This is a genomic window from Sphingobacterium sp. UBA5996 (genome assembly GCF_002429765.1).
Classification (GTDB): Bacteria; Bacteroidota; Bacteroidia; order Sphingobacteriales; family Sphingobacteriaceae; genus Sphingobacterium.
On the sequence record NZ_DJAS01000012.1, the window covers coordinates 230,687 to 346,029 of the forward strand.

Below are 115,343 nucleotides of genomic sequence, written 5' to 3' on the forward strand. Positions count from 1 at the left end.
ATCTGGATCAAGGCGATACGCAGATTAGATGCTGTTGAATTTTTCTATTCTTTTGATGACAAGGAGTATATTATGATGAGAAATGCCTGGCTACAGGATAATCATCCTGTTATGGTTGGTTTAATGGCCGCTTCACCAGACGGCAATGGGTTTGAGGCCAAATTTGATTATTTTACGATCAAACATCTTGCAGATCAACGTCGAAGTAAATGGCTGAAAGATAATAATTCAAACTAAGAATACTGACGCCCGCCTAAGATAGCCACATAGACGGGCGTTATCTTAAATCTGTTCAGTATGATCCTGCTGTATCTTATTAAACACACTTACTGCTTCATATGAATTTCGAACACGAAGCTTTTGGAGTATATTTTGGCGATGACGATTTACTGTATTTATACTTAGTCCAAGTTTTTCGGCAATTCGCTTGCTAATCATTCCCTCCTTGATACAGCTTAAAATTTCCTTCTCTCGTGTACTAATCGAAGTTTTCGCGCCATAACCTTCCAGGTGATAGACAACACCTGTTACTTGATTGAGAATATAATTTCGCAGATTGATGGATGTTTCAATTTCTGGCAATACGGTATAACAGCATAAAGCCAACTGCGGAAATTCGGGCCCTGGAGTGTCCAAATAAAAAATCTGATGGGACAACTGCATGATTTGCCCCTCCCTCCCCTCGACCCTAAGGACACTGTTTGCTTGATAATTGAATCGATCAGCTGTATCTATCTTTTTGACCAAGTTGAGAAACTGAAGCTCCAAAGCATGTTTAACAGCCAAATCTTCAGGATAAACACGTTCGAGAAGAAAATCCTCCCAAATACTATTTATTTCAATCTTCTTATCATTTTCGGGAAGGTAAAGCCGCTCTGCAAGTTTACCGATGTAGGTATAACTCCAGTTCGCTGTCAGGTCACTCAGTACCGCTATACCATTATGAATATCGGCAAAAGTCTTTGCGTAGGTCTTATAGTGTTTTAGTACAGACAAATCGACGCTGCTATTCCGCAGCCTACGCTCCGCGAAATTTTTATCTAATTTTTTTTTGATCTCCGATTTCATTTCAATTCATACTTAGGAAGCTCCCTTTTAGGTCTTTAAAAAGAAAGTCCAACGCGTAGATAAGGCAAGGTTGCTTCTTTACTAAAACCCACTACACCCTGGATTGTGAGTAGGTCGCCGGGCATAAAATAAATCCCACCTCCATAACCCATATGCCAGTCATTCGAGTTTTCGTGACTCATCCATACCCTTCCGACATCATAAAAACCAATTGCTCCCACTGTTCCAGGAACGATATAAGAAGCATAGCTAAATAATTTTAATCGCATATCAAAATTATTATAAAGAGCTGTTTTTCCAGTGAATCGCCGTGAATTATATCCCCTTAAGCTCATTTCACCTCCTATTTGTGCATGCTGATAAAAATAGGGATTTCCCCATACAGCATCAAATCCTACCCGGTTAGCAAAAGTAACATAATTGTTGGCAATGGTTTTATAAAAACTCATAGCGTGCTGTAGTTTCGTATAGTTTCGTACTTCGCCTCCAACTTCTGTATTCCAGCCTAACCTGGTATGTAGGTGTACTCCAGATTTAGGGTTAGCAACATTGTCACGGGTATCATATTCTAACCCGGCAGTAAGCCCCGTAAAGAAATTATTTCCATAGATCGGTTCTAATGGATATTTTTGATTGAACTCCTCGAAATAACGTCCAAAATTATTCGATTCTTTACTTGTATAATATTCGGACGAAGATCCATAGAATACCTTGAATTTAGGGTCTAAATACTTTTCCAGAAAAATGTCTCCGCTCACAAGATCATATCGATTCCGATAAAAGGAAATACCCTTTGAATCCGACTTATCAAAACTAGTATTGTTCCCATATCCAAAGAAATTACTCAGGTTTTTGGGACCAAGAGAAGAAAGATGAATATAAAGATCGTGCCCCGCAATGAGATCTTTGTAATTCCCTTTATAATCAAACATAAATGATTCTCGACCAGTTAGGTAATTAGCCAAAAACTGGTGTCGATAAGCATAGGGCTTTTTTCTAAACCCCTGATTTTCGATCATGTACCCCAGTCCAAAAATAAGCCCACGGTCTATTCCATAATCAAGGTTAAAAACGACCCCTTTACGATCATAGATAAAATTCTCGTAATCAAACTTATGGACAGCGGTATCTTTGCTCAGCTTGAGATGAATATCATCATCGACATGCATAGTACCCGGTACTCGCTCTTTCGCATCATAGATGTAAACTTTTCTCCCATTGACAAACTTATCAGTTGTACGGTACAGATTTTGTCCATCACCACCAATTAGCCGGATCTTTATAGGCGATTTGCCCGATCCATGTAGCTTATATTCATCAGCACCCGATATGCCATAAATACGGACTTCTTTAGTCTGATCAGGTAAAAAAGTCCGTTTCAGTAATTTCCGCCCTTCGGTTCCATCTTTTTTCTTATTGTGGATATTAATCGTAACTGAACCATCTTTATTGTAATCAACATCTACAAATTCAGACTTGGAAGACAATGGTAATTCAACGATACGCGCAAGAAATCGATAGTAAGTTAGCCCACTTTCCATCAGTTCGTCCCTTCTCGAGCGAATATTTGTTTCTAATTCATTGGCACTCATTTTCACAATGGTATCGGGCATCGTTAACATCGCTTGGTGAATTAACGAATCCGTCAATGTTTTCTGAACCAATTGTATTTCATCAATCCATTCATCTTCTGTAAGATGAGTAAGAAAGAAATGATCAAAAGTGCTCGCGTTAAAATTCCAGTGAGGCACATTACGGATATGCGGACTAAATGGTTGCAAATGGGCCTTCAACCATTGATAGGAAAGTAATGTTGGAAATACACCCGATGTTTTATAATATACCTTATCTCTGTCCCTAGGGACAGGAGTATAGATCTTTTTACCTTTTTCCTTTTCAGGATCCCAACGCCAGTTATCTTCATGACGATCCCAGTCACCAAGCGTAAAATCGAGCATCCGGGCGCGTAACGTAAGCTTTTGATCAATTTGCGTATCATTATCTTCTAACACCTTACGCATGACCTTTGCCGTGTTATCTGTTTTTTTATCCTCAAAAGGGGTACGAGACTCAAACATATAAGCCCTATTTTTAAAGACTTCGCGATACTCACCTAACCCAGGGTCATCTCCTACAAAAACCAGTTCCGGCGAAGCTGAAGGAATATCCAATGCTTTATTAAATGGCGGTACAGTCAATGCCCCAAATGGGTGATGTATCGAAATCTGATCTTGTACAATATCTTTTGCAAATGTCTTTCGAAGGCTTTCTGGTAGACTGCGTTCAGGATATTTTTGTATAGACCTGAGCACCCACTCCCTACCCATAGAATCTACCAATCGAAGCGACTGTGTCTGCATTCCTCCGCCTAACTTAACAATCTGAAGTCCACCTCGCTCCGTACCGAGATTCATCACCCGCATCTTAACAGGAGTATTGTATAATTTACGGTAACTATCTCCAAGCCAAAATCGATGCAGTAAGCCCACACGGTCATATTCGGGCGCAATAACCGTGGTCATACTGTCTATACGCTGCGCTTGTGAATTAAAAATACAGCAGCAGGCGATTAATGTAAAGATTCTTCTCATTCTATCTCCGTCGGACTTCGAGAAATCAACAGTCGATATAGATAGAATGTTTGATGGCCTCGATGTATAATTGGGATAAAGTTCACCTTTTAAAACAAGGAATCAAAAAATTCAGTTCCTTTTTTAGAATAATGCGGCTATTTCGGTGAAGCTTATGGCGCTCAGTTCGAAGGATGTCGGCAGCTAAGATCCAAAGGCGACAACAGGTTTGCATGCGCCAATTGAATAGTAGGCGCAGCATAATAAGCGAATTACTATCCAGATTAATCCAACAGTCGACGGTGATAATTTATTTGTCCAAGATGATAAGTTAAATGGGTAGTCAGATGAACAAGCAAATACTGAGTCGTTGTTTTTTCCTCAAACACGAGTATGGGATACACCTCTTGAAGGTTTTCTTCCGATAACAGATCCAAGGAACGGGTAACCACATCAATCGTATCGTCTATTTGATCTATCAATACTGTTCGAGGAATATCTTTTAAAGAAAACTCTGCAGATCTGTCTCTAATATATCCTGTCTTTCCTAATTCCGCACCGATATAGGTTTGAAGATTTCCAATCAAATGTAAACACAAATTACCTGCTGAATTAGAAATATCACTTTCAATAACCCATATATTTCTCTCGTTCTTGTATAATGAAATTTCATTTCGTAGTCGGTTTAAGTCCCGGTGGAAAAGGCTTTTTAAAGTTTCTGTTAGCATAGTATAAATTTAAGTATATTTTATGCCAAAAACCAACTTATATAGCAACACATCAACTTTTGCCGCCGAAGCTATCGACTGAATAACCTTTCCCTTCATATAGTAATCGCAAAATCTAAACCAGCTAGTGGTCCGAAGCGCAGTTCGGACAAGTAACCTATTGGATCGCGACGCTAATAAGTGTACACTTTCTATACAAGAGGTAGGTCTGGTTAAAACGATTAAAATGCCAATATTGAGCTTACAAATTGATGCATTTTTATTTAATGACTTTTAGATGTCAATAAATAAAATTAAAAATATCAATTTTGCTTAACACTGTTAAATTGTTTACGCATAAACATGGGTAGTAAAGAACGTATACAAAGGCTCAAAGGTGAGAATAGATCCAATATTCTAGATGCTGCGCTCCAAATCGTAAAAGAAGAAGGATGGCAGGCTTTAAGTATGCGCAAAATTGCAGATATCATTGAGTATACTGCCCCCATGATATATGAGTACTTTGCTAATAAAGATGCTATTTTAATGGAGCTTGCCAGCCAAGGCTATCTCCTACTAGCCAAAAAAGTAAAAAAAGCCAAATCAACTGAAACCGATCTCGAGAAACAATTAGAAGCAATGTGGTTTAGCTATTGGGATTTTGCTTTTGAAGAACGGGAATTGTACCAGTTAATGTTTGGAGTAGGAACTGCCTGTTGTGGTTTTGAAAAAACATATAAATGTGCGGAATCTCATGGAAAACTTATTAGCGATGTCATCCGAGAAATCATGAAAGATAAAGAGCCGTCAGAAGAATTGATCTGTCGAAAGTATTTCACCTATTGGTCGATCATACATGGACTAGTCTCGATCAATCTGGTAAACCAGGGAAATGGTGACACAACCAATCAAGAGGTTTTAAAAGATGCCATTTATGGTATCACTCGCTCGTTAACTGACTAATTTTTTTTATACTAAAAAATACAACGTTAAAAAATCTAACACCGTTAAATACACCAAAACTTCAACTATTAATATCAAATGAAAACTAATTTATTATCAAGTCTTAAAATGCTTTACGCCCTTAAACTTAACAGTGTTAAACGAATTAATATCGTAAAGACCTCATATTTGCTGAGTGTAATCATTCTATATAGCTGTTCAACCGGAACGAGTAAAACAGTTGATTCTCCGCCGGTTAACCTTCCTGTCGTCACGATCGAGAAAGGTAACGAGACCGTTTATCAAGAATATCCTGCCACTATTGAGGCGTCGGCTAATATCGAAATCAGACCACAGGTAGAGGGGATCTTGGAATACATTTATATCGATGAAGGTGCTAAAGTGAGTAAAGGTCAGGCACTATTCAAGATCAACGACCGCCCTTATCAGGAACAATTGAACCAAGCGAAGGCAACTCTACTTGCAGCGAGAGCTGCCTTGGAAAATGCTGAGTTGGAAGTCGAAAAGAAGACGAAATTGGTAAATACCAAAGTACTGACGGATTTTCAGCTAAAAACAGCAATTAGCGCCCGTAATGCTGCTAAAGCAAATGTACAACTAGCGCTATCGGCGGTGGAGGCTGCAAAAATAAATGTGGGATACACTTTAATACGGGCTTCAGCCGAAGGATACATCGGCAGGTTGCAGCGCAAACAAGGAAGTTTGGTGGGCCCAACAGACTCACAGCCTCTTACAGCATTGTCAAATGTAAGCGATCTTCATGTTTATTTCTCATTGGGAGAAAATGACTTTATCGCATTCAAAAACAATACGGAAGGAATTAATCTACAACAAAAGCTTCGCAACCTACCTCCCATCAGCCTAGTTCTTTCGGACCAGACAATTTACGATCAGAAAGGAAAAATAGATATGGTCGATGGACAGTTTGATAAACATACCGGCGCGATTACACTTCGTGCAACTTTTACTAATCCAGAAGGGGTATTACGCAACGGAAACACCGGACGCGTCAGACTACAGAAGAAATATGACCAAGCATTATTGGTACCGCAGCTTGCTACCCTTGAAATGCAGGATAAAATATTCGTTTATACGGTTAGCAAAGAAAATAAGGTGGTCCAACAGCCAATTACGGTCATAGGAAAAAGTGGCACAAATTATCTAGTAAGTAAAGGACTGAATGCGGGGGACCGAATTGTCTATAAAGGCATCGACTTGCTTCAGGATGGACAGAAAATTACACCACAAATTTTACCTATAGATAGCATCAACTCATTATAATAACAGAAAACACATGCTTAAGAAATTTATCGAAAGACCTGTACTTGCTACCGTTATCTCCATTTTACTTGTCATATTGGGAGTGATTGGTATCCTTAAACTGCCTTTGCAGCAGTTTCCCGATATTGCACCGCCGGCGGTGCAAGTAACGGCTTTATATCCTGGGGCAAATGCCGAAACGGTGCTACGCGCCGTAGCCCCATCGCTCGAAGAATCCATCAATGGAGTGGAAAATATGAGCTATATGAGCTCTACCGCTAGTAATGATGGTTCGTTAATGATTACGGTATATTTTAAACTGGGCACAGACCCCGATCAAGCGGCCGTGAACGTTCAAAATCGTGTGGCTCAGGCAACGAGCCAATTGCCAGCTGAAGTTGTACAAGCCGGTATCACCACCGCTAAACAGCAAAACAGCTTAATCATGGTATTGGACCTTTACACGGAAGATCAGAGTAAATACGATCAGACCTTTATTACCAACTACGCACAGATCAATATCATTCCCGAACTAAAACGGATACCGGGGGTTGGACAGGCGCTTCCATTTGGCGGTAGCAAAGACTACTCCATGCGTGTATGGCTCAATCCAAACCAAATGGCGAACTATAAATTAACACCTGAAGAGGTAATGGCTGCCATCCAGGATAAAAACGTAGAAGCTGCTCCTGGTAAATTCGGCGAGAACAGTCGCGAAGCATTCGAATTTGTTATCAAATATAAAGGTAAACTCAATCAACCTAGTGATTACGAAAACATTATTATTCGCTCCAATACCGATGGTTCTGTACTAAAACTAAAAGATGTAGCTCGGGTAGAGTTAGGATCTTATACGTATGCGAGTCATACCCGTATCAACGGTAAAGCAGGATTAAACATTGGAGTCATGCAACTGGCCGGGTCAAATGCAAACGAAATTCAGATTGCAATCCAGGAATTTATGGAAAAAGCCTCTTTGAGTTTTCCCAAAGGTGTCAAATACCTTGTTTTATACAATACAAAAGATGCGCTTGATCAATCCATTGACCAAGTTAAGCATACACTTGTTGAAGCATTTATACTGGTATTTTTAGTTGTCTTTTTATTTCTTCAGGATTTTAGATCGACATTAATACCCGCGATTGCTGTCCCCGTAGCCATCGTGGGAACATTTTTCTTCATGCAACTCTTTGGCTTTTCCATCAATCTGCTGACCTTATTTGCACTCGTCCTTGCCATTGGTATTGTCGTCGATGATGCAATTGTAGTCGTAGAGGCTGTGCACGCCAAGATGGAACATGAGAACTTACCCCCTAAATTAGCGACAACCTCTGCCATGAGCGAAATCACCGGGGCAATTATCTCGATTACATTGGTGATGTCTGCCGTATTCCTTCCCATCGGCTTTATGGAAGGTTCTACCGGAGTGTTTTACCGACAATTTGCTTTCACGTTAGCGATTGCAATCGTTATTTCAGCAGTGAACGCCTTGACACTAAGTCCAGCGCTATGTGCACTGTTCTTAAAACCAACACATCACGGTCTTTCGAGTTCCAGAAAACTTAATTTTAAAGAACGCTTCTTTGCAGGATTCAATGTTGGGTTTGAGCGGTTGACAAAAAATTATTTAGGTAGTCTACGCTTCTTGATTCGTTATAAATGGGTTGCATTTTCGGGATTAGCAATTACCCTGCTTTTGACCGTCTTTATGATTCGTAGAACGCCTACCGGATTTATTCCATCTGAAGATCAAGGATTCATTGCAATATCGCTGTCTATGCCAGCAGGTGCTTCTTTAGATCGTACGTCAGGAGCATTGGCCGAAGCAGAAAAGCAACTTCAACATGCTGATTTTACCAAAACGTTAAATGTACTTGCCGGATTCAATATTTTGACACAATCTACAAGTCCATCTGCAGGTGTTGCATTTATCCTCCTCAAACCACACGACGAGCGTGGTAAGATAAAAGACATCAACGCTATTATGACCGATGTCAATCAGCGCTTGGCAAATATAAAAGGCGCAAATTTCTTTGTCTTTACCTTCCCTACTGTCCCAGGATTCAGTAACGTAGATGGTCTGGACATGGTATTACAGGACAGAACCGGCGGACAACTTGGAAAATTCAGTGGCATAGGCCAAAAGTTCATTGGCGAATTGATGAAACGTCCTGAGATCATGATGGCCTTCACAACCTTTAAAGCAGATTATCCACAGTATGAGCTCCAAGTGGATGATATTAAAGCAGAACAACTTGGCGTAAGCACAAAAAGCATATTACAGACCATGCAAGCCTATTTTGGTAGTGCTCAAGCCTCAGATTTTAATCGCTTTGGAAAGTATTACCGTGTGATGGTGCAAGCCGATGCTAAGGATCGAAGTGAACCAACTTCGATGGACGGAATTTTTGTAAAAAACAGATCAGGAGACATGGTTCCCATCAATACATTAGTAAAATTAGAACGTGTATATGGTCCGGAAACAGCATCCCGTTACAACCTATTTAATTCGATTGGAATAAATGCGATACCAAAACCAGGATATAGTTCGGGAGATGCTATCCGTGCGGTCGAAGAAGTTGCGAAACAACAATTGCCTACTGGGTTCACTTATGAGTTTTCAGGCATGACCAAAGAAGAAATTGTCTCTGGAGGTCAGTCCACATTGATTTTTATCCTTTGTCTGATATTTGTTTATTTCCTACTTGCAGCACAGTACGAAAGTTATATCATTCCATTAGCGGTTATTCTCTCTATACCTACCGGTATATTTGGAGTCTTCGCGGCAATTAGCTTCACTGATATTGCCAACAATATCTATGTACAAGTCGCGCTTGTCATGTTGATTGGTTTATTGGCTAAAAATGCGATTTTAATTGTAGAATTTGCTATCCAGGGACGTAAACAGGGGTTATCTATTCCTAGTGCAGCACTGAAAGCAGCACGGTTACGGTTGAGACCGATTATCATGACTTCGCTGGCATTTATCGTTGGAATGATTCCAATGATGACTGCTGTTGGCCCATCGGCTCAAGGAAATCACTCTATCAGTATTGCCGCTGCGGGCGGTATGTTTACTGGAGTCGTTTTAGGTCTTTTTATTATCCCAATACTCTTTATTTTCTTTCAATTTATACAAGAGAAAATAGGACGCGCTCCGCAACAAAAACAGCGTGAACTGGAACAAGCTTCGTTGGAAATACCCGTGCACACAAACAATTAGTACATCATGACAACATCTAAATACACAAATAGTAAAGCAAAATTACTGACGGTTTTGATCTTATCTTTTGTCGCATGGTCTTGCAAAACAGAGAAATTGGTCAGCAACCAGCATCTTGCGCCGAACTTACCAGAACAATACCGCGAGCAGATTAACGCGCCGCAGGAAACTAGTATAGGCTCTATTCCATGGCGTGATTTTTTTACGGATCAGGTCTTACGAACCTTGATCGATAGTGCTATACAACATAACTTAGACATGCAACTGGCACTGAAAAATATAGAAGCGTCTCAACTGAGCCTCAAACAAGCAAAGGCAAACTATCTTCCCACGGCCCAATTACAGATCCGTGGAAATAGCACTAATCCGTCCAATAACAGCATGAATGGATTGAGCCTAGGGCAGTTTTTAGGCCAACATCATGTGGAGGATTATACAGCATCCTTAGGTTTATCGTGGGAAGCCGATATATGGGGTAAAATCAAAAACCAAAATATCGCCGCTTTAGCTTCTTATCTGCAGACAGAAGAAGCTAAAAAAGTAATCCAGACCCAATTAATTGCACAAGTTGCTCAAGGCTATTATCAACTTCTTATGCTTTATCAATTGCGTGATATCGCCAAAAAAAACTTGGAATTAAGTGATACAACCTTACGTATCGTGCAGCAGCAATATGAAGTCGGTGACATTACCCTGCTTGCTTTGGAACAAGTGGATGCGCAGCGATTGGCCGCCGCCGCCTTAATTCCTGACTTTGAACAACAGATCCATATTCAGGAAAATGCTATTCAGACTCTTAGTGGAAAACTTCCACAGGAGATTCAATTAACGCAGAAATTGTCGAACATTCAATTTCCTGAAGACTTAGCAACGGGTATCCCAGCCGATTTGTTAAGTCATCGTCCCGATGTCAAACAAGCGGAACTCGCTATCACGGCTTCACAGGCTTATCAGCAATACGCAAAAGCGCGGATGTATCCTTCTTTGGTCATTAGTGCTGAAGCTGGTGTAAATGCATTCAAGGCAAGCAATTGGTTTAACTTACCTGCGTCGTTATTCGGTGCAATTACAGGAAGTATTACACAGCCGATTTTTCAGCGTAAGGAACTGAAAACCCAGTATGAACTGGCACGTGTTGAACAAGAAAAGAACGTCTTGATTTTCAAGCAAAAAGTAATCTCAGCTGCTGGGGAAGTAGCCGACGCGCTAATTTCAATTAAAAAATTGAAAGAAAAACAACGGATTACATTGGATAGAACCAACCGGTTGAAAGAAGCTACAAAACATGCGAACCTTCTATTTGAAACTGGAATGGCCACCTATCTGGAAGTAATAACGGCCCAGAGCAACATCTTACAAAGCGAGCTTGAGCTCGCTCAGGTGAAAAAAGCGGAGCTTGCTGCTGTTGTTGATCTTTATCGGTCCTTAGGCGGTGGATGGAGCAATAATTAAGGCTTTAAACAAGCATTTTCTAATTTTATTTATACATATCTGGTAGATGGGGACCCTAGGGTCCCCTCTTTTGTGTGCTACAACAATATACGGCTGAGTTCATCAAATTGATATTTCAGTAGGGGCTTTATACGCTTCAGCAGAAATTTGTCGTCTAATACTAAAAGAAATTACAAAATTTGTATAGATTTCACCTAGAAATATAAGTTAAACGAATGCGGGATATAACGATCTATAAAGACGAGAATAATCTAATTAGTAAAAATAAAAAAAGGCTGATATTCACCTTTCTTTCCTTTCTGCTCATTTATTTGGTCGCATATATTATAGATCCTTTCTCGAGTTGTTGGAATGGCTATTTTCAAAGAAACATGTTCGAAATACTCGGGGAGTGGACTTTTACGATCATCTACAGCTTTATCATATCCGAATTCAGCATCATTGTCCATGACAAACTTGACAAGTTTTTAACTTGGAAAGATAGCCCGACGGAGCGACTGCTACTTGAAACCGTCATCAATCTCTTGACGGTATTATTTATAAACTTACTCTTGGAGTACCTCATCTCAAAATATTACGTTGGTCCCCAAAATGTTACTATAGCACCATCGTTGGAGGAAAAAAGGGGCATGATACAAAATATTACAATTAGTGTTTTGATTGCGCTCATGATAATGGGTATCAATATCGGTAGTCATTTGATCACCAACTGGAAAAATGAATCCATGCGTGCCGCTAAGCTCGATCAGGTCATTCTAGAAACAGAACTTCAATCGTTAAAGTTACAAATCGACCCTCATTTTGTATTTAATAACCTGAGCGTACTATCAGAAATCATTCTCGAAGACCAGCAATCAGGTTACGAGTATGCAGAAAACTTCTCCAAGATATATCGCTACCTTCTTGTCAATTCTAAAAAAGATATTATCTCACTCGAAGAAGAGCTCAATTTTCTAAATTCATATATATTTCTTATCAAAAGCCGATTTGGCGATGGAGTTAACTTCGAGATAAACGTTAACCCTGCCAAACGCAATTTCCAATTGCCACCGCTCACCTTGCAGTTATTGGTAGAAAACGCTTTAAAGCATAACCAGACAAATAAGAAAAAACCACTGAAAATCAAAGTATATACCAACGCCCGCAATCAACTTGTTGTTGAAAACATATTAATTCCGATTGAGCGTGTCTCCGAATCATCTGGAATCGGGATTTCAAACATCATTAAAAGATACGATTTGCTTTCAAACTTAAAATTGCAAATTAATAATGATGGAAAAACATTTAATGTAATCCTCCCACTTTTAGCGCAAGCATAATGAGTATAATGAAAGTACTAATCATCGAGGACGAAAAACTCAATGCAGATCGTTTAAAACGACTTTTGAAGGAAATTAAGTCATCCATCGTTATCTTGGATGTATTGGATAATATCGCTGATAGCATCAACTGGTTTAATAGTAACGAGCTTCCGGATCTCGTGATGATGGATATTCGCTTATCCGATGGTTTAAGCTTTGAAATTTTAGAAACCATAAAAATAGACTGCCCAATCATATTTACGACTGCATTTGACGAATATGCGGTGAGGGCTTTTAAATTCAATAGTATAGATTACTTGCTCAAACCTGTCGAAAAAATAGAACTGGAAAATGCCGTCCAAAAACTCGATCATCGGAAAGATCTGCTGATTAACCAACAACCGCTTCAAGGTTTACTGGATTTTATCTATCCGAAAGATTTTCGCTTGCGTTTTCTAATCCCTTTCAAAGACGGTTTTAAGACCATCCTCGTGGAAGATGTATTATATTTCTACTCAGAATTTAAACTTACCCATGCCCAGCTTAAATGCGGCACGGTCGAAATCGTACCGCAAACCATGGAAGAACTCGAACAGCAATTAAATCCGAAAGTATTTTTTCGTGCCAATAGACAATTCATCGTGCACATAGATGCCATCAAGAGATTGCACAATCACTTTAACGGAAAACTTAAAATAGAAATGAAAAATAACGACGAAGTGGAAATTCTTGTGAGCAGAGAAAAAGCGCAGCTCCTGAAAAATTGGTTAGACTATTGATAGCGGATATAAAATACACTTAAGACCAATCAAACACTATTATTTTTCTGCATCTGCTTGATGGTCAAAACTGACCTATCCCCTTCTTTTGCGTGAAAGAAAAAATTAGCTTTCCTTACGCAGAAGAGCAAACATTAATCCATCGCGTAATTATCTTCAGCAAAAGCAGGCTATACAGCTTTAGGTCTTAAAATTCAGATCATCACTTTGACGGTTCAGTAAGCAATTGTAACGTCTCAGTCTATTTCTATGCCTAGCGGCTTTGAAGTTTTGTTTTCTTTGCCTCATTATACAATGATAAAATGGCACAAAGAACGATGACTTTAAAACATTTCCTTACACTTATTACAGCAGTAACATTATTATCGTCCTGTGGAAGCAATCAGGAACAACCGCAAGAGCAAGCAGTTACTGTTGACTTTATGACATTATCTCCGACCCAGGCTGAAACCGAAAAAAAGTACCCCGGCTCGTTAGAGGGAACTGTCAACGTCGATATCAAAGCGCAGGTAACGGGGTATCTGGAACAAATTTATGTCAAAGAAGGTGACTATGTATCAAAAGGACAAGCGTTATTCAAAATTAAAGCTGATGTCTACAACGAACAGGTAAACAACAGCAAAGCGGCCTATCAGGCGGCCTTATCAGCCGAACAAAACGCTAAAGTGGAGATCGAAAAAATTAAACCACTTGTCGAAGGTAAAGTGTATACTGAATTACAATTAAAAACTGCAGAGGCAAATTATGCCGCAGCAAAAGCACAGGTAGCGCAAGCACAGGCTGCACTGGGTTCGTCTCAGATAAATGCCAAGTTTACGCTGATCAACGCACCTGTAAGCGGCTATATCGGCCGGATCCCCAACCGGATCGGAAATTTAATTACCGCAGCAGATGCGACACCATTGACAACGTTATCAGAGATCAATACTGTAAATGTCTATTTTTCATTAAGTGAATCCGACTTCATCGCCTTCATCAAAGATCAAAATAAAAAATCTTCTCATCAGCAAGCAACACTATTACTCGCGGACGGAACACGCTACAACCACGCCGGAAAGGTAGAGGTAGCCAGTGGCAACATCGACAGAACAACCGGAAGCATGGCACTGAAAGCAAGTTTCATCAATCCTGAAAAAATTCTACGTTCAGGTGGATCGGCGAAAGTAATCTTAAAAAAAACGCATGAAAACGTATTATTGATTCCTATGGCCGCTGTGAAAGATATTCAAGACCGCTACTTCGTTTATGTTATTGGCGAAAAGAACAAAGTTTCTATGAAGCAGATTGAAATTGCAGGAAATACCGCCGATGCCTATTTACTGAAATCTGGTCTGAAGACAGGTGAAAAAATCGTTATGAACCGAATTGACGTGCTTAACGATGGCATGCAGGTTAAACCATCTCAGAAAACCAACATGTAACAAGGTTCGCCGTCCATAACGAGAACGGAGCACTGAAGATTTCTTTTTATGTATGCCTTGGAACAATCCCGGCACAGCAAATTCAGTATTCCCTTTTTAAAAAAATGGTACTTAAAGCTTTATAAAATTCAAACTAAAATGCTAAAAAAGTTTATTGACAGGCCAGTTTTGGCGACTGTTATATCGATCATATTTGTCATACTAGGGGTAATCGGTCTGTTTAGGCTACCTCAAACGCGATTCCCAGATATTGCTCCGCCGACGGTACAGGTTACCGGAAGCTATCCGGGAGGAAATAGCGAAACCGTATTAAGATCGGTAGTTACCCCGCTTGAAGAGCAAATCAATGGTGTGGAAGATATGGAATACATTACGTCTACAGCTAGTAATGACGGTACGTTCTCGGTACGTGTTGTCTTTAAAGCAGGTGTAAATCCAGATCAGGCAGCGGTAAATGTACAAAACAGGGTACAGCAGGCCACTCCCATCTTACCACAAGAAGTTGTACGAATGGGATTAACGACCTCCAAGCAACAAAATAGTATGATCATGATATTCAATATCTATACAGAAGATAATAAAAAATATGATGAACTATTTTTACAGAACTATGTGAACATCAACCTGATCCCACAAATCAAACGCGTACCCGGGGTCGGGCAGGCTATGGTATTTGGTTCCAAGGACTATTCGATGCGTGTATGGTTGAATCCGCAGAAAATGGCGGGTTATGGACTTGTACCACAAGAGGTTATTGCTGCAATTTCCAAACAAAGTTTGGAATCTGCACCTGGAAAATTAGGGGAAGAATCAAAAGCACCACTTGAATATGTCATACGCTATAAAGGGAAAAAGAACCTTCCGGAACAGTATGAAAACATTATCGTTAAAAACAATGGCGTCCAGATCGTTCGTTTAAAGGATGTCGCACGTATTGAATTTGGATCAATAAGCTATAGTGGTAATTCGCAAAATAACGGCCTCAACACCGTTACCATTGGTATATTCCAGACATCAGGCTCCAACGCCAATGAAATTGAGATCGGGATCGATAAACAGATTGAAATAGCACAACGCTCTTTCCCTCCTGGGATCAAGATTTTTAAATTGATCAGTACCAAAGAACGCTTGGATGAAAGTACGGCACAAGTACGTTCGACATTGATTGAAGCCTTCATTTTGGTTTTCCTCGTTGTATTTTTGTTCCTGCAGGATATACGGTCGACTGTTATTCCAGCAATCGCAGTTCCCGTAGCTATCGTAGGTACTTTTTTCTTCCTGCTGGTGTTTGGCTTTACCATCAATATATTGACGTTATTTGCCTTAGTACTCGCCATTGGTATCGTTGTCGATGATGCAATTGTCGTTGTCGAAGCAGTACATGGAAAGATGGAGACTTCCAATTTAACCGGTAAGCAGGCTACCCATAGTGCCATGAGTGAAATCACAGGAGCTGTCATCTCCATTACCTTGGTGATGTGTGCAGTTTTTATTCCCATTGGATTTATGACAGGTTCATCGGGCATGTTTTATAAACAGTTTGCCTACACCCTTGTTATCGCCATTGTGATCTCTGCGATCAATGCCTTAACTTTAACACCAGCACTCTGCGCATTATTGCTTAAAAATACGCACGCCGAAAATCACGATGGGCAGACGCCAAAAACAGGATTTTCTCAACGTTTTTTCAAAGCGTTTAACGCTGGCTTCGAAAACATGACTAACCGATACGTTGGTTCATTAAAATTCCTGGCAAAGAAAAAATGGATTTCGGCACTTTTGATTCTAGCTACAATTGGCGTTGCGGGATACCTCATGACAAGCACTTCCAAAAGTTTTGTACCGATGGAGGATGATAACTTTGTTGTATACAGTTTGGAAATGCCCCCAGGAACGGGACTTGATCGAACTACAAAAGCAGTAGAAAAAATCGAAAAACTACTTGCCGATATCCCTTCTATTGAAAGCCATACAAGTATTACTGGATTCAATATGATCGGCAACAACTCCAGCGCAGCCTATGCAACAGGATTTATACGCCTGAAAGATAAAAAGAAACGTGGTGAAATGAACGATATCGATCAGATTCACCAAGTGATCTCGCAAAAATTATCCAGTGTCAAAGAAGGTAACGCAATGGCCTTTCGCTCCCCTCCTGTTGATGGTTATGGTATGATGAATGGCGCGGAACTCGTTTTGCAGGACAGAGCTGGTAAATCGCCGGTAGAGCTGAAAGCAATGTCCGACTCCGTTATTGCGCAGATTATGAAACAACCAGGGGTGCAGCTTGCCTATACCATGTTCAGAGCAGATTATCCACAGATGGAGTTAGAAGTAGATGAAGACAAAGCTGCCCAACTTGGCGTAGATGTCAGTGAAATGCTTTCGTCCGTTCAAACTTACTTTGCGGGCGACCAATCATTGAATTTCAACCGCTTTGGAAAATTCTATCGGATAGCAGTAAAAGCAGACGGTATTTATCGAACTGATAAAGAAGCCTTCAACGAAATATTTGTCAAAAATAATCTTGGCCAAATGGTTCCCGTGAATACCTTGGTTACCCTTCTTAAAGTATATGGCCCTGAATCGGTAACCCGTTATAATTTATACAATTCACTCACGATAAACGTGGTTAGTACGCCTGGTATTAGTAATGGTGCGATCATGGAAACATTGGAGAAAAATGTATTGACCAAGTTACCGGGAGACTATAGCTACGAATGGACGGGACTTAGCTTGGAAGAGAAGTCTTCGGGCAATCAAACCGTACTTATCCTAGCATTAAGCTTACTATTTGTATATTTCTTACTATCAGCACAGTATGAAAGTTATTTATTGCCCCTTGCCGTCCTGTTATCAATCCCAACAGGTATGATTGGCTCTTTCCTAGGAACACGTGCTATTGGATTGGACAACAATATTTACGTCCAGGTGGGCTTGATCATGCTTATCGGTCTTTTGGCAAAAAATGCCATTTTGATTGTTGAATTTGCTTTACAGCGGAGAAGAGCAGGCTCATCACTCATTGATTCGGCCCTTGAGGGAGCAAGAGCGCGTCTGCGACCAATCTTGATGACTTCACTCGCTTTCATTGCCGGTATGATACCGCTCATGTTTGCTACCGGCGGAACAGCAACGGGTAATCATTCCATCAGCACGGGAGCAGCAATGGGTATGTTAAGCGGAGTAATCTTTGGGGTAATCATCATACCATTGCTGTACCTGGTGTTCCAATATTTGCAAGAAAAAGTTTCGGGTAACAAGCTTACGGACAATACAGTACACAATACAAACGATTAAAATGAAAAAATTTCATCACTATATAACAACTTTCGCAGCCAGCGCCCTTTTATTGTCCTCATGCAGCGTGGGGGAAAAATACACACGTCAAGAGATGGTGCTGCCCGAAAATTTTAAAAACAGCGCGGTTGTCCTGACGTCTGATACGCTACAGCTATCCTGGGGCAAATTTGTAAAGGATCCCTTGTTGACATCACTCATTGAGAAAGCATTATCTAACAATACAGACGTCAATGTTGCACTTCTCAATATGCAACAACTAGCACTCGCGTACAAACAGTCTAAGAAAGGGTTACTGCCGACAGCTGACTTAAGCATTGGAGCGAATAGAACCTGGTTATCGAGCAACTCCTTAAATGGCTCGCTGAGCGATCAATTTATAGGAACGCCCTATATGGACGATTATAGCGCCATGCTCAGAATCTCTTGGGAAGCCGATATCTGGGGAAAGGCAAGATTGCAAAAAGAAGAATCCATGGCTAACTTTTTTGGCCAAAAGGAAAACTTATCGGCTTTGAGAACTCGGATTATTGTACAGGTCATCCAGTCCTATTATAATCTAATCGCTTTGGATGAGCAGCTTAAGATTGCACAAAAAAATGTTCAACTGAGCGATAGCACGCTTCGTATGATACGTCTGCAATACAATTCATCAGTGGTCAGTTCGCTTGACGTAGAGCAAGCAGAAGCACAGAAGAAAACTGCTGAATTGTTAATTCCCCTAGCCTATCAAAATATGGAAGTTGAAGAAAATGCACTGAGCATTCTTTGCGGAAGTTTCCCTGCGCGCATGCGACGTACAGCAAGTTTAGATGATACCATTGTTGGCGATGGACTTGCCACAGGAGTACCGGCCGAACTCTTGAGCCGCAGACCTGACGTCAGAGCTGCAGAATACGCCGTTGCTGCAGCCACAAGCAGAATGGGGCTAGCCAAAGCTGCGATGTACCCTTCTCTCAGTTTGACACCCTCCATTGGAATAAACTCCATTCAATTTAATAAATGGTTTGATCTACCGGGTTCGATCGTAAAAACAATAGCCGGGAATATTGCACAGCCAATTTTTCAGAAAGGTGCTTTAAAAACAAACTATGAAATATCGGTTATCGAACGTGAGAAGATAGCTTTGCAGTTTAAACAGGCGGTTATGGTCGCTGTTTCAGAAGTTTCTGATGCCTTGGCGAAAATTAAACACACAAAACAGCGACTTCAGCTCATCCATGCAAAATCAAATGCACTTGGCAAAGCTACTACTGATGCAACATTGCTTTACAAAAGTGGAATGGCAAACTATCTGGAAGTGATAAATGCGCAAAACAACGCCCTTCAAAATGATTTGGAATGGATTACAGTAAAAAGGGAAATGCTAAATGCGACTATAGATCTTTACCGTGCACTGGGTGGAGGAACAGATTGAATTGTGAAGAAGACATGTTGAAAATAAAAATGCGTATCATTTTCAGCAAAGCCTTATATTTATCAAACGGTTTGGCTTTTGATTCCCAACCCGTCAAAATAGATCGAACAATTTATTATACATTACATTAAATAGATATTTCCGTTATGAACAATACCGATACTGAAAACAAATTTGTTAACCAGCAGATCCAATACCTTGAGTTTGTATCAAGTGACCTTGAACTTGCCAAAGCATTCTATACGAAGAGCTTCGGTTGGGAGTTTACAGATTACGGACCGGAATATACATCTTTTGGAGGAAAATATGTTGACGGTGGCTTTACGCTCGGCACCCCAGTAAACGGCAGCATTCTTGTCGTTATCTATGCAGACGATCTGCAAGTTACGCGCGATCAGGTTATCCGTGCCGGCGGCACGATATTAAAAGATATTTTTAGTTTCCCGGGCGGAAAAAGATTTCAGTTCCAGGATCCTGATGGATATGAATTAGCCGTGTGGACGATAGAATAAAAATATACATTTCATTATAAAGCCCCCATGTTCTTCTGATATGGGGGGCTTTATAGTTTAAAACTAAGCCTTTTTAGCTTTCTGATGATTTTTATTTTTATTCCTACTGAAACGCTTCTTCTTATTTTGCGGATTTTTTTTGCCAGGGTTGTAAGTAGGTCCCACTTCGAACCCATCCGGCAATGGTAGCTGTTCAATCGGGTAGCCTATTAAATTCTCAATCTGAGCAAAACGATTTTGATCTTTCTCATTGACAAAAGTAATAGCGGTTCCCGTGGTCGCTGCCCGAGCGGTACGCCCGATACGGTGAACATAGTCTTCCGGGTCTGGTGGAACATCATAATTAACGACCAAACTGATCCCCACAACATCGATACCACGAGAAATCACATCGGTCCCTACCAATACCCGAACTTGACGAGAACGGAACCTGCCCATGATATCTTCCCGTTTTGACTGTTCGAGATCCGAATGGAAACCCTCGGCATCAATTCCTTGCTTCTGTAATTCCTGAGCAAGAAGTTTGACCGTAGTTTTTTGGGATGCAAAAATAATAACCGATACATAGTTCGGATCCTTCAATATGGATTTCAGGAGCTCCATTTTTTGTTGATCATAGACAAGATATACACGTTGATCTATTCCTTCCGAAGGTTTGGAAATGGCAATATTGACTTCCACAGGATCTTGCAGGATTTTTCGGGCAAAGGACCTGATTTTCACTGGCATAGTTGCTGAGAACAAAAGCATCTGCTTTTTCTTCGGCAGATAACTTACAATACGTAAGATATCGTCTTGAAATCCCATATCCAGCATGCTATCGGCTTCATCCAACACAAAGTGCTTTAAATGAGTGAGATCAATCTTCATGGAGGTAAGATGGCTTATCAACCTTCCTGGGGTGGCTACAATGATATTTACCCCCTCTCGTATAGCGCGCTTTTGCTGCTCGTAGCCCATACCGTCGCCCCCACCATAGATGGCTATGGATGTTGCACCTGTATAATAAGACATGCCCATAATTTGCTGATCGATTTGCATAGCAAGCTCCCGGGTCGGAACAAGGATAATAGCAAGAATGGATTCCCTTGAATCCCGTGCTATCGCATCGAGGATCGGCAACATATAAGCCGCTGTTTTACCTGTACCTGTCTGTGCGCAGGCAATCATATCTTTTCCCTCTTTAATAATCGGGATGGTCTGTTCTTGGATCGGCGTAGCCTCCTCAAACATCATACTTTCTAAGCCTTCTCCCAAAGCTGGAACAAAGCCAAATTCATCAAATCTCAACGTATTGTTTTTATTGTTGTGCCCTAAATTACTAAATCTAATTCATAAAAGTCTAAAATTAATACCTATAGCTCGTTATCTTATTCCAAACAACGTCGCCATGGGACTAATCCACGCGGATAAATAGGGATGAAGTTGAACAAAACAATTGTACTGCCCATTATTGTAAGCCAGACATAGGACTATTTTTGTAGATGAAATTAATCGGTAATTTGATTTTTGTTTGCAGATGACACGACACTCAAAACAGTATAACCGAGCAAGCCTGCGCAAAAAGAAGCGATCAGCACGGCAAACTTTGCTTCCTCAATTAATATGGTATCATCAAAAGAAAGTATGGAAATAAAGATGGACATCGTAAAACCTATTCCACCCAATAATCCTACACCAAAAATCTGCTTCCACCCGGCTCCTTCAGGTAATTGTGCAATCTTCAGTTTTTTAGCAATGAAACAGATCAAGAATATTCCAATTGATTTACCAGCGATTAGACCTAGGATAATACCAATACCCAATTTTGAAGTCAACCCACCAATCATTTCGCCATGAATTGGAATCAGTGTATTTGCAAAAGCAAATAATGGAATGATAATGAAATTGACAGGCTTGGCCAACAGATGCTCCAGTTTTTCCAGCGGAGATTCTTCCGCGTCTGGTGTTGTTGGCAACGTCATGGCTACTAGTACGCCCGCTATTGTAGCATGAATACCAGAATGGTGCACAAAGTACCATATAAACAGTCCCGGAATTAGGTAAGCCCAGATGGCCTTAACACCCAATTTATTCAACAAAATCAAAAATAGAAAGATACCTATAGCAATAAATAAATAGGTCGCATGAATACCATTGCTATAAAAGATCGCAATCACCAATATAGCAAGTAGGTCATCAACAATGGCCAAAGCAGCCAAGAAGATCTTAAGACTGGCAGGAACTTTATTTCCAAGAAGCGTGATAACGGCTAAAGCAAATGCAATGTCTGTTGCCATGGGGATACCCCAACCATGCACAGTCGAGGCGCCCTGGTTCAATGCAAAATAAATAATAGCAGGCAGAAGCGCACCGCCAATTGCAGCTAATATCGGCAGGATTGCCTTACTCGGTGATGAGAGTTCGCCTTCCACAATTTCGCGCTTTATCTCGAGTCCTACCAACAAAAAGAAAATAGCCATCAAACCATCGTTGAGCCACAATAACCACGAATATTTTAAATGAATTTGCCCGCTATTAAAACCTACCTCCTGATTGAGAAATTTCATTACACTAGAATACAATGGCGTATTTGCTACGATCAAAGCTAGAATAACACAAGAAAAAAGGATAATTCCGCCCGCAAAGCTGGATTTTAAGAATTCCCTAAAGACAGTTAAATTGATAAGTTTTGACATGATTGAATATCTAAAAAATGCTCACAAAGGCTCACAATATACGATTTTACGGCCATTTATGGAATATACCTCCTATTAATGCGCATTCTTATTAAAGGGTTAACGAGTAATTATCTAAATTTTATGAGCAATAAATGAGCCGAGCACTTGAAATAAAAAAGATATCATGGTAAGATGTTTGTTTTATCTATTAAAATTTATAAAAAGCGCAGTGATTTTACTAAATTAATTTGACTTTGTTGTAAAAAATACTTAGCTTGCTACTATAGTTAATAAACCGTTTATTATGTGCAAGAAGTGGATTTTCATGGTGCTTCTTTTCGTAGCAAATTTTACATATGCGCAGACGACAGAGGATAAAACCCAACATTCAGGTTCCCATTACATTATTTTAGCAATAATCGCTATTATTGTCATTGTTTATATATTGTACAGGAGGCAAAAGAGGAAATTTAATGAATAAGGNNCCTTATTCATTAAATTTCCTCCCATGTATCTCAAATCCCCTACCGATCTTTCAATACCTACCAAGCCCTTAATGCCGAATTGGCTCATTGGTTTGCGCTAACCGCTGCGATCCAGTATTCGCTGGACAAGCAATATCGTCCGTTGCGTCGTACACGAGTTTCTTCCCATTCAACTTTGCAATTAATTCCTGTGGGACATACACCTGCACTTTTGTCATTGAATACCCGCTTGGAAAATAACGGACATAATAACCATCGGGATGAAGCGTCCAAATTCCACTTGGCACATCCGCACGAGGTTCGGCCATACCGGCCATTATTGCATATTGTTCAAAGTCTGCATAGGAGTAATTTCCCGAAGATACCAATTGTCGAATATTATTTTCCGCTTCAAAGATGGTCTGAACCGCTGGAGGCATCTGGTCTTTGGCTTTTTGGACAACATCAAATGGCAACACACCGAGAGCCCCACCTTCCAAATGCAAAATTTGTTCAGCGGTTAGTAACTTTAAGGCTGTCTCTTTCACCGACCCCGAATAATCAATAAATTTAGTCTTCGCAATAATTGTCCACAATAACATCTGTATGTCCGACTGTGCTACTTCCGGGTGCTTTTCAGCATTCTTTAAAATGGCAATGACTACCTCTCTCTTTTTGCCCAGTGTAGGCGCATACATATAACCGTCGCCTTTTGAAGGTGCATAGGTACCCGCTTTCAAACAATAGCTCTTATTGGTCATTTCAAAATGTCCGGCTTCCAATATATAGCCATCACTTCCATTTCTTTTTAGATTTTCTAACGGTTTGTAAACTGCCGTATTTTGAAAATCGGGCATTTGCTCCCCTTTCCTATCGACATCTTCAAAACTAGTACTGATAGCTTCCGGTTCTTTCAGCAACTTGTCCAGCCCCAGCATCTTGCTTCCCTTTGAAGCAACAGCTTTGCTCGCTTTGTCTAATAGCCCTCCAAATTGAGCCGAGGCTCCTTGAGTATGAAAGATAAATGCAACAGCGAGGATAAAAACACTTTTTATTCTATTTCTTTTCATAATTGATTTCATTTCAGCTCTCGTCCACAAAAAAGAAGCCAATTTAAACCACGAGCACTATAATTTGCAATTTATCCATTCAGTCGCATCGCAGCATATTGCGTTCCACATTTCATTTCAATGATTGTATTCCAGTCAAAAAAAATTCACCGGAGACTATTTTTCCATAAGAGCTGTAAAAAGCTGATTTTTGTAATAGAATTATCTTAAATTTCTCCATATAACTGATGCCCTTGAATAGTTAAAAATACAATATTTAAACGTATCTTTGCAGCATGATTAATGTGTCAAATCTCTCGCTTCGTTTTGGTAAACGTATACTATTCGAAGATGTCAATTTAAAATTCACACCTGGAAACTGTTACGGTATTATTGGTGCTAATGGAGCAGGTAAATCTACTTTCCTAAAAATTATCTCCGGGGAGGTTGATCCTTCGACAGGTTCAGTGGCATTCACCCCGGGTGAACGCATGTCGGTATTAAGCCAGGATCACTATGCTTTCGATGAGTTTACTGTTCTTGAAACTGTTATGATGGGTAACCAAGAGCTTTACAAAATCATGAAAGAGAAAGATGCCATTTACATGAAAGAGGATTTCTCCGATGCCGACGGCGAACGTGCCGGCGAATTGGAAAGTCTTTTTGCCGAAATGGATGGCTGGAATGCCGAATCCAATGCTGCAACTTTATTGAGCAGTTTGGGGATCAAAGAAGAACTACACTACAAGTTGGTTTCTGAAATCGACGGTAACCAAAAAGTCCGCGTGCTCTTAGCGCAGGCATTATTTGGCAAACCTGATATTTTGATTCTGGATGAGCCTACCAATGATTTGGATATTAATACCATCGCGTGGTTAGAGGACTTCTTGGCAAGTTATGAAGCCATTGTTCTTGTGGTATCCCACGACCGTCACTTCTTGGATGCAGTATGTACACATACAGTGGATATCGATTTCGGTAAGATGACAATCTATACGGGTAACTACTCGTTTTGGTATGAATCTTCTCAATTGGCGTTAAAGCAACGTTCTGATCAAAACAAGAAAATGGAAGATAAAGTGAAAGAACTTCAGGAATTTATCCGTCGGTTTTCAGCAAATGCTTCTAAATCCAAACAAGCTACTTCTCGTAAGAAAGCATTGGATAAGATCAATATCGACGAGATTAAGCCGTCTAACCGTAAGTATCCTGCCATCATGTTCAATACCATGAATCGTGAACCGGGAGATCAAACGTTACATGTAGAGGGATTGAGCAAAACAGTCAATGGCGAGGTATTCTTTAAAGATATCACGTTTATGATTAATAAAGGTGATAAAATTGCTGTGCTAGGTCCAAATTCACTGGTTACCACCGCATTCTACGATATCCTGACGGGTAGAGATACCGATTTTGGCGGTGAATTCAAGTGGGGTGTTACGATCACTCCTGCCGATATGCCAATTGAAAATGCAGAATTCTTTGAAGGTAAAAATGAAAATTTGGTCGACTGGCTCAGAAACTATACCACTAACCCAGAAGCAGACGAGCAATTTATACGTGGATTTTTAGGAAAAATGTTGTTCTCCGGTGAAGAAGTTATGAAGAAAGTATCTGTACTTTCTGGAGGAGAAAAAATGCGTTGTATGTTCTCTCGCATGATGCTTCAGGGCGCCAACTTCTTAATTTTCGATGAACCGACCAATCACTTAGATTTGGAATCCATTACCGCATTAAACAACGGTATGTCTGATTTTAAAGGGTCAATGTTGTTCACATCCCGTGACCACGAATTGACTGAAACGGTTGCAAATAGAATTATCGAATTGACACCAAAAGGTATCATCGACAAATTGATGACTTACGATGAATACATCAATAGCGATGTGGTAAAAGCGCAACGTGCAGAAATGTATAAATAAGATAATTTATCCCAATTTAATAAAGGCTCCATAATTTATTTTATGGGGCTTTTTTGATGGGCAATAAAAAAGCACTGAAGGGCTCAGTGCTAATCGCGATTGATAGAAAAGATTTGAGAAAGTGCTGTTTGTAATTACTGAAATGAAGATTTGACCACGCGCCAGCCCAACTGTACGGAGACAGCACAATGATCAGATAGATCCTGCCCGCGTTCGTTCTGAAAAAGCCTTTTTTGAACTTGATAATTCTTAGCCTCAAAGAGTAGATGATGATCATTGCGGTAATAAATCTTATCAATTCCTTCGCAATCTTCTGTCAATTCGAGCGCTGATTTAGCTTCAAAATCAGCCTGAAGATGAGGAATAATACCCTTATTCCGCAAGCTTACCCAAGCATCTACCAAACCTAAGTCCTGCTGAAAGGATCTGATGTTATCCAGCTCGTCTGCATAGTGTGCATTGAAGTCACCCATAATCAAAAGAGGTCTTCCAGCCGAGTACTTTTTAATATAGGTTTTCAACTGATTAATATTCTTCTGCCGGGCAACAGTCGCATTCTGATCATCCTGAGCTGTAGCATGTACATTATAAACATCTATAAATACTGCTTTGGCCAATTGAATTCGAGCATAAGAAAAACCTTTAGGAGTGAGACAATCTGCACCATTACAATCGGCCCAAGCTACGCGCTTAAATTCAACAATAGGGTATTTTGAAAGCGTACTTAGGCCATCTCCAAAAGGTACTCCACCCATGTTTGCTGTGCGGTAACTGTGTTTATTTTCACTGTAAAGAAATTTGTTATAATTAAAGTCTTCTTGTACATTGACTATGTCAAATGCATTGATTCGTTTTCCGATGGACCTAATACTTGAAGAACGCTCGGCTACAGCACTGGAAAGCAATTCAGGAAGACCAGCGATGTTGTATGTTAACAAATTGAGCCTTCCGTAAACCGCTTCCGGCATGTCCGCATACACCAAATTACTAAGCTTCGGTTGATGTTTAGGTTTCAACTTAAAACCCAGTATAACACCAGCAGACGCACAGATAAACAAGAGGAGAATCTTTCGAAGATCCTTCGGTCTGATTTTTCTTTCGAACAATAGATTTAATAACATGGGCAGAATATTTTGTTCCTTACAAATCTACCCTAACAACATTAGCTTAGTTCTCATTTACAATTAACTTTCCTTTTAATAATTATACACAAATCATTAAAAACTAATAATTTATAAACACTATAATGACAAAAGATTAATACCGCCATAAAGTATGCATTAAAGCTTTCAGCTATTTTTATACAACCCCTAATAAGAATAACATGAGAAAGGTAGCATTCTTTACAGAAATACTCGTTGAGGATTTCGACGGAGCATCACGGACAATGTTTCAACTGATCAACCGTATCGATCAGCTGAAATTCAACTACTTCTTTATTTATGGTGGTGGCCCGGTACAATTTAGAAATTTTCAATCGTACAAGGTACCTTCATTCAAAATACCCGTCAATGACGATTATTGCCTAGCTATTCCACAGCTTATCAAAAAGAAACTTGAGCTCGCTTTAGATAAATTTGCTCCGGAAATAATCCACATTGCAACACCTTCCCTCTTAGGTTTCTTTGCCCTAAATTACGCCAAACGGAAGGGTATCCCCGTACTTACCATCTACCATACACACTTCATTTCATACATTGCCTATTATTTTAAAAATGTCCAACCATTGGTCAAACCAACGGAAAAATGGATAAAAAAAGCAATGAACAACTTTTACAATAAATGTGATATTGTTTATGTCCCAACCAAATCCATTCTAAATGAGTTGCGACAAATCGGTTTACAACCAGAACGACTAAAGCTCTGGCAAAGAGGTATAGACACAGGCCTATTTACTCCCCATAAAAAGAATATCGCCTACATCCAGAATATCACACAGAATGACAAACCGACAATCCTTTTTGTCAGTCGTATTGTCTGGGAAAAAAATATCAAAACGCTTATTGAAATCTATCAACAAATACAGACACAAAATCTTGATTATAACTTCATTGTTGTCGGTGAGGGAACAGCGAAAACAATCGCGATGCAACAGATGCCTCAAGCCATTTTTCTGGGAAAGAAAAATCATGAAGAACTCGCGGTTCTGTATGCTTCAGCAGATGCTTTCGTCTTTCCTTCCGTTTCAGAAACATATGGTAATGTTGTTGTCGAAGCCTTAGCCTCTGGACTTCCTTGTGTTATCGCCGACGGGGGTGGTTCGGCCTCGCTAATCCAGCACGGTAAAAATGGTTTTAAGTGCCATTCTGAAAATCCAACGGCCTATGTTCATTACCTCAAAAAGATCTTGTCTGACGCTAGGTTAACAAAGAATCTCGTTACCGAAGGTCTCTTGTATGTGGAGTCCTTGGATTGGAATAGTTTATCTGCTCGCTATTTCAAAGACATTGAATTGATGGCAGAAAAAACACATACAATAGATTTGGCATGGGCAAATTAACACAACTAAGTAAACTAATCAAAGGCATCTTTCTATTTTTGGTTTTAACCTCTATTGCTATATTTTTAGCTCAAAGCAATTTAACTGCAATAAAAAAAGAACTGTCATCCGTGGGTTATCACTTCATCGTAATTCTTTTTACAACTTTTGCAGCCTATTCTTTCGGAACCTTAGCTTGGTGGATTTGCTTGGGAGCCGCAAAAAAAAAGGTCAATCTGATCGAACTCTTTGCCATCCGCCAAATCGGTGAAACCGTTGGGCTATTTAACCCTACAAGTATTATTGGTGGCGATCTATTGAAAGCCGACTTGACAACCCGCTATAACATCCCCTTAAAAGAGGGATTAAATTCAGTAGCAATATCCCGAATTACCGCTGTACTATCTCAATTGACTCTTTTTTTGATCGCTATTTGCTGGTTGATACTATCTCCGTTAAAAAATGATGTTATATCTTACGCTGGCCCCCTGGTCTATATTATCTGTATACTTTTGCTATTAGTGATGATTTTGATATTCTACTGGTTAATAGTTACAAAAAATCCTTCAGAAAACAAGGCTTCAACAGCAACAGTACTCGGAAAAGCAAAAGCACAAGTTCTGTCGCTACTTTTGACGGTAAAAGACTTTTATCGAAATCAAAATAAAACTTTCTGGTATTCTTACTTACTCTTTGTACTTCATTGGACTGTTGGCAGTCTCGAATTCTATTATATTTTAAAATTTTTGGGTACCAATGTGCAGCCCATACATGGTTTAATACTGGATATGAGTGTCATCGTCCTGAAAAGCATCGGCGCTTTCATTCCCGGGCAGCTTGGCATTGAAGAAATCGCCAACAAGCTCCTACTTAGTATGGTTGGCATTACAGGGACCAGTATTTGGCTCAGCGTTTCTTTATTACGCCGCAGCCGACAACTCATCTGGGTAGCCATCGGATTTATATTTTATCTATTCATCAAAAAGAAACCCGCACATGTCTTCATCTGAAATAGAAATACTATTTGTCAGTCATAAATATCCACCAAATGTTGGAGGTATGGAAAAACAGAGTTTCGAACTGATCAACACGACAGCACTTTATTTGAAAGTACACACTTTAGTTTACGATAACAGCGAACCACTTTTAAAATTTTTCATTCAGCTAAATCGTCGCATTTTAGTTAAAATTAAGGATAATCCCAGCATCAAAATTATTCACTTCAATGATGGATTAATTGCATCCCTAGCCTCTTTTCACAAAGGCTACAACCATTTAAAGCGTGTTGTTACAATTCATGGATTGGATATAGTCTTTCCCCTTCGTTATTTTCAACGCAAAGTCATACCAAGATTCAACACATTTGATCAGATTGTTGCTGTGAGCCAAGCTACCGCCGACGCTGCGAAATTACGGGGTATCAACCCCGCCAAAATTATTGTCATCCCCAACGGTGTAGATCCTATACAAATCTCTGCTCAAGTCAATGGTACAAAAATAGAAAGCAAACCCTACTTTATAACATTAGGACGACCTGTCAAAAGAAAGGGCTTTTCGTGGTTGATGCAGCATGTGATCCCCGCTATTCAAGGTGATTTCAAATTACTAATGGTCGGCCCTTTCGATCGCAGACCTCGATGGAAGGAATACCTCTTAGATCTCTTTCCTAGTGGAATTAGTCACCTCATCACTCTATTCTTAGGCTTTCCGACCGATCAACGTTTGATCCGAAAACTGTTGAAATCATATCCCGAAAAAATTGAACATCTTGGAAAAGTGCCCTTCGAACAACTTAAGCATCTTTTGACCAACGCTCATGCCTTTTTGATGCCCAATATTGAAGTGTTGGGTGATATGGAAGGTTTTGGGTTAGTCTGTCTAGAAGCTTCTACCGCGGGAACTATCGTTGTGGCCTCCGAATTGGAAGGAATCACAAGTGCTGTTGCACATCATTGCAATGGTCTGCTTGTAGCAAGCAAAGACGAAAAAGCATGGATTGAACAGCTCCAAGCTATTTTAGACAACCCAGTTCATTATAAAAAACTCAGCCAACAATTTAAACAAAATACTTTAGCACAATATGGATGGGATATTATGGCGAGATCCTACTGTCAATCATTTTTTGATTTATGCAACAAAACCACAAATGATTAAGCGTGCGACTTCTAAATTTTAAAACAACGTATATTGTATCAGCACCTTTCAAGACAAAGAACTTTCTTGTAATGGCTGGCTAGCCTTGTATAAAAAATCAATAGTGCTAAAACGCCACAACCCATTAATATAACACCCAAAGGTGAATAAAAAGTAAGGGCAATGTACAGCATAAATAGAAATAATCGCAGCACTTCAAGTGGAAAAACCCATCGTTCATGCTCTAGCAGTCCACCGATACAAATGACACTGCAGAGAATAAAACCGCCGCCGATAACGAGTTGTATCACTTGCTGATAATTCCCATAAAGCAAAAAGAAAAAAAGAAGGATCATCGTCAACATTGACTGAAAAAAAATATACCGGCTCAAGCCTCGTTTGTGAACTTGCGACTTAGTTCCAGCAAATATCCGTACTTCTAGCTCTTCGCGAATTTCTGGCTGTATGTCATCAGGGCGACCAAATATAGTTCGCATCTTATTTTTAAATCCTTTTGCCCGCTGAAATGATAAGCCGATTTCAAATAGATAATGAAAATGTTGCCAAAGAAAAGTGTATCGATGAATAGGCTTAGTGAGACCATAAACACAAGGCTGCTCCTTTTGTTCCGAGATAAATGTTCCAAAAAGCTTATCCCAAATAATTAGGATATCCCCATAATTCTTATCCAAATAAATTTCGTTACTGCTGTGATGCACGCGGTGGTGCGATGGCGTGACGAATACCCGCTCCAAGATTCCCAAATTCCCAACGGTCTGCGTGTGGGAGAAAAATGGATATACACCATGAACTAATAAAATAGTGGTCATCATAAAAGGTGGAAAACCCAAAAGAGGAATAAAAGCCCAAAATAGCGAACGAAAGACAGCCTGGAATATAGTAATGCGGGCTGCTACCGTAAAGTTATAATCTTCACTTTGGTGATGGACAACATGGGCTGCCCACAGGAGGTTTATCTCATGGCTGTATCGATGATACCAATACCAAAGGAAATCTGTAAAGAGAAAAAGAATAATCCAGGTCCAAAGATTAGCTTCAATATGAAATAGCGCAAAGTTTTGGTACAGCCAAACGAAAAAAAAGTAAAATAAACTCACGGAAAACATATCACACATACGCTCCACGATACCAACATTGAGATTTGAGATGGATTCATCAAAAGAATAAAAACACTTCTGCTTTTTGAGGCTATACCAATATTCCAACAGCATCAAGATTAAAAATAGTGGGATGATAAATGCCAAAAAATTAAGTTTCTCTGTATGCATGCAGTTGCTATTTTTAAAATAAAAACTCTACCTGAATTACATTTCAGAAGGAATTATCCTTTGCTTCCTAAAAAGACGGGTTCTCCTAAACTGGTTTTTATTAAACAATCAATTTTAAATCAGGTTTTTGAATTGCAAATTTTTAGATTGACGAGGCCAACCGCCGACACTACTAAACAAAAAGCAGAGTATACAAAAAAGTCCTCAAAAAATTCAAACACTTTTTGAGGACTTTTTAATACGTGGATAAGTGCTGTTTAGGACAGGATACCCCTTTAAAACCAATGGATCTGAGCGATCTTGGACTAATGCACACTAGACATATCGATCTGCGTTTTGCCTTGTTTTATCATCAATACAAAAGGAACGCAAATCAAAAATACAACCCCTAAATACAGAAATACATCCATATAGGACAACACAGTAGCTTGCTTCATCACGTTTAGATCTAATATCTGATACGCTTTGGCCAAAGCTTCATTTGGTGCAAAACCTTTCGCCTGAAAGCTCATTTGCAATTGCTGTACACGCTGCTGCACATCAAACTTACTAGGGTCCAAATTACCAACTAGATCAACACGATGTTTTTGGGTATCCCGGGCGATAAAAGTCGTAATCAATGCAATTCCGAACGAACCACCCAATTGACGCATCATCCCTGTAAAAGCAGCACCTTCACCGATTGATTTACCTTGCAATGTCGATAAAGAAAGCGTCATAACAGGCACGAACAACAATCCCAATCCAACTCCACGTAAAATTAGTGGCCAAAACATGTGCTCCGAACCCGTGTCATTCGTCATTAAACTGTACATCCAAAAACAGAAGCCAAAAAAGATACTGAGTCCTACTGCAACCATGTATTTTTGAGGTACACCATTTTGAATCATCTTACCAATAAACGGCATCATAATACCAGTCATGATCGAACTTGGTAACAACAGCAAACCAGCGTCTGTTGCTGTCCATCCTAATATAGACTGGGTATAAATCGGTATAATAAAAGTAGACCCGAACAGCCCAAAACCGAGTATAAAACTCATCACTACACCAACCTGCAAATTCTTATCTTTCAATACGCGCAGGTTGACGATAGGTTTATCATATACCAATTCCCGCCAGATAAAGAATAACAATCCAAAAGCCGATAAGATCGATAAGCCCAGAATTAAGGAGTCGTCAAACCAGTCATCCTGTTGCCCATGTTCCAATACAAATTGGAGCGATCCGATAAACATAACCAAGAAAATCATGCCGAACCAGTCCACTTCTTTGGCAGACTGTTTTTGGCTATATTTGGGACTTCGGACAAAAGACAATGTCAACAATGTAGCGATAATTCCAAGTGGCACATTAATATAAAATATGTACGGCCAAGAGAAATTATCGATAATATAACCACCCAGAGGTGGCCCTAAAGTAGGCCCAACGATAACCCCCATCCCGTAGATCGCCTGAGCCATACTACGTTTTTCTTTGGGATAACTTTCCGTAATAATTGTTTGAGCTGTAACCAATAAGGCACCCCCACCCATCCCTTGTATAAAACGAAAAGCGACGAGTTCCCACATATTGGTTGCGTTACCGCACAAAAATGAAGATACGGTGAATATGATAATAGAGGCAGCAAAATAATTTCTACGTCCAAACTGTTGGGACAACCAGCTGGTCATCGGAATTACAATGACATTGGCAATTGCATAAGCCGTTATCACCCATGCTACATCCGTTAAAGTAGCACCCAACGAACCTTTCATATCGTTAAGGGCTACATTGACAATCGTGGTGTCCACAATTTCCAGCAGAGCACATAGCACTGCTGTAATAGTGATTACGACGCGTCGAAAACCATATTCAACCAGACTATCTTGTTGATTTAAATTTTCCATAATTATTGAACATGCACATCTACGTCAGCATTCATGCCCGGTCTGAGCAAAGCCACGTTTTCTGCTTTATTGTCTTTTGTCAATTTAATTTTTACCGGCAAACGCTGCACAGTTTTCACAAAGTTACCCGTGGCATTATCTGGAGGCAATAAAGAGAATCGTGAACCAGTAGCTGGTGAAAAAGAGTTTACTTCGCCTTCAAACTCGATATTAGGATAAGCATCCACTTTAATTCCAACCTTTTGGCCTGGTTTCATTTTTTCCAGCTGCGTCTCTTTAAAATTAGCTACAACCCAAGTTTCAATATTATCTACAATATAGAATAACGATTGTCCCGGATTGACCATCTGGCCTGGTTGCACCTTGATATTGGACACCTGGCCATCTACAGATGCGAGCACCGCCGTATAAGAGAGATTCAATTTAGCTGCTTCGAGCTGCGCATTCGCTCTCTTTATATTTGCCTCTGCAACAGACGTTTGTTTAGAAGCTACTGTTGTTTTACTAACGATTGCATTGCGTTGAGATGCACTTGCATTACGTTGTTGTTGCAAAATTTCAACCTGCTTGTCAGCTTCTAGCTTAGCGGTTAATGCTTGTTCATATTGTTGCTTCGTAATCGATTGGTTGTTGTACAAGTTTTGGTAGCGGATGTAATCATTATTCGCTTGCTTGGCACGAATACGAGCCGCTTCAATACTACCCAAATTAGATTGGATCGTTGCATCAGATATGGCTACATTTGCCGAAGATGCAGACACGTCCGCCTTTGAAACATCAAAACTGCTTTGAGCCGCTGCAAGTGCTGCTAAAGCCTCATCTACGCGAACCTGATAATCCTGGCTTTCAATGGTAAACAAGGTATCGCCTTTTTTTACCAAATCGTTATCCTTTACGTAGACTTTCGAAATGAATCCACCAACACGCGGAATAATCGGACTCATGTTTTTTTCTACTTGTGCGTCATCAGTCGTTTCGTGCGCCTGACCATGCAGGTATTTATAACCACCGTAAGCCCCACCGAAAATAACGAGTGCAGCCAAAACAATGGTGAATTTTTTATTTGTACCTTTTTTCTCAGGTGCGTTTTCTATTGTATTTTCCATGTCTAGATTAATTGCTATTTAATATTTAACGACCCATTTGCCAATAGAAGGTCATAGTATTTTTCGATTGTGTTTGCTTTGCTGATCGCAAGGTTTATTTTACTTTGAAGTTGCTGTACATCTGCCGTCAACAAATCATCTGTATCTGCAATACCGTTATCATACTTATCTTTGGTAATACGATAATTTTCAACTGCCTGATCCAGCGCCTGATGATACACTACATCCTGCTTTTGTGCCAACATGTAGTTTTCGTTCGCCTGCTGTACCTGAACTTTCACCTTGTCGTTTAATAGTTCAATATGTTCATCGATTTCTTTAATGCGATTTTTGGCGACATTAACCTCCCTTTTGTTCTTATAGAGCGAACCTATATCATACGATACCCCCACGCCTATCATCGCTGCATTAGTTACAGTAACCACCTTTTGAAGGCCAAAAGCATTGTAACCTGCCGTTGCAGAGACAGTTGGCATGGCAGCAGCTTTGGTTACTTTCAACTGATCTTCAGCAACCAGACGTTGTGATTCCATGGACTTCACATCCGAACGGGTGCTTCTCGCAGCATCAAATGATGCTTTTAAGCCCAAATCAACACCCCTCACATCCGCTAGATTAATCTGATCCAATTGTGTATCTTCATCAATCTTCAGGAAATTAGCCAATTGATAATTCAGTACCTTGATATTTTTCTGCGCTTCCTGAAGCGATACCTGATAGTTAGATAACTGCAACTCAGCTTTCAATAAGTCATTACGAGCGATCAATCCATTGTCTAACATCGCTTTAAAATCCGAAACCCGCTGCTCAGACTGCTTAATATTTTCTGCAATCAACAAATTGGTTTGCTGAGCCTTATAAAGGCTTAGATAAAGATTCACTGCGCGTATAGCCAATTGTTCCTTACTCGCTACAGCGTTGTATTCTTCGGCTTTCAATATATCTTTTGCAATGTCAATACCTCCCTTAATCCTTCCGCCGGTATAGATTGGCAGGCTTACCGAAGCCTGTCCTAACCACAATTGATTCGCGGCAATATCCGGCGCAGCCCCTCCCTCACCCAATGCCAACTTTAAATTCACATTTGGAGTAGTCATGGCCATGTATTGTCCCCCCAATTTTGCGTCTGGAAGTTGCTTTGATTTGGCGGTTTCGACTTCGAGCTGCCTTCCAAATATCTTGGTATCAGCAGACTTCGCTTCCACGCTTTGATTTGCGGCCAAGTGAATTATCTCTTCCAAAGTCATGTGTTTATTGTCTTGTGCGAATAAACCTATAGGACTTAAAAGCAATAAAGCACTTAAATTGGCCAACTTATTTTTCATATGTCAATAAAGCTTTAATTGTTTTCTGTATAAATTCTGTCAACGTTGTTTCTATATAATGTGCATAGTCTTTATCATTATCGATATGCAACTGATCCTGTAAAAAGCTATGGTTCATCTGGAAATTCATAAAAGTTCCCATCATCATCGAATGAATCAAGATCGGATCATACCCCGCCTTAAATACCCCCTGTGCAACCCCATCATTGATGACGGCAGAGATCACTTCTAAATTGTGTAATTTGAGCTTCCTAAAAGCCTCCGATATAAGCATCCGCTGCTTTAGTGAACTTTCGATGGTAATAATGTGATATAGCTTTCGGTGTGAGTTCATCGATTTAATTGATCGATCCACCATCGCATCAATTTTATCCAACGCATGATCAATACCTGCAAGTTCATCCACGTTGATCATGAAATCAGGAACACGCCATTCAAAGAAAGTATCCAATAGCTTGTCTTTAGAACCAAAATAATAGTTGATCATCGCCACATTGACATTAGCTTCATTAGCGATATCACGTACGGAAGTTCCATCAAACCCTTTTGTTGCAAAAAGACGCTCTGCTGCAAGGAGAATATCAATCTGTTTTTCGTTAAATTCCATTATAAACACCTATCTTTTTAAAGATACATTCGCATCTTAAGCAACGAAACCAAACTCATTGTTATTAAATGCGGGACAAAGTTAAACAAACGTTTAATTTAAACAAATGTTTAATTATTAAATTTATGTAAAAAAAAGACACCTTGTGGGGTGTCTTATAGCTGAGCAAGTTTGTCTGTTTGTTTAAAACTCCGTTTGGCTAGTTAATTGAGTATCCGATAGATCATCTCTTTGAGAATCTCTGCGCTATTAAAATTACTGGGAACATGAACACCTTTCGATTTTAAATCAGTCTCTTTTAGAACATTGAGCACGTCGAAAGTTTTTCTACGATTGTAATTTCTCGCCGCAAGTTCATATTCTTTCAAAAAGAATGGATGTACACCTAATTCTTTTGCAGCAGCGGTCTTATCAATAAGATAATGATATTTTAGAATTTTAGTAAAGTAAGTCGCCACTTGACCAATGACCATAACCAAAGGATTATTTTTGGGATTTGCCACAAAATAGTCGACAATCTGATACGCTTTTAAGACATTCCGTTTTGCTAATGCAGTATTTAATTCAAATACATTATAATCTTTGGAAATACCAATATTACGTTCGACGTCATCCATACTTACTTCCTGATTTTTGGGAACATTGAGCATAAGCTTATCCAGTTCATTGGATATTTTGGACAAATCATTACCGAGATAATCAGCAATCAATACACTAGCCTGGGGATGAATACGCCAACCTGCCTCTTTCATGTAGAATCCGATCCACGGCGCTACCTTATCATCATACAGTTTAGCAGCATCAATCACTAATCCTGCTTTCTCGAACACTTTGTAAATTTTTTTACGCTTATCAAATTTGCCATGTTTATAGCAAAAAACAAGAATAGTCGTTGGTGTAAGATGCTCAAGGTACTTGGTCAACAACTCTTCGGTATCGGACTTCCATTTTAACTCTTGAGCCTCTTTAATAATGATAACCTGATTATCGCTCATCATTGGATATCGTTTAGCCGAATTGACTATTGTAGACATATCAACATCCTTTCCATAAAAAATGGATTGGTCAAACCCCTTTTGTGCGTCGGTCAATACCGTCGCTTCAAGCGCATCAGCAATGGTATCGATAAAATAGCTTTCCTCCCCCTGCAATAGATATACGGGTTTAAAAACTCTGTTTTTGATATCGGATAAGATCGGATGTATGTTCATATGTAAAAACTATCGATATTTTTTGTTTTCTTCGGCCCCAATAAACACTTTTCGTACTGCCCCATGCAAATTTGAGATATATTTTCGACAACTCTTAACGTGCGCTTATGCATCTTCAATAAAGTCTTCAAAATATTCAACCACGGGCATATATGAGAAGCAAAATTACAATTTTAATGGCAAATCAACCCGGAACTTCAAAAAGTTATGCTTTTATATCGTTGTTCACTCCTTAGCGTAGCGGTAAACGACTGGTTTAAAACCGGGAAGATGCAGCGACCGAACTATCGTGGTACATTTATTTCTTTCCCCTAGAGACAGCAAGTTCATAAAGAAAACAGCATATTTCCGACCGAGGCAATTTATAAGTATTGCCGAAATTTTAGTATATTTGTTCATGTTTTCACCTACTCCACTGAACTTGCCTCCGTTTAAAGCTAAAATATCCAAAAAGAACAATGCGATTTATATCTTTGATGAGCTCAGAAAAAAGGATCTGGTGTTAACTCCCGAAGAGTGGGTTAGACAGCATTGGATAAACTATTTGTCCATCAGTAAAAATTACCCAAAATCACTGATGAATATCGAAGGCGGATTAAAACTAAATAACCTTCAGAAACGAAGTGATCTGTTAATATACAACAGCAATGGACATAAGGTCGTTTTGGCGGAATTTAAGGCACCACACATAAAAATTACCCAACAAGTATTTGAGCAAATCGCAAATTATAACACCGTTCATCGCATCCCCTACTTAGTAGTGAGCAATGGCATAAATCATTACTATTGTAAAATTAATTTTAAGACTGAGTCCTATGAATTTTTAGAAGACCTCCCCAGCTACAATGAAATTGGCTAAGGAGCTATGCATGAAACACATAAAAAATAAGCTAGTCTTTACCTTATCGCCTGGCGGTGAGTAGAGCTAATAAAAAAAATGTAAAGTAGATGTAAAACATCTTTTCAATTTATTTGATTTATAAAATATAGTTTTATATTAGTCCTACAGAACAGAAAAAAATAAAAAGATGAATATAGATAAAAACGAATTCAGAAAATATGCAGTAAAGCATCACCGCATTGGAAGTCAGCACGTTGACAGCTTCATTGCTCGCACAGAGACAAGCATTCCTACAAATCTTACACCTTACATTGTTGAAGAACGTCAATTGAACGTTGCACAGATGGATGTATTCTCACGTTTGATGATGGATCGCATCATATTTTTAGGTAGCGGTATTGATGATCAGGTTGCCAACATTATTCAGGCACAACTTTTGTTTTTACAGTCTACCGATGCACAACGTGATATCCAAATCTACATTAATTCTCCAGGTGGGAGTGTATATGCTGGATTAGGGATTTATGATACTATGCAATATATTACTCCAGATGTAGCAACAATCTGTACAGGTATTGCTGCTTCTATGGGAGCTGTGCTTTTGGTTGCTGGTGCGAAAGGGAAACGTGCAGCGTTACGTCATTCACGCGTAATGATTCATCAACCATCTGGTGGTGCTCAGGGCGTCGCAGCGGATATGGAAATCAACTTACGTGAAATGATGAAATTGAAAGAAGAATTATACACCATTATTTCAGATCATTCTGGACAAACTTACGAATGGGTAGAAAAATCTTCTGACCGCGATTACTGGATGAAAGCCAATGAGGCGAAAGAATTCGGTATGATTGATGAGATTTTACTTCCTAAGAAGGAGAATATTAAATAACAATGGCAAAGAATAACGATAGAGACATTCATTGTTCGTTTTGTGGGATAAGCAAAAATGAGGCTCAGATGCTCATTGCGGGCAACGGTGCACATATCTGTGATAGATGTATCCAGCAGGCGGGCGAAATCTTAGCAGAAGAATTAAAACAACGAAAAAGCAAAACATTACAGACTGCTTTAAAGTTGATCCGACCTTTTGAGATCAAAACTCACTTGGATCAATATGTGATCGGTCAGGATGATGCAAAAAAAGTAATTTCGGTAGCAGTTTATAATCACTATAAACGGTTAAATCAGAAAGTGGATAAAGACGAAATTGAGATCGAAAAATCGAATCTAATTATCGTGGGAGAAACAGGTACTGGTAAGACATTGTTAGCAAAGACAGTTGCGAAGATATTAAACGTACCATTCTGTATTGTAGATGCGACTGTACTGACAGAGGCAGGTTATGTTGGCGAGGATGTAGAAAGTATTTTGACACGCTTACTTCAAGCAGCAGATTATGATGTAGCTTCGGCAGAGCGCGGAATCATCTATATCGATGAAATAGATAAAATTGCACGTAAAAGTGATAATCCTTCGATTACGAGAGATGTATCAGGTGAAGGTGTTCAACAGGCTTTGTTGAAGATTCTCGAAGGTACAGTGGTTAACGTTCCACCTCAGGGCGGCCGTAAGCACCCTGATCAAAAAATGATCGCGGTAAATACTAGTAATATACTCTTTATCTGTGGCGGTGCATTTGATGGTATTCAAAAGAAAATTGCAAACCGTTTACGTACACAGACTGTAGGTTATAAAATGAATGAAGACGAAGAGGAAATCGATTTGAATAACTTATACAAATATATTACTCCTCAAGACTTAAAGAACTTTGGTTTGATTCCAGAGCTAATAGGGCGTCTGCCAGTATTGACTTATCTAAATCCGTTGGATAAAGAAACTTTACTGAGTATCTTGACTGAACCTAAAAATGCATTGGTCAAACAATATAAGAAGTTGTTTGAATATGAAGGTATCGAACTAAAATTTGATCCTGATGTTTATACCTTTATTGTCGATAAAGCGGATGAATTCAAACTCGGAGCTAGGGGTTTACGCAGTATCTGTGAAGCCATTATGTTGGACGCTATGTTTGAGATTCCATCAACAAAAGAGCAGACGGGACAGAAAGCTTTGGAAATCACCCTGGACTACGCGAAGAAAAAATTCGAGAAGTCCGATTTGAAAAAGCTTAAAGTCGCTTAAAAAAATCCCGTTCAGCTGAACGGGATTTTTTTTTAAACAATTAAAAATCTTATATTACAATAACAACATACCCATAATGGAATGTTTATAGGAATATAAGAGATTCGAGAAACTAAATTTAATGACTATGACAAAAAAGAAAAGTACCAAAAGTACCGTAAATAGTCCGATAACACCAGGTTTAAAAAGTAAAGAAGAAATTGTAAACAATTGGCTTCCCAGGTATACAGGAAGACCTTTAGAAGAGTTTGGAGAATACATCCTTTTGACAAACTTTTCAAAATATATACAGCTGTTTTCTGAAATGCATGATAATGCACCCATCTATGGCGAAGATAAACCAATGCAGTCGGTCACCGCTGGCGGAATTACCATCATCAACTTCGGTATGGGAAGCCCTATGGCCGCAACCATTATGGATCTATTATCAGCCATTGCGCCAAAAGCAGTACTATTTCTGGGTAAAACCGGTGGGATCAAGAAAAAGATTCCTGTGGGTGAATTGATTTTACCCATTGCTGCTATCCGTGGCGAAGGAACATCGAATGATTATTTTCCACCCGAAGTGCCCTCCCTACCTGCCTTCGCTATGCAAAAGGCTATATCAACTACAATAAGGGATCATCAACGGGATTACTGGACAGGAACGGTATACACCACCAATCGAAGAGTTTGGGAACATGATAAAGCCTTTAAAAAATATTTGAAATCAATCCGTGCTATGTGCGTTGATATGGAAACAGCAACGATATTCAGTGTCGGTTTTGCCAACAAAATTCCTACCGGTGCTTTACTGCTCGTTTCGGATCAACCAATGGTTCCGGAAGGAGTCAAAACATCTGTCAGTGACGTAACCGTTACGGCGAAATATGTAGAAGCGCATATTAGCATAGGAATTGATGCCTTAAAACAACTTATTAATAACGGGCTGACCGTAAAGCACCTTAAATTTTAGGTTTCCATCTCAATAACATCATATTTTCCTACGGGGGAAAATATGATGTATTCCTTCCCCTAAAAAATTCATTATCAAGCACCTGAAACTATTAATCATTAATATTGATTAATAATTGAACAATTATTAACTCCAATTTGAGATGTTAACAAATGTTAATCTTCACAATAATTAAACTATTTGACGTTTATATTGTAATATTCATATTACACACACATATATCATAAAAATTAATCAATCATTGTGAAGAAAAAAACATTATCTATTTTCAACGTATCTCTATTGATTTGTTCAGCCTTAGCCACTCAGGTAAGTTGTTCTTCAAGTTCTTCAAAAGAAAATAAAAGCAAAGAAAAAAGCGTCGCCTTACCAGTTTATACCGTAAAGAAATCAGATGCAATTACCATCAAGGATTATTTGGGGACAATCGAAGGTAAGGTTAATGTAGAAGTTCGCCCCCAGGTAGAGGGATTACTTCAGGAAATTTATGTTGATGAAGGTTCTTTTGTACAAAAAGGTCAAAAGCTATTTAAAGTTGATCCTTCCACCTATCAGGAAAACCTGAATAACATGATCGCTACAGAACAGGTCGCTAAAGCCAAACTTAAAAATGCACAACTTGAAGTAGACCGATTGAAACCGCTTGTTCAAAATGATGTTATTTCCGACGTCAGACTTTCTTCTGCCAAGTCAGATTATCAAGTTGCCAAGGCAACACTCGACCAAGCTATCGCGGCCGTGCGCTCGGCTCAGATCAGTAAGGATTTTACCGTTATCACAGCACCGGTAAGCGGTTACATTGGCCGGATCCCAAAGCGTATTGGGAATTTGGTATCGAAGGGAGATAAAGAACCCCTCACCTATCTTTCCGATATTCAGGAAGTGTATGTTTATTTTTCCATGAATGAATCTGATTTTCTGTATTTTTCAAAAGCTCAGGCAAAAAAAGATAGCTTAGAAGGTAAGAAATACAACCAGAATCAAAAACTTGTATTTCCCGAGGTGACTTTAGTTCTCGCAGATGGTGAAGAATATGCGAAAAAGGGTATAGTTGATGCGGTCAATGGCCAAATCAACCGTACCACGGGAGCAATCTCCTTACGCGCTACCTTTCAAAATCATGATAACATTCTCCGATCTGGAAGCAGCGGTACGCTTAAAATCGCTGAGATTAAGAAAGGTGTTCTTCAAATCCCTCAGATTGCTGTAAACGAATTGCAAGATAAAACCTTTGTCTATATATTGGACCAAAACAATAAGGCACAGAAACGAAATATACAGCTTTCGGGCAAAAGTAAAAACAACTATATCGTCTATTCAGGTTTAAACGAAAACGACCGTGTTATTACTAGCGGCTTTGACAAATTGACCGACGGTTCACCTGTAACCCCAATTTTACAGAAATAATTATTGATCATTTTTGCATGCTACTTGTGCCAGTGATACTGCGCACTGAAAGTAGCATGTTTAAAATTCTATATATATGCTTAAAACATTTATAAATAGGCCCGTATTGGCCACGGTGGTTTCCATTATCTTGGTTATTTTAGGTCTAGTAGGCCTAAAATTGCTGCCTGTCTCGCGCTTTCCAGAAATCGCACCACCCAGTGTGCTTGTTTCACTCAGTTATCCTGGAGCGAATGCTGAAACAGTGGCAAAAAGTGTTTTATTACCTATCGAAGAAGCCATCAATGGTGTAGAGGATATGACTTACATCAAATCCTCTGCTTCCAACTCAGGGTCTGGGAGTGTTTCTGTTTATTTCAAGACAGGTACCAATCCAGACATTGCCTCCGTTAACGTACAGACTCGGATTTCCAAAGCCATTAGCTCCATTCCCGCGGAAGTAAATGAAGCGGGTATCACCGTCATGCCAAGGCAAACCGGTGTCATTATGACCATCAACTTATACTCCGATCATCAAGACAGCGCCTATGACGAAACTTTTCTACAGGCCTTTGCACAGATTAACCTGATGCGGCCGTTACTGCGTGTAGATGGGGTAGCTCAAGTGTCCCGCTTAGGGGCTAGGGATTATGCCATGAGACTCTGGTTAAACCCCGAAAAGCTCGCCCTTTACAACTTGGTTCCACAGGATGTCACTGACGCGATAAAAGATCAGAACTTTGAGATCGCCCCTGGTAAATTTGGAGAGACTTCAGACGAAGCTTTTGAGACTGTGATCCGCCATAAGGGGCGCTTCACCACACCGGAGGAATTCCAAAATATTGTGATTAAAACCAACGAAGATGGATCAGTGCTCTATCTAAAGGATGTCGCAAGAATAGAATTTGGAGCGACCAATCTAAGTAGCGATAATAAGGTAAATGGACATCCGGGCCTAACCCTCAATCTAACACAGACCAGTGGTTCTAACGCTCATGATATTGATATTGCCGTTAGAAAAGTACTCGAAGAACAATCAAAAACATTTCCAAAAGGCATACACTACGAAGTGACGTACTCGGTAAGGGACCAGATCGACGAATCGATCAACCAAGTCGAACACACACTTTTCGAAGCCTTTATCCTCGTATTTGTTATTGTATTTATTTTCTTACAAGATTTTAGGTCTACCTTAATTCCAGCCATTGCAATCCCGGTATCGCTGGTAGGAACGTTCTTTTTCCTGCAACTTTTTGGATTTTCACTGAATGTCCTAACCATGTTTGCCTTGGTATTAGCCATTGGAATTGTGGTGGATGATGCGATCGTTGTCGTTGAGGCGATCCACGAGAAAATGCACAGTACAGGATTAAAAGCCCGAGCGGCGACATTGTCGACGATGTCCGAAATTACAGGCGCCATTCTGTCAATAACTATGGTCATGGCCGCCGTATTTTTGCCCGTTGGATTTATGGAAGGGCCGGCTGGAATCTTTTATCGACAGTTTGCTTACACACTGGCAACGGCAATTCTGATTTCAGCACTCAATGCATTGACTTTAAGCCCTGCACTATGTGCACTCTTACTTAAAACGCCACAACATCACAACGATCAAAAAACCAGCAAGATAAATCAGTTTAAAAACCGGTTCTTCAAGGCGTTCAACACCTCTTTTGATCGACTTACTCTACGATATGTTGCCGTAGTAACAGTTCTCATCAAGAACAAGAAAATAGCTTGGACAGGTTTAATTTTGATTACGGCATTCGGCGCATTTTTTATGATCAAAACCCCTAAAAGTTTTATTCCGACCGAGGACGATGGTTTTATCACGTACAATATTGCCCTCCCTCCTGGTGCGTCATTGAGCCGGACAACGGAAGTACTTCATCGTGCCGATAGTATTTTAAAGAAAAGAGAGGATATCAATGGAATGACGACAGTTTCAGGTTTTAATGCCCTAGATGGCAGTTCAAGTCCGGCATTTGCCGCTGGTTACATTACCCTAAAACCCCACGCTAAGCGTGAGCATATCCAGAATATCAATGCCTTTATGGATACCATCAGAAAAGATCTATCCCAAATTAATGAAGCCACGTTTACGGTATTCCCTCGCCCTACTGTGCAGGGTTTTGGAGACTTTGCCGGAATTGAAATGGTTCTTCAGGATCGGATGGGTGGCGATATCAGAGACTTTAATACTATCGCCGACACATTTATAAACCAGCTCAATACTTTACCAGAGATACGAAGCGCCTACACAAGCTTCAAATCCAACTTCCCGCAGTATGAAGTCAATATTGATGCTGTGAAAGCAAAATCCCTAGGGGTCGATATCAAAGATCTAATGTCCACCATCAGATCTTACTTTGCACGCGTACAAGCGAGTGATTTCAATCGATTTGGCCGCCAGTATCGCGTTTATGTCCAATCGGATTTTGATTTCCGTAAAGATCCCGAATCCTTCAATTCAATTTTTGTACGGAATAGCAAAGGTGAAATGGTTCCTATAAATACACTCCTGACCTTAGAAAAGACAGTAGGACCCGAAACAATAACCCGTTATAATCTGTACAACGCTATCGCTGTGAATATCACTACTGCCGACGGTTACAGTACAGATGACGCTATGCAGGCTATCCAAAAAATGGCCGATAGCAACCTTCCTGGGAATTATGGATTTGAATGGACGGGCATGAGCTACGAGGAGAGCCAATCTGGCTCACAGACCGCGCTGATTTTTGCACTTAGTATTCTTTTTGTATACTTCCTGCTTTCGGCTCAATATGAAAGCTATATCCTTCCGTGGGCAGTACTATTGTCAATACCAGTGGGACTGATCGGCGTCTTCGCTGTCATCAACCTGGTGGGACTCCAAAACAACATTTATGTTCAGGTAGGGCTCATCATGCTTATTGGTCTTTTGGCCAAAAACGCAATTCTGATTATAGAATTCGCCGTCCAGGAGCGTAAAAATGGTAAGAGTATCGTCGAAGCAGCCATCAATGGATCCAAGCTTAGATTAAGGCCTATCTTGATGACCAGTTTGGCATTTGTAGCCGGTCTAGTACCACTAATGTGGACGGTAGGGCCATCAGCTATCGGCAATCACTCCATCAGTTTCAGCGCCGCCGGTGGTATGCTCTTTGGCGTAGCGTTTGGTATCTTCATCATCCCGGTATTATTTGTCGTATTTAAAAGCTTGGATGAAAAACTACATGATAAACTAGCTAAACAAGAGGAAGAATAATGAAAAACATAAAAAAATATATTTCGGGAATCGGTATAATCATAGGCCTATTAGGAATGATGAACGCCTGTAAAGTAGGAAAAGATTATGTGCAGCCCAAAGTAAAACTTCCTGAAAATTTTCGTGGCGACACACTAGACCTCTTCGGAGACACCTCCAGTATGGGACTAATTCATTGGAAATCTTTCTTCCACGATCCGACGTTGAAGTTATTAATTGATTCTGCATTATCAAACAATTTTGAGATGAGGACAGCCTTGCTCAACCTGCAGATTTCAAACCGGCTATTAGCGCAAAATAAGGCTAATTACTTACCGAGTGTAAATGCAACCATTGCCAATGGAAACCGGACTTGGCGATCGCAGGATTTTGGCAGCGGCCCACTGACCAAATACTATGATCAAAAAGGTGAAAAAGCACCTCAAAATATGTTCGTCTATCAGTCAATGTTTGGCTCAGACATTAACTTTAGCTGGGAAATAGATATCTGGAAGAAGATAGGAAGCAAACAAGAGCAACTATTGGCCGAATATTTGGATACCGAGGAAGCAAAAAACGCTGTACAGACCTCCATTATAACTTCGGTAGCAAAAGGCTATTTCAATCTTCTGATGCTTGATGCTAAAATAGAAGTCGCTAAACGTAACGTCCAATTAAACGATAGTACGCTCCGCATGATCAGGTTACAATATGAAGCTGGTGAAATCACCGCTTTGGCGATCCAACAAACACAATCGCAGCGTCTCTTGGCTGCGTCCCTTGTACCTGAACTGGAAAAGGAAATTGTCATTCAGGAAAATGCCCTTCAGACACTAACCGGAAAATTGCCCGACAATATCAATAGAGGCACCTCTTACGAGCACCTCTTCGCCGAGAGCAAAGATATCTCCCTCGGTTCTCCATTAGAGATTCTTCGCAATAGACCTGACATCCGATCATCTGAGCTCCAATTGATGGCTGCCAATGCCAACGTTAATATCCAACAGGCCATGCGTTATCCATCCTTAACTATCGGTGGCGTATTAGGGGTTAATAGCATGCTTCCAAAAAATTGGTTCAATATTCCTGGAGCATTACTCGGCGGAATAACTGGAAATCTAACCACTCCTATTTTCAAAAACAGAACATTAAAAACACAATATGAAGTAGCCAAATTGGAACGAGATAAGGCTGAAATTCAGTTGCAGCAAAAGGTTGTGGAGGCAGTAGCCGAAGTCTCTAATGCAGTTGTTACAGTAGACAAACAACGTGAACAATTATCTCTGGTAAAAGAAAGAGTGGATAATGCGCAACTTGCGGTAAAAAATGCGAATCTACTCTTCAAAAGCGGATATGCCACTTATTTAGAGGTCATTACTGCGCAAAGCAATGCATTAAACAGTGACCTTGACCTTGTGGAGTTAAGACAGCAGCATTTAGATGCATTTGTAGATCTTTACCGCGCACTTGGCGGAGGTTGGAGATAAAGATTTAAAACTTTACTTTTGTCGTATGACTCCAGAGGAATTACAACAATATTTTAAATCCAAAGACCTTCCTGATACGCTGGAAATACAGCAGGACATGCAAGTCTTCGACGTGAAACGCTTCTTAAGCACAAGCTTCATCCATGTAAGCTTATGGAAAAAAGACTTAAGTAAATGTCCGTCCTGGATTAGACTGCTAAAATTCAAGGATGCTTTAGAAACCAAAGAAAAAGCCTAACAGATGTTAGGCTTTTTTTTTGTAGCTTTTTATATTCAAGAAGCAAGTTGTTTCATTAATAAAGGCATCTGCTCCTTTGAAAAAATCTCTTCTGCCCCAGCGTCCCGCATTTTCATCCGTTCATTTTCATCACTGCTCGATGTCAGACCGAATATTCTGACGGAGGGAAACTTTTCTTTCATTATTTTTGCCGTTTCTATTCCGTTTAGCACGGGCATATGTAGATCCAGTATACATATCTGAGGAAGTTCATGTCCGTTGTCATGGAGGTAGTCAATTAAGTCCATCCCATTAGAAGCACAATAAACCAAATTCAATAAATGAGATTGAGTCATTGCGCGCATCAGTATATGATGAATCAATGCATCATCAGCATAGACAATCGTACATTTACTTTTGATATCCATTTGAAAAAACCGTCATTTAGTAATTATAAAAACAATATTATATAAATATGTAATAAAATAAAAAATACAGAAAAATTTAGTAATAATAATGTCATTATGCAGTTTTATGTCAAAATATCTACTATTAGTAATTCAACAATCTTTACATGTGATTTATTCAAAAAGAACACCATAGGTAGCAGATCTTTCCGTATAAATAGTATGAGGAAAGATTAAATAAAAAAGAGCGGAAGATCAGTAGAACACCTGCTAAAAGTCATATTCAATAATTTCGGCCACTCTTCCTATTTGGCCGTCCGTCAATCTCACTTTAATTCCTCTCGAATGATAAGAGGATGAGGTCAACAAGTCCTTCACAATCCCCTCTGTAAGATTTCCAGTACGTTGATCTTTTTTTAAGATGATATTCACCAACATACCAGGCTTTACATCTGCTCTATTTCTTCCATCCATGACCAAACTTAGAAAAATTGTTTTTCAAATGCAATATAAATAGAGAATTTATTGTTGTAAAATTCTTCATCCTAAAGGCTGTAATACATTCAATGAAAACATATGAGGGGCTAATGCAGTTAGCGGATAATTATACAACGCGAAGCCTTTTCCTGTAAGCGTACCGATATCATAAAGTAAAGGGGGCTTTGAATTTAGCCCCCTTTACTTTATGAAATACATGCCGTCAGCATCGGCTGGCGATCGATTGAGTTATTTAAAGAGCTTAAAAATATCGTTTCCGAATATAAAGACCATTAAAGCCAAAAGAATAAAGAAACCAACCATCTGCGCTTTTTCCAGGAATTTTTCGCTCAATGGCTTACCTTGTATCATTTCAATCAATAAGAATAATACGTGCCCACCATCCAGCGCTGGAATAGGCAATAGGTTCATAAATGCCAATGCCATCGATAACATACCTACTAAAGACCAAAAACGGATCCAATCCACCTCCGTACCAAACAAAGTTGCGATACCAATGGGACCCGATAAGGCTTTATCAGCACGCACTTCACCTTTGAAAATTTTGCCAAATCCTTTGGCATTATCGGTAATCACTGTAAAAGCCTTCTTTGCACCAATTGGGAATGCCTCTGTCAAAGTATATTGTGTTGTAAAAGACTTGATGGAATAATCACGGTTAATGCCTATTCCCAGCATAGCATCAGCAGGAACATTTCCTTGCAGTGAAACTTCCTCTCCATTACGCAGTACTTTAATAGCAACAGTTTTATTTATATTCGCTTTTATTTGTGTCTTAAATTGGTCAAAGAAGGGAACCTGCGTACCATTTACAGCGATAATGCTGTCGCCTTTCACAAACCCCATTTTACTAGCCACCGATCCCGGAGCAACTTCAGCAACACTTGTTGTTCTAACACGTGGTTCAATAAACTTCTCTCCTTTTTTGTCAGAAAGTGTATTTAATAAATCGGCTGGAACTTTGACATCTTCAGTCACACCACCACGTTCGACGGCGAGTGTAACTCCGCCCATCAAGACTTTGGAACTGATCAGTTCCGAGTAGTTCTCTACGCGGTGACCATCAATTGCGACCACCTTATCACCGGCTTTCAAACCAATAGATTCACCAATAGAGCCCGGCACAATACCGTTTACAAGCTGGTTCATTTTGATATCCGTATTGCCCATTTTAAAAGTCAGCATCCAAAAAACAACAACACCGACCACAATATTGACAATAATACCGCCCAACATAACAATCAAACGTTGCCAAGCTGGTTTTGATCGAAATTCCCAAGGCTGTGGTTCACCCTTCAATTGCTCTGTATCCATCGACTCATCGATCATCCCAGCAATTTTGACATAACCGCCTAATGGTAACCAGCCAATACCATATTCACATCCTTTATAATTGAATTTAAACAATTTCACTCCCCAAGCATCAAAGAACAAATAAAACTTTTCTACCTTGATACCAAATGCACGCGCTGCTAAAAAATGTCCTAACTCATGTAGAACAATTAAAATTGACAAGCCTAGAATCACTTGTCCGACCATAATTAAAACACCCATGTATGCTTTTTAAATTTAATCTTTGATTATTTCCTTTGTTATTAATCTTGCTACACGATCGGTTTCCAGATAATCATCCAACGTCGGTGTAGCAATAAATTGTACTTGATCCAATGTCTGTTCAATAACATCACTCATCTCCAGAAAACCAACTCGATCTTTCAAGAACGCATCTACAACGACTTCATTGGCGGCATTCAATACGCAGCTTCTATTGCCACCGGCCCGCAAACTTTCATAAGCAAGAGCCAGATTTCTGAAGGTTTCCATATCTGCTTTTTCGAAACTGAGCGTTGGATAGTCCATGAAATTAAAACGCTCAAAATTATTTTCGAAACGTCCTGGATATGTCAACGCATATTGGATCGGCAATTTCATATCAGGTACCCCCATTTGCGCTTTCATAGAACCGTCTTGAAACTGAACCAGGGAATGCACAATGGATTGAGGATGTACAATGACATCAACTTGATCTATCGACAGATTGAAAAGCCATTTTGCTTCAATGACTTCTAAGCCTTTATTCATCAAAGAAGCGGAATCAATCGTGATTTTGGCTCCCATAGACCAATTGGGATGCTTCAATGCTTGAGCCTTGGTAACACATTGAAGCTCTGCTCTACTTTTACCTCTAAAAGGCCCGCCAGAAGCGGTAATGTAGATTTTCTCTATCGGATTATGCTCCTCTCCGGTCAAACACTGAAAAATTGCCGAATGCTCTGAATCCACAGGCAGCATTCGAACGCCATATTCATGCACCAAAGCCATAATCAGCTCGCCAGCGACAACCAGTGTTTCCTTGTTAGCCAAAGCGATATCCTTTTTGGATTGAATCGCTTTCACAGTAGGCTTTAATCCGGCAGACCCAACAATCGCATTCAAGACAACATCAACATCTTCATATTGAACCACTTCAACCAACCCCAATTCACCTAAAAGAACAGCGATATTATGCCCTTTTAGGGCGTCCTGAACATAACTATATTGAAGGGAATCCGTTACAACAACTGCTTTGGGCTTAAACTCCAAAGCCTGCTGAATTAACAATGATGCGTTGCTACCACATGTCAAAACGACTGCTTCAAATTGATTAGGAAAGGCTCTTATAACATCCAAGGCTTGTGTGCCTATACTTCCCGTTGCCCCTAAAATGGCAATTCCTTTTTTACTCAAAACCTTTGCTATTAATTAAAATATATTTTTTAAAATCTTTGGATCCTCTCCACCATGATAATCTGCCATCATTGAACGATAAGCTACCGAAACGACAATGCAAGCTAAAGGTACAACCAAAAAAGAACTCACGAGGTTCAAAATAATAAAAATTATGTAATATTCTAAAAAATTAAAATACATCTGTAGCAACTGAAAGAAAGCAAACACAGCCAAAATCAACAACAGTTTAAACACGTTACCCTTTGTCAGTGCAAAACTAAAACGCAAAGATTTGAAAGTACCCGCGTGTTTATCAATAATGAAGAATGGATAAAATGCCACTCTTATAATCAGGAGAAAGGTCAATATGGCTGCCACAAAAACGACAAACATCGTAAAATTGCTCATCAGCTCTACACGATTTTCACCGTTTTCAAACAAATAAAGAAAGGGTAAAGAAACTGCCCCCAATAGTAGTAAGAGCATTATTGAAAGCACCATGATACTGAGCATAGCTCCGAAAAAGTAAACGAGTTCCTTTGAACTTGGGATACATTGAATCAGTTTCTTATCATCATTCCCATCTATCAGACTCAAAATATACTTAAACAAAGTCATATTCAATCCGAAATACATTACCATGAAAAAAAACGCCATAAAACCACTCAACACTACATTGAAATCACTAATCGATGTTGCGAGATAATTGGAGAGTCCAGAAGTCACAAATAACAGAAAACAAAGCCCAGCAACCGAAAAATAATGCTTTTTCAGCAACTCCAATGACTTATTAAAAACCTCATTAACGGCAAAAGTACTTTCCTTTAGGAATTGAATCATTTTATCTTTGAATAAACTTCTACAAAGATGCCATATTTTTTAATTTTCAACAATTTACACACACAGAAAAATCACTTTTTTTCTCATATTTAACATAAAGAAGAGCCCGATGGAGAATATTTGGCAGCGTGAATAAATGAAAATACTCCGTAAAATAAAAATCCCCTATCGAAGTGACAGGGGAAGCTATATTTTCACCTTAGTTAGGCTTATTTAAACTCTTTTGGAAGCGGCTTTTCCAGTAAATATTGATAGTAAAAACGCGCACGTTCGTTAAAATCATATTTGCTTTTCGATCGGTCAAATCCATGCCGGCTTCCAGGATAAATCATCAATTCGAAAGGAACATTTCGATCAGTCAATTTATCGACGAGCTGGATTGTATTCTGAAGATGTACATTGTCGTCCATATCGCCATGCATAATACGCAACACACCTTTATAATGATTAGCATAAGTCAATACAGATCCGGCCTTATATCCATCCGGGTTGTCCTGCGGTGTATCCATCCATCGTTCTGTGTAATGACTATCATAGAGATCCCATGACGTTACAGGCGCACCTGCAATACCGAAATCAAATACATCAGCGGCTTTTGTCATCGCTAAACAGGTCATGTATCCACCATAGCTATGGCCTGTGATAAGCACCTTGTTTTTAGCAACCCATGGTTGTGATTTCAACCATTTAACGATGGTTGAATAATCAATAATCTCCCAGTGACCAAGATTACGGTGCATATAGGCAACACCTTTTTTGCCAAAATGCCCCGAAGCACGGTGATCTGCGGAGACTTGAATAACTCCTTCATTAGCCCAATACTGGTTGTTTGTCCCTTTCCAGGTATCTTTTACTGTCCCAGCATCCGGTCCACCGTAGATACTGAAAACAACCGGATAAACTTTCGATTGATCAAAATCTGTCGGATAAGTTATTGTCAGGGGAAGATTGAACAATCCGTCATCCGATTTAATATGTAAATATTCGGTTTTACCGTACGTATAGGAAGCAAAATCTGCTGCTTTGCTATCCGCCAATTGCCTAACGACCTTACCCCGATTATCCAACAGTGCAAATCTATCTGGTGTACTTACATTAGAATATTTAGTAATAAAATACTGGCCATTGGGCGATACATTAACATCGTGTGAGTACTCACCAAAAGTCAGACGTTTGAGATTTTTACCCGAATAATCCACACGGTAAAGATCAAACCGCGCTGAGTTTTCTTTACGTGCAGTAAAATAGATCACCTTGTTTTTTTCATCGATCCGCTTCAATTCGGTCACCTGCCATTCACCAGAGGTAATGGGATTTACCAAAGTACCGTCCAATTTATAGAGGTAATAGTGGGCCCAACCTGACTTGTCCGATTTTAAGATATAATATTTATTATCAGCAAGATAAGTTATACGCTCATCGTGATCCAAATTGATCCATGAAGACTGACGCTCATCATAGATTTCTTTTTTTAAACCAGAGTTCGGATCGACCTGATAAAACTTTAAATTGTTCTGATCCCGGTTCATCCACTGTACCATTAGATTTTTACTATCAAAGGCCCAATAAGGCTGACCGAAATACTGATCGTCTTTTTCGTTAAAATCAGCCCATGTAACTTTGCCCCCAGCAAGATGAACTATACCGACTTTGACTTCTGGATTCGGGTCACCCGCTTTAGGGTATCTTGTTTCCTCGAGATAACCATGCTGACCTTTCGACGAATAAATAGGAAACATCGGAACCTTTGTATCATCGAACCGCATAAATGCTATCTTACGACTATCTGGAGACCACCAAAAAGCTTTGTACTTTGTCGGACGCCCAAGAATCTCCTCGTAATACACCCAAGATGACCAACCATTGTAAATGACGTCAGTACCATCATGTGTATATTGCATCTCTTCTCCGGACACCACATCCACGCTGTATAAATTACTTTTGCGCGTGAAAGCCACATATTTACCATCTGGTGACAACGTGGGGTTTTGTTCGGCAATGTCAGGCGAATTGGTAAGCTTCTTTACGGCTCCATCACTGCTTTTTAGGAAGATATCGTTGTTATCGATGTAGACAACCGTTCCTTCTTTAGCAGGAATTGTATAAATACTTCTGTTGCCTGATTTAACGTCGACCTGATACAAACGACCATCGTTTACATCATTCTCCAGGTAAGCTGTTCCGTCTGCCCAGCCAGGATACTGATTGGTGCGGACCGTCAAAGATTGCTTTTGCCCCCAGGACTGCGCAAAATCCAATTTCTTCTGCGCAACACCAGTCTCGTGCACAAAAAAAACGATAGACGCACCTAAGAGTACTCTTGATACCGTATTCATTACTTTTTGGATATGTTTATTATTATTTGGGCTAAGATAAAGAATTGTGACAAATAACGATGATTTTGCCTGTAACAAGCTTAATTCACATGCTGTTTATTCTTTAGCTTATCAAAAGTCGAACAATAGTGCGGATTATTGACTAAGGATGATGGTCAAAAAGGTTTAGCTGTATACCTTCCTTTGGAAAATCAGTTTCTTCTACAAAGTTGGATATTGAAACCCCCAATAGACGCACCTTGTTTAGCAGCTCAACCTTGTTTAGCAAACGATGCGCTGTGGCGTAAATTTTGTCTTCGGAGTCGAAACTACTTTCTATGGTTGTGCTACGTGTCAGCTGCACAAAATCCGCATACTTAACTTTCAAGGTTAACGTTCGTCCAGAAACTTCCTTTTTCCCAATACGTAACCACAACTGTTTACAGAGTCGATGCAAAATGCTGTTTAATTCTTCAAATGCTTCTACATCCACCTCAAAAGTATCCTCAATACCAATCGATTTACTGCTGCGATTAGGAACAACTGGACGGTCATCGATACCTCTGACAATACGGTAAAAAAAATGACCTGTCTTTCCAAACCAACGGACCAGATCATCTTCACGCTGTTTTTTTAAATCGAGCCCATTAAACAGCCCCAGTTCGTGCATTTTCTTTGCAGTGACTTTCCCTACGCCAAAAAATTTATCTACGGGCAATGACTCCATAAACTTGACAATTTTAGAAGGACCAATAAATGTCAAACCATTGGGTTTATCCATATCTGAAGCAATTTTCGCTACAAATTTATTGACAGACACACCAGCGGACACCGTTAAGTTCAGTTCGTCCTTTATAGCTCCTTTAATCGCCTTTGCAATATCGATTGCCGAACCGATTCCCTGTTTATCCACTGTAACATCTAAATATGCTTCATCCAGGGAAAGTGGTTCAATTAAGTCCGTATACCGTAGAAAAATCTCCCTGATCTGATACGAAACCTGGCGATAAACATCAAAACGGGGATAAGTGAAGATAATATGAGGGCACAGTTGAAGAGCCTTTCTTGAGCTCATAGCAGATTTGACACCAAATTTTCTTGCTTCATAGCTTGCTGTCGCAACCACCCCTCTCCCATCTGGTGATCCGCCGACAGCGATTGCCTTCCCCCGATATTCGGGGAAGTCGCGCTGATCTACAGATGCATAGAATGCGTCCATATCCAAATGAATAATCTTGCGATATACCCGTGCTGAGTCCATTAGACAAATTTACAAAAATTAGCATAACAGCACACACCAAGGAGAAAATAACTAATAGAATTAGCATCCACCAAAATACCTTTTTCATTGACTTTAAATAAAAACCACTAGCATTTATGCCGTTCATTATTTATCTTTAGATGAAATTACACAATAGGGTATCGAAAGAATACATTTCTAATTGTTTTACAAACTGTTTCAAACCATTTTAATTCAAATACATAATGGAAAATTTACCTGAACAACAAAAGAAGAAATCCGGATTAAAAAAATTTTTGCTCATCCTGATCCTCTTTATCCTCGTCGGGGGTGGCTCATATGCCTACTGGAAATATTATTATGTATTCGGTGAGGGTGTCAAGTCGGGTTATCTTAATTATGCTGTAAGGAAGGGTAATATTTTTAAGACATATGAGGGCAAGCTCATCCAAGAAGGATTTGGAAGCATCAAAACTGGAGGAATAGCCAGCAATCAATTTGAATTTTCTATTGAAGACGATTCAGTTTTTCAACAATTGGAGCTAAACAGTGGCAAATATTTCGATCTACGTTACAAAGAATATCATGGAGTGCTTCCTTGGCGCGGAAATACTGTCTATGTTGTTGACAAGATTGTTAATATGAAATAGAAACTTCGCTGGTGATACAGCGAAGTTTTCAAATGATGGATCGAAATCAGTTGTATGGCGCTGTTATAGTGACGCCAAGATATAAGTTGCTCCACTTTCTTGGCATGGGTGTACCCTGCAGAAGATCTTCGACACTGACAGACTTATGCTTTTGCCAGAAAGACGTCGCGGACGATCATTTTATCATTGAAATAACTTCTCAGAACCGTTCCATCACCGTGGAGTGTCCATACTTCCCGAGGATCAACCATTTTGATATACTGGAGAATGTCGTTCCAGTCCACGTGATCGGAAATATAGAGTTCGATATCATTCTGTACCTGCAGGCGCTTCCAGCCCGAAGCGAACGCCCGCAATACTTTGGTCGCTCTGAAGTAACTATTAAATGTCATTGGGGGAACCAGATAAACTTTATTCTGTTCGCCCTGTTTCATTTCCTTCCTGTTATAAGGCTCGTAGTTTAATTTCTTCAGTCCATATGCGTCATACAGTCTGTGGTACGGTAATATTCCACTATGCACAAGTACTTTTCTATCCGGACAGTATCTATTGATCAAATCAGTAACTCGCTGCGCCTTCCCCAGTACATAAGTACCCAATAAGATATTGCTGGCGTGACCATCCAATTTTTTGATTTCCTCGGCCGGGTCAGGATGGATAACAGCTGGATTTGCAAAGGTACTTTCGGTAATCAATACATCAGCATGATGCATTTCGATGGGTTCACAGGTATCATCGGGCTGTAATTTATAATCGCCTGTATACAAATATCGCACGCCCATATATTCCATTAGAATCTGTGCCGACCCGAGGATATGTCCTGCCGGTATTAACGTAATCTCGACGGCACCGAGTTTAAAAGGGCTGTTATATAATTTTACCTGATAGGAGTCTTTCCGATTTTGCTTATAACGGTGGCTCATAAACAAAGTTGTCGCATGGGTAGCATACACATAGTCGTGCCCTGAGCTCGCATGATCGCCATGGGCATGAGATACGACATTATGCATAACTGGATTGCTGGCATCGATAAAAAAATCACCGTAACGGCAGTAATAACCTTCTGGCTTTCTGACAAAGAAGTCAGGCAATATTATAGACATACTATTATTTTAAAAATTTTTGATGTAGATTCCACACTTGTGGCAATAATGGTGTGGTGCCATCATTAACGATGACGAAGTCGGCCAATTTTAACTTTTCTTCGTCAGAGAGTTGCTTATTAATTCGCTCCATGACCTGTCCTTCCGTAACCTTATCGCGCTCCATTACACGTTGAACACGTACGGATAAAGGCGCGGTAACCAGAATAGTATAATCAAGATCCTTATAAGAGCCGCTTTCAAAGAGTAAGGCGGCCTCCTTAAGTGTATAACGGGATTTTTGTTGTTCTGCCCATTCCTTCGCCTCCTGAATAACGATAGGGTGTATAATTCCGTTCACAAGTTCGAGCTTCGTTCTGTCCGAAAATATCCGTTGGGCTAAGAAAGCCCGATCCAACTTCCCGTCCGGATAAGTCTCCGCTCCAAATTCCGCGATTAAGCGTTCTTTAATCCGAATATCGGTATTCATCAGTTTTTTAGCTTCCTCATCCGCGTTATAAACAGGTACTGCCATGGCTTTAAATAGCTTGCAGATAAATGTTTTACCTGATCCAATTCCGCCTGTTATTCCAATCTTCATGAAAATATCGTTATTTACGTACAAAAAAGTCTACATTTTGGGGCACAATGCTTATTATCTGACAATATTCAGGAACTTTGGTCAATAAAATGGGTAAGTACTGTACCTGATTCTTCTCCCAATCTGAAAGGTCTACCACCGCCTCAAAATCGCGCGAAGTATACTTATTGTAATCTTTTACGGACATCAATACCGTGACAACAACTTTACTTGGACTAAGCCTGACCGAACTATACCGTTGTCCATTTTCCACCTTAACAGGTAATTCGATTACTTTCTCGGTCAATTCACCTACTGGCATCAGCACCTCAACAGACGTTGGATAAACATTGATATTCCCTTTTTGGTTTCTCGCCAGATTTGCAACAGTTCGTACATCTGTCTCCACGTCTTTCCCGCGGACGGTATCGGTTTCCCAGTATTCAATTGCCGAAACATCCTCATAAGGCCCGGTGATGGTCACATAAGCTGGTGTAACTTTGGTTTCAGCGATAAATCCGTATCCCCGTTTAAATGCAATATTAGCAAGGGGATTTACAGGCACTTTACGTTGTGTCTGTTTCGAAAAATCAAAAAACAAGGTATCGGGACTGACAGAGACGACCCGCTGTTCATGTGGAAATTGCCGATTAATAAATCCCAGCTGATTAGAAAAAACGATCCAATCTTTGGTTTTTAATGAGCTTAGGTCGACCTGAACTTTAGGTGTTTCCAAAGCAGCTTTTGAAAATAAAAATTGCCATCCCGTCATTTCCAACTTAACTTTTACAGTATCAGACTGCTGCGGGTGGAACGCCCGCTTCTCGGGCAGATTAACGTATTCAATCGCCGCCTTGACGGATACAGTATATTGGTTGGAGATCGAAAATAATAGCCAAGCTAACAACGAAATTCCAACACAACGTATGAAGATATTTATCTTACGCCGTTGGATCTTATTTATTCGAACTGTATTCGCCATGATACAAACTTAATCAATTTGCGTAGAAATCAGCCCATAGACGGATAAAAACTTAGCTCTCAATTTGTATAAAACAGCTATAGAAAATCACCTCTTGAACGGGCGATCACTTACCGTATAAAAAATCTATGTAAACCTCCAATAAAAAGACATACTCAATCTAGTCATATAAGTAGAGATAAGAAATAAATGATTAAAGATATCGAGTGCATGCGGGTATGAACATTCACCTTATAGGCAAAACTTGTTAACATTCATAGAGAGGTTGATCTAATCCATAATAGACTCATGCGATGAACCGTCTGATCCAAATCATCACATACGCTATAAATATTATAAAACAATAATAATTTAAAATAAAACATTAAAAAATATATGTTTTGTTTTAAATTTAATTAGCTTTGTTTTTAATCAAACAAAATCAATTATGAAATTTTTAAGGTATAAAACAGCTAGATATCTCTACTATCTTTCTCGCATGGTAATGGTATTCTACATTCTTTTTTTGGGATCTAATTTATTTAAATCGGGCATACCTTCTCTAGGTACTGGTGTCAAAGCTTATGGGATTTACAATGTTAATATTATTCCAAAAAACACAGATATATATGCAAACGATCAAAATGAAATTTCTAACCCATTGAATCATTGGTTCAACGACAAATTGATAATCCATCCGGTTCCATTGAAGGCCTTCGTGCAGGTGAGATTTCAATCCTATAAAGAATTGTTTTCATTCCCATCTATTCTTTATCAGATCGCGCAATTAAGTTACTGGCTTATAATAGGTTTTTTAATTTTCTTCGTTCAGAAAATTTTTAAATCTTTTAGCAATAATATATTTTTCACAGCTGAGAATGCTTCATTAATCATCTTTAGCTCAGTCTGTCTAATACTTTTACCTATTATTAGATGGGTCACACAAGAGCTTTTTATCCAGTGTATTACAAATTTAGGTTTAAACAATTCAGACTATATACTGCAGAACGGGACACATTTTTTCGATACAGAGACAATTATTGGATTAGTTTTGTTGGCTTTTGGCGCCGCTTTTAGAGCTGGTGATGTATTGAGCAGGGAAAATGAGTCCTTTATTTAAATAACATGCCCATTATAATTAATTTAGATGTTATGCTGGCTAAGCGCAAAATGTCTTTAACAGAACTATCAGAAAAAGTCGGCTTAAGTATCGTCAATCTATCCATTTTAAAAACAGGAAAAGCCAAAGGTATCAGGTTTGAAACCTTAGAAGCTATCTGCAAAGTATTGGACTGCAAACCAGGGGATATTCTTGATATTGAATAAATAAAATAGATTGAACAGTGCAATACCAATTTATTGCCACTTTTGAATGTTAAATACCCTCTTCCGTATGTAATATACTGCCACCGTAGTGTTGTCATGCCGATCCTCAAACCGTTTAATATTACTTATAGCATCTTTTTTTTCAAACTCAATTGGCGGCATGATGTAAGCTGTGGAGGATATACAAGGGTCAAGCCCCTACTATACCCTTGTTATCCCCTATAATAATGGTGTTACTGCATAAGCAGGTTACAAGATAGTATTAAATTGGTTTTATTCGATCATAAAAATTATAAACAAAAAAGGAGGAATCACTATGGTAATTTCGCAAAACGGTCCGAATGGATCTAATACGTTAAAATTTGGATCGATAAATGCCTATATGTTGAATGGCCAAAATGTGGTTCACGGCCCGAAAAAAAGTGCATATCACCAACATGTGTGGCGGAACTTTTGAACAGGAAAAAAATAGAAAGTAGCTGGTGAGCCATATCAAACGTCGTCTCGAATTTGGATACTAGTTTTTAGCCGAAAAAGGAAGCCGTGTATACCCTTTAAAATTGGCACAACGCTATATTTTTAAGGAGACAATCGATATAAATGCAAATGGAAAGCCGTTTGTTAATCTAGAAAAAATGCTGCTATTTTCTGGTTCGTTAGCACCGTCATCCAACTGCCGAATCAGTAAGAATAATGATGTAATTAACCTGAACCGGGTTGCAGAACATCAATATAATGATAGCATATGTAAAATCAACATGATATTATTGAATCTGTTTAACCAATCCCATTTAAGCATATCTATCGCGTATGCTAGCGAAGGACCCTGCTCAATTCATTTTGACCGGTTAAATCGAAAAAAGAGGATTACCATGTCTATGTCGGCATACGGAATGCATTGGATGACGGTTTTTCAAATTCAACGTATTGAAGGGTAATCTAACACCTTGCTGTGTTAAAAATGTCATTTACACCAGCATTGTCCATGGACATTCCGTTGATAAACCAAAAAAAAAAAGCCAGTTTTCTAAGAAAACTGGCCTTCATTTCTCTCTCGAAAAAGCTTATTATGAAGCGCTCTTCTCTGTGTTGTTAGCAGCTTTAGAAGCATCTAACGCGATTGCTGATTTGTCAAAACGAATTCTAACGCCCGAACCTACATCAACCAAGAATGTAGTATCTGATACTTCTACAATACGGCCGTGAATACCAGCTGTCGTTACTACTTTAGAGTTTACACCAAGTTCTTCAATATATTTTTTGTGATCTTTTTGCTTCTTCATTTGCGGTCTGATCATGAAGAAATAAAATACCACGATAATCAAAACCATTGGTAGAAAACTCATCAAATTGCCACCCGCTGCTTGTAATAATACTGTGTTCATTTGTAATTATATCGTTTAATAATGTGTTATTTTGCTAATACTTCGCCTTTTAGCTGCACGGTTGTCAAACCGTTTGAAGCATTCGATTGAATCGTAATGATCTTCTGTTGTTTGCCAACTTGTCCTTCACTGTTGAAAGTTACATGGATCTCAGATGTTCCCCCCGGCAAAATAGGGCTTTTTGAAAATTCAGGCTGCGTACATCCACATGAAGCTGTCACTTTCGAGATAATAACAGGTGCATCGCCTGTATTTTTAAGCACAAAGGTATGTTTTACCTGCGCACCTTCCTTTACCTGACCGAAATCAAATGCAGATTCTTCAAATTCTACTTTCCCCAATTGTGCTGCAGCTTTAGAAAGGCTATCTGCTGCGGCGGTGTCAGTTGCTATCCTCGCTCCTTCTTCTTTTCCCTTGTTTGCATTTCCACAAGAAAAGAAAAACATTGCTAGCAAAGCCAAAACCGAATATTTGCCAAAGTTTTTCATTCGTATAAATTATTTATCAGAATTGATGTTAATCTCTTAAACCACGACCTGCCTTTTGGATTCTTCCCTGCTGGTTCAGATCGTTCAATATTTTATCTAAGATACCATTAATAAATGTATTACTTTTCAATGTACTGAATACCTTAGAAATTTCAATATACTCATTTATTGTTACTTTCACGGGAATTGATGGAAAATTAATCAATTCGCATATCGCCATACGCATCAATAAGGTATCCATCAAAGCAATCCGATCTGACTCCCAATTCTTTGTTTTATCAGAGATAAGCTTTTGATACTCATTTGTATTGCGAATCGTTTTACCCAATAATGCAATGATATAATCGCTATCGTCATTCCAATTTTGTGTAATTTCTGCAAGTTTATTTCTACGCGGATCTTCCGAACTGAAATTCTTAAATGTCTTCGCAATAAGTGCTTGCAATACTTCTTTATCCACCTGCCAGTTGATGAATTTTTCTTCAAAAACCTGCTCAATAACCGGCGATTTCAAGATGATTTTTTTAAAGATATGTTTGATAATATCTTTTTCCGTACCAATCGAGCGATCTTCTTGTTGTAAGTATTCTAAATAAGCCTCAGAATCCTTTAATTGCAAAAACACGGTACGCACGATCTCCGGGTCAAAATTCCAGGAAATCTTATACTTTTTGACACCTTCTCCATATTGTGGATTTTGTCTCAATGACTCAATAAAAGTGTTTGTACTTAACTTGGTCGTTAAAGACAAGTCTTTTTCAGTTGGTAAGAATTTATTGGCCCTACCCTCTGCATCTATTAAGACGTAATCTGACACTTCATCTAATAGATTCAGTGTCCACATATACATCTCATAGACCTCATCCACATTTTTTAATAGTGCTTTTTCAAATGTTTTGATGTCTTTGTCTTCCGAAAGACTATACGCATAAAGCGTTTGCACTACTTTTACCCTCAGGTGTCTCCTGTTTAACATAGTAATTTAAAGAACGATTTTTTTATAAAATAATAAGTAAGAACGATTTTGGGAATGAAGACTATCGCTTGATTTTTTTAATATCTTGGATACGCTTCTCCGCGATGCGATTGGCCGCTTCAAAAGTTGCGATATTTTCTTCTTTTGATTTTTTCAATACGTCTCTTGTCGCATTATAAATATTTTTAATCACAAATTCAGTGTGGTCTACACCATAGTTTTGAATTTCTGAATAACAGCCAATTAATGCCCCTGCGTTAATCAAATAGTCCGGAGCATATAATATACCTCTTTCATGCAGAATTGAACTGGTGATCAATTCATCTTTCAATTGATTATTTGCCGAACCAGCAATAATTTTACATTGCATTTTTTGCGCTGATTCTGGATTTACTGTACCGCCCAATGCACAAGGAGCATATACATCAAAATCGTGATCAAATACTTCACCGTAGGGAATTGGCTCGGCTTTGTACTTGGCCGCTACTTTCAACATTTTCTCCTCTGTAATATCACTGACATACACGCGTGCATTCTCTTCACGCAACATCGCAATCAAACGCTCACCGACTCCACCTACGCCATGGACTATGACCTTTTTGCCCGCTACACTCTCCGACCCATAGAGTTCTTTCAAACAAGCTTTGATCCCAAAATAAACACCTTGTGCAGCAAAGATCGAAGGATCGCCAACACCACTACCATGAATTGCTTTTGGCAAACCAGCCACGTGGTCGGTCTCCGTATAAATATGTTCTAGATCGCGTTGGGTAGTGCCTACGTCCAAAGAAGCAATGAAATTACCATTCAATCCTTCAATAAACTGGCCCAAACGGCGCAATAAAACCTCAGATTTGTCCAAACGGCTATTACCGATTATCACAGCACTTCCCCCACCGAGATTCAATCCGGTGATGGCAGACTTATAGGTAATGGCCTTGGATAAACGTAAAGCATCCTCAATAGCTTCTTCTGTACTTTCGTATGGTAACATACGAACCCCTCCTATCGCAGGTCCCAATGTGGTATCATGGATCGCAACGATAGCTTTTAAGCCCACTAATTCATCATTACAGAAAAATAAGTTTTGATGACCAGACTGGCTCATCAATTCAAAAATAGAATTTTGAGATGTTGACATAAAATGTACTACTCTAATTTGTTTTAATTTTTTAAGGTACTTGATGCAAAAGTAGGAAAATTATTCGTTGTGCCTAACAACTTTTTTTATCCAAGACTTAACATTTGATTTCCGAATGACAGTAAATTCACTTAAATCGTAAAACATTTTGACGAATTAGTTCTACTTTTGTATCCATAATATGAAGGATCTCGCCTACTTAAATAAGTACTTTTATAAATATCGCTGGAAACTGATTCCAGGGGTTATTTTTGTTATCATCTCCAACTATTTCGGGGTATTGCCCGCAAAGGTAATCCGCGAAGCATTTGATTTGGTACAGGAAAACATCTATCTGTACCGTCTATTTGATGGTTTCGACAGACAGGAACTCATCTACCAAGTATTTGGCACCAGTCTCCTGTTTTTTGGTTTCGTCGTGCTCCTTCTTTCGCTTTTACGGGGTATTTTCTTATTCTTTATGCGGCAAACGATCATCTTAACGTCACGTTATATTGAATACGATCTCAAAAATGAGATCTATAACCACTATCAGGATTTAAACTTTGGTTTCTTTAGAAAGAATAATACAGGGGATCTGATGAGCCGTGCCACCGAAGATGTCAATCAGGTACGTAACTACCTGGGACCTGCAATCATGTATGCGATTAACACTGTTGTCCTTTCTATCATGGTTATTTATGCAATGTACAGCGTAAATGGCCGGTTGGCAACCTATGCATTGGCTCCAATACCAGTATTGTCGGTCATTATTCTGTTTGTCAACAAAATTATTAATAAGCGTAGCTTAAAAATACAGAAACAATTGGCCAACCTTTCTTCTTTCGTGCAGGAAACATTTGCCGGTATCCGCGTCATCAAGACCTATACCAGAGAACAAAATAAAATGCAGGAATTTGAGAAGGAAAGTACCATCTATCGTAATACGGCTCTCGACCTCGTCAAAGTGCAGGCTGTTTTCTTTCCGCTTATTCTTTTGCTTATTGGGCTCAGTACGGTAATTACCATCTACATTGGTGGGATTGAAGTTGCCAAAGGCACTGTAACGGCTGGAAATATAGCGGAGTTTATTATCTATGTCAATCAATTAACTTTCCCTGCGATGTCCTTGGCTTGGGTAACTTCACTGGTGCAGCGTGCCGCAGCCTCGCAAAAACGCATCAATGAATTTCTTCAGACGGAATCTCCAATTGTAAATGGAAAAGGCACCAAAGAATTAGCTGGTGCAATCCGGGTTGAGGAGATTTCCTTTACTTATCCGGAAACAGGCATTCAAGCCATTAAAAATATATCCTTTCAAATTCCGATCGGGAAAACACTCGCTATTATAGGAAAAACAGGGTCCGGAAAATCAACCCTAGCCAACTTACTTCTCCGGATGTATGACACCGATAAGGGAAAAATAAATTACGACAATCTGGAGATCAAAGCTTTTGATTTCAAAAGCTTGCGCCAACAAATTGGATTTGTCCCACAAGATGTTTTCTTATTTTCGGATACCATTGCCAATAACATAGGCTTTGGCCTGGATCAATTTACACAGGAACAAGTGGAGCAGGCCGCTAAGGATGCTGCTGTATACGACAATATTATCGCCTTTGAAGATGGTTTTGAAACTGCTGTTGGCGAACGTGGTATCACCCTCTCTGGTGGACAAAAACAACGGGTGTCTATCGCTCGCGCCCTGATTAAAGAACCCAAAGTATTGATATTTGACGACTGTCTTTCAGCCGTGGACACAAAAACGGAGGAAACAATTCTCCGTTCACTCAGCCGCATTATGAAAGGCAAGACTTGTATTTTTATCGCGCACCGCATCTCAACGATCAAGAATGCAGATCATATTCTTGTGATGGATCAAGGCGAAATTGTTGAACAAGGTACGCACACTGAACTGATGGAGAAAAGAGGTGAATATTTTGAACTCCATGAAAAACAGTTACTGGAAAGTATTGTCGAATAGTTTAAATATCCCTGAATTTAGCTAAAGGATGCGGACTAGTCTGGTCTTGATCGGGCAGAACGCATCCTTTAGCTGACTACCCGATCCACTATTGCTTTATCTTCTTTAAAAAAAACGGCAAATAACACAAGACAAAACCCAGAAATACCGGCAGGAATAAACCAAAGGTATTCCCAAAATTGCGACGAATAGGCCGCTTTGAGATAATCCGATACAGCACCAGCAACCCAAAAACCGATCAACATCCCTACACCATACATTGCAATGGTGATAAGTCCCTGTGCAGAAGCCTTATATTTTTCACCAGCAATTCTATCTGTATAGATCTGGCCGACAACAAACATAAAATCATAGCAGATTCCATGCAATAAAATACCGAATACAAGTAAGAATGCTCTTTCTTGACCGTCACCGAATGCAAAAAACAAGTATCGGAGCGCCCAGGCGGAGATTCCTAATAGAATCATATTTTTATACCCAAGTCTTCTAAAGAAAAATGGGATCAACAACAGACAAATTGCCTCAGAAAATTGCCCCATGGCCATCTTTGCAGTCGGATTTGGGATGCCAACATTTACCAAAAAAGGATTAGCATTTTGGTAATAAAACGAAATCGGAATACAGATGACAATGGCTGTTACAAAAAAAATTAGAAAACTCCGCTGCTTTAAAAGCTTTAGCGCATCTAAACCAATCGCCTTTCCAAAATCAAATTTTTCCCCCTTAATGTTGGCTTGTGGCGGCGTCTTTGGTAATGCAAGACTAAAGACTGCCAATAGCAGTGAACAAATCGCCCCCATAATAAAAGTATTGTGAAGGGCGCCTTCCGCTATCGATTCGGGTGCGTCCCAGCGAAACAAATAGCTGATCACAAGCCCCGAACAGATCCAACCAATCGTTCCCCAAAAACGCAATCCCGGAAAATCTTTCTTCGCATCTTCAATATGACGGAATGCTATTCCATTAGATAAAGACAGCGACGACATATATGCCATAAAGTAAATAAATACATAGGGATAAAAATGCGTCGCATCTGGTGCCTGTGACATTCCATAGAGCAGCACCGCTCCAATCAGGTGTAAAACCGAAAGTACGCGTTCGGCATTAAAGTATCTGTCAGAGACAAAACCGACAAAGAAAGGAGCAAATACGGCTCCAAGCGACTGCGTCGCAAAAATATTTGCTACCTCCATACCGGAAGCATTGAGCGAATTAATAAGGTATGTTCCCAAAGTTACAAACCAAGCCCCTTTGACAAAATAGGTCAAAAACATCATCAGGGACAATTGCACACGTAATACTGGATTCATCTGTTCATTAGTATTGGAAGAAGTTGATTTTTCTACTAAACACAACAACGCGTCCAGCAACAATAAGGTCTTCTAAGTGATGTCGCTCGTAAAGGCGTAATTAAAAACTTAAAACATCTTAAATACCTGACATAGTCATTGATTTCATCAGCGCCCAATGCTGCCACACCGCTTTCTTTAAGACTGTGGCAGCACAATTCGCATAAAATTAAGCCAATTCTTACTGGCGATTTTTTCAAGATCGGTTTTCCCATATCCTCGTTTTCCGAGAATACTAAAGACTTTCTGGATATCGGCAATCGTCTCTAGATCATAAGGGCATTGCTCCCGGCCAAAGGCTCCATCAAGATCACTTCCCACCCCCACGTGGTTCACATTTCCCGCCAATTGACAAATATGGTCAATATTGTTGGCCACGATTTCCAAGGAGCAATTGCTTGTTTTAGGGTCCGATATACCTCGGATCCAGTTAGGCACCATCATCCAGGCATCTAGCGCCACACCAATGACGGCTTGCTTCTCAACGAGGGCTCTAATCATTTCATCACTAAACTGCCTATTGTGGTCCACAAATTTGCGGCAATTATTATGGCTGGCCCAGATCGCGCCATGATAACGTTCGACAGCGTCCCAAAAAGCATCATCATTCAGGTGGGTCGCATCCAATATCATCCCTAGACGCTCCATCTCGCGTAACAGCATGATGCCTTGCTCATTAAGCTTGCCAGATGCATCTGTCCCATTAGCATACCGACCTGGACCATAATGTGCTGGCCCAATAGCTCGCAAACCATAGTTATATGCCGTTTCCAGATTACTGATATCCACTATGGAATCTGCACCTTCTAGACTCAACAGGTAACCAATCGGCTTATGCATATGATCAATACCATCCGACCACAGGGCTATATGTTGGTCCAAATCGGCCTTTGTACGAATCATTTTTAGCTGACCGTCAGCTTCCATTGCCCTATACCACGCGAGCTGCCCCTGGGTCTGCGCCCAAGCCTGTTCTGCGGAATACCAACCGGGCAAGGAACTTTCAGGTGTCACGAAACGGGCAATTTGAGTCGCAACGACCAAACCAATATGACCACGACGCAATTCATCAAAAGTAACTGTTGCCCTACCACGATCTGGCTTGTCTTTCATCCCTCCTTCCCGACGATTAAGTTCGGTAATCGGAAGTCTAAGATCCCGGTTCCACTCCATGGCATTCATGCTTAAATCTAAATGAGCGTCTACCAAGAATGGCATTTCAAATTCATACATATCAATAATTTATCTTTTTATCTCGCGCGTAAACAGTCCAAACCTGATCTGCCTGCCCCTTGTGAACCACTTGCAGGTCGCCATAACAAGCTACCGTAGGACAGATATGCCGTGGTACGGCATAAAGGGCATCGCCAATGCTAAATTCGGAAGCTTTTGCAACTTCGACCACCAAGTGCTCTTCACTTTGCATCTTTATTTGTCCAACACGGGGATCGAAAAATTTGACACGGGGTTGCGGCAACTCACATGCAACTGATTTATACCCCAAGTCCAGACAGAGGTGATTGTGATCAACAATCGAAACTACACGCGTCAAAAGCACTGCTGCGAATATAAAATCCTGCTCGACATAATTTTCGGCATAGCCAAAATCCCAAAACACAAACGTTCCGGGACTGCATTCTACGTCGGTGCGCTCGGCGTGAAAAGGGAAACTTGGTGAACCACCAATAACTTTAGCTAAAGGTTTCGAAGTAGACACCTGTGCCATAAGGTAGGCGGTTTCGAGTATGCTATAAGAACGTTCACTTTGTTTTTGGCGAGACTTATAGTCTTTATCATGAATATGACCATCATAACCATGCACGCCGATAAGCTGAATTCCTTCCAAGAGATGGATATCCATAACCAGCCGTTCAATTCTCTCTAACGAAACGCCAGTTCGTCCCATGCCCACATTGACGTCTAGATAAACATCGCTGCATAATTCTTTCGAAAGACTCCGCTTTGAAATATCCTGCGCAGCATCGACATGATCCACAAGACAGGCAAAATGAGTATCGGGGAACGCTGCTATTAAATTGAGAAAACGATCGATTTTAGGTCCTACAGGCTGGTACGCCAGCAAAACATCTTTGGCTCCGATCGCACCTAACAGCTCTGCTTCTGCAATTGTTGCACACTTAAATTTCGTAATCCCTTTATCTACCATAAGCTGGCATACCTCCCGGCACTTGTTTGTTTTAATATGCGGCCGCAACCGGTCAGCCTGCCCATGCACCCTATGTAAAGCGCTTTCGATGTTCTTTACAATACGGTCGGGGTAAACAAGCAAAGCTGGCGAATCGACCCGATCAAGATTATCTATATGACACCAAGTTTCCATATGAAGCGGGTTAGTATAATTCAAATAAGGCTTCTATTTCGACTGGAATATTATCGGGCAACGAGCCAAAACCAACAGCACTACGTGTTCCAATACCATTCTCTTCTCCCCAAACTGCAGCAAATAGTTCACTACAGCCATTAATGACCCCGGGATGATAGAGAAAATCGGAGGTGCAATTGACCATACCTAATACTTTGATAACCCGTTTAATTTTGTTCAATGATCCCAGGTTAGTTTTTATGGTCGACAACATTGTTAGACCAACTTGTCTTGCGGCAAGTTTGCCCTCCTCTGGACTGATGTCACTTCCAATTCGACCGATAATCAACGTGGCGTCATCTTGCACCGGACCATGACCAGAAAGATACAGGTATTTACCATTGATAACATATGGTTTATAAACGCCTTTTGGTGCAGGCGCCGGAGGTAAAGTCAAACCTAATTTTTCGAATTGTTCATCTGCGTTATACATCTTTAACGATTTTAAAATTTAAAATAATAGCTAATATAAAATTAATTGTACTAGTAAAAGGGCTAAAAGCCCAACGATGGAAACAATCGCCTCCATCACCGACCACGAGTATAGCGTATCTTTGAGGCTTAGGCCAAAGTATTCTTTAAATAACCAGAAGCCAGCATCATTGACATGTGAAAACATCAGACTTCCGGCTCCTATAGCCAATACCATAAGATTCGGATCCGCTTTTCCTGCAGTAACAATAGGCAGTAAAACACCTGCGGCCGTTAATGCCGCAACAGTAGCTGATCCAACACAGCCCCGGATGACGGCCGTAATGAGCCAGGCCAGCAGTAATGGCGAAATAGGAAGTTGCTGCAATGTGTTTGCCAACAACAGGCTTACCCCACTGTCCTCCATCACCTGTTTAAAGATTCCAGATCCCGCAATAATCAATAAAATCATGGCAACATCTTTCACGGCAGACTCATAGACTGTCATCACACTGGCCATTGATCGCCTCAGTTTTAATCCTAATAAATAAGTGGCCACACCGATAGCGATCAACATAACAACGGTAGGGTTACCGAAAAACTTTAATGCCTGCCCCAATGTCTCGTCGCTTATGTGATAGCAATAAGGAAGCAATGTAAATAGAACAATAAGTAATACCGGCAGCAAAGCGACAGTCAAACTTACGCCTACAGTCGGACGGAGGTATTCTGCAGTATTTGAGCGATCTTTTTCGCGGAAAATTGATTCTCGAATTGGTCGTATGTTTTTCAGACTTCTCCCAAATACAGGTCCGCCCAAAACGATTGCCGGTATAGCAATTAAGAGGCCATAAATAAGCGTCAATCCCATATCTGCATGAAACAAGGCTACGAGAGCCACTGGTGAAGGATGTGGGGGAATAAATCCATGGGTGACCGACAAGGCTGCCAGCATCGGCAACCCAATATATACTGCAGGCAATTTATACCGGTAAGAAATCGAAAATATCAGGGGGACTAACAGGACAAATCCAATCCCATAAAATAGCGGTATTCCAACAACAAAGCCTGTCAACATCAGTCCCCACTGGAGGTGCCGTGCCCCCATCAGTCGTACCATTTTTTCTGCAATAATCTCAGCAGCACCACTCTCAGCGATAATTTTCCCTAGCATAGCCCCCAGGACAAGAATTAAAGTCAGGCTACCCATCACTCCGGCTATTCCCTTTTCGACAGTGCCCACTAGCTTTGCGGGTGAAATACCCAAACAAAATCCACTGAATAACGAAACAATCAAAAAAGCGAGAAAGGCATTGATCTTAAAATAAGTGATGCAGACGATGAGCAAACAAATGCTGATTACAATGAGGATTATAGTCATTATATCATAATTAGGATTCTCTCGAATGGAGAGTTTACATATTATTTTGGTCTAGTAAATCGTTTTTTCAGTTTCAAAGTAAGGATATTTTTTCATTTTTTCTATAAAAAAGATAAATTAGTATAAAGCAGAAAGGTATGGTTTATCACCATACCTTTCTTTTTTCATGATCTACTGCCGTATTATATCGACTATCTGTCGAGGACTAAAGATGCTGTTATTTAAATTTGTTTTTCAGGAATCTCTTTAAGAATTTCGAGAATAAACCTCCAAAACTTCTGCACGGAAGAAATGGAGACGCGTTCTGCTGGCGAATGTGCGCCTAAGATTGTAGGGCCAAAAGAAATCATATCCATTCCAGGGTAGTTTGTGCCCAAAATACCGCACTCGAGTCCAGCGTGACAAGCCACGACTTCTGGCGCTTCACCGTGTTGTACCGTGTAAATGGATTTTAGAACTTCCAAAATTTCAGAATTCGGATTAGGGGCCCATCCGGGGTAATCACCCGAAAAATCCACCTTAAAACCACCTAGTTCGAATGCAGCCTGCAAAGATTGGGCTAAATCAAATTTAGATGTTTTGACCGAAGATCTCGTTAAACATTTGATGGAAACCTTTTCGACACCGACTTCAACTTTAGCAATATTATTGGAGGTTTCTACCAGGTCTTCAAAATCGGCACTCACACGGTATACTCCATTCAGGGCCGCATAAACACTGTTGATTAGATTTTCCTGGACCTCTACCGGAACTACGGTTGCGTAAGCAGCATCAGTCTGCCTCACCACTATTTCCATAGCCGGTTCCGTTGTGGCAAATTCCAATTTAATATCCTGCGCCAATTGAGTCAGATTCTGAACAAAGCTACTTGCCTTATCCTTAACGACAACCACCTTGGCAACGCTTTCTCTGGGAATGGCATTGCGCAGGCTTCCGCCCAACAGCGACGCAATACGAAGCCCATACTGTTGATAAGCTTTATATAGCAAGCGGTTCATCACCTTATTTGCATTCGCGAAACCTTTATGAATATCCATTCCGGAGTGTCCTCCATGCAGTCCTTTCACCGTAAGTTCGAATGATAACATGTCGAAAGGACAAGGTTCTGCGCTATACGACTGTGTTGCTGTTACATCAATCCCTCCTGCACAGCCAATATCAATCTCGGTGTCATTCTCGGTATCCAGATTCAACAGGATTTCGCCCGAGAGCACGCCACCTTTTAATCCTAACGCTCCAGTCATTCCGGTCTCTTCATCAACGGTAAATAAGGCTTCAATAGCTGGGTGCACAATGGCAGATGACTCCAAAATTGACATGATTGTCGCGACGCCAAGACCATTATCCGCACCTAAAGTGGTGCCTTCTGCTCTTACCCAATCACCATCCACATACATCTTTATACCTTCGGTATCGAAGTCAAAAATAGTATCGTTGTTTTTTTGGTGCACCATATCTAAATGCGACTGCAGTACAATCGTTTTACGATCTTCCATTCCCACAGTAGCGGGCTTTTTAATAAGCACATTTCCAATCTCATCTACGCTTGTCGCTAACCCCAGTGATTTTCCAAAGTCTACCATAAAAGCAATCACGCGTGCTTCTTTTTTTGAAGGTCTTGGCACCCCATTTAGAGCAGCGAAATTCCTCCAAATTGCTTTCGGCTCTAACGTATCTAAACTATTTTCAATCATATCTTAAAATTTTCCTGAGCCAAAGTTACTCGATTTTTATCAGATATCCTTTGATTATTGACTGGGAATAAAAACAAAAGACAGGCGCGATTCGTTCTAATAAGGATGTAAACATGAACATAATATTATGCATAAACCAGTACAAGTTGAACGAAAAGATATTTACTTTAAGCCAGATAAAAAAAGAGTACTAGCACGTTTCTTTTTTCTAGGAGATGATCGCACAATCAAAGTCATCAAACGCATCTTATCCCTTAACGAATCGCAGCGGAAAGAAGTCTTTGGGCAGGTCCTGCGAAGCTATACCAAGAGACATCGGAGCATTGTTCATATCTTTGAACGAAATTTTGATCGGGTAAGCCACTTATTGGCAAAGATTCCTTTTTCAAAAGAGAAACTAAGTCATATTGACAAGTTACTGATTGGCTCTTACTTTACCATGGAGTATTCGATAGAGTCGGCGGCCTTATTTAATCCGTCCATCATAGAACATCCGGACCAGACAGAATTATTTAAAGGGGAAAAACGTATTATTTTAAGTTTCAGGGCCACTGGTGAAGGCCATGTTTCTTCTATCGTTTTTCGCTCGGGCACATTGGATGTTAACAATAATATTCATATTGACTATGTCGGTAGTTTATTGGATAAACCTATTCAAGTCAAAAATCATCGTTATCATAAGGAATCTTTCTTAAAGAAGATGAATGAGCTACATGCCGAGCCCACTGAAGTGAAGTCTAAACTGGAGGCAAAACTAACAGATACCTTTACTTACGAGGAACTGAAGCGGTATATTGATGAAGTGCGCCAGGATAGCGAGGAAAACCTTGAAAATGTAACATTTTTACAGCAGGCGCTCTGGCTCGCTTCCTCGCATTATGAAATGACGTTCTCATGGGACACCTCCATTTCAGAACGCGTAATCTTTCCACTCGCTGACACCGAAAAGAGAGGCATTGAAGATGCCCGGTTTGTCCAGTTCAAAGATGAGAAAGGTGAGAGCGTCTATTATGCAACCTACACCGCCTATGATGGATTTAGCATTCTCCCTAAACTATTGACCACAAAAGATTTTTACCATTTTAAAGTGAAGCCTATTTATGGTGAAATCGCCAATAAGGGTGCAGCATTATTTCCAAGAAAAATAAACGGACGCTATGCCATGCTCTGCCGCATTGACGGCGAGAACAATTATATTGCTTACTCTAACAATATTAATATATGGCAGGAAACGGCTATCCGAATTCAAGAGCCCGAGTATCCATACGAATTTGTGCAGATTGGTAATTGTGGGTCACCAATAGAAACGCAGTATGGTTGGCTGATCCTTACCCATGCCGTAGGGCCAATGCGTGAGTATGTTTTGGGGGCCTCCCTTTTGGACCTGGATAACCCCCATGTTGAGATTGGTCGCCTACATAGCCCCTTGATGACCCCCAATGATGAAGAAAGGGAAGGATATGTACCTAACGTCATTTATTCTTGCGGAGCGATTGTGCACAATGATCACCTCATTTTACCCTATGCGATGTCTGATTATGAGTCCACTTACGCAACAATCAAACTCGAAGATTTACTACTCGCTATCTTAAACCCTGATCGCTATATTTAAAAGCACGATATACCTCAACATAAGCTAAATAGAAACAAAGGGTGCTTTCAGCACCTTGGTTTCTATTGATGCCATAGGATTCCAAACCATCGCAGCAACCCTTGGTTTCCTCATCATAAAGTCCAAGACGAAGATCATTCTCTCCCAAAAACCAGCGAAACGAGGCAATCATTCGGTTGAAATAGATTTTCTTATTCGTCAGTTTAAATGCTTCGCGATACATAAATACCATAGCCGTTACATCAAGAGGCTGCTGGCCAAATTTACTGATATGCTTGCCTTGCTTGGCCCATTCCTGATTTCCAACCAATGAAAGGGCGCCGTTTTGTATGGTTATGCTTTCGAGAAATTTGAGTGTAGATAGTCCCAACTGTTTTATTTTATCATCGTTTAAAAATGAACTAGCAGCCAATAACGCATAGGGCAATATCGCATTGTCATAAGTCAATACAGGCTCAAACCATTGCCAATGTTCATCAGAACTGGCGTCATATTCCCACACCAACTTACCAATAAGCGTCCGCATCAACTCTATCATTACTTCATCGTTGGATTGGTCCTTTAAATATTCTGCAATTCCCAATACAGTATATGCTATCGCACGGATAGAGCGCAACCGACTGAAATTTGGCACAGCTCTAAAAAATAATTCGCGTCCCAATTGGTAGTAGCTTGTCAATTCAGTTTTACGAAGAAGTATGCCCAAGGCCCATATTGTCCGCCCAAAGGAATCTTCCGAACCGACGTCATCGAGAAAATTATGCTGGAAATCCATAAAATTATGAAATAGTCCATCTTCGCGCTGATGATAATAGATATAACTGAGGTAAGTGGAGATACGACGATCTAACTTCTTATCTGCAAAATCATCTTGAGCCAATAAGGTGAGTAGAAGTGCTCTGGCATTATCGTCGATGCAGTAGCCTTCTTTGTAGTTTGGCAGGGAATACGTTGCATGCTGTAAGATACCGACTTGATTAGTAAGTCGATCAATATGCTTCCAGCTGAATTTGGGCATTTCATCTTTTGTAAAGGCTACATTTTCTTTGAGGCCGTCGGAGGTTGGAATGATTTTTTCCAAAACCCGCGTGTACCGAAGGCCTATATTTTTCCAGGTTAACTCTTTTCCAAACGCACCCGCGTTGTCTCGTAATGTGGTGCGATAATCTAAATTTGAGAACAGATTTTTAAGTACTTCAGCCATTCTGGCGGAATTTTTAAATTCAACCAGTACCCCCCTTCCATCGGCGAGCAATTCCTTTGCATGCCAATAAGGAGTGGACACTACCGCTGCTCCCGCTCCGATGGCATACGATAACGTCCCACTGGTAATCTGCGCCTCGTTAATATAAGGAGTGACATAGACGTCGCAAGCGCATAGATACTCGACAAGATCGGTCTGACTGACGAAGGAATTGATAAATCGAACATGTTCCTCCAAATGGTAGGCTTCCACTAGACTGCCGAGATACTCCCGATATTCCTCCCCCGAATGCGCCAATACATTCGGGTGTGTTTTACCAACGATGAGGTATACGAGGTCAGGTTCATCTTTGACAACTTCGGGTAGGGATTCAATCACCATTTCAATGCCCTTATTTCGTCCCAAAAAACCAAAGGTCAACAGAACCTTCTTCCCCGAAAGGCCTTTTTTAAACTTTGCAAGTTCATGATCCAAGGTAAATTCCGGCACTCCATGGTGTATTAATACAACTTTTGTCGTATTGATCCTATAAATATTTTTGAGTAATGTTATCGCATAATTGCTCATGACAGTAACAATAGAAGCCCGCTTAACGATTTCAATGAGAATAGCTTTTTCATCGACATTCGGCTTTTCAAGAATGGTGTGAAAATTTACCAATAATGGTATATGCAGCGCATTAATCAAGGATAGGATATACATCCCGCTATTACCACCGAAGATGCCGTACTCGTGCTCCAATAGCACACAATCGTAACCGTTTTCATTAATATAGTTGGCCGCTTCAATATACGACAACTGAGCATGTTGGTCTATTTTAAAAACAACTTCACTGGGATAAACATAATCCCGGTCCGCAACAGCAAAAACATGTTGTGTCAATTCCTGATTATGCAGCGCAACAGCCTGCAACAAATCTGACGTAAAGGTGGCAATACCACATTCTTTGGGTAAATAGGTACTTATATAAGCGATTTTCATTGAAATAATAATTATTGGATAAAGCCCAGAACTAGGCCGTAGCATACGTGTGCTACACTATCTAAATGCTTTTCAGATGAAAATTGTTTTGTCACATCGTTAGGAATTCAATGAAAACGTGCATGGGGAGTGAATCCCATCAATGAACGGTTGTCAGATTAGTATTGTATTTAATCATCAATTTATCTATGTTTGCCACCTAAAAGAAAGTACTGAATGAAATCACCAAAAGAGAAAATGATTGCCGGCCTTCCCTACCTTGATTCGGATGGGCAGTTATTTAAAGATAGGCAATACGCCAAAGAAGAGCTTAAGCGATTTAACGATTCGGAACCTAAACAAATTAAATTTAGAAAACAGATTATTCAGAAACTATTTAACGCAACAGGACACCGTTTTTTTCTCGAGCCACCCTTTCGTTGTGACTACGGCTATAATATTACTATTGGTGAAAACTTTTACAGCAATTATAATTGCACTATTTTAGACTGTGCTCCAGTTATTATCGGCGATAACGTACTATTTGGACCTAATGTAAGCCTATTCACTGCTGGTCACCCCATTCATTTTGAAGCAAGAAATCAAGGCTGGGAATTTGCGCTGCCAATCGTTATCGAAGATAATGTATGGATAGGTGGGCATGTTGTTGTCAATCCCGGCGTACGGATCGGAAGAAATTCGGTGATTGGCTCTGGATCAGTCGTTACTAAAGATATTCCATCAGACGTCATAGCGGCTGGTAACCCTTGCCGGATCCTTCGTCCGATAACTGAATCTGATCGAATCAACTACGACGAAAGTTAGTAAAGTCACACATGCTGGATGGATCGGGACCACCCTATTATTGTATTTACCCATCTTGGCGAATAAAATTAATTTAGCGCTAATGAATAGGTAACGGTGGTATCATTTTGCTTTCCCACAACAAAACCGTTCTTTTTCCAAAAGTGCTGTTGATCAAGGAGGGCTTCGGCTAGGATAACTTTACCATTAAATGTTCTTATAAATCGTCTAGCATAGCCCAATAATGCCGTGCCTATCCCCTTCATTCTAAGATGTGGGGCAACGGCAAGAAAATGGATCATGTAGTTATCGCCGAAAGAGATCAGGCTGAGAACACCAACGACATCATTTCCATCGTAGGCTGCAAAATGCGTGCCCTCAAAATCACCATCTAGCATCACTTCTCCAAGCTTCCCACCCGGAGAAAAGACTTCTTTTCGCAGTTTCCAAGTTCGGGCAGCAAAAACTTGTTCAATGTACCAATCCATCATACTCCTGTTCTAATGCAATCAGTGCACTGGAAAGATAGTTGATTGTATCGGAAGGCAACAAGGAATAGACTCCAATCTTTTCTACCGCAATATCTGCTGCACGTCCATGGATATATACTGCCATAATAAGAGCTTGTTTGGAAGAATACCCCTGTCCCAGAAGCGCTGTGATAATACCTGTCAGTATATCGCCACTCCCACCCGTCGCCATTCCAACATTCCCTGTACTGTTGAAATAGAGTGTCCCATCGGGCATAACCATCATGCTATTGGCCCCCTTAACCAGCATATAAAACTGGTGTTTGAAGGCGAATTCTTTTACTTTTTCCATCTTTTCGAAATCATCCTTCCAAGGACCCAATATTCGACTAAGCTCTTTTGGATGTGGAGTCAATATACTGTCTGCCGGTACAAATGCCCAAAGATCAGGTTCGCAAGCAAGAATATTCAATGCATCGGCATCTAATACCAACGGGGTATTACTTTCGTTAGAAATAAATACCTTTAAGGCATCACTAGTATATTGCGTTGTACCCATACCGATACCGATGCCAATGGACTGATAACTCGTGATGCTGGGGATTTGGCTAATAAAATCCTGTTCAGGGTCTGTCAATACCATTGCTTCGGGTACAGCAGTCTGTAAGATGGTATTGCCAGAGGCGGGCACATATGCTGTCGCTAAACCGCATCCAGCGCGAAGGGCTGCTTGTAGTGCAAGCTGCACAGCTCCCATTTTACCCTTACTCCCGCCAATGATCAACGTATGACCAAATGTCCCTTTATGATCAAATTTCCGTCGCTTTCTATAAAAAGAGGCGACAAGGAGCTGGTCAACATAAAAGAGATTAGTTTCTGTTTCGTCAATGGCCCGCCGACTGAGATTGATATCCAACACCTTAAAATCTTTGACATACCATTGGTTTTCTGGCAGTAGCAGAGCGAGCTTGGGCGCCTGAAAAGTAAACACAAAGTCTGCCCTAACAACTAGAGCATCAAGCGGTGTATTTTTATCCGCGAGAAGCCCGGAAGGCATATCCACTGAGTAGATTTTTGCACCGCATCCATTTATACTAGAAATAATACCGCTCCATTCTGCTGTGAGTACTGTATTTAACCCGTAACCAAACAGGCAATCCAGTACGATTGCATTAGAAGGTATATCCACCTGCTCTTCGGGATTGATCTTTTGGATTAACTGGTTGGACAAACGCTTTTGATTAGCAAGATTGTCAGCGGAATACTCCTCCACATCGATGAGATAGACCTTTACCGATGCCTGCTCTTGATTCAATAAGCGAGCAAGCACCAGGCCATCACCACCATTGTTCCCTTTGCCGCAAAAAATGTAAAAAGTTTCACACTCCATCCGGGGATGAAATCTTTTAACTTCCTCAAAAACAACGGTTGCGGCACGCTCCATAAGATCCAGGCTGTTGACACCTTGATCCTTTAAAGTTTCGCCATCAATGCTCCTCATTTGCTGAGCGGATAGTATCTTCATCGTTCTTCTTATTTTTATTGAAAGTAACTAATCCTGAGATCAATTAAAAATATCAGTATACTTTTTGGCAAAGGATAGTGATGCTCATGCAGTATGTCATGCCGATCCAATGCTTTCGCTGTCAATGAGTGCTTTCTATTCACTTACTGTGACCTGCTTCACTCCTCCGGTTCGTTTCAAAGTACCCCATGTATTTAATTCTCCTTTAATAGCTTTTCTGACCGACTTGAATAAAACGAAGTACATCAGTTGGCGCCAGAAAAAACGTTGTGGAAACAAATAAATTAAATTGATGAGCTTTTCTCCTTCCAACTTAAACGCAATAGCCGCAAAGAAAATATCGACGACAACAAAAAGGAAGTAATAGAACATCACCTGACCAAACCCCGTATGCAATGAAAACAGTCCTGCAATTCCTGTCCAGCTGATACCATTTACCTCGCTTAGGGAGAAAAGACCGCTCACCAAGGAGAACAACATAAATATGTCGGCCAAAGGCGCAAATAGCGGAAGTATGATCTGAAAGATCAGAATATTGGGCATTCCAACCATACCAAAATAGCCGTATCTAGGATTTAATAAGGTCTGTTTATTCTTCCAAAAACTTTGCAATACACCAAAACTCCAGCGGAATCTTTGCTTAAAGAGCATGCCAACCGTATCTGGCGCTTCAGTATACGCGATTGCTTCTGATGCATTACGAACGATATAACCGGCTTTTAATATACGCATGGTTAAATCACAATCTTCCGCCAGGGTGTCGGTTGTAAATCCACCCACCTCCAAAACAGCGGATTTACGAAAGGCGCCAATTGCTCCGGGCACTACCGATATCATATTGAGCAGATCAAAGGCTCGTCGATCCATATTCTGTGACGTGATGTACTCGATCGATTGCCAATGTGTCAAAATATTATGTACATTACCGACCTTCACACTTCCGGCAACAGCTGCAACCTGGTCCTTATTGAAATACTTCATCAATTGTTTTAATGCATCTGTCTTTAGTTGCGTATCGGCATCGATGCAGAGTACAAACTGCGCTTGGGATTGTTGGATACCATAGTTAAGCGCAGAAGCTTTGCCCCCATTTTGTTTTGTAAACAGCCGCACTTTAGGGTGGTCGCCATACACCTTACTAACCAGCTCAAACGTTTTGTCGTTCGACCCGTCATCCACAAAAACCAATTCATAATCTGGATAATCCAAATTCAAAAGACTTTGTATAGTAGCCAGTACGGTTATTTCTTCATTATAGGCAGGAATAATAACGCTCACCTTCTCCTGAGGATCAACTATCAATTGGGATCGTTCCTTTTTACTCCTTCGCTTTTGTCGGATTGCCAAATAAGCAATCATTACTGTTCTAAAAATTGCCAACACAATGGCAATGGAAAAGACCAGATTAAGGAGAATATTACCATAAAACAAGGTTCCTAAAAACAAACGGTTGGAAGATCCGCTGAAACCTGAATCAGACGCATTTTTTACTGGAGGCATGAGTTCATCACGCTTTTTGCCCATTAAATCTCCAATCGTTGCAAATTTATAACCATGAGATTTGAAATAATGAATAATCCGTGGCAAGGCTGCAATAGTCGCTTCTCGATTGCCTCCGGCATCGTGCAATAGGATAATGTTTCCGTTATCGCGCTGTTTGACCACTTCATTATAGATCTCATCTGCGGTACGGCCGGGCAACCAGTCGTTCGGATCGATATATTCTCCAATATTGATGTAGTTTTCCTTCCTGCTCTGAGCTACCGGTAGAATTTCGGCAACGGTCTGTGGTTCGGCATCTGCATTAAAAGGTGCGCGAAAAAGTATTGTACTGTGACCGGTTATGCATTCAATGATTTTTCGGGTTGCATTTAGTTCAAACTTGACCCTATTAGGCCCGATGGTGGACATATCAGGATGAAAAAAGGTATGATTCCCAATTTCATGTCCTTCCTGATATTCCCTACGAACCAAATCCATATTTTTCTCAGCCATCACGCCAACAAGGAAAAAAGCACCAGGTACATGTTCCTTTTTTAAAATATCCAATACTTGCGGTGTATATGTTGGATCTGGACCATCATCAAATGTAAGAACCACCGTATTGTCTCTTTCTCCAAAGCGTTTGATCACATAGTTGCTTGGCGTCTTTACATACTTCTGGTCTTTTACCATCAGCGTCGACGGGTCATAAGTGAAATTTGCTTCCCCGGGGGCGGGACTATTCACCAAATCCAAAATCTCCCCATCGCCAATATATTGAATTCCTCCAACAAGGATGTGTTGTATCTTTCCAAAGTCAAATGGATCTTTCTTTAAGCTTTCTTGACTTAATGATCTTGAAATAAAAGACCATAATCGGGCATCTTCACTACCCAAACGCCAAAGAGCAATACCGGCTAATCCCCAGTCATCAGCTTTACGGATAAGATTAAAATAAGTTGCTGCGTCTGTGAAGTAAACATCGTGGCACATTCCTCCTCCGTCGGTATAACGAAAACTTAGATTTGCCGATTCGGGATCAAAAGCAATCTTGGCATTGTAATTATGCGCCAAAATGACTGCATTATCATAAGTCAATGTCTGTCCAACACTACCTTTAGGCCAATCATAGCCATAACATGCCAACGCCAAAATTACCTTGTCCGCGTCGACCTTACTGCAGAGCTCATCGAGATTTTTTTCGACCCATGCCTGATGGGAGATAGCGCCTGCATTACTTTCAATAGAATGCTGATCATAGGCCATTAAGATAATGTAATCATTATATTTCTGCAAGGCAATCGGGTCGTAATCATCATTTTCGGGCGAAATATCCTGCGACACAAGAAGCCCCTCGGTATGAAACACGGTATAAATGTGTGCCATAAAATCATTTAATGGCTGGTGGTCATCCAACTGTAAATTCTCAAAGTCGATATTTATGCCTGCAAAACCATTGCGCTTCACTTTAAGAAGGATGTCGTCTATAAGACGTTGTTGTTTATCCGGATTACGCAAAATAGCCTTTACAGTCTTCCCATCAAAATCGTTACCACTGAAATTTGAAATCTGTGCGATAGCTTTACGCTTATACTGATGAATAACCTTAAGCGCGGCAGTATCCGCTTTATCTACCACCGTATCCTGATTGGGTACTGTAAAAAATGACTCCATGGCGACCATATCCAAATGACCGATGTTGCGCCGTAAATCAGATAGGGACTGCTCACGGACTTCGTTTGACCAGGAACTGACGTAAAATCCCATATTGATCCTACTTTTTGAGCCAATATGTTTTAGATGCTTGAGATCACGATCGTGTTTGATCTTCTCCAATTCGGATTTTAGAATGGTAAATTCCTTGAATTGCTTTGATTTCTTTAATCTGGCAGTAGACTTTTCAGTCAACGGCGTGTTGGTATTAATTGTTGGAAACGGAGGAATCTGGATCTTACCCAATGTATAAACGACACCGATAACACCAATGATCAAACCAATTACCAATGCCCTGCTCATCCATGAAAAAGCGTACCAGCGCTTTTTGCTTGACGTCTGAAAAATCTGTTTTTCTGACATAATCGTATTCTTATTAACTTCGGCTAAGCTACATCAGAAAATGATCCAAAGGGCCAATCAATAGCTTAAAAATTTCTTAATTTTAAAGCTCTACTCCTCGCTCGATTTCCGCTTAAAATTAAGTATATTCGCTAGATTACAATACGCTACGTAGAAATATGAGACCACTATCTATACTCATTCCCTTATTCTCTTGTCAGATTTTCCTAGGTTGTGGACAGCCCAATATCACTGCGTCGAAAACACAAGCTATCGATTCAGCATCCAAGGAAGCTATACGGACTAACGGAAATCAATTTATTGACCCCAATGGAATGACGGTCAGATCACGTTTTTTATTACCAGAAGGATTCAAAAGGTTGCAATACAAAGCTGATGCATTTGGAAATTTCCTTGAAAATCTTCCACTTTACCCTATCGATCAGGAGGTACATTATTACAATGGAAAGATTAAACCTAGACAAAATATCTACAATAGTGTTGTAAAACTGGACATAGGAAAACGAGATTTACATCAGTGTGCCGATGCAGTCATGCGGCTCCGGGCGGATTATTTATACGGACAAAAGCGCTATAAGGATATAAAATTCAACTTTCTCTCTGATGGCAAACCCCGAGCCTATACAAACTACGCAAAGGGAGACTACTCCTACCCAACCTATTGGAAGTACTTGGAGTACATCTTCGCCTACGCTAATACCGCTTCACTACACGACGAACTTCATCATGTAAAGACTACGCAAGAAGTTAAAATTGGAGACACTTTCATTCAAAAAGGGTCGCCCATTGGCCATGCAGTTATCGTTGTTGATCTGGCCAAGGATAATAGTGGGAAAACAATTGTGCTGCTCGCCCAAAGCTACATGCCAGCTCAAGATATACAAATTTTAAACAATTGGAACAATAGCAAACTCAGTCCCTGGTATGATATAGATCAAGACGTGATAAAAACTCCTGAATGGACATTTTATCCGAAAAACCTAAAAACATGGGAATAGCCTAAAGCGATACGAATCGAACTAAACTCTTCGACTGGTTGCTAGCTCAACATTCAAAATGAAATAAAAGATATTTTTGTCTTTTATTATTAAATTTATATTTTTGTGCCGATAGTCATTTACAAATGAATCATATCAAGGTTTTCAAAATCCCTCATAAACGAGGTTCGCTTTTATTTTTTTAATAAAAAATAAAAGATAAAAAGCTATTTAAATATTTTATCATGATTACTGAAGAACAAAAAGAATTAGTAAAGAGCACTGTTCCTGTTTTAAAAGAACATGGTGTAGCACTTACCAGTCATTTCTACAAACGTATGTTCACGCATAATCCTGAACTTAGACATATTTTCAATATGGGAAATCAAAAAAATGCGAGACAACAGACGGCGTTGGCTAACGCTGGGTCGATCTGGCTAAGATAGACGCCGCTCATCTTCCACAGAAAGCAAACTATTACCTTTGTGGCCCAGCTGGCTTTATTAAAAAACACGTTCAATATTTAACCACTCAAGGTGTTGATATTAACAACATACATTTCGAGGAATTTGGCCCGGCATCTTTGCAACTAAATTAACAGCTGTACACCGTCCCTTAAATAGTCATCTCTAATTTTTAATCATTAGCGGATGGCTATTTTTGATTTTGTACATTTGCAAAAAAAGCAAGAAGATTATGGGCATTTTTTCTAAAACTTGTGAATATGGAATACGGGCAGTTTTCTTTATCGCTCAAAGCTCGCAAGAGAATAAGCGTGTGGGCATAAAAGAAATAGCTGAAAACATTCATTCTCCCGAAGCTTTTCTAGGTAAGATATTACAGAATCTAAGCAGAGCGGGTATTATTCGCTCCATGAAAGGGCCTGGTGGTGGATTCTACCTCGACCAGGGAGATATGTCTACGCCACTGTCTGAAGTCGTTAAAGCCATCGACGGTGAAAGCCTGTTTGTCGGCTGCGGCATGGGGCTTGAATTTTGTTCCGAACAGTATCCTTGCCCCCTACACCACGAGTTCAAGACCATACGCAATAACCTTTCGGAAATGCTTCAAAAAACGACCGTTGGCCAATTCAATGATGAGCTTATTAACGGAAAAATTCTATTGACTAAAATGCATATCCATCCGAATAAAACTTAATAATCAGGCTAAAGATTAAGATTGCAAACATGTTCGCAGATTAATTGTCATGTCCAAATATCCTTATTTTAAACACCAACCATCCATATACATAAACCACATAATAACACTGAAAATAAGGCCTATATATAAAAAAAATAGATAAGAAAAATCGTATCTACAGCACCCAACTTCAATCGATACGATAGTTTTATATACCGATAAATTCCGTACAGCATAAGCAACAGTCATGATATCGAAATCGGTAGGACAATGAATTACTGTCCTAATATAACCGATTGAGAATAACACACATGATAGTTAAAAGTACTATAAACGAGGAAAATGATTACATTTTCTAAGAGCTTATAATGCTATGAGTACCCCTTCTTTCATCTTTCCTTTGGATTAAATGGTAAAAAAAGAAGACTATTTACTGACTATAAGGGCGATTTTGCACAATATAGCACATGGTCATACAAATACTACATATAATAATTATTAAAATCTGAAAAACAATACTTTGAAGACTTTAAATAAACAAAAAAATTAGCAATAAAAATGACTTTAATGGCTTATTTAATACGGTGAAAAGGGTGGATAAAATTTTATCCGCCCTTTTCACCGTATTAAATAGCATCGGTTTGGAGCGATCGCCTACCCCATGCCTCTCTAGACTTGTCCATACTGCATTGAAGTAAATCGACATAGGCCGAATGGATCATGGTAATGTATCAACTTTCAATTTAGCAGGTATTTGACGCGATCTAACTCATTAAATAGGAATTAAGGTAACTCTTGTATAGAAGGGTTAGAAAATAGCTACAAAGCCTCTAAATGGTGCCGTAAAGGAAACAAGATTTAAGTAATAGAAATCTTGCATATTTAGTGCATAGTCGATTCAACTACAAGCAGCGAAACCAATACTGCTCTAAGATATAGCCTATAAAGGTATTTTTAGTCGATTTAAAACACTTTCCTTCACATAGTAAGACACCTACATGTCGTTTATAAAAAAGAGAGCACACGCGCGCTAAAAATAACTTAATCGCGTGATTACTGCCACAAGGAGAAAAATTTAAAAATAAGATGCTTCACATCAGTAAATAATAAGTCTAACAAAAAGAAAACAACAGAAAGGAGAATTAATTTAAACATAAAAGGATATAATACAATTAAATAAATAACAAAATATAAAGCTACACATCATATAAAACCAGTTTTTAAATTGCTAAAATTCAACTTTCACGGAAGAACACAAACCCTTTTACTATATTTAAATTTTTCAAAACTTCATGAGCAACGAATCTTCAGCATTGAAATTTTTCTTAATAACAGAGCTTAAAAAGGTCAGAAAGACCCGCAATGTAATCGTCGGAATTTTCCTCACCATGTTCGCACTTTGCTACGGCTTTTTCCTGTCCGCCTTTTTTCAGCGTTGGTTAGGCAGTGAAGATCGGCTTACATTTTTCTATAAATCACTCCCTACCCTATCGTTTCTTTTCATTTATTTAGGTTTTGTATTTGGACTTTTAAGCTGGGTAGTTTATAGGAAGAACCAAAAATTTATTCGGGCATTACAACACCTAAACATCGATGACCTTGCTATCTACGAGCAATACACCAAACGAATGAACCGCATCTTTTCAGCGATAGCGCCTTATGTTTTTTTTAAAAATGAGCTGCTGTTCTTCCCGCTGATCGGAAATAAACGTATCGAAATTAATCAGATCCATCGCATTGAAACGAAAATCATACGCAATTACCGGGGCCCTAATAGCTATCGCGTCTATTTCTACAATGAATTCAACAAAATCCACCAAGTTACAATGAATCAAAAAGGGGCATTTGACTTCTTACAAGAGCAACTTCGTGAGAAAAATCCAAATCTGGTTGTCGTTGCACGGAATGATTAAATACAGGAAAGCTCAGGAATTGTTTCGGGAAAACAACAGGAAAGGTCAACGCTACCTTCGATAAAATTTTAGACCAATAGCAAAATGCGCTAACCGAAGGCGATCAATCTTTCGCCCACTAGTAAAAAAGCTAGTCTGGAATATAGGCTATATAACGACCTGATTCAGCAACTTCTTTGATTACCTGATTGCGCTCCTCAAGAAAGCGTCGCATATAACGTGTTAAAAAAAGACATTCTGCAAGTCTTCCCAAAACCCCAAACGGTGCCTCGAAATTAAAAATATCGCGCATAATTATTTTTCCATATTCAACTTCTTCGAAGAAATGCTGATGCTCCATGAAACAAAAGATCCCGTGGATCATTTTATCTTCAAAAAAACAAGGCCTTTCCATAGCAGTTATCCGCACAGTTAAGGTTTGTCTGACCCCGAGATGTCTTGCACGCCACCGAACCTGCTGTCCCATCTCCATCAAGCCAGTCGTCACCCCTCCGATTGCCTCCTCTCCAGTTTTCTTTGCAGAATACTTATGCAGATCAATACTACGTGACAAGTCGAAAACGACAGATAAAGGAGCGTCTATCATGGTATTTAAAATAAGCTGCGGCATAATGTCTGGTAATAAATTATATATCAATTTCGTAAAATTAGGGGTTATTTTTGGAATCGGTTGCCAAAATTGTCTAAATTGGATCTGCGCTATCCGAATGGCTACAAAAAACAACAATTATGGTAACACTCCTTCACTTCGAAAAGTCAGATTTCCCACTATTTAAATCGTGGATTGGATCAGCAAGGGAACTATTGCAGTTTGCAGGGCCTTATTTTTCTTTTCCGCTTACCGACCAGCAACTTGAAAAATACATTACAGATCCAAAGCGACAAATCTTTAAAATAGCTGATACAGCAACTAAAGAAATTATTGGTCATTGTGAATTAAACTTCGAGCGGAATACCCCAAGACTTTGCCGTATTTTAATTGCAAAAAGCTCCGAACGGAATAGAGGCTATGGCAAAAGCACTGTAAATGCACTCCTTAGACTACTATTTATAGAGGGTAACTATGACACAGCTGATCTGAATGTCTATGAATGGAATTCCAATGCGATTCGATGCTACGAAGGAGTAGGTTTTCGGATCAACGAAAATATTAGTTCGGAAGTATCAATTGAGGGTGAAACCTGGAAAAGCCTCAATATGCAGATTAGGAAATCTGAATGGAAAACTAATCCGTAACATGAAAGCTGCGCAAAAAGTAAGTCATATAACCGTGCCATAAATCATATTAAGAGGATTGATCTGTTTCCTACGCACAGTATTTAAACATGCAAAAAAAAACCTTTGTTTGACTTCAACAACTTTGACATCAAACAAAGGGCCTTACTATCATAAACACCTGAAATTTCCAGTGTTTTTTCTTGTTGCTAGTATTCGATCAAGACTTCAGTCACTTGCGCGCCTTGCTTAGCACTCTTAAATTTAAACTTCACTTTCTGATTCAAATTTAATTTCTGCCCGACTAGGCGGTCGTTGAAATAAACAGATTGCTGAGTTTCGTTGTCTCTGATGAATCCATAGTTGGAATCGTTGTTATAGTGGACAACTTTTCCAAAGGAATACTCATCATGATGATTGGAGACCATACTTGGACTCTCACCTTCTTTCAATTTTATTGCAGGCCTGTCTGAGATATTCCCGTGTTCATCAACATAAGCAAACAATTCTTCCAAAGATTTTCCCTTGTCATTGTTTGTTTTATTGAATTCCTTCTTCTCATTTTTTTGCTGTTTCTTGAGTAATTTCTTTTTTTCTCGTTCTTTTTTGTTAAATGTGATTTGGCTTTTGCTCATTCAATATGGATTAAAGTAAATGTTCCCGAGGAGGTTTCGGACCTTTAGAGCTTCGTTGAAAAGATAAAAATGCGATGTGTTCTAAGGAGATAATTGCAAATATACGAAAAATTCTTTAAAAAAATATATATTGACTATCCGTATTCGCTTTGCTGATCCTCGATACCAAGTGCTTCGCTTTAATCAAGTAAACATGGGAAAGTAGTGCGAATCAGAAATACATAACAGTGAGCAAAAAATTAAAAATTACGTAAAACAAAACGCCCTTTAAGACGTTATTTTTTAAAAAAAATTATGGAAATAAGAAACATCGAGACAGACGACAGAGGCAATTTCGTTGCGGAGGTTGAAAATAGTGAAGCCGGAATTTTAGAATACACGTGGCAAAATGATCATGAATTTTCGATCGACCACACCGAAGTGTACGAAGAGTATAGAGGAATGAGTGTAGGCAAAAAATTAGTGCTGGAGGCAGTTGACTACGCACGAAAGAACGATGCGAAAATTGTTCCCAATTGCCCATATGCGAAAGCTATCTTTGAAAAGACAATAGCGTTTCAAGATGTATTAGCATAAAAAAGCCGTTTTATCGAAAGGATAAAACGGCTTTTTGTTAGGAAGTGAATCTGTTTAGACCACAATATTGATTATTTTCCCTTTAACAAAAATAATCTTTTTTATGGCTTTGCCATCTAAATGACGTTGTACATCGGCATGTGCTCTGATGATATCTTCGATCGCCTTTTGATCTAAATCGAGTGCTAACGATAGATTGAATTTCATCTTTCCATTGAAGGATACCGGATATGCAAATTCTGATTCGACTAAATATTCTGGTCTAAATATAGGGTAAGAAGCGGAAGAAAGTGTGCCAGCTTCATTTCCTAATAGCGTCCACAGCTCTTCCGTAATATGCGGTGCATACGGTTGGAGCGTGATAATTAACTGTTCCAGTATCTGTCGCTTATTGCATTTTAAATCTGTTAAGTCATTCACGCAGATCATGAAAGCTGAAACCGAAGTATTGAAAGAAAAACGCTCAATATCATCTTCTACCTTTTTAATAATTTTATGTAAGGCTTTAAATTCTGCTTTAGAAGGCTCTTCGTCGGAAACATTGAAATTGCCCTCGGCGTCATGAAACAGACGCCACACTTTACGTAAAAACTTATAAACGCCCTCTATACCGTTAGTATTCCAAGGCTTAGCTTGCTCCAAAGGCCCCAAAAACATTTCGTACAGACGCAGTGTGTCCGCTCCATATGATTCGATAATATCATCTGGATTGACTACATTGAATTTGGACTTCGACATTTTTTCCACTTCGCTACCGCAGATATATTTACCATTCTCCAATACAAATTCAGCATTTGAAAAATCAGGTCTGAAGTTTTTGAATTTTTCCAAATCCAACACATCATTTTGGACAATATTTACGTCAACATGTAACGGTATCGTTTTATATTCATCTCTCAACCCGTAAGACACAAATTGATTTGTACCTCTCCCGTCCTCATCTAGCACACGATATACAAAATTGGACCGCCCCTGAATCATTCCTTGATTAATCAATTTACGGAATGGCTCTTCTTCGTTCTGGTAGCCCAAATCTTTTAAGAATTTATTCCAAAAACGCGAATACAGCAGGTGCCCGGTAGCATGCTCCGAACCACCGATATATAAATCTACGGCTTTCCAATAGTCTACCGCTTCTTTTGACACAAAGTCACCGTCGTTTTTCGGATCCATATATCTAAACCAATACCACGAAGAGCCTGCCCATCCGGGCATTGTACTCAATTCATACTCATATTGATCTTCATATTTCCAACCTTTTGCTCTTGCTAAAGGGGGTTCACCTGATTCCGTTGGCAAATATTTATCAACTTCGGGCAATAATAGGGGCAATTCTTCCTCTTTAATTAAATAAGGTAATCCATTTTTAAAGTATACAGGCACGGGTTCGCCCCAATAGCGCTGACGTCCAAAAATGGCATCGCGCATACGGAAGTTTATTTTCGCCTTACCCAATTTAGTCGCCTCCAACTTCGCAATTAAAGCAGGTACAGCTTCTTGGTAAGTCATACCATTGATAAAATCGGAATTAATATATCTTCCATCCTTATTAGGATCAGCTTCTTCTTCAATATTTTGGGTATCTGAAATAGGAATAATAGGAAGGTCGAAGTGTTTAGCGAATACATAATCCCTTTGATCGCCACTAGGTACAGCCATAACAGCACCCGTTCCATAACCAGCTAATACATAATCTGCGATCCAAATCTGTACATCTTGTCCCGAAAGTGGGTGCTTGGCATACGAACCTGTAAAAGCTCCTGAAACTGTTTTCGTATCAGCCATACGATCCAATTCAGATTTTTTGGAAGTTTTCTGGATATAGGTATTTACTTCCGATTGTTGCTGAGGGGTAGTCAATGCTGGTACCAATTCGTGCTCTGGAGCTAAAACGACAAATGAAACACCAAAAATTGTATCTACACGCGTCGTAAAAACTTCGATGACCGTATCTAATTGTGGTACGGGGAATTTCACGGAAGCACCCACCGATTTTCCGATCCAGTTACGTTGCATTTCTACCAAAGGTTCTGGCCAATCAACCGTATCCAATCCTCTTAGTAGGCGATCGGCATAAGCCGTAATACGCATAGACCATTGCATCATCTTCTTTTGCTCGACGGGAAATCCTCCACGCTCAGAAACCCCATTGATTACCTCGTCATTCGCTAATACTGTGCCCAGCGCAGCACACCAATTTACTGTACTTTCACGTAAATAAGCAATCCGGTACTTCAGCAATTCACGTTGTTGTCTTTCTTCATCAAAAGATTTCCAATCTTCAGCGCTAAATTCCAAAACGTCTTCATCAGCAACTGCTGCAATAGCAGCAGAGCCATTTTTAGCAAACCTTGCAATCAACGTTTCGATCGGTTCGGCTTTATCTGATTCTTTATTATACCAAGAATCAAACAATCTCATAAAAATCCACTGCGTCCATTTGTAATAGGAAGGATCTGAAGTACGTACTTCGCGGCTCCAATCATAAGAGAATCCAATGTTATCCATCTGTTCCCGATAACGGTTGATATTGACTTCGGTCGTTACGGCAGGATGCTGGCCAGTTTGAATCGCATATTGCTCCGCAGGAAGACCAAAAGAATCATAGCCCATTGGATGCAATACATTAAAACCTTTTAAACGTTTATATCTTGAAAAGATATCCGAAGCAATATAGCCCAGCGGATGACCAACGTGCAACCCCGCTCCGGAAGGATAAGGAAACATATCCAATACATAGTATTTTGGCTTTTGTTGCGTATCAGACGTTTTGTACGTTTGATGATCCGCCCAAAATTTTTGCCACTTTTTCTCTAATGATTTGTGATTATACTCCATTTTTATTCTTAAGGAATTTTTATGACTGGCGAAATTACGATTTAATACTGAAATGTGATAAAAGTTTTGTAGTTTGAACAATAAATTATAGTATTGAAAAGTTAATTAAACATAGATAGAAAACGGGGTTCGGATTGATTTTTATCAAAGTAATTACAAGATTAATTCGAAATCTTCCACTCAAATAGTTACTTTCGCAAATAAATTTTCGCTTATTATGTCAGAATACGAATTAAGCACACAAAAAAGAAAAACAAAATCTGTATATGTATCTACGGTTATCAGCATCGCTCTGGTGTTATTGGTAACAGGTATGTTGGGATTACTCTTGGTGCATGCTAAAAATCTTTCGAAATACGTTAAGGAAAATATTGTCTTAAATGTCATCGTGAACGATGGCACGAGCGAAGGTGATGTTCTTTCATTGCAAAAAGACCTCGAAAAAGATAACTATGTGCTCCGTACCGAATATATCAGTAAAGAGTTAGCGGCAAAAAATCTAAAGGAAGACCTTGGCGAAGATTTTGTACAGTATCTGGGGCATAACCCTCTTTTACCTTCTTTGGATGTTTATATGAAAGAGAATTATGCCAATACAGATAGTATTAAAACTTTTATTGAGAAGATCTCTAAAAATAATAAAATTAAAGAAGTGGTTTATCAGGAGTCTCTGATTGACATGGTGAACAAAAATGTTCGGATCATAGGGATGATTGTATTGGCATTTGCTGTTATCCTGCTAATTATCGCCGTAGCTTTAATTAACAACACGATACGTCTTGCTATATACTCGCAACGTTTCTTAATTAAAAGTATGCAGCTCATCGGAGCTACTAAAAACTTTATCCGTAAACCATTTATAACTTATGGTATTATTCATGGTTTACTCGGTTCCTTGATCGCGATTCTACTGCTTATTTTAACCTTGAAGTTTGCGCAACAGCAGATACCCGAACTGGTATTTTTACGCAATTGGTTTGAATTTGCTGTAATATTTTTAGGAGTAATCCTCATTGGGATTCTCATTTCGGGACTTAGCACTTATTTCGCTGTAACAAAGTACTTAAAGGCACAATCTAACGATTTATACAGATAAAAAAATGGCTCAAATAAAGAAATCTACCGAATCAGTCAATAAAGGTTCGTTTGTATTCTCCAAAATAAATTACCAACTGTTTATAGCTAGCGTATTGGTTGTAATCATTGGCTTTACATTGATGTCCGGTGAAACCGATATCTATAGCTTTACCAAGATTACTTTGGCACCGATTGTTGTTGTTCTCGGTTTTGCAATAGGTTTTGCAGCAATTTTATACCGTCCCAAAAACAAATCCAATTAAAGCATAATCTTAATTCTAACAGATGTCTATTATTGAAGCTATCATCCTTGCTATCATTGAAGGATTAACGGAGTTTTTGCCTGTGTCTTCGACAGGTCATATGATCATAGCCACTGCCTTAATGGGTATCCAACCCTCGGCATTTGTCAAGTTATTTACGATTGTCATCCAGATGGGAACGATATTGTCCGTTCTGGTATTATACTACAAACGTTTTTTTAAATCGCTCTCATTTTACTATAAATTGATCATTGCGGCTATTCCAGCATCAGTGTTGGGCTTGCTCTTCAACGATTATATTGACGCCCTATTGGAAAGTCCTCTAATGGTCGCGGTCATGTTGGTCGTGGGCGGCGTAGTGTTACTTTTTGTCGATAGGTGGTTTAACAAGCCAACCGTAGAAGATTCCGACAAAGTTTCGTACAAACAAGCTTTTATGATTGGTGTATATCAATGCCTTGCGTTAATCCCTGGTACTTCAAGATCTGCCAGTACAATTATCGGTGGTATGACCCAAAAACTGACACGTAAAGCTGCTGCAGAATTTTCCTTCTTCCTTGCCTTGCCGATGATGTTTGGTGCTTCTGCTGTAAAGCTGCTAAAGTTCTTTAAAGAAGGGAACACGTTTAATGGCGAAGAGCTTAATTTGCTTATTATAGGTAATCTAATTGGTTTCGTTGTCGCAATCGTTGCGATTAAGTCTTTTATCGGCTTCTTGACTAAATACGGTTTTAAAGCATTTGGATGGTATCGAATAATCGTCGGTGTTATTATTCTTGCCCTCCTACTTTCGGGTCATAGTTTACAAATTATTTAAAATCTTTTGATGGAAAATATAGAGGTTAGTGAAAACTCAGCGAAGTTTCATTTTGCTGAAGGAGAAATGTTGTTGATTGATAAACCTTTAACTTGGACTAGTTTTGATGTGGTTGGTAAAATCAGAAACTCCATCAAGCCGTTAAAATTAAAAGTCGGTCACGCAGGAACTTTAGATCCGCTTGCGACCGGTTTACTTATCGTCTGCACAGGCAAATTCACAAAGAAAATAGATAGTTACCAAGCCGAAGACAAAGAATATACTGGAACCATTACTTTGGGTGCCACAACGCCTTCCTATGATCTGGAAACAGAAATTAACGAAACATTTCCTATCGATCATATTACAGATGACATGATACTGCAAGCTGCGAAAGCATTTGAAGGCGAAATTCAACAATTTCCGCCTGCTCATTCGGCTATAAAAATCAATGGCGAACGTGTCTATGAGAAGGCACGCCGTGGCGAAGAGGTTGAAATAAAATCCCGTCAAGTTCGAATCAATAGCTTTCTTGTTGAAAAGATCGAGCTCCCCAACGTTTATTTTCGCATATCCTGTTCAAAGGGAACATACATTAGATCTCTGGCCTATGACTTCGGAAAATCCTTACAGAGTGGATCACATCTAAGTTCTTTGAGGCGCACCAAAAGTGGGGATTATTCAGTAGAAAATGCCTGGAATTTAGAAAAACTTATCGCGGAAATAAAACGTCATAAAGAGATCATTAAATAACTTTACCAAACCGTTTTATTGATTCTTTATCTTATTTTTGCAAAAACTCCTATAAATGAAAATCTACAGAAGTTTAGATGATTTCTCACCTATTGAAAATGCAGTTGTAACCATCGGCACTTTTGACGGTGTTCATATTGGCCACCAAAAAATATTGGCCCACTTAAAGGAAGCTGCTCATAAAATCAATGGGGAGACAATTTTGCTTACTTTTTTTCCACACCCTCGGTTGATTATCAATCCAGATGATGATAGCTTACGCTTAATCAACGATATCGAAGAAAAGGTCAGTCAGTTGAGTAAAGTTGGCATTGACCATTTGATTATCATTCCCTTTTCCCGTGATTTTTCCAATCAAACTCCAGAAGAATATATTAGTAATGTTCTTGTAGGAAAACTCGGCACCAAAAAAATTGTGATAGGCTACGATCACCATTTCGGAAAGGATCGAAAGGGTAGTATGGGTGATTTAGAACAGTTTGCTTCCATATTTGATTACAGTGTCGACGAAATCCCCGAGCAGGATATAAATGATATTGCCGTATCTTCAACACGGGTGCGCGAAGCACTAATAAAGGGTGACATAAAAACGGCAAATCTATATTTGGGTTATCCTTTTGAATTGACAGGCACTGTGATTAGAGGCGACCAAATCGGACGTACGATCGGATTTCCTACGGCAAACTTACAGGTTCACGAACCGCATAAACTTATACCAGCCTATGGTATATATGCAGTTGAGGTACATATCTACAATCACATCCAAAACATTACTACTGGTGAATACAAGGAAGAAAGCCCTGTTTCAATTGCCAAAGGTATGGGTTATATAGGAACTAGACCCACCGTGGATGGCATGAACCGAGCTATCGAAATCAGCCTATTTGATTTCGATCAGGATATTTACGGTAAAACACTACGCGTAAAATTCCTTCACTTTATCCGTCATGACGAACGTTTCGACTCCTTAGAAGCAATGAAAGCGCAGATCAGAGCGGACGAAGCCCAAATTAGAAGTCTTATTGGTTAGAGCAGCGTCTTAATTATCAAATAGAAAAGCGGGAAATTCCCGCTTTTCTATTTGATAAGAGCTTCGATGCCTAATCGATAGCTGTCCAAACCAAAACCACAAATTACGCCTTTACAATTCTTCGCTAGAAACGAGTGATGGCGGAATTCTTCTCTTTGGTGGACATTACTGATATGGACCTCTATAACAGGTGTTGTAATAGCTGCAATCGCATCACCAATCGCAACGGAAGTATGTGTATACGCTCCGGCATTCAATACAATTCCATCAAACTCGAAACCAACCTCGTGGATCTTATCGATTAGGCCTCCTTCTGAGTTGCTTTGAAAATAGTGTAGTTGCAAACTTTCAAACTGCTGTTTAAGCTCCTCAAAATAGCTAAGGAAATCCTGGCTACCATAAATTGATTTTTCTCTTACACCCAATAAATTCAAATTTGGGCCATTCAGTATAAGGATTTTTTTCATCGGAATATCATTGTTATAAATCATTATAAATTGCCCGGAAACTTGAGCGAAGGCCGAATGAGATCACGCCAGATTTATTGACGATAGGCGTTTCGTATTTCGCTTTTGCATAACGTTGGGTGTATCCGAGTTCTAGACGAAGATTATACTTTGGATTAAGTACATAGGCTGCCTTAGCGTCTGCATAATAGATATTATTCTTTATACCTTGTGCAATATGATTGCCATATAAGTTTGGTATTGTATTATAGGACTGAAAGATGTTTCCCCCCATATTACTTCCGTCGGGTAGATCCAGCCCATTTTGAGTAAACATTCCCTGCAATGAAAAGTCCCATCTGTCCCATGCGTAATTAACCAGTCCAACAAGCTCTCTAAAGTTTGCCCCTTTTGGATGCGCCAATGGCTCGGCGTTGTTACTATAGTTTGAATACGATTTAAAGTGCGCGTAGGTATATGGTCTAGCCGTATTGTATTCGGCTAGAAAGTTTAAATTCTTTACGCCAAACATATCATACCCTCTTACGCCAAGCTGTGCACCCCATTTATTATGTGCGTATCCATTTCCTGCAAAAAATTCTTTCGCCGTAAACTCTCCTAACAGGAACTGGCCATATGCTGTCAATCGATATGGAAGCTTATATTTGGAAGTTAAGCCCAAAAACATTTTATCCGGCGAAGTCGTATTATTACTTTCGACAGGACGAATAAAGATAACTGGACTCAGATAACTAAAATCAAAACCTCTTCTTCCTCCTTCATCCTGCGCGGCCCAAACAACGGATTGGAAAAAACCTACAGATAATTTATTGGTTACATTCCAATCCAAATATTGAAAGGCCCCCCATTTCTTTCCATCTCCCAAGCGGGTGTTATTTTGCCCCTCCATAGGATATGTGCCCGTTAAATCTTGTCTAGGGTGTGTCGGATCGTTCATATAGGCCCAAATTGAAGTGTATTGAACATTTCCTATTGTTCCGGTTAATTTAAGATGTGCATAGTTGGAAGAAAAGTCGGACAAAAGCATCGAACGATAACCATCTCCAATAAAGTTTTTGTCGTAAGCCAAAGTGGCCTGGATATATTTATGTGCATCATAAGTCATGCTCGCTGTCGCATACATCCAGTCCATTTTATTTTTAGACTGAAATTTCGTATTTCCTTGACCAGGAACAACTTTATTCGCAACAATGTAGTCATCCAGATACTTAGGAAAAACTGCCTGGCTTTCAAATGCTGACGTATTGAAAGTAAATTTGTTCCCAACATTTAAACCCACCTGAAATCCTCTACTATTCATCCAAGTACGCCGTTTATCTCCTAGCATATCTTTTCCAATATAAAGATCTGGTAAAAAATCAGCATAGAATGTATAATCGTCCTTGTCGACTTGGACAAGATGTTCATTAAAAATCTTGCGCATAAACCAGTTGGACGAAGACACGGGTTTGTTGGATTGAATTGAATCAAACTTGGCTAACAATAAAGAGTCTTTAATGACGAAGGGTTTAGCAGAAGTATGGATCCTGGTTTCCGTAGAATAAACTGCATCGTTCATTTTCTGATAAAAATGATACGAATAAGGCTGGCTCTTAATTTGGGCAACAGCTCCTAAGGAAACGCCTACTCCAATGCTTGCCAACGTCAATCGAAGTAAATTATTGTTTTTTGTTATATTAAGCCTCATAAAATTTTTTAAAAGATTGTTTTTTATAGCAAAATGCATTCCTAAACGCAAATTAACCGAATAAAAATGACTTAATTCACATCTTTGGTCAATTTTAAAATGCTAAATCGTATTTGCTATTCCTTTTATTCAAAAATATTTATATCTTGCATGTTAGTAAATAACCTTATATCATAAATAAACAGTCCTAATAAGCATGAAGCGCAGAACATTTATCCAAAACGCAAGCCTGTTAACCGCGGGTGCACTTACCAGCAAATTTTCATTTGCTCAAGAACATTCTTTTCCTAAAGTGCGTACCGTCAAAGAGAAGAGGCTTTTTTCGAGTAAAGTAATAGAGGATGCTATTGTAGAATTTCAGAAAAATGTTAAAAATAAGGAGCTGTCGTGGTTATTTAATAACTGTTTTCCCAATACCCTTGACACCACAGTTTTCCCTTATGTACAAAATGGAAGAAACTACACGTACGTCATTACAGGAGATATAGACGCCATGTGGTTACGTGATAGCAGTGCGCAAGTATGGCCCTATCTTCCCTTTATGAAAAAGGATAAAAAATTACAGGATCTGATTGTTGGACTAATCCAAAAGCAGAGTAAATGCATCAATATTGACCCCTACGCCAATGCATTTTATAATGATCCAACCAAAAAGGGCGAATGGTTTAGCGATCATACCGACATGAAACCTGGGATTCATGAACGGAAATGGGAAATCGATTCGTTGTGTTATCCAATTCGATTAGCCTATCATTACTGGAAAGAAACCAAAGACAGTAGTCCATTTAATGAGGAATGGCTGGACGCCCAACATAAAATATATCAAACTTTCGTTGAGCAACAACGAAAAGACAGTCTCGGTCCTTATAAATTTGAGCGCACTACTTCAAGAGGATCAGATACATTGCAGGTTGATGGTTATGGGTATCCTGTGAATCCAGTTGGATTGATCTGTTCTAGTTTTCGACCTTCAGACGATTCTACCATTTTCTCCTTTTTGATTCCCTCCAATTTGTTTGCAATTGTGAGTCTTAGGCAATCTGCAGAGATATTGAAAAAAGTCAAAAATGAACAGGCACTCGCCGATAAAATGGAAGCACTTGCAAACGAGGTAGAAGCAGCAGTAAATAAGTACGGCATCATCGATCACCCAACACTAGGTCGTATATATGCCTTCGAAGTGGACGGGTTTTCGAGTCATCTGATGATGGATGATGCCAATATACCCAGCTTACTGGCCTTACCATACTTAGGAGCTGTCGATATTAATAATGAAGTTTATCAACGTACCCGTAACTTTGTGCTGTCCGATAAAAATCCATTCTTTTTCAAAGGAACCGCAGCGGAAGGTATTGGTGGTCCTCACATAGGCAGAGATATGATCTGGCCGATGTCCATTATCATGCGGGCACAGACCTCGACGAATGATGAGGAGATTCGTAACTGCATTAAGACTTTGATAAATACTCATGGTGGAACCGGCTTTATGCACGAATCTTTCCATAAAGACGATCCTAAAAAGTTCACAAGACATTGGTTTGCCTGGACGAATACATTATTTGGCGAATTAATTTGGAAAATATATAAAGAGAAACCATCTTTGCTTCAATAAATCTGAATCTTGTAACATACTGTTATAAGTGAAGGAACTTATAACAGTATGTTATGAATAATTTAAAAGCTCCCGGTCCTATTGGCATTTTTGATTCTGGTTATGGCGGTCTCACCGTTTTCAAAGAAATTCAACACCTTTTGCCTCAATATGATTATATCTATTTAGGTGATAATGCCCGTGTTCCCTATGGTACACGCTCGTTTGAGACTGTTTATAATTACACCAAACAATGTGTTTTTAAACTATTTGACCTCGGATGTAACCTTGTTATACTGGCATGTAACACAGCTTCAGCTAAAGCATTAAGAACCATTCAACAAAACGATCTTCCCATTGGAAAGAAAGTACTTGGAGTAATTAGACCCACTACCGAAATGGTTCATAATTTTACCAAAACCAATAAAATTGGTATTTTAGCCACTACAGGGACAGTAAAATCAGAATCCTATAAAATAGAAATTCACAAATTTAACCCTGAAATTGAGGTTTTTCAGCACGACTGCCCTTTTTGGGTGCCCCTAGTGGAAAACAATGAAATCAATACCGAAGGCGCCCATTATTTTGTCGAAAAGGATATACGGGAACTTTTACATCAGTCGGCTCAGATTGATACCATAGTGCTTGCCTGCACGCACTACCCCCTATTATTGCCTGTAATCAAGAAATATGTACCAAACCATATACAGATCATCTCTCAAGGCCCTATTGTCGCGGCTAGCCTAAAAGACTATCTTAATAGACATGAAGAAATTGAGACGATTTGTTCCCAAAAGGAACAATTGGCGTTTTATACGACCGATGATCCGCTAGATTTTGAAAGCAAAGCAAAGATATTTTTTGGACAGTCAATAGATGCCAGCCATATCACCGTTTGATAAAATAGGAGGCAATAATTTTTAAATTGAAAAATTTCTAAAACTTTTACTTCGCAATTTTCGTTATTCTGTTAAAAGGTGGATAATATGAAAAAGAACTTTATAACCATTGCATATAATCAGGAAACACAGCATTGCGAATCTAAAGAGTTTTCAAGTATTCAGGAAAGTGCGGAGTATTTTAAAACGTTGGAAACCTCTGCAGAACCCAACTACCTTCCTGTATGTACGTATAATTTAAACACCAATACGATTCTGGATATTAGTGACTATTACGTCAACAAGGATAGTGAACTACAGCAGATTGTAAACAGTTGCCTTTCGGGAAAATAGTGTCTTGACGAGTTGTAATCATCTGTTAAAGGATCGATCTATCCGTCTTCATTGGGATAGGCTGTAATCCTATTTATAATATTACATTCCCGTAAAATAATATTTCGTTAATTTTTAATATCTTCAAATCGATAATCAAACCAAAACAACTTACAAATAATGAAAACCAAATTGACTATAAGCCTTTTAACAGTATCATTAGGATTGACGGCATGCCATTCAAGCCCTGCCAATTCGACCTCAGGTTCGGATAGTAGTGCGAATGCTCCGATGGATACAACAAGCTATCCTGCTGTAGAAACTCAAAAGGGAAACACAAATTATAAACCGGCATTTGCAGGACAAACTAGAATTCAGGGTGCAAAAACCACCACACCTTATGACGGTAAAGTGATTGCAGAGGGATTAAAATCACCTTGGGGCATCACCGCAATGCCTGATGGCCGATTATTGATATCAGAGAAAGAGGGCGATTTCCGAATTGTAACAGCAGAAGGGAAATTAAGTGAACCAATCAAGGGTTTACCTCAGGTCAATAGCAGTGGGCAAGGAGGACTTTTGGGGGTACGACTTGATCCAAATTTCGAGTCAAACCGTATGGTATATTGGGTTTTTTCCGATAATACAGCCGCCGGAACATTAACTGCTGTTGCAAAGGGAAAACTATCGGCCGACGAAAAATCCATAGAAGGTGCTAAGGTGATCTATCAAGCCACTCCTGCTCACAAAGGCAACTTGCATTATGGCGGACGCATTATATTTGACAAACATGGAAATATTATTGTCAGCACAGGCGAGAGGTCTGATTTGGTTACAAGACCTCTGGCGCAAGATTTAAATGCAGCATTAGGAAAGATTTTACGTATTACCACCGATGGAAAACCTGCCCAAGGGAACCCATTTTTGGGCAAATCGAATGCACGTCCTGAAATTCTCAGCTATGGGCATCGCAATCCTCAGGGACTCGCCTTACATCCAGAAACTGGCGATCTTTGGGAAACGGAATTTGGCCCACGTGGAGGTGATGAATTGAATAGAATTGAATCTGGTAAGAATTATGGCTGGCCAACGATTACGTATGGCATAGAATATAAAGGGGATAAAGTTGGTGAGGGTATACAGCAAAAAGATGGATTAGAACAACCCGTTTATTACTGGGATCCTGTCCTCTCTCCGAGTGGAATTACTTTCTATACTGGGCAAAACATTCCAGAATGGAAGAATAATCTCTTCATTTGCGGACTAAGCAGCATGCATATTGCTAGAATTATACTAAAGGATAACAAGGTGGTTGGGGAAGAGCGTCTATTAGGTAATGAAGGACAGCGATTTAGAGATATTACACAGGGTCAAGATGGTGCTTTGTATGCTATAACAGACCTCGGAAAATTATATAAAATTGATAAAAAATAAATGCACTAATCTAAAGCAGCCCTTTCCCACGGGGCTGCTTTTTTCAATTAGACTTGAATTATATTCACAAATAGCCGCAGTAGAGAGGTAGTTATTTAGCCAAAAATGGCAAATAATAGAATTTGGCTCGATTATTGATATTATACATAGTGTATCAATAAATTATTATATGGTTAAAAAAGAAAAAATGAAAAAATTATTAGAGATCAATCCCTTGTCGTTCTACATGACTAATTGGGGATTCGTAAACAACACTACGCCAAAAAGAACGCGCAAAACCTGCCAACCTTCTCCAAAAATTTAAGCGTTCTAGCTTAAATACTTCAATTAAATTTTATTAAAATCATCTGCTGATATCCTCCATACGGATATTAAGTAAGAGATTTATTTCTTTTACTAACATCCGTATGGCGAGGTATCAACCTATGCGAAAAAAAATGCCAATATGATTACTATAACGATACAAGCAATCATAATGTATTTATTCAATTGGCTATTTTTCTCTCCTTCGTCACTTTTATAGTGATAATCTCGTTTATTTGGCAAATTCATAAGCTTGTTTTTATTCATGATGAAGTTAACAACTTTTTTCCATATTATTCGTGATGATAAGGCTCGCCCTTCATGATGGAAAAAGCTCGATATAGCTGCTCTGTAAAAAACAATCTTATCATTTGGTGGGAAAATGTCATTTTGGATAGCGAGATTTTTGACTTCGCTCGATCATAAATTTTTTGATCGAAACCATAAGGCCCTCCAATGACAAACACCAGATGTTGGACACTTTGTATCATCATCTTCTCCAGATAAGCAGAAAACTCTAAGGACCTAAATTCTTTTCCATGTTCATCCAACAGAGCAACAAAATCCTGGGGCTGCAGTTGCTTTAAAATCAAAAGGGCTTCCTTGTCTTTCTGCTGTTCAGCAGAAAGACTCTTAACATTTTTGATATCGGGAAGAACAACAATACTAAAGTTGACATAAAACTTTAATCGCTTAGTGTATTTTTCAATTCCCTCAAGCAGGTATTTTTCATCCGTCTTACCTATGCAAAGTAATGTTATCTTCATCTAGACATTTTATAAGTGTTGCAATAAAATAGCGCTTGTCTTGTTTCCGACACTTTTAAATCGGATCACAACATTTAGCCAAGCCCTAAAATCTTAATAAATTGGGTATGTGTACAAATTAAGTAAAGTTCTAATTTATTTAAAATAAAGCCAATCAAAAAGGCAAGAATTGTTCACTCCGATTGTTCCTATCTTCATTCACTTTTCATCTATTCTGCATTTAACAAGTGTATCAAATAAACCACAGCATATACAGACAATTGACGGATACTCATACCCTACCTCGATAACAAGCCTCCCCCCACATAAGCAGTATAAGGCGCATGACCGTTTTAAACTAAAAAACCGAATTTAAATCATTCGGTTTTTTATTATTAGGAATACATATGTAAAATTAATCACTAAAATGGTGCATCATCGGGCATATCATTCATTCGAGATGGCATGGTAATACCGCCACTGAAACCTCCAGCACTAAAATCATCAGCAAAGTTTGGTGATGGGTTCAATGCCGAAGCAGAAAATGTAGCAGGTGCATCACCGAATCCATCGCCCCCACCCATACCAGAAAACTCATCTTCTAAATCCACAAACTTTACAAATTTACCGACAAAACGAAGTGGAACAATTCCGGTCTCACCATTACGATGCTTGGCGATAATAACTTCGCCGACACCAGCGGTAGGACGCCCTTCTTCATCTTCTGTTAAGCCGTAATATTCTGGTCTATATAAGAAAAGTACCATATCCGCATCCTGCTCAATAGATCCAGACTCCCTTAAATCGGATAACATAGGACGTTTGCTATTACCTGGCCTTGATTCCACCGCACGACTCAATTGCGACAATGCAAGCACAGGAATATTTAATTCTTTTGCAACAGACTTCAACGCACGAGAAATACTACCAATCTCTTGTTCACGGTTACCACCACCTTTACCTTCAGCTTTTCCGTGCATCAACTGCAAGTAATCGACAATCACCATTTGAATGTCGTATTGTGCTTTTAGACGCCTACATTTTGCTCTAAATTCAAACACATTCAATGCCGGAGTATCATCAATAATAATAGGCGCATCAGTCAACCGTCCGATTCGCGAATGTAATTGTTGCCATTCATGATCAGCTAGATTTCCTTTTTTCAATTTTTCTTGCTCAATTTCGGTTTCACCGGCGATAAGACGATTGACTAGCTGAACCGATGACATCTCCAACGAGAATACAGCAACTGCTTTGCCGTGCTCCACAGCGGCGTTACGTGCAACGGAAAGTACGAATGCCGTCTTTCCCATGGCTGGACGTGCCGCAATAATTACAAGATCAGAAGGTTGCCACCCTGAGGTCATTCGATCCAATGCAGTTAGGCCTGAAGGTACACCCGTCAGACCATCAGTACGATCTCGAAGCATTTCAAGATTTGAAATCGCTTCACGCATAATATCATCCATCTTTCTCGAATCTCGTCGTAGATTATTCTGCGCGATATCAAATAAGCTTTTCTCAGCATGATCTAAAAGATCGAAAATATCTGAGGTCTCATCATATGAACTATTAATAATTTCGGTCGAAACTTTAATAAGTTCGCGTTGAATATATTTTTGAGAAATGATACGTGCGTGATATTCAATATTAGCAGCCGATACGACTCGATCCGTCAACTGTGTAATGTAATAAGCACCACCGACCATCTCAAGGGCGCCCATCCGTCTAAGTTCAGAAGTAACGGTTAAAATATCAATTGGGGAAGTTTTTTGAAAAAGACCAAAAATCGCTTCAAAGATCTTTTGATGTGATTCCTTATAGAACGATTCCGGTTTCAGAATATCGATAATCTCACTCAGCGCATTCTTTTCAAGCATTAAAGCACCCAAAACAGCCTCCTCTAAATCTACTGCCTGCGGCGGAAGTTTGCCCAAACCGCTCACCAAATTATTTAATTTGGTACGGCGCTCACCATAACTTCCCCGTTTGTTATTATCCGTATTATTCGCTTCAAAATTACTGTCGTTCATCATGATATTATATCAGAAATATAGCTTTGCTATCCTTACAAATTCTAGATAGGATAACAAATGTATAAAAAATAAAATTCACCACCATGCATAGTTACACACAGCAAAATTTAAAGAACAGCATCTAAACCTCAAAAAGCTTTGAAGAACACAGTTTTATACCGACAGTTTTCAACATGTACTGTTGAAAAAATGTTGAAAACAAAAAAATAACACTAAAAACCAGTACATTAATAAATGTTAATAACTTAAGTTATTGTGAATAAGCAAAATGATATTGAATAAATCAATAGCTGCCACTATCATCGAAACAAACTCACTTTTGCATAAAACAAATCCCTTTTTAAGCACTAAAAAATATTCATATATCGTATCTTTGTAAAATGACGCACGACTCCTCAACATTAAAACCCTATAAAGACACCAAGGATGGGAAGAAAAAACAGGTAGCAGATATGTTTGATAACATTTCCCATTCCTATGATTTCTTAAACCATTTTCTGTCTTTGGGAATCGACATTATCTGGCGCAAAAAAGCCATCAACGCTTTGAAATCCATAAAACCGCAACTGATGTTGGATGTAGCGACAGGAACCGGTGATTTTGCATTGGAATCAATTAAAATCTTGAATCCAAAAAAGATTATCGGAGTTGATATATCCCAAGGAATGCTTGAGGTGGCTAAGAAGAAGATAACCAGTAAGGGCTTGGGCAATCAATTTGAAGTTGCACTGGGTGATTCTGAGAGGCTTCAGTTTGAAGATAACACGTTCGACGCTGTCACAGTAGCTTTCGGAGTCCGAAACTTTGAAAATTTAGAAAAGGGGCTGTCAGATATTTACCGCGTATTAAAACCAGGTGGAAAGGCTGTCATTTTAGAATTTTCAAATCCTAAAAAATTCCCCATTAAGCAACTCTACAATTTTTATTTCAAGTTTATCACGCCGACCATTGGAAAATTTTTTTCAAAAGATTCCAGCGCGTATGAATACCTACCAGAATCTGTTGCTCAATTTCCGGATGGACAAAAATTCGTTGCTATCAACAAAAAGGCAGGTTTCAATGAAACTATTGTTAGACCGCAAACATTCGGTATCTGTACGATTTACATTGCTACAAAATAGCGCAATGCTGCTACTATTGTTTGAGTTGATCTAATTACATTTTATTATCAAAGAGTGAGAATATATGACTAAAACAGTTTTTATCACAGGAGCAAGTTCTGGAATCGGTCAGGCCTGCGCTGAGCTACTAGCGAAAGAGGGCTACAATCTTTTACTCTGCGCCCGTAGGCTAAATCGTTTAGAAAAATTAAAAGATACTCTTCTTGCTGCCTACCCGACAATTCAAATCCATATTTTTGAACTTGATGTTCGAGATGCAGAGCAGGTTGCCCATCAAATTGATGGTCTACCTTCAGCGTGGAAAAATATAAATATTCTAATCAACAATGCGGGTTTGAGCCAAGGATTGGATCCGATTCAAAATGGAGATATCGGAGATTGGGATAGAATGATTGATACGAATATAAAAGGCTTACTCTATGTGAGTAAATCTGTAATACCACTTATGGATGCTGGAAACGGTGCTCATATTGTCAATTTGGGATCTATTGCAGGAAAAGAAGTTTATCCGAATGGAAATGTATACTGCGCCACTAAACATGCTGTTGATGCGTTGACCAAAGCCATGCGCATTGACTTGCTGCCTCAAGGAATTAAAGTAACGTCCATCGACCCTGGAATGGTCGAGACGGAGTTTTCAGAAGTTCGTTTCCACGGAGATCGCGAAAAAGCTAAAAATGTGTATAATGGTGTGCAACCCCTAACAGGAAAAGACATTGCCGAAACCATCCTTTTTGTCATTACTAGACCTGTGCATGTCAATATCAACGATCTATTAATAATGCCTACTGCACAAGCTACGGGCACCATTGTCAATCGAAAATAAATTAAATATCATGTCATTAGAAATACAAATAAATCAAGACATTAAGGCAGCAATGATCGCAAAAGACACGGCAAAATTACGTGGTTTACGAGCAATTAAAGCAGCAATTCTCTTAGCGAAAACAGAAAAAGGTCATGCAGAAGATCTTAGCCAGGAGGCGGAGATTAAAGTGTTACAAAAACTTGTCAAACAACGTCGCGAATCTGCTGAAATTTATAAGACGCAAAACCGTGAAGATCTGTATGAAATTGAAGTCGAGGAAGAAAAAGTAATTGAGACTTACCTACCCAAACAATTAAGTAAAGAAGAAGTTGAGACCGTCGTCAAAGCAATTATCGCTGAAACAGGGGCTTCTTCCATTAAAGATATGGGTAAAGTAATGGCAGCAACAAATCAAAAGCTTGCAGGACAAGCTGATGGCAAAACAATCTCTGAAGTCGTTAAAAGTCTTCTCGCATAAAAGTTTTCAAATCACTAGTGTCAAATTAAATCGGGTATGTCTTCCCTGATATATCGATTTAATTTGACTCTTTTTTTATTTCAATTATGGATTTTCAATGGAATCTCAAGAAATTTGACCAACTCAATACGAAAGAATTGTATCGCATCTTAAAGCTTCGAATGGATGTTTTTGTTTTGGAGCAAAAATGCTTATACCCTGAATTGGACGATAAAGATTTCGCTTGTCTTCATCTTTGGACGGAGCAAAATGATCAAATTATGGCATACACCAGATTGGTTCCCCCCGGGCTTTCCTACCCACAAGCGTCCATTGGACGGGTCATTGTCGCAGAGCAGGCTCGTGGAACAGGACTAAGTCAACAATTAATGAATCAGTCGATTACCATTCTCTACGAAGAGTTTGGTGCAGGCGAGATACAGATAGGTGCGCAATTTCATTTAAAATCTTTTTACGAAAAGCTAGGATTTAAACAAATTTCCGACCCCTACCCCGATTATGGAATTCTACATATTGATATGATCAAACCCTCAATTTAGTGAATTTAGGCATGCAAAATTTTGTTATTATCACAGCCGCCCTACTTGGTGGTATTGCTATTATCCTCGGTGCTTTTGGAGCCCATGCATTCAAAAAAATCTTATCAGCTGAGAAGATCGAGTCGTTTGAAGTAGGCGTTCGCTATCAAATGTATACTGCGCTAACCCTATTGGCTTTGGGATTTAATCTTTCCTTTGAATATCAATCTGAAAGAGTTGCATTTTATCTCTTCACTTTGGGAACTATCTTATTTTCCGGAAGTATCTATTTTTTATCGTTCGCCGAGTATTGGAGGAAGAATCTTAAGTTTCTTGGTCCGATTACGCCACTTGGCGGATTGCTTATGATCGCTGGTTGGGTTGTTATTATCATTCGCTTTTTGTAAATTTGAATTACATATGGCAATGATGTCTGCCCTGAACCGCCTTAAGAAGCTGATGACGTCTACTATTTTAATATAAAAAGACAATTTTATATAAAGTGTAGAGTGATGGCTATAATACATTTAAATCAAAGCAATCTTCATTTTTTTCTTAAATGGCTTATCTCCTGTAGTGTGATAGGTTGTATCGTAGGATCTATTTGTGCGTTTTTTCTCTTTTCCCTCAATTGGGTAACGCATTACCGAGAAGCTCATCCTTTGATAATTTATGGCCTTCCTTTAGCGGGACTAGTTATCGCGTTATCCTATACGTATTGGGGTAATACATCAAGCAAAGGGAATAACCTGCTCATTGAAGAATACCTTCATCCTCAGCGCCGCATCCCCCTTATTATGGCCCCTTTAGTTTTATTCGGCACTTTGTTGACTCACTTGTTTGGCGGCTCGGCAGGCCGTGAAGGAACAGCTGTACAGATTGGAGGAGCGATTTCCGATCAGCTCAATCGCTGGTTTGACTTCGATAAAACTGAACGCCGTATATTGATATCTATCGGAATCACCGCTGGCTTTGCGGCTGTCTTTGGCACTCCCCTTGCCGGAACGATATTTGGACTGGAAGTTTTACTTATTGGAAAAAAAAGGCATTTTGGTATTCTTCCCTGTTTATTCACCGCTTATTTAGCGAATTTCAGCTGTCAATTGTGGAATATCCCACACACTCATTATCCAATTCATGGGGCTATTCCCGCACTATCCTTGACCAATATTGGATTTAGCCTTATCGCAGGCATCCTATTTGGTATTACTGCATGGCTTTTTAGATGGAGTGGTGACTTCTTTAGTCTGCAATTCAAACGGATTAAATCCACGCTGCTTAAACCGGCGTTAGGTGGTATTATTTTGGTAATCATTATTACTTTATTTCACATCAACAGCTATATTGGACTTGGTATTCCAACAATTCAGAATGCATTTGTAAATCAGTCGAACTATTATGATTTTATCATCAAATTGCTTTTAACAACTTTCACCCTTTCTGCTGGCTTTAAAGGTGGAGAAGTCACGCCACTTTTCTTTATCGGAGCAACTTTAGGAAGCGCATTAAGCATGATTATTCCGCTTCCAGTCGCCCTCTTGGCTGCGATGGGATTCGTTGCTGTATTTTCAGGTGCTACAAATACGCCCCTCGCCTGTATTGTCATGGGCTATGAACTATTTGGGATTCAACCTATTTCATTTATAGCAATAGCATGTATAGTCGCTTTTATATTTTCAGGAAAAAAAGGAATTTATATTGCGCAAAAAGGCGGTTTAAAGGAAAGAATCTACCGAAGACTCAATTTATAAACAGGATCTGTGCTTTCGAGCGCTATACATTTAATAACGATAGTCAATAGCAACCGCCTTAACTACAAACGCATCTTTCAACAAACGCCCTTTTTAAAGCAGGCATAAATAAATGGTTTAGTGGAGGAAGTTCACTAACAGAAAAAGAAATTATTCGGTAAAAAGAGCCTAAAGTAAGCGGTATGATTTAGGCTCTTCATGGTTGACTTTAGCATCGAGCTATAATAACTTTCCCTGCAAAAAGAAAGCAGCGACAGTAAAATATATGATCAATCCCGAAACGTCCACCAGGGTAGCAACAAATGGTGCCGACGCTGTAGCAGGGTCCAATCCGAACCGACGTAAAATAAATGGAATAAACGAACCTGACAGCGTTCCCCATAGAACGATAAACAATAGGGAAACTGCTACCGTAAAACCAATGGCAATCCAATAGGGACCATAATCATACAGACCTAGAAAATGCCAGGCCAATATCCGTAGAAAACCGATCGTCCCCAATATCCCCCCTAGAATCAAACCTGACGAGACTTCGCGCTTCATCACGTACCACCAATCCTTAAGCTTTAATTCTCCTAGCGCCATTGCACGGATAATTAACGATGCGGCCTGCGATCCGGAATTACCACCACTGGATATAATTAAGGGAACAAATAGCGCTAGCACAACGGCCTTTTCCAATTCCCCTTCAAAAAAACCCATTGCTGAGGCTGTAAGCATCTCACTAAAAAATAAGATGATCAACCAGCCGGCTCTTTTTTGAATCAATTGTAATAAAGGGGTTTTGGTATACGCCAGATCTAGTTCTTCCATTCCTCCAAATCGCTGTATATCTTCTGTGTCTCGATCTTCAATTCGGTCTAGCACATCATCGAATGTGACAATTCCGACTAATACGCCAGCTTCTGTGATGATAGGCAAAGCGCTTCGGTCATATTTTTGAAAAATCTCGAAAGCTTCCTCCATTGGTGTTGAAGCTTTAATCGCTGCAAAATTATAGTCAATTAAATCAGAAATCTTTGTCGAAGAATCTGATAGCAGTAATTGACCAATTTTCAAATCATCGATCAACACGTTTTTCTCATCAACAACATAAATAAAATTGAGCGTTTCAGCCTTTTTTCCAAACACCTTAATATGTCGAAAGACGTCGTCAACTGTATAATAAGGGCGAACTTGCACATACATTGGCGTCATTAGACGGGCGATACTATCCTCCTTATAACCAATCAGCTCTAAGGCCATTTGCTTTTCTCGCTCATTTAAAAGATTGATCAGGTATTTAATTAAATCATCAGGCAGTTCCGACAATAGGTCATTACGGGTATCTGGTTTTAAATTATTCAGCAATTCGGAGAGTTCATGTTCCGTCATTGATTTGATCAATGTGTATTGAACATCCAATTCAAGAAAACAAAAGATTTCCAACCTATCCTCCAAAGGATAATTTATAAATTGCTGATGTTGTTCGCCTTTGCTTAAACGCGAGATTTCTTCCGCGATATCGGCTGGGTGTAATGCTGAATTTTGTTCCATTGGAAGATAATTAATGGATTTAGGGCAAAAGTAGCTTATTTTGTATTATTTCCAACAAATAGAAATACTATTTTTTCTAAGGATAATTGGGGCTAATAAAGCCTTAAATCCCCTAATACTGCGTGGACGGATGTATTTGGTTTAATAGCGCTATAGATTTTACAATAGCTTAAAAATTAATTAATCCAGGCGCCAACTCCACTGGCTCTAGGCCAGGCCTAAAAAGCAACGCAGCCAAATCACCTTGCAGCTGTATTTTTCCATTATTTACATGCAACCAGCTACCTTCACGTAAACCAATGACGGGCTGCGTATTCAGCTGATGAAATTCCTTAATTCGCGTTTCTCTCGTTTCCCCTCGATGTGTGGACTTTGGATCTGGATCCAAATAATGTGGATTGATATTAAATGGTAAAAAACCAAGCGCATCAAAGCTGGGCGGATAAACAATAGGCATGTCATTTGTAGTTCCAATAGTCAGCCCTGTTAAATTGGAACCCGCTGATGTGCCAACATATGGAATTCCCTTTGCTACTTTTACACGCAATTGCTGGACTATATCCAGTTCATAAAGGGTTTTTAATAGTAAAAATGTATTCCCGCCGCCAATAAAAATAGCCTTTGCATCTTGAATTGCTTTCTTCATATTCGCGAACTGGTGCAATCCCGAGACGGTTACCCCCCTATCTGTTAAGGCTTCTTGAACTTTAGCCGTATAGGCATCAAATGAGATGCCCGAAGGTCTCGCAAAAGGGATAAACAATAATTCGTCTGACTGAATAAATTCGACAAAGTCGTGCTTAATATATTCTAAAAACTTACTACCATAAATTGTACTTGTGCTTACGACCAATAACTTATATGCTGGATTAATTTTCATCTTCTTTCGTTAAAACATTAAACAAAAAGTACCTTTAGCTTTGTCAAATGCGAAGCCAAAGGTACAGTTTTCGTTGCTTATTGTATCCTATTTCTTATCAGCAGTCTTTTTTTCTGCACCCAATCTTTTATTTTCTTGTAGCGCTTTATGTAAAAGATATTCTATCTGCCCATTCACACTTCTAAACTCATCCGCCGCCCATTTTTCTAATGCTTTGTACATTTGATCGTCTAAGCGCAGCATAAAGTTTTTCTTATCCGCCATTCTATTTCGTTTATTGGTACAACGTACCTGTATTCACAATTGGTGTCGCTGCTTTCTCTCCACAGAGTACCACCATTAAATTGCTGACCATCGCCGCTTTTTTCTCATTATCTAGCACTACGATATCCTTTTCTGACAACTTATTTAAGGCCATCTCGACCATCCCAACAGCTCCATCCACAATTTTTGCCCTTGCTGCCACAATAGCTGCTGCTTGTTGCCTTTGAAGCATTGCGCCGGCTATTTCAGAAGCATAAGCCAAATGACTTATTCTTGCCTCCTTAATAATAACCCCAGCTGGTGCCAAACGATCCGACAATTCTTGTTCAAGAATATGGTTTACGGTATCTCCACCCTCTCGTAAAGTAATTTCAGCACCTTCATCCTCAAGATTATCATACGGGAAACTGCCAGCCAAATGTCTTACGGCTGCTTCACTCTGTGTACGCACATAGGAGGTGTAATTACTTACATCATAGGCGGCTTTATAGGTGTCTCCTACTTGCCAAACAATCACGGCCCCAATCTCTATAGGATTTCCCATCTTGTCATTTACTTTCAGTGTCTGGCCCTGCAAATTATCTGAACGAAGACTTATCCGTATAGTCGAATACAGGGGATTGACAAAGAAAAGACCATTCTCTTTTACTGTACCAACATATTTTCCGAAGAAATTTAATACACGGGAATGATTTGGATTAATGATCATTAATCCTTTCAGAATAAAAAAAGTAGCGATCATCAACACTACTCCCAATACGACATACAGTGAGCTTTCTTCTACGTTAGCAAATGAAAATATTGCTGCGACAAAAGAGAAAACAGCAATCAATAAAGCTAAATAGCCTGACATAGGTTTAATAAGTTTTTCCATAATTTTTTAATATATATTTGATATCATTTTAATATCATAAATATACTATTATTTTTTTCATATGTCAAATGAAATTTTAAAATTACTATTTTTGGTTATGCTCAAAAGATCCTTTCAGCCTATAGTAAGTTCGACTACCCAGATCCTCA

At 39.5% G+C, this 115,343-nt stretch carries 99 protein-coding genes and 1 riboswitch (2 of these 100 running past the window's edge); of the genes, 51 read left to right on the forward strand and 48 right to left on the reverse strand.

The genetic code is table 11. The features are described from left to right. Positions 1–237: the final stretch of a DUF1349 domain-containing protein gene (locus B3E00_RS09785; protein WP_209574425.1), read on the forward strand. 426 nt of this gene lie to the left of the window's left edge; 237 of the gene's 663 nt are visible here — the last part of the coding sequence; its start codon lies beyond the left edge, outside the window; it ends in the stop codon at positions 235–237. Between the two features lie 45 nt (positions 238–282). Here the strand turns inward: B3E00_RS09785 and B3E00_RS09790 are convergent, their stop codons facing one another. From B3E00_RS09790 to B3E00_RS09800, 3 genes are all read right to left on the reverse strand, one after another. Continuing rightward, a complete protein-coding gene (locus B3E00_RS09790) occupies positions 283–1,068 on the reverse strand; it encodes a helix-turn-helix domain-containing protein (protein WP_209574427.1) in 786 nt (261 codons plus the stop codon). A 35-nt stretch (positions 1,069–1,103) separates the two neighbouring features. Beyond that, a complete protein-coding gene (locus B3E00_RS09795) occupies positions 1,104–3,659 on the reverse strand; it encodes a BamA/TamA family outer membrane protein (protein ID WP_293879281.1) in 2,556 nt (851 codons plus the stop codon). 263 nt (positions 3,660–3,922) lie between these two features. Then, a complete protein-coding gene (locus B3E00_RS09800; RefSeq protein ID WP_293879283.1) occupies positions 3,923–4,366 on the reverse strand; it encodes a DUF1572 family protein in 444 nt (147 codons plus the stop codon). 342 nt (positions 4,367–4,708) lie between these two features. On the opposite strand from B3E00_RS09800, the gene B3E00_RS09805 reads away from it, so the two are divergent. The 10 genes from B3E00_RS09805 to B3E00_RS09850 all read left to right on the forward strand — a co-directional run bounded on the left by B3E00_RS09805 (position 4,709) and on the right by B3E00_RS09850 (position 19,973). Beyond that, entirely contained in the window at positions 4,709–5,308 is a 600-nt protein-coding gene (locus B3E00_RS09805) for a TetR/AcrR family transcriptional regulator (protein ID WP_293879284.1), read from the forward strand. A 78-nt stretch (positions 5,309–5,386) separates the two neighbouring features. Further along, positions 5,387–6,589, forward strand: a complete 1,203-nt coding sequence (locus tag B3E00_RS09810; RefSeq protein ID WP_293879285.1) for an efflux RND transporter periplasmic adaptor subunit — start codon at positions 5,387–5,389, stop codon at positions 6,587–6,589. 13 nt (positions 6,590–6,602) lie between these two features. After that, on the forward strand, positions 6,603–9,791 hold the full coding sequence (locus tag B3E00_RS09815; RefSeq protein ID WP_293889023.1) for an efflux RND transporter permease subunit: 3,189 nt from the start codon (positions 6,603–6,605) through the stop codon (positions 9,789–9,791). 6 nt (positions 9,792–9,797) lie between these two features. Continuing rightward, positions 9,798–11,243, forward strand: a complete 1,446-nt coding sequence (locus B3E00_RS09820; RefSeq protein ID WP_293938322.1) for an efflux transporter outer membrane subunit — start codon at positions 9,798–9,800, stop codon at positions 11,241–11,243. 371 nt (positions 11,244–11,614) lie between these two features. Beyond that, positions 11,615–12,562 carry a sensor histidine kinase gene (locus B3E00_RS09825; RefSeq protein WP_293938323.1) on the forward strand — a complete coding sequence of 316 codons (948 nt, stop codon included), beginning with the start codon at positions 11,615–11,617 and terminating at the stop codon, positions 12,560–12,562. A gap of 8 nt (positions 12,563–12,570) precedes the next feature. Then, positions 12,571–13,323 (forward strand): LytR/AlgR family response regulator transcription factor, encoded by a 753-nt coding sequence (locus tag B3E00_RS09830; RefSeq protein WP_209575117.1) that lies wholly within the window; start codon positions 12,571–12,573, stop codon positions 13,321–13,323. Positions 13,324–13,625: 302 nt separating this feature from the next. Continuing rightward, on the forward strand, positions 13,626–14,744 hold the full coding sequence (locus B3E00_RS09835; RefSeq protein ID WP_293879290.1) for an efflux RND transporter periplasmic adaptor subunit: 1,119 nt from the start codon (positions 13,626–13,628) through the stop codon (positions 14,742–14,744). A 138-nt stretch (positions 14,745–14,882) separates the two neighbouring features. Then, complete coding sequence (locus B3E00_RS09840) at positions 14,883–18,044, forward strand: efflux RND transporter permease subunit (RefSeq protein WP_293938324.1); 3,162 nt, start codon at positions 14,883–14,885, stop codon at positions 18,042–18,044. Between the two features lies 1 nt (position 18,045). Continuing rightward, positions 18,046–19,461 (forward strand): efflux transporter outer membrane subunit, encoded by a 1,416-nt coding sequence (locus tag B3E00_RS09845; protein WP_293938325.1) that lies wholly within the window; start codon positions 18,046–18,048, stop codon positions 19,459–19,461. A gap of 146 nt (positions 19,462–19,607) precedes the next feature. Then, complete coding sequence (locus tag B3E00_RS09850; RefSeq protein ID WP_293938326.1) at positions 19,608–19,973, forward strand: VOC family protein; 366 nt, start codon at positions 19,608–19,610, stop codon at positions 19,971–19,973. A gap of 63 nt (positions 19,974–20,036) precedes the next feature. Here B3E00_RS09850 and B3E00_RS09855 read toward each other — a convergent pair whose 3' ends face one another. The 3 genes from B3E00_RS09855 to B3E00_RS09865 form a co-directional block, all read right to left on the reverse strand. Further along, positions 20,037–21,263: a DEAD/DEAH box helicase gene (locus B3E00_RS09855; protein WP_293879298.1), complete on the reverse strand. Its 1,227-nt coding sequence runs from the start codon at positions 21,261–21,263 to the stop codon at positions 20,037–20,039. A gap of 200 nt (positions 21,264–21,463) precedes the next feature. After that, a complete protein-coding gene (gene nhaA / locus B3E00_RS09860; RefSeq protein WP_209574453.1) occupies positions 21,464–22,651 on the reverse strand; it encodes a Na+/H+ antiporter NhaA in 1,188 nt (395 codons plus the stop codon). Between the two features lie 535 nt (positions 22,652–23,186). Further along, the gene (locus B3E00_RS09865) at positions 23,187–24,167 is read right to left on the reverse strand and encodes a hypothetical protein (RefSeq protein WP_293938327.1); all 981 of its coding nucleotides are present in this window, start codon (positions 24,165–24,167) and stop codon (positions 23,187–23,189) included. Between the two features lie 275 nt (positions 24,168–24,442). Here B3E00_RS09865 and B3E00_RS09870 point away from each other — a divergent pair, with 275 nt between their 5' ends. Next, positions 24,443–26,068: an ABC-F family ATP-binding cassette domain-containing protein gene (locus B3E00_RS09870; RefSeq protein WP_209574457.1), complete on the forward strand. Its 1,626-nt coding sequence runs from the start codon at positions 24,443–24,445 to the stop codon at positions 26,066–26,068. Positions 26,069–26,202: 134 nt separating this feature from the next. On the opposite strand, the gene B3E00_RS09875 is transcribed toward B3E00_RS09870, so the two are convergent. Beyond that, positions 26,203–27,189: an endonuclease/exonuclease/phosphatase family protein gene (locus B3E00_RS09875; RefSeq protein ID WP_293879305.1), complete on the reverse strand. Its 987-nt coding sequence runs from the start codon at positions 27,187–27,189 to the stop codon at positions 26,203–26,205. A 203-nt stretch (positions 27,190–27,392) separates the two neighbouring features. Here B3E00_RS09875 and B3E00_RS09880 point away from each other — a divergent pair, with 203 nt between their 5' ends. The 3 genes from B3E00_RS09880 to B3E00_RS09890 are packed head-to-tail and all read left to right on the forward strand — an operon-like array spanning position 27,393 to position 30,701. Next, the gene (locus B3E00_RS09880; protein ID WP_293938328.1) at positions 27,393–28,568 is read left to right on the forward strand and encodes a glycosyltransferase family 4 protein; all 1,176 of its coding nucleotides are present in this window, start codon (positions 27,393–27,395) and stop codon (positions 28,566–28,568) included. Then, positions 28,556–29,557: a lysylphosphatidylglycerol synthase domain-containing protein gene (locus B3E00_RS09885; RefSeq protein WP_293879309.1), complete on the forward strand. Its 1,002-nt coding sequence runs from the start codon at positions 28,556–28,558 to the stop codon at positions 29,555–29,557. The genes B3E00_RS09880 and B3E00_RS09885 overlap by 13 nt, the downstream gene beginning before the upstream one ends. Beyond that, positions 29,544–30,701, forward strand: coding sequence for a glycosyltransferase family 4 protein (locus B3E00_RS09890; protein WP_293879311.1), 1,158 nt, complete (start codon positions 29,544–29,546; stop codon positions 30,699–30,701). The genes B3E00_RS09885 and B3E00_RS09890 overlap by 14 nt, the downstream gene beginning before the upstream one ends. Positions 30,702–30,739: 38 nt before the next feature. Here the strand turns inward: B3E00_RS09890 and B3E00_RS09895 are convergent, their stop codons facing one another. The 6 genes from B3E00_RS09895 to holA form a co-directional block, all read right to left on the reverse strand. Beyond that, positions 30,740–31,969: a sterol desaturase family protein gene (locus B3E00_RS09895; protein WP_293879313.1), complete on the reverse strand. Its 1,230-nt coding sequence runs from the start codon at positions 31,967–31,969 to the stop codon at positions 30,740–30,742. Between the two features lie 305 nt (positions 31,970–32,274). Further along, positions 32,275–33,858: an MDR family MFS transporter gene (locus tag B3E00_RS09900; RefSeq protein ID WP_209574471.1), complete on the reverse strand. Its 1,584-nt coding sequence runs from the start codon at positions 33,856–33,858 to the stop codon at positions 32,275–32,277. Positions 33,859–33,860: 2 nt separating this feature from the next. Next, positions 33,861–34,964 (reverse strand): HlyD family secretion protein, encoded by a 1,104-nt coding sequence (locus B3E00_RS09905; protein ID WP_209574472.1) that lies wholly within the window; start codon positions 34,962–34,964, stop codon positions 33,861–33,863. A 14-nt stretch (positions 34,965–34,978) separates the two neighbouring features. After that, positions 34,979–36,289 (reverse strand): TolC family protein, encoded by a 1,311-nt coding sequence (locus tag B3E00_RS09910; protein ID WP_293889011.1) that lies wholly within the window; start codon positions 36,287–36,289, stop codon positions 34,979–34,981. Next, positions 36,279–36,896 carry a TetR/AcrR family transcriptional regulator gene (locus B3E00_RS09915; protein WP_209574476.1) on the reverse strand — a complete coding sequence of 206 codons (618 nt, stop codon included), beginning with the start codon at positions 36,894–36,896 and terminating at the stop codon, positions 36,279–36,281. Before B3E00_RS09915 ends, B3E00_RS09910 begins: the two co-directional genes overlap by 11 nt. Positions 36,897–37,099: 203 nt before the next feature. After that, the gene (gene holA, locus B3E00_RS09920; protein ID WP_293879321.1) at positions 37,100–38,107 is read right to left on the reverse strand and encodes a DNA polymerase III subunit delta; all 1,008 of its coding nucleotides are present in this window, start codon (positions 38,105–38,107) and stop codon (positions 37,100–37,102) included. A gap of 397 nt (positions 38,108–38,504) precedes the next feature. On the opposite strand from holA, the gene B3E00_RS09925 reads away from it, so the two are divergent. From B3E00_RS09925 to B3E00_RS09960, 8 genes are all read left to right on the forward strand, one after another. After that, positions 38,505–38,966, forward strand: a complete 462-nt coding sequence (locus tag B3E00_RS09925; protein ID WP_293879323.1) for a type I restriction enzyme HsdR N-terminal domain-containing protein — start codon at positions 38,505–38,507, stop codon at positions 38,964–38,966. A gap of 169 nt (positions 38,967–39,135) precedes the next feature. After that, the gene (clpP, locus tag B3E00_RS09930) at positions 39,136–39,837 is read left to right on the forward strand and encodes an ATP-dependent Clp endopeptidase proteolytic subunit ClpP (RefSeq protein WP_209574482.1); all 702 of its coding nucleotides are present in this window, start codon (positions 39,136–39,138) and stop codon (positions 39,835–39,837) included. Positions 39,838–39,839: 2 nt separating this feature from the next. Further along, positions 39,840–41,090, forward strand: coding sequence for an ATP-dependent Clp protease ATP-binding subunit ClpX (gene clpX / locus B3E00_RS09935; protein WP_209574484.1), 1,251 nt, complete (start codon positions 39,840–39,842; stop codon positions 41,088–41,090). A 127-nt stretch (positions 41,091–41,217) separates the two neighbouring features. Then, positions 41,218–42,045, forward strand: a complete 828-nt coding sequence (locus tag B3E00_RS09940; RefSeq protein ID WP_293938329.1) for an AMP nucleosidase — start codon at positions 41,218–41,220, stop codon at positions 42,043–42,045. A 243-nt stretch (positions 42,046–42,288) separates the two neighbouring features. Beyond that, positions 42,289–43,452: an efflux RND transporter periplasmic adaptor subunit gene (locus tag B3E00_RS09945; RefSeq protein ID WP_293879328.1), complete on the forward strand. Its 1,164-nt coding sequence runs from the start codon at positions 42,289–42,291 to the stop codon at positions 43,450–43,452. Positions 43,453–43,528: 76 nt separating this feature from the next. Beyond that, positions 43,529–46,681 (forward strand): efflux RND transporter permease subunit, encoded by a 3,153-nt coding sequence (locus B3E00_RS09950; protein ID WP_293938330.1) that lies wholly within the window; start codon positions 43,529–43,531, stop codon positions 46,679–46,681. After that, complete coding sequence (locus tag B3E00_RS09955; protein WP_293879332.1) at positions 46,681–48,147, forward strand: efflux transporter outer membrane subunit; 1,467 nt, start codon at positions 46,681–46,683, stop codon at positions 48,145–48,147. Before B3E00_RS09950 ends, B3E00_RS09955 begins: the two co-directional genes overlap by 1 nt. A gap of 25 nt (positions 48,148–48,172) precedes the next feature. Then, entirely contained in the window at positions 48,173–48,385 is a 213-nt protein-coding gene (locus B3E00_RS09960) for a DUF6965 family protein (RefSeq protein WP_209574492.1), read from the forward strand. 35 nt (positions 48,386–48,420) lie between these two features. On the opposite strand, the gene B3E00_RS09965 is transcribed toward B3E00_RS09960, so the two are convergent. From B3E00_RS09965 to dinB, 7 genes are all read right to left on the reverse strand, one after another. After that, positions 48,421–48,792, reverse strand: coding sequence for a response regulator (locus B3E00_RS09965; RefSeq protein WP_209574494.1), 372 nt, complete (start codon positions 48,790–48,792; stop codon positions 48,421–48,423). Between the two features lie 249 nt (positions 48,793–49,041). Continuing rightward, positions 49,042–49,245 (reverse strand): YwbE family protein, encoded by a 204-nt coding sequence (locus tag B3E00_RS09970; protein ID WP_293938331.1) that lies wholly within the window; start codon positions 49,243–49,245, stop codon positions 49,042–49,044. 252 nt (positions 49,246–49,497) lie between these two features. After that, positions 49,498–50,823: an RIP metalloprotease RseP gene (gene rseP / locus B3E00_RS09975; RefSeq protein WP_293879339.1), complete on the reverse strand. Its 1,326-nt coding sequence runs from the start codon at positions 50,821–50,823 to the stop codon at positions 49,498–49,500. 15 nt (positions 50,824–50,838) lie between these two features. Beyond that, positions 50,839–51,996 carry a 1-deoxy-D-xylulose-5-phosphate reductoisomerase gene (locus B3E00_RS09980; protein WP_293879341.1) on the reverse strand — a complete coding sequence of 386 codons (1,158 nt, stop codon included), beginning with the start codon at positions 51,994–51,996 and terminating at the stop codon, positions 50,839–50,841. A 15-nt stretch (positions 51,997–52,011) separates the two neighbouring features. Then, positions 52,012–52,818, reverse strand: coding sequence for a beta-carotene 15,15'-monooxygenase (locus B3E00_RS09985; RefSeq protein WP_293938332.1), 807 nt, complete (start codon positions 52,816–52,818; stop codon positions 52,012–52,014). Between the two features lie 209 nt (positions 52,819–53,027). Beyond that, positions 53,028–55,154 carry a S9 family peptidase gene (locus B3E00_RS09990; RefSeq protein WP_293938333.1) on the reverse strand — a complete coding sequence of 709 codons (2,127 nt, stop codon included), beginning with the start codon at positions 55,152–55,154 and terminating at the stop codon, positions 53,028–53,030. A 142-nt stretch (positions 55,155–55,296) separates the two neighbouring features. After that, positions 55,297–56,394, reverse strand: coding sequence for a DNA polymerase IV (gene dinB / locus B3E00_RS09995; RefSeq protein WP_293879346.1), 1,098 nt, complete (start codon positions 56,392–56,394; stop codon positions 55,297–55,299). Positions 56,395–56,618: 224 nt separating this feature from the next. Between dinB and B3E00_RS10000 the strand changes: the two genes are divergently transcribed. Further along, positions 56,619–57,023 carry a hypothetical protein gene (locus B3E00_RS10000; RefSeq protein ID WP_209574508.1) on the forward strand — a complete coding sequence of 135 codons (405 nt, stop codon included), beginning with the start codon at positions 56,619–56,621 and terminating at the stop codon, positions 57,021–57,023. A 143-nt stretch (positions 57,024–57,166) separates the two neighbouring features. Here the strand turns inward: B3E00_RS10000 and B3E00_RS10005 are convergent, their stop codons facing one another. Genes B3E00_RS10005 through B3E00_RS10015 form a run of 3 tightly spaced genes read right to left on the reverse strand, consistent with a single transcriptional unit; the run spans position 57,167 to position 59,667 of the window. After that, positions 57,167–58,126, reverse strand: coding sequence for an exonuclease (locus tag B3E00_RS10005; protein ID WP_293938334.1), 960 nt, complete (start codon positions 58,124–58,126; stop codon positions 57,167–57,169). Positions 58,127–58,130: 4 nt separating this feature from the next. Then, entirely contained in the window at positions 58,131–58,706 is a 576-nt protein-coding gene (gene coaE, locus B3E00_RS10010; protein ID WP_293879350.1) for a dephospho-CoA kinase, read from the reverse strand. 10 nt (positions 58,707–58,716) lie between these two features. Beyond that, on the reverse strand, positions 58,717–59,667 hold the full coding sequence (locus B3E00_RS10015; RefSeq protein ID WP_293879352.1) for a CdaR family protein: 951 nt from the start codon (positions 59,665–59,667) through the stop codon (positions 58,717–58,719). A gap of 427 nt (positions 59,668–60,094) precedes the next feature. Here B3E00_RS10015 and B3E00_RS10020 point away from each other — a divergent pair, with 427 nt between their 5' ends. Next, positions 60,095–60,766 (forward strand): hypothetical protein, encoded by a 672-nt coding sequence (locus tag B3E00_RS10020; protein ID WP_293938335.1) that lies wholly within the window; start codon positions 60,095–60,097, stop codon positions 60,764–60,766. A gap of 5 nt (positions 60,767–60,771) precedes the next feature. Further along, the gene (locus B3E00_RS10025) at positions 60,772–60,972 is read left to right on the forward strand and encodes a helix-turn-helix domain-containing protein (RefSeq protein ID WP_293938336.1); all 201 of its coding nucleotides are present in this window, start codon (positions 60,772–60,774) and stop codon (positions 60,970–60,972) included. A gap of 1,067 nt (positions 60,973–62,039) precedes the next feature. Here the strand turns inward: B3E00_RS10025 and yajC are convergent. From yajC to B3E00_RS10045, 4 genes are all read right to left on the reverse strand, one after another. Next, positions 62,040–62,357 carry a preprotein translocase subunit YajC gene (gene yajC / locus B3E00_RS10030; RefSeq protein ID WP_209574516.1) on the reverse strand — a complete coding sequence of 106 codons (318 nt, stop codon included), beginning with the start codon at positions 62,355–62,357 and terminating at the stop codon, positions 62,040–62,042. Between the two features lie 26 nt (positions 62,358–62,383). Further along, positions 62,384–62,845 carry a DUF1573 domain-containing protein gene (locus B3E00_RS10035; protein WP_293879355.1) on the reverse strand — a complete coding sequence of 154 codons (462 nt, stop codon included), beginning with the start codon at positions 62,843–62,845 and terminating at the stop codon, positions 62,384–62,386. A 28-nt stretch (positions 62,846–62,873) separates the two neighbouring features. Then, a complete protein-coding gene (gene nusB / locus B3E00_RS10040; protein ID WP_293879357.1) occupies positions 62,874–63,821 on the reverse strand; it encodes a transcription antitermination factor NusB in 948 nt (315 codons plus the stop codon). 61 nt (positions 63,822–63,882) lie between these two features. Next, the gene (locus B3E00_RS10045; RefSeq protein WP_293938337.1) at positions 63,883–64,962 is read right to left on the reverse strand and encodes a Glu/Leu/Phe/Val family dehydrogenase; all 1,080 of its coding nucleotides are present in this window, start codon (positions 64,960–64,962) and stop codon (positions 63,883–63,885) included. A gap of 181 nt (positions 64,963–65,143) precedes the next feature. On the opposite strand from B3E00_RS10045, the gene B3E00_RS10050 reads away from it, so the two are divergent. Further along, positions 65,144–66,925, forward strand: coding sequence for an ABC transporter ATP-binding protein (locus tag B3E00_RS10050; RefSeq protein WP_293879359.1), 1,782 nt, complete (start codon positions 65,144–65,146; stop codon positions 66,923–66,925). 68 nt (positions 66,926–66,993) lie between these two features. On the opposite strand, the gene B3E00_RS10055 is transcribed toward B3E00_RS10050, so the two are convergent. The 6 genes from B3E00_RS10055 to B3E00_RS10080 form a co-directional block, all read right to left on the reverse strand. After that, positions 66,994–68,235, reverse strand: coding sequence for an MFS transporter (locus tag B3E00_RS10055; RefSeq protein ID WP_293938338.1), 1,242 nt, complete (start codon positions 68,233–68,235; stop codon positions 66,994–66,996). A gap of 177 nt (positions 68,236–68,412) precedes the next feature. Continuing rightward, the gene (locus tag B3E00_RS10060; protein ID WP_293938339.1) at positions 68,413–69,507 is read right to left on the reverse strand and encodes a dipeptidase; all 1,095 of its coding nucleotides are present in this window, start codon (positions 69,505–69,507) and stop codon (positions 68,413–68,415) included. A gap of 1 nt (position 69,508) precedes the next feature. Then, positions 69,509–70,615 carry a D-TA family PLP-dependent enzyme gene (locus B3E00_RS10065; protein WP_293938340.1) on the reverse strand — a complete coding sequence of 369 codons (1,107 nt, stop codon included), beginning with the start codon at positions 70,613–70,615 and terminating at the stop codon, positions 69,509–69,511. 10 nt (positions 70,616–70,625) lie between these two features. Next, complete coding sequence (locus B3E00_RS10070) at positions 70,626–71,090, reverse strand: RidA family protein (RefSeq protein WP_293938341.1); 465 nt, start codon at positions 71,088–71,090, stop codon at positions 70,626–70,628. 30 nt (positions 71,091–71,120) lie between these two features. Beyond that, complete coding sequence (locus B3E00_RS10075; RefSeq protein ID WP_293938342.1) at positions 71,121–72,449, reverse strand: GntP family permease; 1,329 nt, start codon at positions 72,447–72,449, stop codon at positions 71,121–71,123. Between the two features lie 221 nt (positions 72,450–72,670). Further along, on the reverse strand, positions 72,671–74,143 hold the full coding sequence (locus B3E00_RS10080) for an aminoacyl-histidine dipeptidase (RefSeq protein WP_293938343.1): 1,473 nt from the start codon (positions 74,141–74,143) through the stop codon (positions 72,671–72,673). 127 nt (positions 74,144–74,270) lie between these two features. Between B3E00_RS10080 and B3E00_RS10085 the strand changes: the two genes are divergently transcribed. Then, positions 74,271–75,755, forward strand: a complete 1,485-nt coding sequence (locus B3E00_RS10085) for a glycoside hydrolase family 130 protein (RefSeq protein ID WP_293879377.1) — start codon at positions 74,271–74,273, stop codon at positions 75,753–75,755. On the opposite strand, the gene B3E00_RS10090 is transcribed toward B3E00_RS10085, so the two are convergent. Further along, the gene (locus tag B3E00_RS10090; protein ID WP_293938344.1) at positions 75,727–77,940 is read right to left on the reverse strand and encodes a glycosyltransferase family 4 protein; all 2,214 of its coding nucleotides are present in this window, start codon (positions 77,938–77,940) and stop codon (positions 75,727–75,729) included. The genes B3E00_RS10085 and B3E00_RS10090 overlap by 29 nt on opposite strands. Positions 77,941–78,156: 216 nt before the next feature. Between B3E00_RS10090 and B3E00_RS10095 the strand changes: the two genes are divergently transcribed. Next, positions 78,157–78,744 carry a sugar O-acetyltransferase gene (locus B3E00_RS10095; RefSeq protein WP_293879381.1) on the forward strand — a complete coding sequence of 196 codons (588 nt, stop codon included), beginning with the start codon at positions 78,157–78,159 and terminating at the stop codon, positions 78,742–78,744. A 68-nt stretch (positions 78,745–78,812) separates the two neighbouring features. On the opposite strand, the gene B3E00_RS10100 is transcribed toward B3E00_RS10095, so the two are convergent. The 3 genes from B3E00_RS10100 to B3E00_RS10110 form a co-directional block, all read right to left on the reverse strand. Next, positions 78,813–79,214 (reverse strand): GNAT family N-acetyltransferase, encoded by a 402-nt coding sequence (locus B3E00_RS10100; RefSeq protein WP_293938345.1) that lies wholly within the window; start codon positions 79,212–79,214, stop codon positions 78,813–78,815. Beyond that, complete coding sequence (locus B3E00_RS10105; RefSeq protein ID WP_293938346.1) at positions 79,195–80,718, reverse strand: NAD(P)H-hydrate dehydratase; 1,524 nt, start codon at positions 80,716–80,718, stop codon at positions 79,195–79,197. Before B3E00_RS10105 ends, B3E00_RS10100 begins: the two co-directional genes overlap by 20 nt. Before the next feature lie 135 nt (positions 80,719–80,853). Next, a complete protein-coding gene (locus B3E00_RS10110) occupies positions 80,854–84,276 on the reverse strand; it encodes a glycosyltransferase (protein ID WP_293938347.1) in 3,423 nt (1,140 codons plus the stop codon). A gap of 158 nt (positions 84,277–84,434) precedes the next feature. On the opposite strand from B3E00_RS10110, the gene B3E00_RS10115 reads away from it, so the two are divergent. The 4 genes from B3E00_RS10115 (at position 84,435) to B3E00_RS10130 (ending at position 88,306) form a co-directional block, all read left to right on the forward strand. Next, a complete protein-coding gene (locus B3E00_RS10115; protein WP_293938348.1) occupies positions 84,435–85,274 on the forward strand; it encodes a DUF4846 domain-containing protein in 840 nt (279 codons plus the stop codon). A gap of 224 nt (positions 85,275–85,498) precedes the next feature. Next, positions 85,499–85,699: a globin domain-containing protein gene (locus tag B3E00_RS10120; RefSeq protein ID WP_293879391.1), complete on the forward strand. Its 201-nt coding sequence runs from the start codon at positions 85,499–85,501 to the stop codon at positions 85,697–85,699. A 250-nt stretch (positions 85,700–85,949) separates the two neighbouring features. Continuing rightward, positions 85,950–86,411, forward strand: a complete 462-nt coding sequence (locus B3E00_RS10125) for an RrF2 family transcriptional regulator (protein ID WP_293888985.1) — start codon at positions 85,950–85,952, stop codon at positions 86,409–86,411. A 1,274-nt stretch (positions 86,412–87,685) separates the two neighbouring features. After that, entirely contained in the window at positions 87,686–88,306 is a 621-nt protein-coding gene (locus B3E00_RS10130; protein WP_293879393.1) for a hypothetical protein, read from the forward strand. A 130-nt stretch (positions 88,307–88,436) separates the two neighbouring features. Here B3E00_RS10130 and B3E00_RS10135 read toward each other — a convergent pair whose 3' ends face one another. Beyond that, positions 88,437–88,916, reverse strand: coding sequence for an SRPBCC family protein (locus B3E00_RS10135; RefSeq protein ID WP_293938349.1), 480 nt, complete (start codon positions 88,914–88,916; stop codon positions 88,437–88,439). 119 nt (positions 88,917–89,035) lie between these two features. Between B3E00_RS10135 and B3E00_RS10140 the strand changes: the two genes are divergently transcribed. After that, positions 89,036–89,542 (forward strand): GNAT family N-acetyltransferase, encoded by a 507-nt coding sequence (locus B3E00_RS10140; protein WP_293938350.1) that lies wholly within the window; start codon positions 89,036–89,038, stop codon positions 89,540–89,542. Between the two features lie 188 nt (positions 89,543–89,730). Here the strand turns inward: B3E00_RS10140 and B3E00_RS10145 are convergent, their stop codons facing one another. Next, entirely contained in the window at positions 89,731–90,156 is a 426-nt protein-coding gene (locus tag B3E00_RS10145) for a cold-shock protein (protein ID WP_209574556.1), read from the reverse strand. A gap of 294 nt (positions 90,157–90,450) precedes the next feature. Between B3E00_RS10145 and B3E00_RS10150 the strand changes: the two genes are divergently transcribed. Further along, positions 90,451–90,732: a GNAT family N-acetyltransferase gene (locus tag B3E00_RS10150; RefSeq protein ID WP_209574557.1), complete on the forward strand. Its 282-nt coding sequence runs from the start codon at positions 90,451–90,453 to the stop codon at positions 90,730–90,732. A 54-nt stretch (positions 90,733–90,786) separates the two neighbouring features. Here B3E00_RS10150 and leuS read toward each other — a convergent pair whose 3' ends face one another. Beyond that, on the reverse strand, positions 90,787–93,570 hold the full coding sequence (leuS, locus tag B3E00_RS10155) for a leucine--tRNA ligase (protein WP_293938351.1): 2,784 nt from the start codon (positions 93,568–93,570) through the stop codon (positions 90,787–90,789). Between the two features lie 217 nt (positions 93,571–93,787). Between leuS and B3E00_RS10160 the strand changes: the two genes are divergently transcribed. From B3E00_RS10160 to B3E00_RS10180, 5 genes are read left to right on the forward strand one after another with little or no spacing between them, the layout of a single operon-like run. Then, the gene (locus B3E00_RS10160) at positions 93,788–94,666 is read left to right on the forward strand and encodes a cell division protein FtsX (RefSeq protein WP_209574560.1); all 879 of its coding nucleotides are present in this window, start codon (positions 93,788–93,790) and stop codon (positions 94,664–94,666) included. Positions 94,667–94,670: 4 nt separating this feature from the next. Continuing rightward, positions 94,671–94,910 carry a DUF3098 domain-containing protein gene (locus B3E00_RS10165; RefSeq protein WP_209574562.1) on the forward strand — a complete coding sequence of 80 codons (240 nt, stop codon included), beginning with the start codon at positions 94,671–94,673 and terminating at the stop codon, positions 94,908–94,910. A gap of 22 nt (positions 94,911–94,932) precedes the next feature. After that, positions 94,933–95,727: an undecaprenyl-diphosphate phosphatase gene (locus B3E00_RS10170; RefSeq protein ID WP_209574564.1), complete on the forward strand. Its 795-nt coding sequence runs from the start codon at positions 94,933–94,935 to the stop codon at positions 95,725–95,727. A gap of 9 nt (positions 95,728–95,736) precedes the next feature. Then, positions 95,737–96,459 (forward strand): tRNA pseudouridine(55) synthase TruB, encoded by a 723-nt coding sequence (gene truB, locus B3E00_RS10175; protein ID WP_209574566.1) that lies wholly within the window; start codon positions 95,737–95,739, stop codon positions 96,457–96,459. 55 nt (positions 96,460–96,514) lie between these two features. After that, positions 96,515–97,489 (forward strand): bifunctional riboflavin kinase/FAD synthetase, encoded by a 975-nt coding sequence (locus tag B3E00_RS10180; RefSeq protein ID WP_293938352.1) that lies wholly within the window; start codon positions 96,515–96,517, stop codon positions 97,487–97,489. A 47-nt stretch (positions 97,490–97,536) separates the two neighbouring features. Here the strand turns inward: B3E00_RS10180 and aroQ are convergent, their stop codons facing one another. Then, a complete protein-coding gene (gene aroQ, locus B3E00_RS10185) occupies positions 97,537–97,956 on the reverse strand; it encodes a type II 3-dehydroquinate dehydratase (protein WP_209574570.1) in 420 nt (139 codons plus the stop codon). Positions 97,957–97,969: 13 nt separating this feature from the next. Continuing rightward, complete coding sequence (locus B3E00_RS10190; protein ID WP_293938353.1) at positions 97,970–99,643, reverse strand: gliding motility protein RemB; 1,674 nt, start codon at positions 99,641–99,643, stop codon at positions 97,970–97,972. 196 nt (positions 99,644–99,839) lie between these two features. On the opposite strand from B3E00_RS10190, the gene B3E00_RS10195 reads away from it, so the two are divergent. From B3E00_RS10195 to B3E00_RS10210, 4 genes are all read left to right on the forward strand, one after another. Beyond that, positions 99,840–101,255 carry a glycoside hydrolase family 125 protein gene (locus tag B3E00_RS10195; RefSeq protein WP_293938354.1) on the forward strand — a complete coding sequence of 472 codons (1,416 nt, stop codon included), beginning with the start codon at positions 99,840–99,842 and terminating at the stop codon, positions 101,253–101,255. Positions 101,256–101,308: 53 nt separating this feature from the next. Continuing rightward, complete coding sequence (murI, locus tag B3E00_RS10200) at positions 101,309–102,133, forward strand: glutamate racemase (protein WP_293879415.1); 825 nt, start codon at positions 101,309–101,311, stop codon at positions 102,131–102,133. 87 nt (positions 102,134–102,220) lie between these two features. Next, positions 102,221–102,466 carry a hypothetical protein gene (locus tag B3E00_RS10205; RefSeq protein ID WP_293879417.1) on the forward strand — a complete coding sequence of 82 codons (246 nt, stop codon included), beginning with the start codon at positions 102,221–102,223 and terminating at the stop codon, positions 102,464–102,466. Between the two features lie 159 nt (positions 102,467–102,625). Then, positions 102,626–103,879: a PQQ-dependent sugar dehydrogenase gene (locus B3E00_RS10210; RefSeq protein WP_293879418.1), complete on the forward strand. Its 1,254-nt coding sequence runs from the start codon at positions 102,626–102,628 to the stop codon at positions 103,877–103,879. 596 nt (positions 103,880–104,475) lie between these two features. On the opposite strand, the gene rlmH is transcribed toward B3E00_RS10210, so the two are convergent. Next, entirely contained in the window at positions 104,476–104,949 is a 474-nt protein-coding gene (gene rlmH, locus B3E00_RS10215; RefSeq protein WP_293879419.1) for a 23S rRNA (pseudouridine(1915)-N(3))-methyltransferase RlmH, read from the reverse strand. 401 nt (positions 104,950–105,350) lie between these two features. Further along, positions 105,351–106,961 carry a replicative DNA helicase gene (dnaB, locus tag B3E00_RS10220; protein WP_370877891.1) on the reverse strand — a complete coding sequence of 537 codons (1,611 nt, stop codon included), beginning with the start codon at positions 106,959–106,961 and terminating at the stop codon, positions 105,351–105,353. Between the two features lie 383 nt (positions 106,962–107,344). Here dnaB and ubiE point away from each other — a divergent pair, with 383 nt between their 5' ends. From ubiE to B3E00_RS10250, 6 genes are all read left to right on the forward strand, one after another. Next, the gene (gene ubiE, locus B3E00_RS10225) at positions 107,345–108,085 is read left to right on the forward strand and encodes a bifunctional demethylmenaquinone methyltransferase/2-methoxy-6-polyprenyl-1,4-benzoquinol methylase UbiE (RefSeq protein WP_293879420.1); all 741 of its coding nucleotides are present in this window, start codon (positions 107,345–107,347) and stop codon (positions 108,083–108,085) included. A gap of 64 nt (positions 108,086–108,149) precedes the next feature. After that, positions 108,150–108,911, forward strand: coding sequence for an SDR family oxidoreductase (locus B3E00_RS10230; protein WP_293886883.1), 762 nt, complete (start codon positions 108,150–108,152; stop codon positions 108,909–108,911). Between the two features lie 10 nt (positions 108,912–108,921). After that, a complete protein-coding gene (locus tag B3E00_RS10235; protein ID WP_293879421.1) occupies positions 108,922–109,371 on the forward strand; it encodes a GatB/YqeY domain-containing protein in 450 nt (149 codons plus the stop codon). Positions 109,372–109,457: 86 nt separating this feature from the next. Further along, the gene (locus tag B3E00_RS10240) at positions 109,458–109,910 is read left to right on the forward strand and encodes a GNAT family N-acetyltransferase (protein WP_293879422.1); all 453 of its coding nucleotides are present in this window, start codon (positions 109,458–109,460) and stop codon (positions 109,908–109,910) included. An 11-nt stretch (positions 109,911–109,921) separates the two neighbouring features. Continuing rightward, positions 109,922–110,296, forward strand: coding sequence for a DUF423 domain-containing protein (locus tag B3E00_RS10245; protein WP_293879423.1), 375 nt, complete (start codon positions 109,922–109,924; stop codon positions 110,294–110,296). 6 nt (positions 110,297–110,302) lie between these two features. After that, positions 110,303–110,365, forward strand: a riboswitch (Fluoride riboswitch). A gap of 36 nt (positions 110,366–110,401) precedes the next feature. Next, positions 110,402–111,640, forward strand: coding sequence for a chloride channel protein (locus B3E00_RS10250; RefSeq protein ID WP_293879424.1), 1,239 nt, complete (start codon positions 110,402–110,404; stop codon positions 111,638–111,640). A 219-nt stretch (positions 111,641–111,859) separates the two neighbouring features. On the opposite strand, the gene mgtE is transcribed toward B3E00_RS10250, so the two are convergent. The 4 genes from mgtE to B3E00_RS10270 all read right to left on the reverse strand — a co-directional run bounded on the left by mgtE (position 111,860) and on the right by B3E00_RS10270 (position 115,194). After that, positions 111,860–113,176, reverse strand: coding sequence for a magnesium transporter (gene mgtE, locus B3E00_RS10255; protein ID WP_293879425.1), 1,317 nt, complete (start codon positions 113,174–113,176; stop codon positions 111,860–111,862). 169 nt (positions 113,177–113,345) lie between these two features. Next, positions 113,346–114,056, reverse strand: coding sequence for a dipeptidase PepE (gene pepE, locus B3E00_RS10260; protein WP_293886885.1), 711 nt, complete (start codon positions 114,054–114,056; stop codon positions 113,346–113,348). A gap of 87 nt (positions 114,057–114,143) precedes the next feature. Beyond that, a complete protein-coding gene (locus tag B3E00_RS10265) occupies positions 114,144–114,320 on the reverse strand; it encodes a ribbon-helix-helix domain-containing protein (protein WP_153848792.1) in 177 nt (58 codons plus the stop codon). Positions 114,321–114,330: 10 nt separating this feature from the next. Continuing rightward, a complete protein-coding gene (locus tag B3E00_RS10270; protein WP_293879427.1) occupies positions 114,331–115,194 on the reverse strand; it encodes an SPFH domain-containing protein in 864 nt (287 codons plus the stop codon). Between the two features lie 97 nt (positions 115,195–115,291). On the opposite strand from B3E00_RS10270, the gene B3E00_RS10275 reads away from it, so the two are divergent. Beyond that, a protein-coding gene (locus B3E00_RS10275) for a DNA-deoxyinosine glycosylase (RefSeq protein ID WP_293879428.1) crosses the window boundary here: on the forward strand, positions 115,292–115,343 show its 5' portion. It continues 431 nt past the right edge of the window; the window shows 52 of its 483 coding nt (coding positions 1–52); its start codon is at positions 115,292–115,294; its stop codon lies beyond the right edge, outside the window.

Bases quoted from the DNA above. Each gene is read 5' to 3' on its own strand.
- B3E00_RS10240 (WP_293879422.1), top strand. From the start codon at position 109,458: ATGGATTTTCAATGGAATCTCAAGAAATTTGACCAACTCAATACGAAA.
- coaE (WP_293879350.1), bottom strand. From the start codon at position 58,706: ATGAAGATTGGAATAACAGGCGGAATTGGATCAGGTAAAACATTTATC.
- B3E00_RS09865 (WP_293938327.1), bottom strand. From the start codon at position 24,167: ATGAAAAGAAATAGAATAAAAAGTGTTTTTATCCTCGCTGTTGCATTT.
- B3E00_RS10205 (WP_293879417.1), top strand. From the start codon at position 102,221: ATGAAAAAGAACTTTATAACCATTGCATATAATCAGGAAACACAGCAT.
- B3E00_RS10125 (WP_293888985.1), top strand. From the start codon at position 85,950: ATGGGCATTTTTTCTAAAACTTGTGAATATGGAATACGGGCAGTTTTC.
- B3E00_RS09885 (WP_293879309.1), top strand. From the start codon at position 28,556: ATGGGCAAATTAACACAACTAAGTAAACTAATCAAAGGCATCTTTCTA.
- B3E00_RS09790 (WP_209574427.1), bottom strand. From the start codon at position 1,068: ATGAAATCGGAGATCAAAAAAAAATTAGATAAAAATTTCGCGGAGCGT.
- clpX (WP_209574484.1), top strand. From the start codon at position 39,840: ATGGCAAAGAATAACGATAGAGACATTCATTGTTCGTTTTGTGGGATA.
- B3E00_RS09880 (WP_293938328.1), top strand. From the start codon at position 27,393: ATGAGAAAGGTAGCATTCTTTACAGAAATACTCGTTGAGGATTTCGAC.
- yajC (WP_209574516.1), bottom strand. From the start codon at position 62,357: ATGAACACAGTATTATTACAAGCAGCGGGTGGCAATTTGATGAGTTTT.
- B3E00_RS10075 (WP_293938342.1), bottom strand. From the start codon at position 72,449: ATGACTATAATCCTCATTGTAATCAGCATTTGTTTGCTCATCGTCTGC.
- B3E00_RS09990 (WP_293938333.1), bottom strand. From the start codon at position 55,154: ATGAATACGGTATCAAGAGTACTCTTAGGTGCGTCTATCGTTTTTTTT.
- B3E00_RS10250 (WP_293879424.1), top strand. From the start codon at position 110,402: ATGGCTATAATACATTTAAATCAAAGCAATCTTCATTTTTTTCTTAAA.
- B3E00_RS09910 (WP_293889011.1), bottom strand. From the start codon at position 36,289: ATGAAAAATAAGTTGGCCAATTTAAGTGCTTTATTGCTTTTAAGTCCT.
- dnaB (WP_370877891.1), bottom strand. From the start codon at position 106,961: ATGAACGACAGTAATTTTGAAGCGAATAATACGGATAATAACAAACGG.
- B3E00_RS10025 (WP_293938336.1), top strand. From the start codon at position 60,772: ATGCCCATTATAATTAATTTAGATGTTATGCTGGCTAAGCGCAAAATG.
- B3E00_RS10000 (WP_209574508.1), top strand. From the start codon at position 56,619: ATGGAAAATTTACCTGAACAACAAAAGAAGAAATCCGGATTAAAAAAA.
- B3E00_RS09950 (WP_293938330.1), top strand. From the start codon at position 43,529: ATGCTTAAAACATTTATAAATAGGCCCGTATTGGCCACGGTGGTTTCC.
- B3E00_RS09840 (WP_293938324.1), top strand. From the start codon at position 14,883: ATGCTAAAAAAGTTTATTGACAGGCCAGTTTTGGCGACTGTTATATCG.
- B3E00_RS10140 (WP_293938350.1), top strand. From the start codon at position 89,036: ATGGTAACACTCCTTCACTTCGAAAAGTCAGATTTCCCACTATTTAAA.
- aroQ (WP_209574570.1), bottom strand. From the start codon at position 97,956: ATGAAAAAAATCCTTATACTGAATGGCCCAAATTTGAATTTATTGGGT.
- B3E00_RS10130 (WP_293879393.1), top strand. From the start codon at position 87,686: ATGAGCAACGAATCTTCAGCATTGAAATTTTTCTTAATAACAGAGCTT.
- B3E00_RS10015 (WP_293879352.1), bottom strand. From the start codon at position 59,667: ATGGCGAATACAGTTCGAATAAATAAGATCCAACGGCGTAAGATAAAT.
- B3E00_RS10050 (WP_293879359.1), top strand. From the start codon at position 65,144: ATGAAGGATCTCGCCTACTTAAATAAGTACTTTTATAAATATCGCTGG.
- B3E00_RS09960 (WP_209574492.1), top strand. From the start codon at position 48,173: ATGACTCCAGAGGAATTACAACAATATTTTAAATCCAAAGACCTTCCT.
- B3E00_RS09890 (WP_293879311.1), top strand. From the start codon at position 29,544: ATGTCTTCATCTGAAATAGAAATACTATTTGTCAGTCATAAATATCCA.
- B3E00_RS09815 (WP_293889023.1), top strand. From the start codon at position 6,603: ATGCTTAAGAAATTTATCGAAAGACCTGTACTTGCTACCGTTATCTCC.
- B3E00_RS10095 (WP_293879381.1), top strand. From the start codon at position 78,157: ATGAAATCACCAAAAGAGAAAATGATTGCCGGCCTTCCCTACCTTGAT.
- nusB (WP_293879357.1), bottom strand. From the start codon at position 63,821: ATGTTAAACAGGAGACACCTGAGGGTAAAAGTAGTGCAAACGCTTTAT.
- pepE (WP_293886885.1), bottom strand. From the start codon at position 114,056: ATGAAAATTAATCCAGCATATAAGTTATTGGTCGTAAGCACAAGTACA.
- B3E00_RS10035 (WP_293879355.1), bottom strand. From the start codon at position 62,845: ATGAAAAACTTTGGCAAATATTCGGTTTTGGCTTTGCTAGCAATGTTT.
- ubiE (WP_293879420.1), top strand. From the start codon at position 107,345: ATGACGCACGACTCCTCAACATTAAAACCCTATAAAGACACCAAGGAT.
- B3E00_RS09835 (WP_293879290.1), top strand. From the start codon at position 13,626: ATGGCACAAAGAACGATGACTTTAAAACATTTCCTTACACTTATTACA.
- B3E00_RS10120 (WP_293879391.1), top strand. From the start codon at position 85,499: ATGATTACTGAAGAACAAAAAGAATTAGTAAAGAGCACTGTTCCTGTT.
- B3E00_RS10045 (WP_293938337.1), bottom strand. From the start codon at position 64,962: ATGTCAACATCTCAAAATTCTATTTTTGAATTGATGAGCCAGTCTGGT.
- clpP (WP_209574482.1), top strand. From the start codon at position 39,136: ATGAATATAGATAAAAACGAATTCAGAAAATATGCAGTAAAGCATCAC.
- B3E00_RS10110 (WP_293938347.1), bottom strand. From the start codon at position 84,276: ATGTCAGAAAAACAGATTTTTCAGACGTCAAGCAAAAAGCGCTGGTAC.
- B3E00_RS09800 (WP_293879283.1), bottom strand. From the start codon at position 4,366: ATGCTAACAGAAACTTTAAAAAGCCTTTTCCACCGGGACTTAAACCGA.
- rseP (WP_293879339.1), bottom strand. From the start codon at position 50,823: ATGGGTGTTTTAATTATGGTCGGACAAGTGATTCTAGGCTTGTCAATT.
- B3E00_RS10230 (WP_293886883.1), top strand. From the start codon at position 108,150: ATGACTAAAACAGTTTTTATCACAGGAGCAAGTTCTGGAATCGGTCAG.
- B3E00_RS09955 (WP_293879332.1), top strand. From the start codon at position 46,681: ATGAAAAACATAAAAAAATATATTTCGGGAATCGGTATAATCATAGGC.
- B3E00_RS10080 (WP_293938343.1), bottom strand. From the start codon at position 74,143: ATGATTGAAAATAGTTTAGATACGTTAGAGCCGAAAGCAATTTGGAGG.
- B3E00_RS09925 (WP_293879323.1), top strand. From the start codon at position 38,505: ATGTTTTCACCTACTCCACTGAACTTGCCTCCGTTTAAAGCTAAAATA.
- dinB (WP_293879346.1), bottom strand. From the start codon at position 56,394: ATGGACTCAGCACGGGTATATCGCAAGATTATTCATTTGGATATGGAC.
- B3E00_RS09845 (WP_293938325.1), top strand. From the start codon at position 18,046: ATGAAAAAATTTCATCACTATATAACAACTTTCGCAGCCAGCGCCCTT.
- B3E00_RS10055 (WP_293938338.1), bottom strand. From the start codon at position 68,235: ATGAATCCAGTATTACGTGTGCAATTGTCCCTGATGATGTTTTTGACC.
- B3E00_RS10100 (WP_293938345.1), bottom strand. From the start codon at position 79,214: ATGATGGATTGGTACATTGAACAAGTTTTTGCTGCCCGAACTTGGAAA.
- B3E00_RS10070 (WP_293938341.1), bottom strand. From the start codon at position 71,090: ATGTATAACGCAGATGAACAATTCGAAAAATTAGGTTTGACTTTACCT.
- B3E00_RS10170 (WP_209574564.1), top strand. From the start codon at position 94,933: ATGTCTATTATTGAAGCTATCATCCTTGCTATCATTGAAGGATTAACG.
- B3E00_RS10235 (WP_293879421.1), top strand. From the start codon at position 108,922: ATGTCATTAGAAATACAAATAAATCAAGACATTAAGGCAGCAATGATC.
- B3E00_RS10195 (WP_293938354.1), top strand. From the start codon at position 99,840: ATGAAGCGCAGAACATTTATCCAAAACGCAAGCCTGTTAACCGCGGGT.
- B3E00_RS10210 (WP_293879418.1), top strand. From the start codon at position 102,626: ATGAAAACCAAATTGACTATAAGCCTTTTAACAGTATCATTAGGATTG.
- B3E00_RS10265 (WP_153848792.1), bottom strand. From the start codon at position 114,320: ATGGCGGATAAGAAAAACTTTATGCTGCGCTTAGACGATCAAATGTAC.
- murI (WP_293879415.1), top strand. From the start codon at position 101,309: ATGAATAATTTAAAAGCTCCCGGTCCTATTGGCATTTTTGATTCTGGT.
- B3E00_RS10180 (WP_293938352.1), top strand. From the start codon at position 96,515: ATGAAAATCTACAGAAGTTTAGATGATTTCTCACCTATTGAAAATGCA.
- truB (WP_209574566.1), top strand. From the start codon at position 95,737: ATGGAAAATATAGAGGTTAGTGAAAACTCAGCGAAGTTTCATTTTGCT.
- B3E00_RS10190 (WP_293938353.1), bottom strand. From the start codon at position 99,643: ATGAGGCTTAATATAACAAAAAACAATAATTTACTTCGATTGACGTTG.
- B3E00_RS10245 (WP_293879423.1), top strand. From the start codon at position 109,922: ATGCAAAATTTTGTTATTATCACAGCCGCCCTACTTGGTGGTATTGCT.
- B3E00_RS10165 (WP_209574562.1), top strand. From the start codon at position 94,671: ATGGCTCAAATAAAGAAATCTACCGAATCAGTCAATAAAGGTTCGTTT.
- B3E00_RS09820 (WP_293938322.1), top strand. From the start codon at position 9,798: ATGACAACATCTAAATACACAAATAGTAAAGCAAAATTACTGACGGTT.
- B3E00_RS09870 (WP_209574457.1), top strand. From the start codon at position 24,443: ATGATTAATGTGTCAAATCTCTCGCTTCGTTTTGGTAAACGTATACTA.
- B3E00_RS09850 (WP_293938326.1), top strand. From the start codon at position 19,608: ATGAACAATACCGATACTGAAAACAAATTTGTTAACCAGCAGATCCAA.
- B3E00_RS10005 (WP_293938334.1), bottom strand. From the start codon at position 58,126: ATGTCTATAATATTGCCTGACTTCTTTGTCAGAAAGCCAGAAGGTTAT.
- B3E00_RS10135 (WP_293938349.1), bottom strand. From the start codon at position 88,916: ATGCCGCAGCTTATTTTAAATACCATGATAGACGCTCCTTTATCTGTC.
- B3E00_RS09805 (WP_293879284.1), top strand. From the start codon at position 4,709: ATGGGTAGTAAAGAACGTATACAAAGGCTCAAAGGTGAGAATAGATCC.
- B3E00_RS09830 (WP_209575117.1), top strand. From the start codon at position 12,571: ATGAAAGTACTAATCATCGAGGACGAAAAACTCAATGCAGATCGTTTA.
- B3E00_RS10060 (WP_293938339.1), bottom strand. From the start codon at position 69,507: ATGTATGAATTTGAAATGCCATTCTTGGTAGACGCTCATTTAGATTTA.
- B3E00_RS09895 (WP_293879313.1), bottom strand. From the start codon at position 31,969: ATGCATACAGAGAAACTTAATTTTTTGGCATTTATCATCCCACTATTT.
- B3E00_RS09965 (WP_209574494.1), bottom strand. From the start codon at position 48,792: ATGGATATCAAAAGTAAATGTACGATTGTCTATGCTGATGATGCATTG.
- B3E00_RS10150 (WP_209574557.1), top strand. From the start codon at position 90,451: ATGGAAATAAGAAACATCGAGACAGACGACAGAGGCAATTTCGTTGCG.
- B3E00_RS09940 (WP_293938329.1), top strand. From the start codon at position 41,218: ATGACAAAAAAGAAAAGTACCAAAAGTACCGTAAATAGTCCGATAACA.
- B3E00_RS10115 (WP_293938348.1), top strand. From the start codon at position 84,435: ATGAGACCACTATCTATACTCATTCCCTTATTCTCTTGTCAGATTTTC.
- B3E00_RS09875 (WP_293879305.1), bottom strand. From the start codon at position 27,189: ATGTTATTAAATCTATTGTTCGAAAGAAAAATCAGACCGAAGGATCTT.
- B3E00_RS09795 (WP_293879281.1), bottom strand. From the start codon at position 3,659: ATGAGAAGAATCTTTACATTAATCGCCTGCTGCTGTATTTTTAATTCA.
- B3E00_RS10090 (WP_293938344.1), bottom strand. From the start codon at position 77,940: ATGAAAATCGCTTATATAAGTACCTATTTACCCAAAGAATGTGGTATT.
- B3E00_RS09810 (WP_293879285.1), top strand. From the start codon at position 5,387: ATGAAAACTAATTTATTATCAAGTCTTAAAATGCTTTACGCCCTTAAA.
- B3E00_RS10105 (WP_293938346.1), bottom strand. From the start codon at position 80,718: ATGAAGATACTATCCGCTCAGCAAATGAGGAGCATTGATGGCGAAACT.
- B3E00_RS10145 (WP_209574556.1), bottom strand. From the start codon at position 90,156: ATGAGCAAAAGCCAAATCACATTTAACAAAAAAGAACGAGAAAAAAAG.
- rlmH (WP_293879419.1), bottom strand. From the start codon at position 104,949: ATGAAGATAACATTACTTTGCATAGGTAAGACGGATGAAAAATACCTG.
- B3E00_RS09970 (WP_293938331.1), bottom strand. From the start codon at position 49,245: ATGGATGGAAGAAATAGAGCAGATGTAAAGCCTGGTATGTTGGTGAAT.
- nhaA (WP_209574453.1), bottom strand. From the start codon at position 22,651: ATGTCAAAACTTATCAATTTAACTGTCTTTAGGGAATTCTTAAAATCC.
- B3E00_RS09900 (WP_209574471.1), bottom strand. From the start codon at position 33,858: ATGGAAAATTTAAATCAACAAGATAGTCTGGTTGAATATGGTTTTCGA.
- B3E00_RS09825 (WP_293938323.1), top strand. From the start codon at position 11,615: ATGTTCGAAATACTCGGGGAGTGGACTTTTACGATCATCTACAGCTTT.
- leuS (WP_293938351.1), bottom strand. From the start codon at position 93,570: ATGGAGTATAATCACAAATCATTAGAGAAAAAGTGGCAAAAATTTTGG.
- B3E00_RS10160 (WP_209574560.1), top strand. From the start codon at position 93,788: ATGTCAGAATACGAATTAAGCACACAAAAAAGAAAAACAAAATCTGTA.
- B3E00_RS10085 (WP_293879377.1), top strand. From the start codon at position 74,271: ATGCATAAACCAGTACAAGTTGAACGAAAAGATATTTACTTTAAGCCA.
- B3E00_RS10065 (WP_293938340.1), bottom strand. From the start codon at position 70,615: ATGGAAACTTGGTGTCATATAGATAATCTTGATCGGGTCGATTCGCCA.
- B3E00_RS09985 (WP_293938332.1), bottom strand. From the start codon at position 52,818: ATGATTCAATTCCTAAAGGAAAGTACTTTTGCCGTTAATGAGGTTTTT.
- B3E00_RS09915 (WP_209574476.1), bottom strand. From the start codon at position 36,896: ATGGAATTTAACGAAAAACAGATTGATATTCTCCTTGCAGCAGAGCGT.
- mgtE (WP_293879425.1), bottom strand. From the start codon at position 113,176: ATGGAACAAAATTCAGCATTACACCCAGCCGATATCGCGGAAGAAATC.
- holA (WP_293879321.1), bottom strand. From the start codon at position 38,107: ATGAACATACATCCGATCTTATCCGATATCAAAAACAGAGTTTTTAAA.
- B3E00_RS10270 (WP_293879427.1), bottom strand. From the start codon at position 115,194: ATGGAAAAACTTATTAAACCTATGTCAGGCTATTTAGCTTTATTGATT.
- B3E00_RS10020 (WP_293938335.1), top strand. From the start codon at position 60,095: ATGAAATTTTTAAGGTATAAAACAGCTAGATATCTCTACTATCTTTCT.
- B3E00_RS09905 (WP_209574472.1), bottom strand. From the start codon at position 34,964: ATGGAAAATACAATAGAAAACGCACCTGAGAAAAAAGGTACAAATAAA.